Origin of the sequence: Paraliomyxa miuraensis, from assembly GCF_026337845.1 — a bacterium.
GTDB lineage: Bacteria > Myxococcota_A > Polyangia > Nannocystales > Nannocystaceae > Paraliomyxa > Paraliomyxa miuraensis.
Genome location: NZ_JAOVZF010000151.1, coordinates 173,014 through 288,356 on the forward strand (window position 1 = coordinate 173,014; position 115,343 = coordinate 288,356).

General features: G+C 70.1%; 88 protein-coding genes and 5 tRNA genes (2 of these 93 only partly in view). 38 read left to right on the forward strand and 55 right to left on the reverse strand.

All coding sequences use genetic code 11. The features are described 5' to 3' along the window. A protein-coding gene (locus OEB96_RS18745) for a DNA glycosylase AlkZ-like family protein (protein WP_266217525.1) crosses the window boundary here: on the reverse strand, nucleotides 1-864 show its 5' portion. Its footprint begins 420 nt before the window's first position; the window shows 864 of its 1,284 coding nt (coding positions 1-864); it begins with the start codon at nucleotides 862-864; its stop codon lies off the left edge, out of view. 116 nt (nucleotides 865-980) lie between these two features. On the opposite strand from OEB96_RS18745, the gene OEB96_RS18750 reads away from it, so the two are divergent. Then, entirely contained in the window at nucleotides 981-2,540 is a 1,560-nt protein-coding gene (locus OEB96_RS18750; RefSeq protein ID WP_266217526.1) for a serine hydrolase domain-containing protein, read from the forward strand. A gap of 25 nt (nucleotides 2,541-2,565) precedes the next feature. On the opposite strand, the gene OEB96_RS18755 is transcribed toward OEB96_RS18750, so the two are convergent. The 4 genes from OEB96_RS18755 to OEB96_RS18770 form a co-directional block, all read right to left on the reverse strand. Next, nucleotides 2,566-3,075, reverse strand: a complete 510-nt coding sequence (locus tag OEB96_RS18755) for a hypothetical protein (RefSeq protein ID WP_266217528.1) — start codon at nucleotides 3,073-3,075, stop codon at nucleotides 2,566-2,568. A 95-nt stretch (nucleotides 3,076-3,170) separates the two neighbouring features. Beyond that, on the reverse strand, nucleotides 3,171-3,539 hold the full coding sequence (locus tag OEB96_RS18760) for a PH domain-containing protein (RefSeq protein WP_266217529.1): 369 nt from the start codon (nucleotides 3,537-3,539) through the stop codon (nucleotides 3,171-3,173). Nucleotides 3,540-3,690: 151 nt separating this feature from the next. Further along, entirely contained in the window at nucleotides 3,691-4,839 is a 1,149-nt protein-coding gene (locus OEB96_RS18765) for a hypothetical protein (protein WP_266217531.1), read from the reverse strand. 149 nt (nucleotides 4,840-4,988) lie between these two features. Beyond that, on the reverse strand, nucleotides 4,989-6,071 hold the full coding sequence (locus OEB96_RS18770) for a hypothetical protein (RefSeq protein ID WP_266217532.1): 1,083 nt from the start codon (nucleotides 6,069-6,071) through the stop codon (nucleotides 4,989-4,991). Between the two features lie 98 nt (nucleotides 6,072-6,169). On the opposite strand from OEB96_RS18770, the gene OEB96_RS18775 reads away from it, so the two are divergent. Continuing rightward, nucleotides 6,170-7,774, forward strand: a complete 1,605-nt coding sequence (locus OEB96_RS18775; RefSeq protein WP_266217533.1) for a WGR domain-containing protein — start codon at nucleotides 6,170-6,172, stop codon at nucleotides 7,772-7,774. A gap of 51 nt (nucleotides 7,775-7,825) precedes the next feature. Here OEB96_RS18775 and OEB96_RS18780 read toward each other — a convergent pair whose 3' ends face one another. Further along, nucleotides 7,826-8,497 carry a hypothetical protein gene (locus tag OEB96_RS18780; RefSeq protein WP_266217534.1) on the reverse strand — a complete coding sequence of 224 codons (672 nt, stop codon included), beginning with the start codon at nucleotides 8,495-8,497 and terminating at the stop codon, nucleotides 7,826-7,828. Nucleotides 8,498-8,594: 97 nt separating this feature from the next. Here OEB96_RS18780 and OEB96_RS18785 point away from each other — a divergent pair, with 97 nt between their 5' ends. Together OEB96_RS18785 and OEB96_RS18790 are read left to right on the forward strand one after the other, a co-directional pair. Then, nucleotides 8,595-9,086: a hypothetical protein gene (locus tag OEB96_RS18785; RefSeq protein ID WP_266217535.1), complete on the forward strand. Its 492-nt coding sequence runs from the start codon at nucleotides 8,595-8,597 to the stop codon at nucleotides 9,084-9,086. A gap of 33 nt (nucleotides 9,087-9,119) precedes the next feature. Further along, on the forward strand, nucleotides 9,120-10,064 hold the full coding sequence (locus OEB96_RS18790) for a hypothetical protein (RefSeq protein WP_266217536.1): 945 nt from the start codon (nucleotides 9,120-9,122) through the stop codon (nucleotides 10,062-10,064). Nucleotides 10,065-10,073: 9 nt separating this feature from the next. Here the strand turns inward: OEB96_RS18790 and OEB96_RS18795 are convergent. From OEB96_RS18795 to OEB96_RS18815, 5 genes are all read right to left on the reverse strand, one after another. After that, nucleotides 10,074-10,157: transfer RNA gene (locus OEB96_RS18795), tRNA-Tyr, on the reverse strand. A gap of 1 nt (nucleotide 10,158) precedes the next feature. Next, nucleotides 10,159-10,242 (reverse strand) — tRNA-Ser (locus tag OEB96_RS18800). Nucleotides 10,243-10,279: 37 nt separating this feature from the next. Beyond that, nucleotides 10,280-10,362: transfer RNA gene (locus OEB96_RS18805), tRNA-Ser, on the reverse strand. A gap of 2 nt (nucleotides 10,363-10,364) precedes the next feature. Continuing rightward, a tRNA-Ser gene (locus OEB96_RS18810) sits at nucleotides 10,365-10,457 on the reverse strand. A 38-nt stretch (nucleotides 10,458-10,495) separates the two neighbouring features. After that, a tRNA-Ser gene (locus OEB96_RS18815) sits at nucleotides 10,496-10,578 on the reverse strand. Between the two features lie 359 nt (nucleotides 10,579-10,937). On the opposite strand from OEB96_RS18815, the gene OEB96_RS18820 reads away from it, so the two are divergent. After that, on the forward strand, nucleotides 10,938-11,441 hold the full coding sequence (locus tag OEB96_RS18820) for a hypothetical protein (protein WP_266217537.1): 504 nt from the start codon (nucleotides 10,938-10,940) through the stop codon (nucleotides 11,439-11,441). Nucleotides 11,442-11,483: 42 nt separating this feature from the next. Here OEB96_RS18820 and OEB96_RS18825 read toward each other — a convergent pair whose 3' ends face one another. Beyond that, nucleotides 11,484-12,137, reverse strand: coding sequence for a hypothetical protein (locus OEB96_RS18825; RefSeq protein ID WP_266217538.1), 654 nt, complete (start codon nucleotides 12,135-12,137; stop codon nucleotides 11,484-11,486). A gap of 173 nt (nucleotides 12,138-12,310) precedes the next feature. Between OEB96_RS18825 and OEB96_RS18830 the strand changes: the two genes are divergently transcribed. From OEB96_RS18830 to OEB96_RS18840, 3 genes are all read left to right on the forward strand, one after another. Continuing rightward, on the forward strand, nucleotides 12,311-13,366 hold the full coding sequence (locus OEB96_RS18830; RefSeq protein WP_266217539.1) for a hypothetical protein: 1,056 nt from the start codon (nucleotides 12,311-12,313) through the stop codon (nucleotides 13,364-13,366). A 149-nt stretch (nucleotides 13,367-13,515) separates the two neighbouring features. Next, a complete protein-coding gene (locus tag OEB96_RS18835; RefSeq protein ID WP_266217540.1) occupies nucleotides 13,516-14,808 on the forward strand; it encodes an RNA polymerase sigma factor in 1,293 nt (430 codons plus the stop codon). A gap of 34 nt (nucleotides 14,809-14,842) precedes the next feature. Continuing rightward, entirely contained in the window at nucleotides 14,843-15,487 is a 645-nt protein-coding gene (locus OEB96_RS18840; RefSeq protein WP_266217541.1) for a hypothetical protein, read from the forward strand. Here the strand turns inward: OEB96_RS18840 and OEB96_RS18845 are convergent. Beyond that, a complete protein-coding gene (locus tag OEB96_RS18845) occupies nucleotides 15,484-16,014 on the reverse strand; it encodes an FxsA family protein (RefSeq protein WP_266217542.1) in 531 nt (176 codons plus the stop codon). The genes OEB96_RS18840 and OEB96_RS18845 overlap by 4 nt on opposite strands. A gap of 204 nt (nucleotides 16,015-16,218) precedes the next feature. On the opposite strand from OEB96_RS18845, the gene OEB96_RS18850 reads away from it, so the two are divergent. From OEB96_RS18850 to OEB96_RS18865, 4 genes are all read left to right on the forward strand, one after another. Next, nucleotides 16,219-16,950 carry a TetR/AcrR family transcriptional regulator gene (locus OEB96_RS18850; protein WP_266217544.1) on the forward strand — a complete coding sequence of 244 codons (732 nt, stop codon included), beginning with the start codon at nucleotides 16,219-16,221 and terminating at the stop codon, nucleotides 16,948-16,950. Nucleotides 16,951-17,047: 97 nt separating this feature from the next. Then, nucleotides 17,048-17,719 (forward strand): RNA polymerase sigma factor, encoded by a 672-nt coding sequence (locus tag OEB96_RS18855; RefSeq protein WP_266217546.1) that lies wholly within the window; start codon nucleotides 17,048-17,050, stop codon nucleotides 17,717-17,719. A gap of 42 nt (nucleotides 17,720-17,761) precedes the next feature. Continuing rightward, nucleotides 17,762-19,882 (forward strand): bifunctional serine/threonine-protein kinase/formylglycine-generating enzyme family protein, encoded by a 2,121-nt coding sequence (locus OEB96_RS18860; RefSeq protein WP_266217548.1) that lies wholly within the window; start codon nucleotides 17,762-17,764, stop codon nucleotides 19,880-19,882. Between the two features lie 62 nt (nucleotides 19,883-19,944). After that, nucleotides 19,945-20,460 (forward strand): hypothetical protein, encoded by a 516-nt coding sequence (locus OEB96_RS18865; RefSeq protein WP_266217549.1) that lies wholly within the window; start codon nucleotides 19,945-19,947, stop codon nucleotides 20,458-20,460. A gap of 16 nt (nucleotides 20,461-20,476) precedes the next feature. Here the strand turns inward: OEB96_RS18865 and OEB96_RS18870 are convergent, their stop codons facing one another. After that, nucleotides 20,477-26,812, reverse strand: a complete 6,336-nt coding sequence (locus tag OEB96_RS18870) for an Ig-like domain-containing alpha-2-macroglobulin family protein (RefSeq protein WP_266217551.1) — start codon at nucleotides 26,810-26,812, stop codon at nucleotides 20,477-20,479. 152 nt (nucleotides 26,813-26,964) lie between these two features. Between OEB96_RS18870 and OEB96_RS18875 the strand changes: the two genes are divergently transcribed. Next, nucleotides 26,965-27,585, forward strand: a complete 621-nt coding sequence (locus OEB96_RS18875) for an RNA polymerase sigma factor (protein ID WP_266217553.1) — start codon at nucleotides 26,965-26,967, stop codon at nucleotides 27,583-27,585. Nucleotides 27,586-27,616: 31 nt separating this feature from the next. On the opposite strand, the gene OEB96_RS18880 is transcribed toward OEB96_RS18875, so the two are convergent. After that, on the reverse strand, nucleotides 27,617-29,020 hold the full coding sequence (locus OEB96_RS18880; RefSeq protein WP_266217554.1) for a serine/threonine-protein kinase: 1,404 nt from the start codon (nucleotides 29,018-29,020) through the stop codon (nucleotides 27,617-27,619). 68 nt (nucleotides 29,021-29,088) lie between these two features. Then, nucleotides 29,089-31,260, reverse strand: coding sequence for a hypothetical protein (locus OEB96_RS18885; protein ID WP_266217556.1), 2,172 nt, complete (start codon nucleotides 31,258-31,260; stop codon nucleotides 29,089-29,091). Nucleotides 31,261-31,613: 353 nt separating this feature from the next. Here OEB96_RS18885 and OEB96_RS18890 point away from each other — a divergent pair, with 353 nt between their 5' ends. Together OEB96_RS18890 and OEB96_RS18895 are read left to right on the forward strand one after the other, a co-directional pair. After that, nucleotides 31,614-32,285 carry a hypothetical protein gene (locus OEB96_RS18890; protein WP_266217558.1) on the forward strand — a complete coding sequence of 224 codons (672 nt, stop codon included), beginning with the start codon at nucleotides 31,614-31,616 and terminating at the stop codon, nucleotides 32,283-32,285. A 14-nt stretch (nucleotides 32,286-32,299) separates the two neighbouring features. Then, nucleotides 32,300-35,347 (forward strand): CHAT domain-containing protein, encoded by a 3,048-nt coding sequence (locus OEB96_RS18895; protein WP_266217559.1) that lies wholly within the window; start codon nucleotides 32,300-32,302, stop codon nucleotides 35,345-35,347. Here OEB96_RS18895 and OEB96_RS18900 read toward each other — a convergent pair. Continuing rightward, on the reverse strand, nucleotides 35,328-38,300 hold the full coding sequence (locus OEB96_RS18900) for a serine/threonine-protein kinase (RefSeq protein ID WP_266217561.1): 2,973 nt from the start codon (nucleotides 38,298-38,300) through the stop codon (nucleotides 35,328-35,330). The two genes, OEB96_RS18895 and OEB96_RS18900, sit on opposite strands and share 20 nt — an antisense overlap. Before the next feature lie 73 nt (nucleotides 38,301-38,373). Continuing rightward, nucleotides 38,374-42,204 (reverse strand): WD40 repeat domain-containing serine/threonine protein kinase, encoded by a 3,831-nt coding sequence (locus tag OEB96_RS18905; RefSeq protein ID WP_266217563.1) that lies wholly within the window; start codon nucleotides 42,202-42,204, stop codon nucleotides 38,374-38,376. A 354-nt stretch (nucleotides 42,205-42,558) separates the two neighbouring features. On the opposite strand from OEB96_RS18905, the gene sppA reads away from it, so the two are divergent. Beyond that, the gene (gene sppA / locus OEB96_RS18910; protein ID WP_266217565.1) at nucleotides 42,559-44,472 is read left to right on the forward strand and encodes a signal peptide peptidase SppA; all 1,914 of its coding nucleotides are present in this window, start codon (nucleotides 42,559-42,561) and stop codon (nucleotides 44,470-44,472) included. A gap of 79 nt (nucleotides 44,473-44,551) precedes the next feature. Here sppA and OEB96_RS18915 read toward each other — a convergent pair whose 3' ends face one another. After that, complete coding sequence (locus OEB96_RS18915; protein WP_266217567.1) at nucleotides 44,552-46,069, reverse strand: vWA domain-containing protein; 1,518 nt, start codon at nucleotides 46,067-46,069, stop codon at nucleotides 44,552-44,554. A gap of 273 nt (nucleotides 46,070-46,342) precedes the next feature. Between OEB96_RS18915 and OEB96_RS18920 the strand changes: the two genes are divergently transcribed. Continuing rightward, complete coding sequence (locus OEB96_RS18920; protein WP_266217568.1) at nucleotides 46,343-46,519, forward strand: hypothetical protein; 177 nt, start codon at nucleotides 46,343-46,345, stop codon at nucleotides 46,517-46,519. Then, nucleotides 46,516-46,923 (forward strand): type II toxin-antitoxin system VapC family toxin, encoded by a 408-nt coding sequence (locus tag OEB96_RS18925; protein WP_266217570.1) that lies wholly within the window; start codon nucleotides 46,516-46,518, stop codon nucleotides 46,921-46,923. The genes OEB96_RS18920 and OEB96_RS18925 overlap by 4 nt, the downstream gene beginning before the upstream one ends. 82 nt (nucleotides 46,924-47,005) lie before the next feature. Here OEB96_RS18925 and OEB96_RS18930 read toward each other — a convergent pair whose 3' ends face one another. Then, nucleotides 47,006-47,764: a lysophospholipid acyltransferase family protein gene (locus OEB96_RS18930; protein WP_266217572.1), complete on the reverse strand. Its 759-nt coding sequence runs from the start codon at nucleotides 47,762-47,764 to the stop codon at nucleotides 47,006-47,008. Between the two features lie 193 nt (nucleotides 47,765-47,957). Between OEB96_RS18930 and OEB96_RS18935 the strand changes: the two genes are divergently transcribed. The 3 genes from OEB96_RS18935 to OEB96_RS18945 are packed head-to-tail and all read left to right on the forward strand — an operon-like array spanning nucleotide 47,958 to nucleotide 52,251. Beyond that, nucleotides 47,958-49,736, forward strand: coding sequence for a tetratricopeptide repeat protein (locus tag OEB96_RS18935; protein WP_266217574.1), 1,779 nt, complete (start codon nucleotides 47,958-47,960; stop codon nucleotides 49,734-49,736). After that, nucleotides 49,720-50,964, forward strand: a complete 1,245-nt coding sequence (locus OEB96_RS18940; protein WP_266217576.1) for a PDZ domain-containing protein — start codon at nucleotides 49,720-49,722, stop codon at nucleotides 50,962-50,964. The genes OEB96_RS18935 and OEB96_RS18940 overlap by 17 nt, the downstream gene beginning before the upstream one ends. Nucleotides 50,965-50,988: 24 nt before the next feature. After that, complete coding sequence (locus tag OEB96_RS18945) at nucleotides 50,989-52,251, forward strand: cytochrome c (RefSeq protein WP_266217578.1); 1,263 nt, start codon at nucleotides 50,989-50,991, stop codon at nucleotides 52,249-52,251. A 16-nt stretch (nucleotides 52,252-52,267) separates the two neighbouring features. Here the strand turns inward: OEB96_RS18945 and OEB96_RS18950 are convergent, their stop codons facing one another. Together OEB96_RS18950 and OEB96_RS18955 are read right to left on the reverse strand one after the other, a co-directional pair. Continuing rightward, nucleotides 52,268-52,987, reverse strand: a complete 720-nt coding sequence (locus OEB96_RS18950; protein ID WP_266217581.1) for a TetR/AcrR family transcriptional regulator — start codon at nucleotides 52,985-52,987, stop codon at nucleotides 52,268-52,270. 5 nt (nucleotides 52,988-52,992) lie between these two features. Beyond that, nucleotides 52,993-54,438: an aldehyde dehydrogenase gene (locus OEB96_RS18955; RefSeq protein WP_266217583.1), complete on the reverse strand. Its 1,446-nt coding sequence runs from the start codon at nucleotides 54,436-54,438 to the stop codon at nucleotides 52,993-52,995. A 110-nt stretch (nucleotides 54,439-54,548) separates the two neighbouring features. Between OEB96_RS18955 and OEB96_RS18960 the strand changes: the two genes are divergently transcribed. Next, complete coding sequence (locus tag OEB96_RS18960; RefSeq protein WP_266217585.1) at nucleotides 54,549-55,145, forward strand: TetR/AcrR family transcriptional regulator; 597 nt, start codon at nucleotides 54,549-54,551, stop codon at nucleotides 55,143-55,145. A gap of 60 nt (nucleotides 55,146-55,205) precedes the next feature. Here OEB96_RS18960 and OEB96_RS18965 read toward each other — a convergent pair whose 3' ends face one another. Next, entirely contained in the window at nucleotides 55,206-59,180 is a 3,975-nt protein-coding gene (locus tag OEB96_RS18965; RefSeq protein ID WP_266217587.1) for a VIT domain-containing protein, read from the reverse strand. A 61-nt stretch (nucleotides 59,181-59,241) separates the two neighbouring features. Next, complete coding sequence (locus OEB96_RS18970; protein WP_266217589.1) at nucleotides 59,242-61,641, reverse strand: hypothetical protein; 2,400 nt, start codon at nucleotides 61,639-61,641, stop codon at nucleotides 59,242-59,244. A gap of 83 nt (nucleotides 61,642-61,724) precedes the next feature. Here OEB96_RS18970 and OEB96_RS18975 point away from each other — a divergent pair, with 83 nt between their 5' ends. Next, nucleotides 61,725-62,225, forward strand: coding sequence for a hypothetical protein (locus OEB96_RS18975; RefSeq protein WP_266217590.1), 501 nt, complete (start codon nucleotides 61,725-61,727; stop codon nucleotides 62,223-62,225). Between the two features lie 18 nt (nucleotides 62,226-62,243). Here OEB96_RS18975 and OEB96_RS18980 read toward each other — a convergent pair whose 3' ends face one another. Then, nucleotides 62,244-63,566, reverse strand: a complete 1,323-nt coding sequence (locus OEB96_RS18980; RefSeq protein ID WP_266217592.1) for a radical SAM/SPASM domain-containing protein — start codon at nucleotides 63,564-63,566, stop codon at nucleotides 62,244-62,246. Between the two features lie 50 nt (nucleotides 63,567-63,616). Then, nucleotides 63,617-64,054, reverse strand: a complete 438-nt coding sequence (gene arfB / locus OEB96_RS18985; protein ID WP_266217594.1) for an alternative ribosome rescue aminoacyl-tRNA hydrolase ArfB — start codon at nucleotides 64,052-64,054, stop codon at nucleotides 63,617-63,619. A gap of 165 nt (nucleotides 64,055-64,219) precedes the next feature. Between arfB and OEB96_RS18990 the strand changes: the two genes are divergently transcribed. Continuing rightward, complete coding sequence (locus OEB96_RS18990; protein WP_266217595.1) at nucleotides 64,220-65,767, forward strand: RCC1 domain-containing protein; 1,548 nt, start codon at nucleotides 64,220-64,222, stop codon at nucleotides 65,765-65,767. 142 nt (nucleotides 65,768-65,909) lie between these two features. Here the strand turns inward: OEB96_RS18990 and OEB96_RS18995 are convergent, their stop codons facing one another. Continuing rightward, on the reverse strand, nucleotides 65,910-66,173 hold the full coding sequence (locus OEB96_RS18995; protein WP_266217597.1) for a hypothetical protein: 264 nt from the start codon (nucleotides 66,171-66,173) through the stop codon (nucleotides 65,910-65,912). Between OEB96_RS18995 and OEB96_RS19000 the strand changes: the two genes are divergently transcribed. Continuing rightward, nucleotides 66,172-67,509: an RCC1 domain-containing protein gene (locus tag OEB96_RS19000; RefSeq protein ID WP_266217599.1), complete on the forward strand. Its 1,338-nt coding sequence runs from the start codon at nucleotides 66,172-66,174 to the stop codon at nucleotides 67,507-67,509. The two genes, OEB96_RS18995 and OEB96_RS19000, sit on opposite strands and share 2 nt — an antisense overlap. A 198-nt stretch (nucleotides 67,510-67,707) precedes the next feature. On the opposite strand, the gene OEB96_RS19005 is transcribed toward OEB96_RS19000, so the two are convergent. From OEB96_RS19005 to OEB96_RS19015, 3 genes are all read right to left on the reverse strand, one after another. Continuing rightward, nucleotides 67,708-68,844 carry a succinylglutamate desuccinylase/aspartoacylase family protein gene (locus OEB96_RS19005; RefSeq protein WP_266217601.1) on the reverse strand — a complete coding sequence of 379 codons (1,137 nt, stop codon included), beginning with the start codon at nucleotides 68,842-68,844 and terminating at the stop codon, nucleotides 67,708-67,710. Nucleotides 68,845-69,086: 242 nt separating this feature from the next. Continuing rightward, the gene (locus OEB96_RS19010) at nucleotides 69,087-70,409 is read right to left on the reverse strand and encodes an FKBP-type peptidyl-prolyl cis-trans isomerase (protein ID WP_266217603.1); all 1,323 of its coding nucleotides are present in this window, start codon (nucleotides 70,407-70,409) and stop codon (nucleotides 69,087-69,089) included. Nucleotides 70,410-70,564: 155 nt separating this feature from the next. Then, nucleotides 70,565-70,783, reverse strand: a complete 219-nt coding sequence (locus tag OEB96_RS19015) for a hypothetical protein (protein WP_266217605.1) — start codon at nucleotides 70,781-70,783, stop codon at nucleotides 70,565-70,567. Between the two features lie 153 nt (nucleotides 70,784-70,936). On the opposite strand from OEB96_RS19015, the gene OEB96_RS19020 reads away from it, so the two are divergent. Then, nucleotides 70,937-71,554 (forward strand): RNA polymerase sigma factor, encoded by a 618-nt coding sequence (locus OEB96_RS19020; protein WP_266217606.1) that lies wholly within the window; start codon nucleotides 70,937-70,939, stop codon nucleotides 71,552-71,554. A 229-nt stretch (nucleotides 71,555-71,783) separates the two neighbouring features. Then, nucleotides 71,784-72,872 carry a cyclic nucleotide-binding domain-containing protein gene (locus tag OEB96_RS19025; protein ID WP_266217608.1) on the forward strand — a complete coding sequence of 363 codons (1,089 nt, stop codon included), beginning with the start codon at nucleotides 71,784-71,786 and terminating at the stop codon, nucleotides 72,870-72,872. Here OEB96_RS19025 and OEB96_RS19030 read toward each other — a convergent pair. Then, nucleotides 72,865-74,154, reverse strand: a complete 1,290-nt coding sequence (locus OEB96_RS19030; RefSeq protein WP_266217610.1) for an MFS transporter — start codon at nucleotides 74,152-74,154, stop codon at nucleotides 72,865-72,867. The genes OEB96_RS19025 and OEB96_RS19030 overlap by 8 nt on opposite strands. Nucleotides 74,155-74,207: 53 nt before the next feature. Then, entirely contained in the window at nucleotides 74,208-74,837 is a 630-nt protein-coding gene (locus OEB96_RS19035; RefSeq protein WP_266217611.1) for a peroxiredoxin, read from the reverse strand. A gap of 253 nt (nucleotides 74,838-75,090) precedes the next feature. Between OEB96_RS19035 and OEB96_RS19040 the strand changes: the two genes are divergently transcribed. Beyond that, nucleotides 75,091-76,272: an MFS transporter gene (locus tag OEB96_RS19040; RefSeq protein ID WP_266217613.1), complete on the forward strand. Its 1,182-nt coding sequence runs from the start codon at nucleotides 75,091-75,093 to the stop codon at nucleotides 76,270-76,272. Nucleotides 76,273-76,276: 4 nt separating this feature from the next. Here OEB96_RS19040 and OEB96_RS19045 read toward each other — a convergent pair whose 3' ends face one another. The 5 genes from OEB96_RS19045 to OEB96_RS19065 all read right to left on the reverse strand — a co-directional run bounded on the left by OEB96_RS19045 (nucleotide 76,277) and on the right by OEB96_RS19065 (nucleotide 81,428). Further along, entirely contained in the window at nucleotides 76,277-76,792 is a 516-nt protein-coding gene (locus OEB96_RS19045; protein ID WP_266217615.1) for a PDDEXK-like family protein, read from the reverse strand. After that, nucleotides 76,770-77,078 carry a hypothetical protein gene (locus tag OEB96_RS19050; protein ID WP_266217616.1) on the reverse strand — a complete coding sequence of 103 codons (309 nt, stop codon included), beginning with the start codon at nucleotides 77,076-77,078 and terminating at the stop codon, nucleotides 76,770-76,772. Before OEB96_RS19050 ends, OEB96_RS19045 begins: the two co-directional genes overlap by 23 nt. A 458-nt stretch (nucleotides 77,079-77,536) precedes the next feature. Continuing rightward, nucleotides 77,537-79,423: a vWA domain-containing protein gene (locus OEB96_RS19055; protein ID WP_266217618.1), complete on the reverse strand. Its 1,887-nt coding sequence runs from the start codon at nucleotides 79,421-79,423 to the stop codon at nucleotides 77,537-77,539. 188 nt (nucleotides 79,424-79,611) lie between these two features. Next, the gene (locus tag OEB96_RS19060; RefSeq protein ID WP_266217620.1) at nucleotides 79,612-80,511 is read right to left on the reverse strand and encodes a DMT family transporter; all 900 of its coding nucleotides are present in this window, start codon (nucleotides 80,509-80,511) and stop codon (nucleotides 79,612-79,614) included. Between the two features lie 104 nt (nucleotides 80,512-80,615). Continuing rightward, on the reverse strand, nucleotides 80,616-81,428 hold the full coding sequence (locus tag OEB96_RS19065; RefSeq protein ID WP_266217622.1) for a phosphodiesterase: 813 nt from the start codon (nucleotides 81,426-81,428) through the stop codon (nucleotides 80,616-80,618). 260 nt (nucleotides 81,429-81,688) lie between these two features. Between OEB96_RS19065 and OEB96_RS19070 the strand changes: the two genes are divergently transcribed. The 4 genes from OEB96_RS19070 (at nucleotide 81,689) to OEB96_RS19085 (ending at nucleotide 85,924) form a co-directional block, all read left to right on the forward strand. Further along, complete coding sequence (locus tag OEB96_RS19070) at nucleotides 81,689-82,981, forward strand: hypothetical protein (RefSeq protein ID WP_266217624.1); 1,293 nt, start codon at nucleotides 81,689-81,691, stop codon at nucleotides 82,979-82,981. Between the two features lie 249 nt (nucleotides 82,982-83,230). After that, entirely contained in the window at nucleotides 83,231-84,037 is an 807-nt protein-coding gene (locus OEB96_RS19075) for a hypothetical protein (RefSeq protein WP_266217625.1), read from the forward strand. A 100-nt stretch (nucleotides 84,038-84,137) separates the two neighbouring features. Next, nucleotides 84,138-85,079 carry an ornithine carbamoyltransferase gene (gene argF / locus OEB96_RS19080; protein ID WP_266217627.1) on the forward strand — a complete coding sequence of 314 codons (942 nt, stop codon included), beginning with the start codon at nucleotides 84,138-84,140 and terminating at the stop codon, nucleotides 85,077-85,079. Further along, entirely contained in the window at nucleotides 85,070-85,924 is an 855-nt protein-coding gene (locus OEB96_RS19085) for a hypothetical protein (RefSeq protein WP_266217628.1), read from the forward strand. The genes argF and OEB96_RS19085 overlap by 10 nt, the downstream gene beginning before the upstream one ends. A 17-nt stretch (nucleotides 85,925-85,941) precedes the next feature. Here the strand turns inward: OEB96_RS19085 and OEB96_RS19090 are convergent, their stop codons facing one another. The 6 genes from OEB96_RS19090 to OEB96_RS19115 form a co-directional block, all read right to left on the reverse strand. Continuing rightward, entirely contained in the window at nucleotides 85,942-86,853 is a 912-nt protein-coding gene (locus tag OEB96_RS19090; RefSeq protein ID WP_266217630.1) for a DUF481 domain-containing protein, read from the reverse strand. Nucleotides 86,854-86,977: 124 nt separating this feature from the next. Continuing rightward, a complete protein-coding gene (locus OEB96_RS19095) occupies nucleotides 86,978-88,612 on the reverse strand; it encodes an IgGFc-binding protein (RefSeq protein ID WP_266217632.1) in 1,635 nt (544 codons plus the stop codon). A gap of 149 nt (nucleotides 88,613-88,761) precedes the next feature. Then, entirely contained in the window at nucleotides 88,762-89,532 is a 771-nt protein-coding gene (locus tag OEB96_RS19100; RefSeq protein WP_266217634.1) for a c-type cytochrome, read from the reverse strand. A 198-nt stretch (nucleotides 89,533-89,730) separates the two neighbouring features. Next, nucleotides 89,731-91,611, reverse strand: a complete 1,881-nt coding sequence (locus tag OEB96_RS19105; RefSeq protein ID WP_266217636.1) for a zinc metalloprotease — start codon at nucleotides 91,609-91,611, stop codon at nucleotides 89,731-89,733. A gap of 30 nt (nucleotides 91,612-91,641) precedes the next feature. Continuing rightward, the gene (locus OEB96_RS19110; protein ID WP_266217638.1) at nucleotides 91,642-92,349 is read right to left on the reverse strand and encodes a hypothetical protein; all 708 of its coding nucleotides are present in this window, start codon (nucleotides 92,347-92,349) and stop codon (nucleotides 91,642-91,644) included. A gap of 79 nt (nucleotides 92,350-92,428) precedes the next feature. Then, nucleotides 92,429-93,409, reverse strand: a complete 981-nt coding sequence (locus OEB96_RS19115; protein ID WP_266217639.1) for an alpha/beta hydrolase family esterase — start codon at nucleotides 93,407-93,409, stop codon at nucleotides 92,429-92,431. Nucleotides 93,410-93,570: 161 nt separating this feature from the next. On the opposite strand from OEB96_RS19115, the gene OEB96_RS19120 reads away from it, so the two are divergent. Next, nucleotides 93,571-94,041 carry a hypothetical protein gene (locus OEB96_RS19120; protein WP_266217641.1) on the forward strand — a complete coding sequence of 157 codons (471 nt, stop codon included), beginning with the start codon at nucleotides 93,571-93,573 and terminating at the stop codon, nucleotides 94,039-94,041. A 32-nt stretch (nucleotides 94,042-94,073) separates the two neighbouring features. Here OEB96_RS19120 and OEB96_RS19125 read toward each other — a convergent pair whose 3' ends face one another. The 5 genes from OEB96_RS19125 to OEB96_RS19145 all read right to left on the reverse strand — a co-directional run bounded on the left by OEB96_RS19125 (nucleotide 94,074) and on the right by OEB96_RS19145 (nucleotide 102,325). After that, nucleotides 94,074-95,000 (reverse strand): LysR family transcriptional regulator, encoded by a 927-nt coding sequence (locus tag OEB96_RS19125; RefSeq protein WP_266217643.1) that lies wholly within the window; start codon nucleotides 94,998-95,000, stop codon nucleotides 94,074-94,076. Nucleotides 95,001-95,115: 115 nt separating this feature from the next. Then, nucleotides 95,116-97,614, reverse strand: coding sequence for a hypothetical protein (locus OEB96_RS19130; protein WP_266217645.1), 2,499 nt, complete (start codon nucleotides 97,612-97,614; stop codon nucleotides 95,116-95,118). Between the two features lie 479 nt (nucleotides 97,615-98,093). After that, nucleotides 98,094-99,866 (reverse strand): RNA polymerase sigma factor RpoD, encoded by a 1,773-nt coding sequence (gene rpoD / locus OEB96_RS19135; RefSeq protein ID WP_266217647.1) that lies wholly within the window; start codon nucleotides 99,864-99,866, stop codon nucleotides 98,094-98,096. A 392-nt stretch (nucleotides 99,867-100,258) separates the two neighbouring features. Continuing rightward, nucleotides 100,259-100,666 carry a hypothetical protein gene (locus OEB96_RS19140; RefSeq protein WP_266217648.1) on the reverse strand — a complete coding sequence of 136 codons (408 nt, stop codon included), beginning with the start codon at nucleotides 100,664-100,666 and terminating at the stop codon, nucleotides 100,259-100,261. A gap of 42 nt (nucleotides 100,667-100,708) precedes the next feature. Beyond that, a complete protein-coding gene (locus OEB96_RS19145) occupies nucleotides 100,709-102,325 on the reverse strand; it encodes an NAD(P)/FAD-dependent oxidoreductase (protein WP_266217650.1) in 1,617 nt (538 codons plus the stop codon). Between the two features lie 116 nt (nucleotides 102,326-102,441). Between OEB96_RS19145 and OEB96_RS19150 the strand changes: the two genes are divergently transcribed. Continuing rightward, nucleotides 102,442-103,626, forward strand: a complete 1,185-nt coding sequence (locus OEB96_RS19150) for a hypothetical protein (protein WP_266217652.1) — start codon at nucleotides 102,442-102,444, stop codon at nucleotides 103,624-103,626. Here OEB96_RS19150 and OEB96_RS19155 read toward each other — a convergent pair. After that, nucleotides 103,532-105,214, reverse strand: coding sequence for an acyl-CoA dehydrogenase family protein (locus tag OEB96_RS19155; protein ID WP_266217653.1), 1,683 nt, complete (start codon nucleotides 105,212-105,214; stop codon nucleotides 103,532-103,534). The two genes, OEB96_RS19150 and OEB96_RS19155, sit on opposite strands and share 95 nt — an antisense overlap. A 267-nt stretch (nucleotides 105,215-105,481) precedes the next feature. Between OEB96_RS19155 and OEB96_RS19160 the strand changes: the two genes are divergently transcribed. The 4 genes from OEB96_RS19160 to OEB96_RS19175 all read left to right on the forward strand — a co-directional run bounded on the left by OEB96_RS19160 (nucleotide 105,482) and on the right by OEB96_RS19175 (nucleotide 108,834). Further along, nucleotides 105,482-106,582 (forward strand): RNA polymerase sigma factor, encoded by a 1,101-nt coding sequence (locus tag OEB96_RS19160; protein WP_266217655.1) that lies wholly within the window; start codon nucleotides 105,482-105,484, stop codon nucleotides 106,580-106,582. Nucleotides 106,583-106,697: 115 nt separating this feature from the next. Next, nucleotides 106,698-106,964 (forward strand): hypothetical protein, encoded by a 267-nt coding sequence (locus tag OEB96_RS19165; protein ID WP_266217656.1) that lies wholly within the window; start codon nucleotides 106,698-106,700, stop codon nucleotides 106,962-106,964. A 128-nt stretch (nucleotides 106,965-107,092) separates the two neighbouring features. Then, complete coding sequence (locus tag OEB96_RS19170) at nucleotides 107,093-108,331, forward strand: glycosyltransferase family 4 protein (RefSeq protein ID WP_266217658.1); 1,239 nt, start codon at nucleotides 107,093-107,095, stop codon at nucleotides 108,329-108,331. A gap of 68 nt (nucleotides 108,332-108,399) precedes the next feature. Next, nucleotides 108,400-108,834: a CoA-binding protein gene (locus OEB96_RS19175; RefSeq protein ID WP_266217659.1), complete on the forward strand. Its 435-nt coding sequence runs from the start codon at nucleotides 108,400-108,402 to the stop codon at nucleotides 108,832-108,834. Nucleotides 108,835-109,122: 288 nt separating this feature from the next. Here the strand turns inward: OEB96_RS19175 and OEB96_RS19180 are convergent, their stop codons facing one another. The 6 genes from OEB96_RS19180 to OEB96_RS19205 all read right to left on the reverse strand — a co-directional run. Then, the gene (locus tag OEB96_RS19180) at nucleotides 109,123-109,737 is read right to left on the reverse strand and encodes a histidine phosphatase family protein (RefSeq protein WP_266217661.1); all 615 of its coding nucleotides are present in this window, start codon (nucleotides 109,735-109,737) and stop codon (nucleotides 109,123-109,125) included. A 75-nt stretch (nucleotides 109,738-109,812) separates the two neighbouring features. Further along, nucleotides 109,813-110,721 (reverse strand): tetratricopeptide repeat protein, encoded by a 909-nt coding sequence (locus OEB96_RS19185; protein ID WP_266217662.1) that lies wholly within the window; start codon nucleotides 110,719-110,721, stop codon nucleotides 109,813-109,815. Nucleotides 110,722-110,784: 63 nt separating this feature from the next. Then, entirely contained in the window at nucleotides 110,785-111,906 is a 1,122-nt protein-coding gene (locus OEB96_RS19190; RefSeq protein ID WP_266217664.1) for a penicillin-insensitive murein endopeptidase, read from the reverse strand. A gap of 41 nt (nucleotides 111,907-111,947) precedes the next feature. Next, entirely contained in the window at nucleotides 111,948-112,349 is a 402-nt protein-coding gene (locus tag OEB96_RS19195) for a hypothetical protein (protein ID WP_266217666.1), read from the reverse strand. Between the two features lie 143 nt (nucleotides 112,350-112,492). Next, nucleotides 112,493-114,304, reverse strand: coding sequence for a lysyl oxidase family protein (locus OEB96_RS19200; protein ID WP_266217668.1), 1,812 nt, complete (start codon nucleotides 114,302-114,304; stop codon nucleotides 112,493-112,495). 149 nt (nucleotides 114,305-114,453) lie between these two features. Beyond that, on the reverse strand, nucleotides 114,454-115,343 hold the 3' portion of the coding sequence (locus OEB96_RS19205; RefSeq protein ID WP_266217669.1) for a saccharopine dehydrogenase family protein. The gene runs 277 nt beyond the window's last position; only the last 890 of its 1,167 coding nucleotides appear in the window; its start codon lies off the right edge, out of view; the stop codon is at nucleotides 114,454-114,456.

Sequence of the window (115,343 nt, forward strand, 5' to 3'; positions counted from 1 at the left end):
CTTCGCCTCGGGGGAGATCTCGGCCAGCGCCTGCTCGTCCCCGGCCCGCACGAACGAGGGGCCGTAGCCCTCGACCATCACCGGCACCGCGCCGATGCGGGCGAGCCCGGCCTTGGCCTCGGTCTGCGATAGGCCGGACCACGCTGCGAGATCCTTGATGGTGGCAGGTCCCGCCGATTGCAGGAAGCGCTCGACGATCGCCCCCGTGCGCGCCTGCGGGTCGCTCGGCACCTTCGAGCCGCCGAACGCCTTGCCCCTGGCACGGCGCCACACGTAGCGCTCGGTGTCGAGGCGCCCGGTGGAGACCATGCGCTCGACCTTGCCGTCGAACTCGAGCTGGCGCAGCGCCACCGGCAGCGGCGACGACAGCCCGACCTTCTTGCCGGTGGCCCCGTAGCTGCGCACGGTGCCGTCGGGTAGCGCTGCGCGGATCTCATCGGTGGTCAGCGAGCGCTTGCCCAGCGCCTCGAGCACGGCGGTGGCCACCGCGTCGATCTCCTTCCAGGTCCCGCCCGCCTTGGCGACGTCCTTCTCGGCTCGCGGGCGCCAAAGACCCTCCGCGAAGCGCATCACCAGTCCCAGGTCCTCGCGCGGCACGAGGTAGATGCAGCCGCGGGCGGCCGGCGACACGCGAAGCTGGCCGCTCGCGAGCGCCTCGTCGACCGCCGCGCGGGTCAGTCCCGTGCCTCTCGACCACAGCGCCAGGTAGGCATCGATGCCGCCCAGCGTGCGCAACCAACCGACCGCTTGGACGATCGCATGCGGCGAGTCGCCGATGGGGTCGGCCAGGCCCTGCTGCCGGTGCCAGAACGCACGAGCGCGAGGGAGATCGACGGTGACGGCAGGGGGCGGCGCCTTGGGCATCTCGACGAATGCTACCTCGCGTGATGCGGTGAGCGCGAGGCACTGGGCTCGCCGTCACGAGGGAGCCGCACGTGGAAGACGGTGTGAACGGGCCACGTGATACGCTCGGCGCCGTCGTGTCCAGTCGTCTCCCTCGCATCGTCACCCCCATCCTGGCGATGCTCGTCGCCACCGCCTGCACCTCCGCCAAGCAGACCCCGCCCACGGTGGCTCCTGCACCCGCGGCTCCCGACGCCCCCGCGGCTCCCTCCATCGACGTCGACCTCGATCGTCTTCGCACCGGCCTCGATACCTACCTCGAGGGCTTTGGCGCCCACTGGGGCCCCGCGTTCGAGTACAGCGGCTTCGTGCTCGTCGCCCGCGGCGACGAGATCCTCTACCAGCGCGGCCTGGGGCTGGCCGATCGCGCCACGGGCCAGGTGCCCGACATCGACACCAGCTTTCGCGTGGGCTCGGTGACCAAGCAGTTCACGGCGGCGGCGATCCTCAAGCTGCGCCAGCAGGGCAAGCTCGACGTGACCGATCCCATCCGCAAGCACCTGCCCGACTATCCCGGGCCGGGGGCGGACGTCACCATCCATCAATTGCTCACGCATACCGGCGGCGTCTGGAGCTACACCAGCGATCCCGAGCGCATGGAGACGCGCGCCGAGCCGCACTCGGTGAAGCAGATGCTCGAGATGTTCTGGAACGAGCCGCTGGACTTCGAACCCGGCGCCGAGTTCAGCTACTCGAACTCGGGCTACGTCGTGCTGGGGGCGATCATCGAGGCCGCCTCGGGAACGAGCTACGGCGAGTACCTGCGACGCGAGCTGTTCGAGCCCGCCGGCCTCGAGCGCACGGAGTACGGCGATCACGAGGGCCTGGCCAACCGCGCGCAAGGCTACGAGCGCACGGCCATGGAGGCCCTCGAGGATGCGCATCCGATCCACATGTCGGTGCCCTATGCCGCCGGGGGCATTCGCTCGACCGCACGCGATCTATGGAAGTGGCACCAGGCCCTGCTGCGCGACCACATCCTCGACGACGAGTCCAAGGCGCTGCTCTACACCGTCGAGAAGAGCGACTATGCCTACGGCTGGTCGATCTCGTCCTACGATGAGCACCCCCTCATCGGGCATGGCGGAGGCATCGACGGCTTCGTGTGTGACTTCGAGCGGCTGGTCGACGACGACGTGGTGATCGTGGCCTGGACCAACACCGGCCCGGAGGCGGACTCGGTGTCCCGCGCCGTGTTGCCCCTGGTGCTCGGCAAGGACGGTCCCGCGCCCCCGGAGGAGCCCGAGCCCGTGCCGTTCGATCCGGCGATCGGCGCCGTGGTCGACGGCCGCTATGCGCTCACCGAGGCGTCACGGACGAAGCTGCGGGCAATGGGGTGGCCCGACGGGGTGATCGCCTCGTTCGAGACCATCGAGATGCGCCACGACGAGCGCAGCCTCGTGTTCGACCCCCTGAGCCAGCCGGAGGGACGCATGCATCCCAAGGGCGATGGCACGTTCTTCGTCAAGGAGCACGGCATGCCGCCGTCGCTCTCGATCGACCGCCCCGAGGGCAGCGCCGTGGCGCAGGGGATCATCGTGCGCCAGGGACTGCTCGAAGTGCGGTACACGCGGGTGGAGGAGAAGCCCGCGCCCAAGGCCAAGGCCAAGGGGCGGCCCGGGGGCAAGGGCCGGTAGTCGGACTCTCGGCGGAGTCTCACGCTCACGGCGGCAGCGGACGCAGCGCGCAGTGCCCCTGCTCGCAGAACGCCTCCTGCTCGATGCACCTGGGCCCCACGTACCGACATCCATCGCTCAGGTAGCCCGTGCACACGCGCTCGTCGATCGCCTCCTGGGCCCGACGAAAGTCGACGATGCGGGCGCTGGCGATCGCGGCTCTGCACGCCCCGAAGCAGCGGGTGTCGGCGAGCGCGGCGGTACACTCCGCGTCGGCGTTGCACGTGCCGCCGGCGGCCTCCACGAGCTCGTGCATCGCGGCGCGGGCGAAGGCCTCCCGCTGCTCACAGGAGGATGCGTTGGTGGGGGCGTCCTCGGGGATGGCCAGCAGCGGCGGGTCGATGGTCGGGGAGGGCGCAGGCGCAGGCGCCGGTACGGCCTCGTCGGGGGCGGGCGTGCGCTCCGTCTTCGTCGGCGGTGGTGGTGGTTCCTTGCGGGACCCACAGCCAGCGCTGCAGATCAGCACCAGCGCGATCGATCCTGCGCGACGAGCCATGGGGCACCCATCGCTCCACAGCCTAGGATCCACGCGGAGGGCTGCATCGGGCGTGGCAGCCGCTCCGCCGCGGCGTGTGCCGTGCTTGGGACCGCTCACTCGCCGAGCGATCGCGAGGCCATCCACGCCTGCACGTCCTCTTGTCCCAGCGCCCAGAACGTGAACGCGCTCATCGCCACCCCGAACAGCCCGGTCGCGAGCACGATGAGCCCCACCGTGTCGCCGAGCCCCAGCGAGACCGCCTGCAGCACCGTGATCCCGCCGAACAGGATGCCGAGCGCGGCGAACCCCCGCACGATCGATCGCATGCCCTCGCTGCCGCGCAGCAAGAACACCACCACCAGGGCCCCGATCACCAGACGGATCCACACCTTGGTGGCGCTCGAGTCCTGCAGCAGCCAGAGCCCATCGAGGACCATCGACGCGAGATAGATGCCGATGACGGCCTTGAGCTTGGTGGGCATGGCGGAGGCCATACCACGAATGCGACCGACGCGCCGAACTCCACGAGCATGGGACCCGCGCGCTGGAGAGCAGCGTGTGCCCGACTTCAGCATGGGGATGCCGACGTCGGGTGCCGGCGGGGAGTACCGGCGAGCGGCCGTCGCGCGCGGCTCAGCCCTCGGGGCCGATCTGCTCGCACGTCTGGGCGATCACCTCCGCCAGCGTGCCGCTGAGCACCATGTTCATCTCGTCGGCGGCGGCCTGCGGGTCGTCCTCCGCCAGGTTCTCGTCGGGCAGCGGCTGCACGATCGGCGCCTCGCCCACGTTGGCGAGGAAGTCGTCGAGCGGCAGGTTGCCCATGGCACTGCAAGCGTTCTCGTTGAGGAATCCGCCCGCGATGATGCAGTCGGTGCCGCCGCAGCCGGCCTTGGCGGCGACGAGCTTGTCGAGCATGGCCAGGCCGCCCGGCATCCCACCGATCATCAGGGGGGTCTGATCGGGCTCGTCTTGCATGAAGAACACCACCAGCACCGAGCCCTGGTCGCGGATGAAGCCCGCGTTGGTGGCGTCGTTGGCCGCGTCGGCGACCCAGCCCGCGGGGGCGGTCGACATCTCGATGTTGGAGCCGCCCGTGCCGATGTTGGCGGCCGACGAGAACCAGGTCTCGAGGCCCGTCAGCGCCGCTCCGCCCGCGCCGATCGTGTAGTCGTAGAACGTCTGGCCGCCGCCCGGATCGTAGAGCCGTCCCTGGGCGCCGTTGCGCCCCGTGTCGGTCACGTCGGGGGTGATGTAGAACGAGCTGTTGGGCTGGCCGCCGTCGCCGGTGAACGTGCAGTTGCCGTTCATGATCGAGGTGGAGCCCGAGCCCGAGTAGCCCATCTCGGTGCTGGTCACGCCCACGTGCAGGTTGGTACCGGCCGGGAGCGTGCTGTCGAGCGTGGCGGCAAACGCCGGAAACGCCAGGCCCAGCGCGGCCTGGTAGTCGCCCATGGAGCCCGAGTTGTCGATCACGAACACGAGGTCGACCGAGGTGCAGCCCTCGTTGCAGCCCTCGCCCACGCACGGACCCGGGACGTCGCCCGCCGCCACGTCGAGCTTGATGCCGCCGCTCTCCTCGTCGGCGCTGCCGCCCGAGGTGGTCGCCGCCGAGGTCCCGGCCGAGGCGCTCGTGTCCTCGCCCGTGGTCGGTTCCTGCGTGGTCGTGGCCGTCGTGGAGTTCGTGATCGCGGTGTCGACGTCGAACGGGTTGCTCGGCGCTGGATCTCCGCAGCCGGCCAGGGCCGACAGCGCCAGGATGGTGGCTCCACGTCGTGTTCGCATCTTGGATCTCCCGGTGAGGACTCGCCCCGTGCCAACGATGCGTCACGAGGCACGCCATCGGCAAGCCCGGTATTGGTCGCTGTCGTTCGTGTGCTCGCGCCAACGGTCGTGACGAGTGCTCTTGGCCATGGGTGGGTCGCCGTCCCGCGCTACCCTTCGGGGAACGAGGTCATGCAGTCGGTCAGCGGCCCCGTCATGCCGCTCATGCCCGGGAAGGGTGGCCCGACCACCATCGGCCCCGTCGCGAGCACGGGCGAGACCGCCAGGGTGACCGGATCGGCCTCGAACAGCTCGGCGTTCAGGGTCATCACGTAGAGCCGCGAGACCCCGTCGTCGAACAGCGCCCCGCCGAGGGCGTGGATCCCATAGGTCCCCGCCATCCCGATCGACGTCCCCGTGCCGGTGGTGTAGTCGAAGTCGTAGATCTCGCCCGAGTCGATCGCAAATCCCGGGTTGTCGGTGATGGCCCCCGACCCATCGATGCCCGGCGCCATGTCGTCGATGTCGGCCGCGACCGCCACGGCCAGGTCGGTGATGACCTCGTAGGAGAAGTCGCCCGCGAGGTAGTTCCCCGTGAAGCGGATCAGCCGGTTGCCCACCGAGTTGCTGCTGTCCACCCCCGTGTCCATCAGGTACACGCGCCCCTCGCAGTCGGTGTAGAGCGCCTCGATGAACAGCGCGTCGGCCATGTTGCCCAGCACGTCGACCTCGAGGTCGGTGGCCACCGTGGGCGGTGCGGCCACGTGATAGAGCTGGGTCTGGCCCAGCACCCCGCGCGCGCCGAGCAGCGAGCCATCGTCGAGCATCGTGATCGAGTTGAACTCGACCACCCCGGGTGCATCGGTCAGCAGCGGAGGGTCGTTGGTGATGGTGCTGGTCACGAGCTGCACCACGCTGCCGTCGGCGGGATCGAGCGCGATGTAGACGATGAGATCCTCCACCGAGTACCACAGCTGGGGATCGGGCAGCACCCGCGTGGAAACGTCGTCCATGCCCCCCACGTCGAAGATCGGGCCGTCGTCCACCGAGACCGTGGTCGCATCGGCGGCCGTGGTTCCACTGGTGGGGTCGGGCTCGACGGTGGTGCCCGGTGGGTCGCTGCTGGTCTCCATCGCAGTCGTGGGGTCGGGCCGGGTGGTGCTCGTCGTCGAGGTCTCCTCGTCGCCGGAGTCGGGGGACTTGCAGCCGAGCACGAGGGCGAGGCCGAGAAGGTGGAGTCGACGGATGGGCATGGTCTTGGACCGAACCCAGCGTAGATCGGTCCCGCTCGCCCTCGCCACCACGACGAGAATGTGGATCCCTCCCCGGGTTGTGCGGCAATATCCCGTCCATGGCCCAAGCGAAGAAGAAGACCACGACCAAGAAGGTCGCCGCCAAGAAGACCGCCACGGCCAAGAAGGCCGCAGCCCCGGCCAAGAAGGCCGCCTCGGCCAAGAAGGCCGCAGCCCCGGCCGCCCCCGCGCCGTCGACGGGATCCGGAGGGCTGATCGAGGAAGTCACGCTCAACTGGACCGACCTGACCGGGGCCAAGACCGGGGCCAAGAGCCTGGGCTCCAACAAGTACTACAAGGCGACCCTCACCGAGCTCGGCAAGGGGCGCTTCCAGGTCGTGTTCAACTACGGGCGAGTCGGGGCGACCGGGCAGACCCAGACGCTGATGTTCAGCGATCTGGCCCAGGCGCGTCGTCAGCTCGAGTCCAAGGTCAATGGCAAGGTCGCCAAGGGCTACACGCGGCTGGAGATGCGGACCCAGCAGGACGAGATCGCCAAGGCCAAGGAGAAGGGCGTCGAGGTCACCAAGAACAAGCAGGCGACCAAGAAGCTGGACGTCCATCCCCAGGTCGCCAGCCTGCTCGAGCTGATCTACACCGAGGCCGGCAACGCGGTGAAGCGCGGTCTGAGCTCGAGCGCCGGGGCGCGGGACGACGCCCCCCTGGGCAATCTCCGCGACTCCCAGCTCGACAAGGGCGCCGACATCCTCGACGAGCTCGACGAGCTGGTGGGCAAGCCGCGACCGAGCAAGGCGGCGCTGGTCAAGCTCACCAACGCCTATCTCTCCAACATCCCGCGCAACATCGACTACGCGCGACGCGGCAGCAAGCTCGACCTGTCGCTCATCCTGCTCGATTCGAAGGAGCGCGTCGAGGACCAGCGCCGGTTCCTGACCCTGCTGCGCGACGCCCACCTGCAGAAGGAAGTGTTCGCCGAGGCCGCCCACGCCGACGATCCGCTCGACGTCTGGTACAAGGGCCTCAGCTGCGATCTGGACTACCTCGATCCCAAGGGCAAGGAGTACGAGCGGGTCGCCAAGCTCTTCGACGTGGGGCAGTCGCCCAAGAACTCCAACTTCTTCGGCAAGCTTGCGGTGGCCCGGGCATGGAAGCTCGAGCGCCAGGGCAAGGAGCCGCTGTTCAAGCAGTACGCGGCCACGGTCATCGACAAGAAGGGGGCCACGGGGATCGTCCCGGGCTGGCACGGCACCCGCACCGAGAACCTCATGGGCATCTCCAAGAGCGGCCTGCTGATGCCGGAGAACCTGCCCAAGGGGGTCCACATCACCGGCAAGGCATTCGGCAAGGGCATCTACCACGCTCCTCGCTGGCCCGACGCCGGCAAGCCCATCAAGGCCGAGGATGGCAAGTCGTACAAGCGCTACAATGGCGCGCTCAAGAGCATGAACTACACCTCGATCTCGGGGGCCTACTGGGCCAGTGGCAACACGGGGAAGGTGGGCTTCATGTTCCTCGAGGAGATGGCCCTGGGAGTCCCCGAAGTCCACCTCAAGGCGTGCTGGGACCGCGCACGCCCGGCCAAGGGCCACGACTACATCTATGCCAGGTCGCACGGCAACCCGCAGCTCTCCCACGACGAGGTCGTGACGTTCACCGAGAACGCCTCGCGCCTGACCCACTTGCTCGAGATCAAGTACAAGTGACGCAGGGGGGCGGGGACCGGATCGGCTCCGTCATCGCACCCGTCGTCGGGATCACCGGACCTGGCCGGTGATCTCGATGACGCCCGCGCCCAGGTGGGCGACGATCGGGGCGCTGGCATCGAAGGCCGACAGGTAGCGCCGTGGAATCAGCACCGCGTCCCCGTCGCGCTCGAGCTCGGCCAGCGGGTCGGCGGCGGGGTCGGCCACCGTGAGCACCAGACCCGAGCCCATGTCTGCGCTGTCGAGGTGCACGACGCGGCCGGTCAAGCCGGCCTGCTCGAGGAGCGCGCGAGGCACGATGGCCTGGCCCTCGCGATCGAGCTGCAGGGCGATCTTGGCGGGCCCGCTCGCCTGCGGGGCGGCCGGCGACGGCGGGGCGGCCTCGGCTCCGGAGAGCGACGACGGCGTGGGCGGGATGGCCTGCTGCTGTCGGAGGCTGCCGTCGTAGTCCGCCGGGTCGTCGCTCTTCTCGTAGTAGAGCAGCGCCTGGACCTTCTTGTCGCCCGCGAGCACGTCGATGGTGGTGCGGGTGTAGCTGGGACCCATGGCCCCCTTTTCGAACAGCTCGCGGACCACCGGGGAGATCTCCCGGTGGCGGACCCCGTGGACGGTGCGCTTGACCTCGTTGGAGACGTCGAGCGCAGTGAACATGAAGGCTCGCGACGTCAGCTCTTCGACGACGCGGCGCGTTTCCTCGACGATCTCGGCACGCTTGTCGGACACCCTGACAGCAAGCCACAGGCTCCATGGGCTTGGCAAGGGCAGGGGCTCGGTCGAGGCGGTGGCTCCAAGTGAGAGGTCTCGACTATCCTCGTGCTCCGTGCCGGCCGGTCCTCGCGTCGTCCACGACGACGAACAGCTGCAGATCGTGATCTGGGATCGCGTGGTCACCAGTCGCTGGAGGGGGGCGCCCACCGAGGATGCCCTGCGCATCCTGGGGGAGCACCAGCGCACGCTGACCGACTCGTTCGACGAGCGGCGCATCGTGGCGCTGACGATCGTGGGGCCACGGGCCACCATGCTGCTGAGCGGCGAGGCTCGCAAGGAAGCGGAGGTGCAGGCCAAGGTCGGGCGGGAGACCTTGATCGCGCTCGCCCTGGTGGTGGAAGGCGAGGGCTTCATCGCCGCCACCGCTCGTGCGGTGATCTCCGGGGTGCAGCTGGCGGTGCGCAACCCCTATCCCACCAAGGTCTTCGCCATCGTCGACGATGCCCGGCTCTGGATCGAGGAGCGGCTGCGCGCCGAGGGCCACGTCGCGACGGCCGCCGGGCTCCACGGGGCGTTCGACGCCGGCCTCGGCGGGCAGGACTGATGGCGTGGCTCGATCTCGGGTACGCTTGGCACGATGATCCGCGCCTCGGTGTCCCTCGCTGGGCTGCTCTACCTCCCGGGCATTGCCAGCGCGGCGGTGCCGCTGCCCCAGCTGGGATGGGCGCCCGTCGAGGTGACGTCGGCCCCTCCACCGGAGGTGCCGGTGCAACGACCCACGGAGGCTCCACCGCCGGTGACGAGCACACCACCGCCGGTCGAGACGGCGCCGCCCCCGAGCGAGCCTGCGCTTCCACCCGAGCCCTCGGCTCCGGTCGAGGCGGAGCCGCCTCCGGTCGAGGCGGCTCCGGTCGAGGCGGCTCCGGTCGAGGCTGCTCCGGCTCCGGTCGAGGTCGCGCCCGTCGAGGCGGCTCCGGTCGAGCCGGCCGAAGGTCTCGAGCCGGCCGAGGACTTCGAGCCCGTACGGTACCGTCCCTCGAGCCCCCCGCCGCTGGCCGGTGCGGGCATGCGGGTGGGCGGCGGCATCCTGGTCGGCGCCGGCGGGCTCACCGTGCTCTCCGGTCTGGCGCTCCTGGCCATCAGCGAGAGTCTTGGTGGCGACTCCACCTCGCGTGGGATCAGTGCGGCGATCGTCGTCGTGGGTGCCGCCGAGATCGGTGGTGGTGTCGCACTCATCGTCCCCGGCATGCGTCGAGCGCAGGCGCTGCGCGAGTGGGAAGCCGAGCACTCGATCGATGCGCCCAGCGCCGGCTACGGGATGATCGTGGGCGGATCGGTTCTGCTCGGCGCGGGGGGCATCAACATGATCACCGTGGTGGTCGCATCGGCCGTCGATGGCCAAGTGCCCGTGGGCAACCTCCTCCTCGGGCTCGGTGAGCTCGGGGCAGGCGCGGCGCTGCTCACCATCGGCACGAAGCGCCGCAAGGCCTACCGCGACTGGGAGAAGCGCACCTTCGGCCCGCCGTCGCTGTCGCTGCTGCCTGGCGGCGGGATGACGGTGGGCGTGTCCGGTCGCTTCTGAGCTGGTGGGTCCGTGGGGCAGGATTCGAACCTGCAATGCGCGCGAGCGCCCCGGATTTACAGTCCGGTGCCCTACCGATTGGGCGTCCCACGGATGGCGGAAGGGGAGGGAATCGAACCCCCTGGGGCAGTACCCCACGACTTTCGAAGCCGTTTGCCAGACCAAATGGCTCCCTTCCAGGACGTAGGCCTTGGCGGCCTACGAGAGATGAAATGCGGAGGGTGAGGGAGTCGAACCCCCAGAGCCCAATTGGGCTCGCTATGTTCAAGACAGCTTGGCTTGCCATGCCGAACCCTCCGGCGGAAGGTGAGGGGATCGAACCCCCGCTGACCTGGGAGACCAGACCAGACCTTCGCGTTCCAAGCGAGTGCCTTGCCGCTCGGCCAACCTTCCATCGGTATACGAAGGTCGTGACGCAGCGCGGATGCAAGCGGAGGGAGCGGGAGTCGAACCCGCGCTGGCGTACCAGACCACGGCTTAGCGGGCCGGTGCCTTACCACTCGGCCATCCCTCCGAAGGAGCGCCCAACGGCGCTTTGCTGGCGCTGCGTCGCGACGTACTCGACATCAGGGCGCAATGATCCGCCCACTCACGCCGCCACCATGCATGGTGGCCGCGCGGGTGGTCACGATCGCACGCCTTGCGTACGAAGCCGCCGCCTAACGAGAGCGTGACGAGCTTCGACTGCCGAGCAAATACGCATACGACGAGGAGTACTCGTACGCGAGAGCGTACAAGAACCGTCGGGTGTGTGCGTGATGCTGGACAGGAGCCATCGTCGACCTCTTGAAGAGGCACCTTACGCGATGGAAGAGGCTTGTCAACTTCGAAGTGCGATCGAAATGCACCGGCTCGCAGTATGATCGCCACCCGATGCGACGGCCTCGATGGATTCGATGGACGATGGTGCTGGTGCTCGGTGCTTGTGCTCCGGCGTCGCAGACCCCCGAGGGCACCGTGAGTCGGAACGAGACGTCACCATCGCCGCCGGCCGCGTCGAGCAAGGACGCCGTCGCTGGCGATCCGGATCGGCCGTGTGAGGCGCTGACTCGGACCGAGTGCATGCGCTCCACCTCATGCACGCTCGAGCACGAGGCTCCGCGCTCCCAGCAGTATCGGTGCCGACCTTCGCGCGAGCCCTGCGAGGTGGGGTTTGCCCAGGCGGGCTTTTGGGGCAGCGGGACCGAGGGGGTGACGCGTTCGAAGCAGCAGCAAGCGGAGTGCAACGCCCGACCCGGCTGCGGCTTCGTCGACGGCGGGTGCTACTGCCACTGTCGGGGCATGGGTCGGACGACGGTACCCGATGGCGACGAGGCCGAGGACTGCGATTGCGAGTGCGGCGGAGGCCCGCCGCCGAGCTGTCGCGCGCAGCCGTGATGGCTCGCGCCGGCACGACCTCGGGCCGTGCCAGGCAAGGGGCTACGGGCAGCCCACCGCGTCGAACGTGACGTTGGCGTCGAAGTCGAATGCGTCGGCGCCGTGGATGGCTCCGCGGACCAAACCCTCGTCGGTGATCGCGAGGATGTCGACCACGCCCTCGAGCGTACCGCCACCCCACGAGCAATCGCCTTCGGGGTAGGGCTCGCCGGTCACGCTGAAGCCACCGTTGAGATCGGGCCACAGGTCGTAGCTGCCCGGCTGCTGGAGCGCGGGCGGGAGCGTGAAGCTCACCGACCAGCGAGTGCCGCACTCGTTGGCCGCAAAGGGATCCTCGCAGGTGGCCGCGCCGTTGGTGATCACCACGAGCAAGGCGTCGGGATCGATGTCCGAGCCCCCATCGTCACCGCCCGAGTCGAGCCCACCCCCGCCCGGCGAGGGCAGGTCGCCATGGCGAATCGCAAACGCGGTGACCACGTTGGGATCGCCCGGGTCCGGCTCGATGCTGGCCCCGGTGGTGGTGGTGGCGTCGTCCTCGTCGTTCTCGTCGTTCTCGTCGTCCTCGTCGTCCTCGAGCTCGCCTTCCTCGGAGACGTCATCGTCGTCACCGATGTCCGTGGGTCCGAAGGGCACGTCGCATGCGGCCAGGGGAGCACAAAGGATCGAGAGCACGAGCAAGCCAGGGATCGTCTTCATGATGGATGGTCCTTCAAGTCAAGGGCCCGCGGCGGGGCTACACGGGAAGAGGTGCCCGGCTCGGCCGCCACCCTTCACGGCCCCCGCGAATTTCCTTCCCCTCGGTCGAGTTCTCCCGGGTCGAGCGCTACGGGCGCGCTCTCGATCGAGGGTCCTTGCTATGCTCCGCGGCGATGTGGGGGAGCCTGCTGGGCCTCGTGTGGGCCCTTGGCGCCGCGCCGAGCGAGGACGCGGTGTCGTGGCAGGCTCCGCCGTCCTGCCCCGATGCCGCGGTGGTGCGCGGACGCATCGAGGAACTGTTGCGCCGACCGCTCGGGGTCGACGAGGTGCGGATCGAGGCGGTCGTTCGCGCCGAGGGCGAGGGCTTCGTGCTCGCGCTGCGAGTGATTGCGGGCGAGGTGGTGGACGAGCGCGAGCTTGCGGCCGAGCGCTGCGCGGCGCTGGCCGACACGGCAGCCCTGCTCGCGGCCGTGATGGTGGACCCCGATGTCGCCGACACGCTGTTGGTCCCAGAGCCCGATGTGGCGGAGCCGGAGCCCGAGGTCGAGCTGCCGTCGGCGGAGCCGGAGCCGGAGCCGAAGCCCGAGCCGCCGTCGGCGGAGGAGCCGGAGCCCGAGTCACTGCCGGCGAGGCCAGAGCCCGAGCCGGGCTCCGATCGCTCGATTCCCGAGACCGCGCGGCCCACTACGCTGCCGCGCGGCCCTTCCGCTTGGCTGCGCGCGCAGGCGGGAGGCGAGTACGGGGCCATCCCCGGCGGCACCGGGGGCGCTGCCGTGACCATCGCCATCGGCGGGGCTTCGGTGCGAGGCGAGCTGTCGGGTCAGTACTGGATCGGCCGGCAGGCCCAGAGCCCCCATGCCTCGGCCCGGGTCCACCTCGGGCACGTGGCCGGGCGAGCGTGCCGCCTGCTGCCCGCTCGCCCGCTCGCGGCGGCGCTGTGCGGGGGGATCGAGCTGGGGGTGATGCGCGGTGATGCCCTCGCGCCGGCCTCCCTGACGCGGCTGCGCCCGTGGCTGGCGGCGCAGGCCGAGGTCGCCCTACGCTGGCAGCCGCGACCTCGCGTCGCCCTGTGGGTCGGCGCCCAGCCGTTCGTGCCGCTGGTCTTTCCTCGCTTCGAACTGGTCGACTCCACCGCGCCCACCACGACCGAGCTGATCCATGTGCCCACGAGCGTGGGGATCCGCGGACTCGTTGGGGTGGAGCTGCGCGCGTGGCCCGGCCGATCGTAGGACCCAGCGGCCGGCCCGAACACGTGCGCACGGGGCGATGGAGCATGATGGATCTCCAATGATCACGACATGTTATCGTCGCCGAGGTGATTTTCTGGGGAGGCCCGTGAAGGATCGAGGTCGATCCGGGCACCTGAGGAGACGACCGAATGAGCATGCTCTCGAGCAGCGGTACGGACCACGTCCGGCCGGCGCGGGTCCTCGACGACGAGGTCCCCGAATTCGATGTGCTCTATCGTCATTGGTTTCGCTTCACGTGGTCGGTGCTGCGCCGGCTGGGCGTGCCCGAGGCCTCCATCGAGGACGCGGCGCAAGAGGTCTGGGTGATCGTGCACCGTCGGCTCGATGCGCTCGAGTCTCCGCATGCGACCCGTAGCTGGTTGTTCCAGATCGCACGTCGCGTGGCGGCAAGGCATCGCCGCGGCGAGCAGCGAAGCCGGCGCAAGATCAACGCGCTCGGCTGGGTGCCTCCGCGCTCCAACCAGCCCCATCGCGATCGCGACTCGTTGCTGACGGTGGAGACGCTGCTGGGCCAGATCGACGAGCGCAAGCGCGAGGCGTTCGTGCTCAGCGAGCTCGAGGGCTGGAGCGCTCCCGAGATCGCCAAGGCGGCGGGGACCAACCCCAACACCGTTTACTCGCGGATCCGGCTGGCCCGGGCCGAGCTACGGGCGGGCTGGGACGCGCATGGTCCCGACCAAGATCTCGAGGATGCGCTCGACGATCTGCGCGATCACACCCGGCCTCCCAAGGGGGCGGCCAAGCGCTGCTGGGCGGTGCTGATGCCCAAGCTGGCGCTGGCTTCCAAGGGCACCGTGGCCGGGGTAGGGGCCGGGGCGGGTGCGGTGGCGAGCTGGAAGCTCGCGGTGGCCGGCGCCGCGGTGCTGGGCCTGGCCGCGATCGGTGGCTCGTATACCGGCGGGCGTCGGCCCGCGAGCGAGCATCGGCCGGCCACGGTGACCGAGCGGGATGGCTCGTCGACGGCAGCCCGCGGAGCGGCGCCGGCTCGGGGAGCAGCCGCGCCCATGGAGCCGAGCCCAGCGACGGGGGAGCCCGAGGCAGCGGAGCCCTCGGCATCGACGTCGATCCCCTCGTCGGTCGCCACGGCCGCGCGTGCGGCCGGTGATGCTCGCCCATCGCGGGTCGATCCCCCGGTCGCCCACGCGCCGAGCCTGTCGGACGAGACCGCGCTGCTGACCGCGGCCCAGAGCTCGCTGGCCGCCGGCCAGGCCGAGCGCGCGCTCGAGCAGATCGCCGATCACCGCGAGCGCTTTGCCGGCTCGGCGCTCGGCGATCTTCGCACGCTGCTCGAGATCAAGGCCCTGTGTGCCACCGGACGCGCAACCGAAGCCCACGCCGTGCTCGAGCGAGCGGAGCGGAGCCTGCCCGGATCGGCCTTGCTGCCCAAGATGCGAAAGGCGAGGCAGGGCTGTGCGCCGTGACGCGGTCGGGGCCCGGTGGGCGAGCTGCGGGGCGTTGGCCCTCGCGTGGCTGGGCTCGGCCTGCGCCCTGTCCACGCCGCTGGGCGAGCTGCCGCGCGAGACGAGCGGGGACGCCACGGCCGTCGAGACCGAGACGGGGACCGGCTCCGGTGGCATCACCACGGTGGCGCCCCCGCCGGTCGAGACCGACGGCACCACGGGCGTGGTGGGCCCCTTGCCCATGCATGCCTGGGTGATGCGCTACGACGACTGGCTGATGGCCACCGAAGACACGGCCGAGACCGACTCGGGTCCGTCCGACTCCGGCAATGGAACCGGAACCGGACCCGACATCGCTCCCGATGCTCTCGTGGTCCAGATCTCCACCGGGTCGGACGACTGCATCGATCCGGGAGCGGCGCTCGAGTGCGGCGCTCAATGGCAGATCTCGATGTTGATCCCGCCCGAGCTCCAGGTGCCGGGGACCTATCTCCTATTCGAAGAGCTGTCGGGCTTCGTGAGCATGACCGGCGAGCTCGAGCCGGGCGGATTCTGCTCGGGCGGCGCCGGCACCCTCGAAGGCACGGCAACCCTGCTCGTGGTGAGCGAGGTGGAGGTCCAGGGCTTCCTCTCGGGGACCGAAGGTTCGTCGCTGTTCGGGATCGATACCGACGTGGAGTTCATCGCGCTGGGCTGCTAGCCCGGCGGCAGGGGACGCTCCTCGGCTCGCTCGGCGCTGGCTTCGTGGTCGGCCGACGCGTCGCGTGCATCGTCGACCTCGACCGCATCGACGTCGATCACGGGGCCTCGTCCTCCCGTGGCGCCGGGAAAGCCCCCTGGCGCTCCCACCAGGAAGCTCTGCACCTGGAAGCGATGCGCCAGCCGCTTGCGCACCAGGTGGGCCACCGCGCGTCGCGACCATGGCACCAGCAGCAGCAATCCGGTCACGTCGGTGAGCACGCCGGGTGTGATGAGCAGGACGCCCCCCACCAGCACCAGCACGCTGGAGACCACGCCCTCTTTGGGGATCTCCCCGCGCGCCATCGACTCTTGCCACTGGCGCATGACGCGGGCGCCCTCTCGCTTGGCCAGCCAGGCCCCCAAGAGCCCCGTGCCCAGCACGATCGCCACGGTTGCCCCGGCCCCGAGCTGGGCGCCGATGGTGATGAGCAGGTACAGCTCCACCACGGGGACCACGGTGAAGAGCAGCAGGAGCTTGCCGAGCACGCGGCAAAGCCTAGCAGCCCGGCATGGGCCGACCGACGAATCACCTCCACGGCTGCGGAGATCACGCAACTCGAAAGAAAAAAATGCAGGCCCTCCTTGTGCAGCCCCGGACCGGCTCCTATAGTTGACCGGTCGGACAAGAAAAAGTGCGCGAAACCCACAATACCAGCACCGCCGCTCGGGAAGGCGCCAAGGGAGGCTCGCATGGGTCGCTGTAGCGATGCTCGAGACCGTCTCCTGGCCACGGCGGCACGGCTGATCCACGAGCGCGGCTACACGGCCGTGAGCGTGTCCGACATCTGCAACGAGGCTGGCCTCAAGAAGGGCAGCTTCTATCACTTCTTCCCCTCCAAGCACGCGCTGGTCCTGGCCACCCTCGATCGCTTCGCGGAGTACCAAGAGGCCCGCATGCAGCTCGCCATCGAGAGCGGCACCTCGGCCCGACAGCAGCTGGTGGGCATGCTGACCGGCCTCTACCACGGCTACGTGGCGGCGCAGCGCAGCTACGGTGCCGCCAACGGGTGCCCGCTGGGCAACCTGGCGCAGGAGATGGCCCATCGAGACGCCGAGCTGCGCGCCAAGCTGGCCTCGATCTTCTCGCGCTGGCACGCGCGCCTGACCCAGCTCCTCGAGCTCGCCCGCACCCGCGGGGATCTCGACGTGCCCGACCCAAGGCAGTCGGCCGAGGCCATCATCGCGTATCTGCAGGGCTCGACCCTGCTGGCCAAGGTCACCGGCGATCCCGAGGTGTTCCTCCGCCTGGCCCACGGCGTGCTCGCCCTGGCCAAGGCCGAGCTCCCTCGCGTGGAGGCACCCGAGCCCGAGCCCGCGCGGATGTGCACCGCGTTCTGCGACTCCTCGAGCGATCTGTTCGCATCGACCCTCGACGAGGATGATGGGGTGACGCCATGTCAGGTTCGTCCCGCCTCGTCGTAGTCTTTTTTCGTCCCCGAAACTTTACCGACCAGTCAACTATCCAAGGGTCTCCCGCGCGGAAGATCCCCAAGAGCACCGCTCGATGAGGTGGTGAGCCATGACCGACCTTCACGCCGAATCCTCCGTCTCCTCCTCCCCCGCCAAGGGCCCCAAGCCGGGCCAGATCCATCGCTTGATGGAGGCCTACGTGGATGGCGACGAGCGCGCGTTCGACCAGCTGCACGCGGCGCTCGAGCCTCGACTTCGGGCCCGGCTCAGTCGACTGGTCCGCGATGTCGCGGTGGTCGACGATCTGGTCCAGCTCACCTTCTTGCGCGCTCACGCCGCGCGCGACCGCTTCGCATCGCTGCCCGAGCGGGCGGATCGGGCGGTAGAGGGCTGGTATCTGGCGATCGCCCGCAACGTGGCACTCGATCACCTGCGCCACAACTACCGCCGCGACCGCCGACACGAGACCTTGATCGCCAAGGGCGACGTGTCCGGAATGGGCGTGCCGCAGGTCGAGCCCAACGCCGAGGAGCTTCAGCTCTCGCTCGAGAGCGGCGACGAGATCGCTCGACGGGTCCGCGATGCGATCGAGCAGCTGCCCCCCGGACAGCGCGAGGTGGTCAAGCTGCACAAGCTTCGTGGCATGAGCATGGCCGACATCGCCCAACGACTGGGCGTACGACCAGGGGCGCTGCGCGTGCGGGCCCACCGAGCCTACAAGGCGCTGGCGGGCCTGCTGCTCCCGCAAGGCGAAGACCTCGCGACCTCGGCTGCGGGCTGATGGACCCTCGCGGTTCGCGTATCCTTGCGGCCGGGGTCACCTTTGCCGGGCAATCAGAGCACGCACACCGCATTCAGCCAGCAGCAGGCCACCGCCGGCGAGCAACTCGGTCGCTACCAGTTGCTGTACAAGCTGGCGACCGGTGGCATGGCGGAGATCTATCTCGCCAAGACCTCGGGGATCGAAGGGTTCGAGAAGATCGTGGTGCTCAAGCGGATTCTCCCGCATCTGAGCGCCAACGAGACCTTCGTTGGCATGTTCCTCGACGAGGCGCGCGTTGCCGCCAACCTCGAGCACCCCAACATCGTCAACGTCTACGACATCGGCAAGGCGGGTGAGGACTACTTCTTCACCATGGCCTACCTCCATGGCGAGGATCTCAGCTCCGTGCTGCGGGCGTCCGCACGTGCGGGGCAGGGGATCCCGATGGCGCTGGCGCTGCACATCGTGATCGGAGTCTGCGCCGGGCTGCACTACGCGCACGAGCAAGTCGGGCTCGATGGCACGCCGCTGGGGCTGGTCCACCGCGACGTCTCCACCACCAACGTGTTCATCACGCACGACGGTGCGGTCAAGCTGCTCGACTTCGGGATCGCCAAGGCGGCCACCCAGTCGAAGATGACCCAGGTGGGCGTGCGCAAGGGCAAGGCATCCTATATGTCGCCCGAGCAGTGCCGGGCCGAGCCGCTCGATCGGCGCAGCGACGTGTTCGCGATCGGCATCCTGCTGTGGGAGCTGACCACCATGCGGGGGCTCTACCGCGCCGACAACGAGCTGTCGGTCATGGGCATGATCGCCAACCGTGATGCGCCGCTGCCCTCCTCGGTGTTGTCGGGCTACCCCGAGGAGCTCGAGGCGATCGTGGTCCGAGCGCTCGCTCGCGATCGCGACGAGCGCTATCCGTCCGCGCGTGCGCTGCAGGACGACCTCGAGGCCTTCGTTCGCCAGTACCAGCTGAGCACCACCACGGGCGCCGTGGCCGAGCTGATGCGCGAGCTGTTCGGGGCCAAGCCGCTGCCGTGGGCGCCGGGGGGCCTGCTGGCCCAGGCCGGCATTGCCCTGGGTCCCACGCCCGAGCCCACCAACCCCGGTCGGCTCGGCCCCAGCGGTGATGGAGACGGAACGCCCACCGCGGTGGGTCGCACGTCGGTGCCGGCCTCCGAGGGCGAGCCCGCTCCGCGCTCCAAGGCGCCGCTGTTCGCCGCGATCGGAGCGCTGGGGGTGGTGGCGGCGGTCTCGCTCGCATGGATGACGACCCGCGGCGACGACGGCCCGAGCGACTCGACCACCACGCCTGCCGCGTCCGCCGATTCCTCCGCTGCGCCCGCACCGACACCCGCCGAGGTGCCGGTGGAGCCCGCGGGGCCTTGCCCCGAGGGCATGGTGCTGGTGGAGGGCGGCAACTACTTCATGGGCAGCGACTCGTCCGAGCCGGCCCTGGCGGCGGCCAAGCCCAGCCATCGCGTCGACGTGGGCTCGTTCTGCCTCGACGCGCACGAGGTGACGGTGGCCGAGTTCCACCGCTGCTCCGGCCAGGGGGAGTGCAAGCGAGCGTTCCAGGACAGCCACTGGGCCCAAGAGGAGCCCAAGAACGCGGCCCAGGAATTCTCGTCGCTGTGCAACGAGACGCGCGAGGGGGTCGACGATCACCCGATCAACTGCGTCACGTGGGCGCAGGCCACCACGTACTGTGGCTTCCGTGGGGGGCGGTTGCCGACGGAGCTCGAGTGGGAGTGGGCGGCGCGGGGAGGCGACGGTCGTGCGTTTCCCTGGGGCGACGAGCCGCCGGCGCCCGAGCGGCTCAACGCGTGCGGCAGCGAGTGCCTGGCGTGGTTTCGCCGCACGAAGATCGGCCTCGACGAGAGCATGTTCCCCGCCAGCGATGCGCACGTGGAGACCGCAGCAGTGGGGACCTTCCCCGGGGGTCGGGGCAAGGGTGGCATCGATGATCTCGCGGGCAACGTGGCGGAGTGGACCGCCGATCCGTTTGCGCCGTATCCCGGCGCAGAGGGCAAGGCACCCGAGGGCGCGCGGGTGGTTCGCGGCGCCTCGTTCCACAGCGCCAGGCCGGCGGAGGTCGATCCCGCGTTCCGCCGCGCGGTGCCCGAGGGCTTCCATCCCCATGACGTCGGCTTTCGCTGTGCGGCCGACCCCAAGGAGTGACCACGCCGGTGTACCATTTGGGTGGGCACGGAGACGGCAGTAGGTCGGAGATGATGCGCGAGATGGTGAGAGGGGCGGGTCGACGGGTGGTGCTCGGGATCGCATGCGGTCTCGTCGCCGGGTGTCGCCAGCCCAACCCCGACTGGCTGGGGCCGGCATCGGACACGGACGTGCTCACGACCAGCGATGTCACGGATGCGGATGGAACCGCGGGCGAAGCCAGCGTGGGGTCTTCGGCGGGCTCGGACTCGGACACGGGGGCCATGTGTCAGGGCGACGTCGACTGCGTCGAGCCGACGCCGGTGTGCATCGATGGCACCTGCATGAGCTCCGGCGAGGGCACCCCGTGCAACAACGACGGCGGGTGTCATGCGTCGGCGCCGTTCTGCAATCCCGACGGTGTGTGCCAGGACGGGGGCGAGGGCGATCCCTGCTCGCAGAACGGGCAGACCGATTGCTCCGGTGACTCGCCGATCTGTGGTCCCGACGATCGGTGCCACGATGGCAGCCCGGGCGATCCCTGCGACGGCGAGAGCGACTGCATCAGCGGCACGTGCACCGACGGCACGTGCGACTGATCGCATCCGATCGCATCTACTCCACCACGCGCACCGTCGCCGTCGAGCTGTGTCCGAAGCGCTCGGGCTCGTACATCGCCTCGGCCTTGATGGGCGGCAGCACGAACGTGCCCAGCGTGGTCGCGCGGGCCGTGTAGCTGTAGGTGTAGACCCCGGCCGGCATGGAGTCGGAGAACAGCAGCATCCGGTCGTCGCGTAGATCGGTGTGGTCGAAGCTCCACCACGGCCACCACCAGTGATCGGCGCTCACGGTGCGGCTGGCCTCGCTGGTTGCGGCCACGCTGGTGCGAAAGCGCGGGTTCTGCCCCTCGAAGCCGGCCGGGAGCGCGTCGTCGATCACCACGTAGTTGGCCCGGTCGCGCGCCACGATGGTGAGCGTGACCTTGACGTTGGTGCCGGCCTTCACCTGCCAGCCGCCGTCGGGCAGCTGCTGGACGGCGCTGGCGTCCGGCTTGCCCTCGGCGCCGGCCAGCGCCTCGTAGGTGCGGTGCACCTCGAAGCCCTGATCGACCGCGGGCAGCACGAGGTCCTTGGGTGCGTAGCGCAGGCCCATGCGGTAGTAGAGCTTGCCCGTGCCCTCCTTGCCGAGCACCAGCGAGCGCTCGGGCTTGCCCCCGCCGTTCTCCAGCAGCTCGGCCATCGCGAGCCGCAGCTCCGCGCTGGCCATGCTGCGCCCCTCGAAGCGCTGCTCGCCGGAGAGCTGCTCGTCGAGCCATACCCGCGCGGTGAAGTCGGGCTCGTCGGCCTCCACCGAGCGGTAGTAGCGGTCGGCGGCCACCAGCGCCCAGGCGTTGGCGTGCGTGGTTCCCCAGCGACCGCCTTGCTTGGGATCGCGGCCCGACATGATCCCCGCCATCACCTTGGGCAGCATGGGATCGCCGGGCACGGCCTCGAGCAGGGCGATGAGCGCGATCGCGTCGGTCTGCACGCTCGAGTGCATGAGCACCCGCAGGCCGTCCACGTCGGCTTCGCTCTTGCCCTCGGCGAAGTGCATGGCCCGCGGGCTCTCGATCGCCGCGTCGCGCAGCTCGTCGAGCACCTGGTCGCGGGCGGTGGTGCGGCCGTAGCGGTGGGCTGCGGCCATGAGCAGCGCGTGGGCGTAGAGCGGCATCTCCTTGCGGTGCGCCCACACGCGATCGAACAGGGCCGAGCCGCGCTTCTCACCCGAGAGGATCCACAGGCCCATCGCGCGGCTGGTCCAGTCGTAGTAGGTGCCCCAGCGCGTGCGGTGGCCGTAGGTCACGAAGTTCTCCACGTAGTTCAGCGCTCGGCGCAGCGCCTCCTCGTCGACCGTGTAGCCGGCTCGCTTGCCCTCGAGCAGCGCGAACGTGACCCAGTTGGTGAGGTAGGGCCAGCTCTCGTGATGGCGGCTGGTCCAGTAGCCAAAGCCCCCGTCGTAGTTCTGCTTGTCGAGCAGGCTGCGGATCCCGTCGGCCGCGAGGTGGTTGCGGTACACCACGTCGCGCAGGCTCGCCACCGGGAAGTCGTCGAGGATCTTCGAGAGCGCGAAGATCGGCAGCAGCCGGCTGGCGGTCTGCTCGGCGCACTCGTAGGGATAGGTCACCAGGTAGTCCACCGCGTCTTCGAGACCGGAGAGCGCGGTCGACGACATCGACAGCTCGAGGCCGCCGAACTCGGGCAAGGCCTCGGCGGGCGGGACCACCGTGCGCTCGGTGGCGCCCTCGATCATGCCGTAGTCGGCGAACGCCTCGGCGGTGGCCGGGTAGTGGACCGGCAGCGACAGCTCGGTGGCGTCACGCCCTCCGTTGCTGAGCGCCGCGAATTGCAGGCGCATGGTGCCGACCTGCTGCGTGGCCATGTCGAAGCGAACCTCGCGCGACTGCCCCGCGGGGATCTCCACCATCGTCTGGGCCTCGCCGGGGAGGCTCACGTTGAGGCCGCGGGTGCCCACGAGCACGGCCTGGTCGGCGCCGGTCTGGTTGTCGACCATCACCGAGGCTTCGAAGCGATCACCGAAGTTGGCGAAGCGCGGCAGGCTGGGGCGCAGCATCAAGGGCTTGCGAATGCGCACCGTGGTGTCGCCCTTGCCGAAGCGGTCGGCCTGGGCGGGATCCACCGCCACCGCCATCACGCGGAACGTGGTGAGGTTCTCGGGCATGGGGATCGCGAGGGTGGCCTTGCCCGAGGCGTCGGTGAGCACCTCGGCCTGGTAGAAGGCGGTGGTGGCAAACACCTCGCGCAGCGACACCGGCTGCGCCATCGCCAGCGAGGGATCGAGCGTGGCCCGCTCGGACTCGCCGCCCTTGCTGCGCATCGAGCTGCTGCTCTTGGCCAGCGGGGCTGCTCGGGCGTCCCTGCGCTTGGGGGCTTGCTTGTTCTCGCGGGCGCGCGACTCCTCCATGGGGGCTGCCGGCTGGTCGGGCGAGTCGGCCAACGCTCCGCCCGGGGCGCCGCCCGAGCCGCGGCCATAGCCGGAGCCTCCACCGCCTGCGCCGCGGCCGATGAGCCCCATGTTTCCGAGCCCGATGGTGCCCTCGCCGGTGCCATCGTCATTGTCGAATGCGCCTCCACCGGTCGCCCCCGCCGGCGGCGGCACGTCGCGCGCGAGCACGGCCGCCTGCAGCGCGTACATCCACACGCCGTCCGTGCGCGGGTGGTGGAAGAAGGCGAGGGGATCGGGCGTCTGGTGGCCCATCAGGCTGAGCACGCCCTCGTCGACGACCATCACCGCCACCGCGGCCGGCAGCGCCTCGCCCTTGGCGGTGGTGGTCGTCAGCTCGAGGGTCATGGTGTCGCCGGGCGCCAGCTCCTTGGCCGAGGGCGTCAGCTCGATCGCGATCTTCTTGGCGTCGGTCGACACCGGCAGCTGCACGGTGCCGGTGGCCGCGGCGGGCATGCCCAGGTCCTGACCCTTGGGTGCTCCGGGGACCTCCGCCCGGCCGCGCGTGAGCAGGGCCGAGACCGACACCGAGGGCAGCATGGTGTCGTCGATGGGGATCTCCACGATGGTCGCTCCGCCCTCGACCACCACCGGCAGCTCGAGCGCGATGCCCTCGCGCTCGACCACGACCACGCCGCGCGCCTCGTCGAACGGCGAGCGCACCAGCACGGTGGCGGTGTCGCCGGGCGCATACTCGACCCGGTCGGGTACCAGGTCCACGCGTCGCTCGGTGCTCTCCCACACCACCGAGTCCTTGCCGTGCACGTACACCTGGATCTGGCTGCGGGTGGCGTTGCCGTCGGCGTCCTCGGCGGTGCCGCGCACCAGGTAGGTGCCGGGGGTGCCCACGGGCAGCTCGCAGGTGGCGGGGACGAGGGCCGAGGTCAGCGCGCAGCGGCCCGCCTCGACCTCCTTGGTCTCCGTCTCGTAGATCCAGCGACCGCCGCGCTCCACCGCGGTGCGCGTGGTCTCGCGCCGCAGCAACGTGAGCGCCACGTCGCGGTCGGCCACGCGCTCGCCCTCGAGGTCGACGAGCACCGCCTCGAGCTTGGCCTTCTGCCCCTCACGCAGCACGGTCTGCTCGGCGCGCAGGCCCACGTAGACCCGCGCCGCATGGACCACGAAGCTGCCCTGGCCCGCGATCGCCTGACGGTTGTCGTCGACCACCGTGGCCTCGAGGGTGAACGTGGACGGTGGCGGCGGGCCCTCGTCCTCCTCGGGCTTGGTGGTGGGATCGGGGGCAGGGGTGCCCTCGGGGGGCGGCTCGATCGCGAGCAGCTCGTGCTCGACCGTCGACACGCCCAGGGCATCGAGTGCGCCCGTGCCCTGGGCCACGGTCGTGCTGGCGAAGCTCGGGCCCCAGCCGCCGCCCCAGTCGTCGTAGTACCCGCCGCGATGGCCACGGCCGTAGCGCTGGAAGCCGCGCCCGTAGCCTCCACCGTAGCCGAGGGGCCCATGGCGGCTCGAGGCGATCCCGAAGTGAAAGCCTTCGTTCAGCGCCCCCGGGGGCGAAAAGCCGGTCTGCGAGCGCTGAAGGGTCCAGGTGACCTCGCCTCCGGACAGCGGCGCGCCGTGCAGATAGTCGCCGTGGATCTTGGCCACCAGTCGATCGCCGAACACCAGCGGCTTGGAGTCGTCGCGATCCACCGACACCGTGAACTCGGGCGCGCGGTAGGTCTCGACGGGGAACGAGTGGTAGAAGCGCTGGTCCGAGCCGAACAGGCTGCTCACGGTGAGCGTGAAGGAGAAGTCGCCCGTGCCGTGCTCCTCCTTGGTGGGAATGTCCACGCTGAAGGTCCCGAGCGCGCCGAGCTTCACCGTGCCCTTGGCCACCTCGACGCCGCGCGGGTTGGTCACCTGGTACTCGGCCGGGAAGTCGTGCAGCCACAGCTTCACGCCGCCCTTGGGGCCGCGGGTCTCCTGCCGCAGGATGCCGGCGAGGTGCACGGTGTCGCCGGGCTTGTAGGGCGTGCGATCGGTGAAGAAGAACGCCCGCGGGGTGTCCTCGTCGGTCGACATGCCCGGGTAGCGGTAGCGCCCGCGCAGGTCGCCGTACTCGACGCGCAAGAGCGCGCTGTCGTCCCCGTGCTCGACCGTCAGCAGGGCGCCGTCGGACTCGGCCCCGGCCGTCATGCGGGCCAGGCCGTCCTCGTCGGTCGTGCCCGACCACAGCAGCGTCTTGCCCGAGCGGTCGCGCAGCTCGAGCTTGGCGCTCTCCACCGGCTCGCCGTTGGAGAGCCGCGTGACCATGACCAGGCCCGAGTCGCCGTCGAGCGCGGTGGCCACCCCGAGGTCGGTGACCTCGACCAGCGCGTGGAGGCCGTAGCGCTGGGTCCACCCGTGGTCGCGCACCGGGTTGCTGCGCACGTCGAGCCACAGGTGCCCGTCACCGGGGTCGAGCGCGGGCGACAGATCGAGCGACACCCGCTCGGTGCGGCGCATCGCGTCGGGAGTGGCGAACAGCTTGGTGTAGGTCGGAGGGTCGTGGTACTGCGGCCACTGCCGCTCCGAGTCGTAGGGGTACGCGTCGAGGAAGTCGGGCACCGCGGCGAGCTTCATCGAGCGGGCGCGAAGCTCGATGTTCTTGACCCCGGCGACCAGCAGCTCGAGGTCCTTGCTGGCGGCGCGCTCGATCACCACCGGGTTGCCCATCGAGCTGGTCGGCGAGACCGAGGGGTAGGGCGGTCCGAGGGTGGTGGTGGTCTTGAACTCGCGGGCCAGGGTCTGGCCGTGGAGGTCGCGCAGGCCCGCGTCCACCGTGACCGTGTAGCGAGTGCGGCCCTCGAATTCGCCCGAGAGCACGATGCCCGACCACTGGGGGTTCACCGAGAAGTTGGCCGGCTCGGGAGAGACGTGCACCTTGCTGGCGATGTCGGGATCGGAGAGCTGCGTGCTCGACTCGATGGTGATGCCGTTGTTGGCGTAGCAGGTGCCCCAGCACTTGGCCTTCTTCAGGGTCAGCGGGGGGTAGGTGCGAAAGTGGGTGGTGATCGTCTTGCTCGCGATCGGGCCCTCGCCGTAGGTGCCCGCGGGGATCGACAGCGTGTAGCGGGTGTTGGGCCGGAGCGTGCGCTCGGGGATCACCTCCACGCGGCGAGCGGCCTTCCACTCGGGCTCGGTGGTCGGGGTGGCGGTGGCGGGGCCCGTCTTGGGCGGGGGTGCGAGCCGTAGGCCCATGCGATCGCCGCCGCCCGACAGGGTCATCGCGCCGATGATCGCGGTGCGCTCGACGGCCTGGTTGAACTCCAGTGTGATCGTGGGCTCGAGCGTCACGTCGTCCGACTCGTCCCACGGGGTGCTCGACTCGAGCGCGAGGGTGGGGGTGGAGAAGGCGAAGCGGAAGTCCGAGGCCAGCGCGTTGCCCCACGTGGACTTCACGCCCGCGGGTACCGTCACCGTGTACTTGGTGGAGAACGGCATGCGGCCGGACTCGGGAACGAACGCCAGGGTGCGGGTGCCCAGCCACTGCGTGCCGCCGGGTACGGCGGGCTCGACCGTGAAGGGGATCGACGCGGTCGAGAGCGTGGTGACGTCGGCCAGCGGCACCATCGGTTGGTTGAAGGACAGGCGCACCGCGTCGACGATGGACTGCGCGCCGGTGGGGCCGTGGCGCTCGACCTCGAGGGGGCCGGGATCGGGCGGCGGCGCGGTGGGGCCTTCGCCGTCCTCGGGGGCCTTCAGCGGCACCTCGATGGTCTCGTGGGACGACGGCGGTGGCAGCGGGCTCGGGCGTGGCTCGAGCTTGGTGGCGATGTCGTCGGGCTCTGCCGTGAGCGGCGGGACCCCGGCCCACAGATCGAGCGCGGGCACGCCACCCTCGGCGGGCTCGGCGGACTCGGTGACGGTGGGCTCGGCATCCTCCTCGGTCTTGGTGCACGAAAGGCTCGTGACCGCGACGAGGACGGGGGCGAGGGCGCAGGCGAGGAGGAAGGAGCTCGGCCAGGCACGCATCGTTTCGGACTATATCAGCGCCGCATCGAGCTCGTTGGAGACCGACGGGGAAGGGGTCGTTGGAAGGGACCGGCTACTGACGCACGGGGGGCGCGGACCGGTCTCGGTGCGGTGTACGACGCCGCGTCTTCCGGCGTGCTACCGTGCGTGGCGTGAGCGAGCGCAGCCGCGAGCGCGACCTGCTGCTGGCCTGGCGCGATGGTGATCGCAAGGCCGGAAGCGAGCTGATCCGCGGCCACGCGAGGCTCGTGCAGCGCTTCTTCGGCAACAAGGTCGGCAAGCCCGAGCTGGTCGAAGAGCTCGCCCAGCGCACCTTTGCCGCCTGTGTGGCGGGGGTCGAGCGCTTTCGCGGCGACTCGAATTTCCGCACCTGGTTGTTTGCGGTCGCCAACAACGTGCTGCGCGAGCACTACCGCGAGCAGCAGCGTGGGCAGAGCATCGACTTCGGCACGGTCTCGGTCGAGGGCTCGAGCGGAGGGCCGAGCTCGGTGGTCGCGTCGTCGGAAGAGCAGCGGCGCCTGCTGACCGCGCTGCGCCGCATCAGCATCGACTCGCAGGTGCTGCTCGAGCTCTACTACTGGGAGGAACTCACCGCACCCGAGCTGGCCGAGGTGTTCTCCATCCCGGTGGGCACCGTACGCGGCCGCATCGGCAAGGCCAAGCTCGAGCTGCGGGCCGAGCTCGACACGATGGAGCGCACCCGGGAGCGGCCGCCCACCACCGAGGCGGAGCTCGAGGACTGGGCCCGGCAGGTCCGCGAGCAGATGAAGTAGCGGTCCGGCGGGCAGGAGCGGCCAGCCGCGCTCACTCACACGCGGTGGTGTGCTCGACCACGACCGAGCGTACGCGGTCCCGAGCGTCGACCACGTCGATGCAGACCGGGATGTCGGCGAGCTGCCAGTGAGGCGGCAAGGGATGGCGGCCGGGAGCCAGCTCGCCGTGGCCCGAGCTCGCCGCGTCGTTGGCCCCGTACCAACGCAGCTCCACCGCGCTCGGCGTGCGAACGTCCACGACGATGTCGAAGGGCCAGCGCTCCCCCACGAGCAGGGCGGCGGAGGGCTCGACCCGCAGCGCATCGCAGCCGGGCCCGCCGCAGCTCACCCGTAGCTCGATCACCTCGCTGGGTTGGCCTTCGCACGCGGGCTCGGCCCGCGCCATGCACTCGGACCAGGCCTCGGATGGGGGGGCCGGGGCGGGCGTCGGGGCCGGCACGTCGCCACGAGGCCATGCGAACGCGGCCGTGATCCCGCCGAGCACACCCACGCCCACGACGGCCAGGCCGAGGGCTCGTCGGCGTCGACGGTCGCGCGCCGAGGTCGTGCTGCGCTCGAGCGCGTCGAGCAGCTCGGCCATGCTGGGGAAGCGTTGGGTCGGATCCTCGTCGCGACCGCGTGCGATCGCGTCGCGCAGCACCACGGGCAACGGCTCGTGCTCGCGGCCCGCGGGGGGCTTGGCCTCGCACAGGGACTCGAGCAGCGAGACGCAGAACGCATACTGATCGGCTCGGGCGTCGACCGGCTCGCAGCGCCGCTGCTCGGGGGCTGCGTAGCTGTGCGTGCCCACGAAGCCCGGCGTCATCAGCACCTCGCTCGCGAGCGGGTCGGGCTCCGTGGTGGCTCGCTCGCCGTCGCGCGTGGCGGCGGCACGGACCAGCCCCAGATCGATCACCCGCACGCGCCCGTCGTCGCCGAGCAGCACGTTGTCGGGCTTGACGTCGCGATGTACCAGCCCCGCTTCGTGGATGGCCGCGAGCCCACGGCCGGCTGCGATCCACAGCTCGAGCACGCGCTGCCGCGGCAGCTCGGCCGCGCAGTCTCGCAGCGTACGACCGGGCACGTGCTCCATCGCCAGCCACACGCGGCCTTCGTGCTCGCCCACGTCGAACACGGTGATCACGTTGGGGTGCGCGATGCGAGCCAGGCCCCGGGCTTCCCGCAGGCGCATGCGCTCGCCGGCGAGCTCGCTCGTGCCGCGCACGAGCTTGAGCGCGACGTCGCGAGCGAGCTCGTCGTCGTGGGCCAGGTAGACCGTGCCCATGCCGCCCGCGCCGAGCTTGCGCTCGATGGAGAAGCGGGCGATGCGGGGGAGCTGCGGCTCGACCCCGAGCAGGCGGGCCTCGAGGCGGGCCTCGAACACCTTGCCCTCGAGCGTGTCGGGCTCGGGGCGCGGGAGCCCGAGGTCGCCGTGGGTGCGGGGGGGCGAGCTCACGGGGGCTACTGTACGCGGGGCCGGGCCCGGGCCGCACGCATTCGAGATGGTAGGCGCCCCCGGTCGGACTACTCGGCGCGCTTTCCCTTCAACGTGCCGAGCTTGCGCTCGACGGGCTTCCAGTCGCCCACGTAGCGGCTGCCCTCGATGAATGCGGCGGGGCTGTGGGGGGTGCAGTGCTTGAGTCGGCATGGCTCCCGCAGCGGAGGAGGCTCGCAGCCGAGCTGATCGTCGGTGACGCGGGTCTTGCTCAGCGTTCCAGGGTCACCCTTGCCGACGTCGGTGAGGATCCTTGCCTCGACTTCCTCGGCCCGCGCGCGACTGACCACCCCCAGCCGCGCATGCGGCCGAGCCTTGCACGCCTTGGTTTCCTTGCTCAGCACTCGCACGGTGTTGGCCACCGAGGCCACCGTCTTGGGCTCGATCTCCAGCTTGAACAGGTTGTTCGTCCCCGGCACCGGCTCGGCGCCGTGCAAGAGCGACTCCCAGCCCTCGAGGTCGCCCTCGTGCTCCACGTAGTAGCCGAACTCGGAGAATTGCTCGAGCACCGGGGTCTTGGGCTTGCCGGGCAGGTCGATCCGACGGCCGGTGTCGACCATGGCGTACACCACCACGAACGGCAGTTCCTCGGTCTTCACGCCCTTGCGGTCCTTCTGCTCGAGCAGCGCATCGACCTGCTCTTGGTCGAGGTTGGTGCGCCGCGCCGCGAAGTCTGCCTTCAGTGCCCGTTTTTGCGCCTTGGTCAGCGCGCGTCGCTCGCGAAGGATCCTGCCCCCCTTGGCGCAGCCGTAGAGCTTGCCCTTGGCCGCATTGCACGTGGCCGGGTCGGGCATGTGCTCGGTGCGGACGAGCAGGTAGACCTCGTGCTTGGTCTTGCCCTTGGGCAGGGGGCGATCCGTGAGGTCGATGACCCCAGGACGACGTGCCACCGAGGCGCTGACGATGTCCATGTTGCGGTAGACGCTGTCGACGGCGAGGTGAATGCCTCCGGTCCTTGCCTTGAGACGAACGTGCATACACTGGTGTGAATTCTGATACGTTGGTGGAACGAAGAGACCACTCTGGATCAATCCCTGGCGACTCTCCCCCGCATAGCGGCCCGCTCCCACGTCACCCTGGAGGGTGATGGTCTGGTCCGCGAGGATCCTGGTCCAGGTCGCGGTCTTCTCCCAGTCCTGCCACTGAGCGCCCCAATCTGCGATGCGGAACTCGGCCTCGATGCTGCCGGAGGCGATCGTCTGGTCCGTATCGTTGTGGAAGCCAGCGCGCAGGCGCGCTCCTGACGTCGGGATCGTCGCGCTGGGGAAGCTGTAGGACGGATCGTTGCCCAGCGGGGATTGGGACATCTGGTAGTCCGAGCCCACCAGCTCGCGGCTCAGCTTCACCCCCCCGCATCCATCCGGGTTGGACGACACGAGCACTGGCCAGGTGTTGGCCATGTTCTGGTACGGCACGGTCTCGATGATCGTGCTGCCCGACTCGCTCATCATGCACGTCTTGCCAGTGCTCGGATTGCACAATAGCGGAAACTGGACCGCGGGAGCCCCGCTCCCCAGGGACATGTTGACGTTGGCGTAGACACGGAGGTTCGGTCGAATTTGCTCCTGATCCACAGGCACCGACAATGCGAGCGAGAACTTCCATTTGTACGTTGTGACGTCGTTCGAACTGATACGGTCGACCTTCACCCAGGGGTTGAGGACCTGGAAGTCGGTGCCGCTGATGGTGCTCGCAGAGTCGAAGGTAGGGGCCTCCCAGTACTCCACGGAATGCGCGACGTCCGTCTTCACGGGTCCGTCGATCCCAGCTTGGGTACTCCCTGGCTCGCTGTAGCTCTTGAGCGGGTGAAACAGAGCAAACAGGCCTGGACTGGTCCCTTGCTCGTCCGAGAAGGCAAGCATCACGAAGTCCTCGTCGGGGTCGAACGACGGGTCGCCATTGACCTCGAACTCGAAGAACACGGTCTTCGAGCCCTTGTCCCAGATCATACGTGTCGTCGAGAGCTGGGGTGCCGACGACTGAGGACTTCCGGTCCGAACGGTTGCGCCGGTCCACCTCACTTCGCGCTTGGCCTCGCTGAGCGACCTATTCCACCACTCGGGGGTGGGCTTCGAGGCGAAGGGGACCCCTTGGGCTTGGCGCACGCACACGTCATTGGAAGCTGCCCGTGCGGTCGGCATGAAGGCAAACGAGGCAAGGGTGAGAGGAACGAGGAACTGCAACACAAGGGGCTTCTTCATGATGATACCTTCCTGGTATAGGGGCAGTAGTCTATCGGATCGGTCGACCCAGGAGGAGACACGACGGCCGAACGCGCCGGTCGCTGAACCAGCGGGGCTCGATGGTTTCGTCCGTATTGGTGACGGACGCACCCTCGGCGATCGACGAAAGTCGAAGAAGGCCCCAGGAATCGCGCTGTTGCGATCGTCCTCGCGTCGACTCGGATTGAGCGGGCGGCTCGGGATCGCCTCGTGGATCGCGCGCGGCGAGCTGGTTTTGAGCGTGAGCAGCGCATCGCCCCAGCGCGTGGATGAGCGCCAACGCACTCGGAATCGATGGTCGCCGAGGCGTCGATCTTCACTACGATGGAGCCATGCACACCGCGAGCGAAGTGGAGTGGACCTTGTGGGTCTTTGCCGGGCCGGGGGCGTTCGGAGGGGAGACCCCCGGCCAGGTGCTCCCCCTCGCCGATGCCGTGGGCGAACTGCCGGTCGGCGTGGCGCTCCTGGCCGAGACGGTCGGCGAGCCCACACTGCTGCAGCAGCTCACGGGCCAGTGGCCGTGCGAGCGATTGGTTCGTGGCTTGGACGTCCAAGCCGTGCCGCGAGCCGAGCGAAACCTCGGCAGCTTCCTTGCGTGGGCGCAAGCCCTGACGCCGAACGGATCGAAGCGGGCGCTGATCGTGCTCGGCGACGTGCTGCATGCGATTGGTGAGGTCCCCGCGAGCTTGGGGTGGGGAGTGTATCGCCCACCCTACCCAACGCAGCTGACCATCAAGAAGGGAAGCACGACCACGACGTACTCGCGAGACAGCCGCGATCCGATGCAGTACAACATTCCCGGCCAAAATGCTACATTGCTCGAACTCGTCAGCGATCTGAAACTGGATGAGGAGGTCACGTTTGGCTCGGATGGTCCCTATGTGGTGAGTCAAACCGGTCTGAGCCGGAGATACACCAAGGGCGGCACTACCTACACGATCACCATCTCGACCAGCAACCCCACGGGCCCAAACGCCATTGTGTTCACGCCTTCTCAGACCTAGGGGTGGTGGCAGCGATGAAGACCAAGACCTCGACGAATACTCTCTCCGGTGGCCTCGACGATGTCGGTCCGGCCGATGTCGATCCGACCACTCGACGGATCGATGCGTTGGTGTCTGCCCTCGATGGCCACCAGGTCGATCTGCTCGTCAGCGACGACCGCGATCTCCTACAGCTCGCTGCGCTGCGCCGACTCGCGCCGCGTACGGCGGTGCTCATGGGTGCACGAAGGTCCCTTGGGGGCTCGGGTCTGCCGCTCACGGTACTGCTCGAGGCTCTCCGCAGGCAGGCCGACCTCGGGTCGGAGCCGCTGGCCGCGAAGGCCATCGAAGCGGCCGGCCACAGTGCCGACCTCGTGGGGCTGCGCAGCTCGGGCGCCCCGGCCTTGCTCGCCGCGCTCGACGATTTCGCGAGCCTGGTTCCCGCCGATGACTCGCCCGTACGGCGTGGATTCGGGGAGGCATGGAATCAGAGTCGGGGTGGCGATCTCGCGACCCTGACTACGAAGCTGAAGACCATCGACGACGACCGGGCCACCACGGTCGAGGCGTGCGCCGCCGCGACGGTCATCGCACCCTCCCCTGGGGAAGGCCAGCTCGGCATCGGCCTTGATGGCCCAGGAATGCACCTCGGTTCCGATTCGGCCTGGACCCGCTTGGTCGACGCCATCGGTGGCTCCTCCGACGTTGCTGTCGCACGGCGCACGCTCGAAGACATGCGGACCTTGACGGCCAGTACCCGTCGAGCGCAGCGCCTCGAACGGATGGCTCCCGCGCGGGCTGGCCTCGTGCTCGAGTACCCCGACCCGGCCCGAGACGGGGACGTCGAGCCTGCGCGAGACTTCGCGCGCTTTTCGAGGCAGTTTCTCGAGTGCCACGACGCTCGCCACGTCACCCTCGTCATTCGTGGCAAGTGGGACGCCAGGCGCCCGGGCAGCGTCACGCTCTCCGACGGAGCGTCGCTGCCGGTCGTGGCGCTGGCACGGTGTCTTCGGGGGGCGCTTGGCCATCGCCACCGTGGCCCGCTTGCGCAGCTCGTGTTCGACGATCCCGAGCTGCTACGCGTCGAGAATGCCTATGAGCTGCGAGATGTCGCGTACGTGCTGATGGCCACGGTCCCTGAAGCCCAGCCAGTCACGACCCAATGGCTCACCCAGAGGGTGGACGAGGCCGTGGGCCGTTGCGAGCAGCGTGCCGCCGACGCGCTCGAGACCACGACGAACTCCATCCCAGCGCTCGAGCAGGTATGGCGTCGCGATGTGGCCGTGCGTCTGGCCAAGTACGTCGCCTTGCCCGAACCCGACGAGGCTCCCGCCGTTGCGCTGCAAGCCATCGACCTGCGCCACCTCGGAGGCTTGTGCCGTCTGCTCGATCGGCTATGCCATCGGATGTACGACGCACTGGACGACGAGCTGGTCCTCGCGGCGACGCGAGCCGCCGAAGGTGCTCCCAGCCTGCTGGAGTGGATCAACAGGGTGCAGGTGGAGGGGTTCATGCCGTTCTTTCGGCAAGGGAAGGGCACCGCGACCACGCGTGATCTGCACGACGACTGGGGCCAGCTATACAACTGGATCTCGGGGTCCGAGGATGCATGCGCGGAGAGTGGCGCACCACTGTGGATTGCACCCAGTTTCACGACCGATCGCTCACCATCCGGTCCAGGCTCACGTCTACGCATCAGCGTGGCGCCCCGTCTGCCCAGGGACTATCGCAGCCTGAGCTTCAACCAAGACGTGGCGCTACACGCCCTGCTCACGGCGGCGCGCCTGCTCCGCGGTCCCGACTCGCAGCCGTACTGGCGGCTGATCTCGATGGGCCTCGCCTACGGTCCGAGCCAGCCGCGCCACGAGCAGCTGGAGCGATTGGTCCACGAGCCGGGCGCTGCTCACTACTTCGTTCCTCTCGGGGCGCCGCCATCGATGAGCCTCTCGATCGAGCAAGACCAGGACGGCTACGAGCTGCGTCTGACGTCGAGCGAATCTCGAGCGACATTGATCGCCCAGCGCAGCTTCGCCAACCTCGAGCACGTGCGCGATTCCCTCGAAGGGCTCGGGTACGTGATGTCGGGCTCCATGGCTTCGGGTCAGGGCTTCGAGTACGTCGAAGGGCTCGGTGCCGGGCTCGCGGAGGACGTTCTCGGCCGCCTCCGCGGGGAGCTCGAGCGTCAGCGCGAGATCCTGCTCGGGACCGGTCGTTGTCGCGAGGCCCATCTCGCGCTCCAGTTGCCGCGCGAGCTGATGCCACTGCCATGGGAGCTGATGCAGCTGCCCATCCATGCCTCGGGCAGTGGCCTGGAGATGCTCGCCGAGCGCTTCGCCGTGGGACGTCAGATGTGGACGGACGGCGGCGCGCCTGCGGTGAAGCGCGATCCGAAGGTGATTCGCGTGTTGGTCGTCGCCGACCCGATCACGAACCAAGGAAGCGAACTCCCTGGGGCACGCATGGAGGGTCGAGAGGTTCAGCAGTTGTGCGAAAGGTTGACCGAAGAGCTTCGACGCGTCGTCGCAATCGAATGCGACGTGTCGATCCAGGAGACGCTGACTCGCACCGTGCTGCGTCAACGCCTGCGCAGTGGTAGGTACGACGTGCTACACTTTGCCGGCCACGGGAAGTTCGCGAACACCCTCGACCAGAGCGGCTGGTTGCTAAGTGATGGTTGGCTGACCGGCAGGGAGCTGAGCAGCACCTTGTCGTCGTGCGGTGCGCCGCCGTGGCTGGTCTATGCCAATGCATGCAGCGCGGGCCTGATCGACGACGCGGCACCAAGTCAGTATCACGGCAACGTGCATGGCATGGCGGAGGCATGCATCCGCGCTGGAGTGGGGGCCTACGTGGCGCCGCTATGGAGGATCCACGACGACTCGGCGCGCTTGCTCGCCAACGAGTTCTATCGTCTACTGCTGCTCGAGGATCGGACCATCGGCATCGCGCTCCAGCGGGCACGAATGCGTGTGCGCAAGATCTGGGCAGTGCGGCGTGGTGACGCCGGCCTGGGTGACATCTCCTGGGCTGGCATGGTGTTGTTCGGCAACCCGGGCGCGCGGCTCAGGGAGTCTTCGGGCTGAGGTCGTCGTGCGGCGGGGTTGGCGTGGCCCCAACGCGCAGGCGTACCAGCTCCGCTCGCAAGCCGGCGAGGTCACGGGGATCGCGAGGAGCCTCGCCTGCGGCCGCGCTGATTGCCACCGCTCGACCGTGCTGCTCGATCGCCTCGTCGGCGCGATCGAGTCCGAGCAGCACGAGGGCGAGGCCATCGTGCGCTGCGGCAACATCGAGGGCGTTGGCCGGTAGTGCAACCTCGCTGAGGGTCACGGCTCGGCGCGCGCTGGTGAGCGCCGCTTCGTGCTCGCCAGCGGCCAGCTCGGACTTGGCGAGGTTGACGAGCCTCCTGGCAATCTCGGGGTGCACGGGTCCGAGGCGGGCCTCGTCGAGCGCGAGCACGCGGCGCAACGAGGGAAGCGCCTCGGCATGATCACCGCGCAGGTCGAGATAGTAGGCGAGGTTGGCGAGTACGGCCGTAAGCAATGGATCGTCGAGGGTGAGGACGCGCTCGGCGATCGACAGCGTGTCCCGTAGGCTCTCGATCGCCTCGTCGACTTGGCCCAGCTCGGCCTTGGCGGAGGCGAGGTTGCTTCTTGCCCTGAGTGTGTCGGGGTGCTCGTGCCCGAGCTCCCGCTCGAGGAGCTCGGTCGCCTGCTCGAGCAAGATCAACGATTCCAGCAGCTCTCCACGTGCCTGCTGCACCACCGCGAGACTGCTGAGGATGCGGGCTAGGCCTGGCTCGTTGGGTCCAAGTACCCGCTCGCGGATCGTCAGCGCGCGACGAAAGACGACGAGACTTTCGTCCAGACGATCATGGCCATACAGCGCGACCCCGATCTCGTTGTCGACGACCGCCACCGTCGGATGCTCGGGCCCGAGCGCGGCCACGGCGAGGTCTCGCGCCCGCTCGAGCGTAGCGAGCGCTCGCTCGTCGCCCATTGCAGCCTGGAATTTCCCGACGGCCAGCAGCGACTCGGCAACCGCGGGGTGCTCGCTACCAAGCTGCTGCTCGCGCAGCGCCAGTGCATGCTCGTGCTCGGCGAGCGCCTCGGCATAGTGTCCCTCGGCATCCTCGAGCTCCCCGAGCCGCTCGAACACGTCGGGCTCGGTCTCGGGATCGCCACCACTACGCACGAGGTTCATGCGCGCATGCTCGAGCCACACCCGTCCCTCCTTCGGTCGCGCGAGCCGTGCCCCCACGACCCACGACAGATCCCGGGCCGTCGCATAGGCCACGCGATCGTGCTCGACGCGGCCGGCCAGGAAGTGCGCCGCGAGCAGGTCCTGCTCGGCGCTGGCAAAGTCGGACATGCGCCAGCGGATCCCACCGAGCTTGGCCAGGGCCTCGGCCTCGACCACCGGATCACCGAGCCCCCGCGCCGATTCGACCGAGCCCTTCGCGAGCGCGAGCGCCTCGTCGAAGCGCCCGGCTCGCTCGAGCGCCAGTACCCTGGCGAGATCGCGTCGCAGTGCGATCCCCACGCTCGCCTCCCCAAGTCCATCGGCCCGCAGCGAGGCATCGCTCGCGAGCCAGGTGAGATCGTCGCAGCGCTCCACCTCCGGCAGCTCGGCCACGGCCTCCACCGCCTGCATCACCGTCGTCCGGTCCGCCTCCCCGAACACGTCGAGCAGCGCCTCGAGCTCCCAGCGCTCGTGCTCGAGGCAGGCCGCGGTCTGCTGCGCGCGCTCGGGGTCGCTGCGCGCGTCGTCGCAGGCGTCCATGCGAGCCTCCCGCCAGGCCTCCGCCCACGCGCCGATCTTCGGCTGCACCCGTGCCCACGACTCGGCGCCCATCGGCTCGCTCGCCTGGACGAACGCATCGTCGATGCGCTGCCGTTCCTCTTCGTTCCAGCGCTCGTCGAGCGCCGAGCCCAGCGCCTCGCACTCGCTGCGATGCCGCGCCTCGCGAATGCCAAGGGCGCTCGCAGTGACAACGACGGCGAGCGCCGAGACCCCCAGCACGAGCCTCCGCCGTCGCCTCCGCGCCGGATCATCGAGCAGCGCCGCGAGCAACGCATCCATGCTGGGCCAGCGCTCGCCGGGCTCGCGGTCCAGCCCCCGATCGATCACCGCGACCACCCAGCTCGGCACCGCCAGGCCTGCCGGAGGGCTTCGCCGCTGCCCCGTGAGCAGGCTGGCCGAGAGCGTGCGCATGTCCTCCCCCGCAAAGGGTCGCTGCCCGAACAGCGCCTCGTACAACGCCACGCAGAACGAGAACTGGTCGCTCGCCGCAGAGATCCCCCGCCCGATGAGCTGCTCGGGCGCGAGGTAGGCCGGCGTGCCGACCACCGCTCCCGTCTCCGTCATGCGCTCGGCCAGCTTGTGCGAGCTCGGCTTGGGCTCGACCCTCTCGCCCTCGACCTTCGCATCTTCGACCTCCGCGAGCTCGCCATCACCGTCCCCACGCGCGAGCCCGAAGTCACCCACCTTGACCGTCCCCTCGCCCACCAGCACGTTGCCCGGCTTGAAGTCGCGGTGCACCAGCCCGGCCGCGTGCGCAGCCGCGAGCCCACGCCCCGCCGCCACGAACACCTCGAGGATCTCCCGCCACCGCTGCGCTCGCACGCGTGCGGGCCCCAGCTCGGCCAGCCAGGCGTCGAGGGTCTGGCCGCGAACGAGCTCCATCGTCAGGTACAGCTCGCCCCCGTCCTCGCCGACGTCGTGGATCTGCACCACGTTGGGATGCGAGAGCTGGGCCATCGCCTGCGCCTCGCGACGCATGCGTTCGCGGCCGGATGTGCTCGCGCTCGAGCCAGATCCACGCAGCAGCTTGACCGCCACCGCCCGTGCGAGCTCGTCGTCGTAGGCCGCGTAGACGATGCCCATGCCGCCCTCGCCGAGCACCCGCAGCACGCGATAGCGACCGATCCGGAGCGGTAGGCCGACGCCGGGCCGCTCTGGCTCGGTCACGGTGCCAGGCCCCTCCACTCGGATGATCGAGCTCGCGACCTCCTGCGCGTCGGACATTCCCACGCTCATGGTCGCGCCCATTCCCCACCCCCGTAAACTGCGGGGAGGTCGCAGACCGCGGACTGGGCTCGACGTCGATGCGCTATTCCTGCGTCTGGCCGAGCACTCCCTCGCAGGCCCCCGCATCGACCACCGCCGCACCCACTCGACACAGCTCGGCGAGCAAGACCTGCTCGTCGACCCATCGAATGACCCGCGTGCCGTCCTCGTAGGCAATCCCCAGCTGCCGACCATCGGGCGCGAAGCCCAGCGCGGCCACGGGCGCTCGCGCCGGTGCGAGCATGGCGAGGTCGAAGCCGGTGTCGAGCTGCCACAGGTGGACCTCGTGACCGCCCACCGCCAGCCGCGTGCCATCGGGAGAGAACGCGAGCGTACCGATCTCGGTCTCGGTCGTTCGCAGCTCGATCACCGCCGTGGCATCGGCGACCGAGCAGATCTCCACCCGCGGACCCGCGCCTGCGCACGCCAGCCGTGCGCCATCGGCCGAGAACGCGAGCACCCGCAGCTCGCCGTCGACCTCGAGCGTGTGCGTGCGTTGGCCCTGTCGCGTCCACAGCTCGACGCGCGTCGGCCAGGCTCCGCTCGCGGTCGCGATGGTGCTCGCATCGGGGGACAGCGCGACCGCGGTGACCGGCCCTTCGGGCGCGAGGATCGCGATCGACTCACCAGAAGACCCTCGCACGTGGCCTTGGGCGTCGATCGTCGGCCCTCGCCCTTCGGCGAGCGATGCGAAGAAGGCCGCGGACTCGCCGTCGTCGGAGCTCGCCACGCTGCCGGTCGCCCACACCGCTGCGGTCCCGTCCTCGCCGATCACCGACAGCCACGATCCCGTGGAGTCGATGGCCAACATGCGAGCCCCCGGGGCCGGCCCCACGAAGTGGTCGCTCACGTGCCCCGAGCCGAGCACCACGCGCTCGATCACACCATCGTCCCGGAGCGCGAGCAGCCGATCCTCGGCCGGGTCGAAGGCGAGCGCGAGCACCTCGGCGCGGCTCGGCATCGTGACCCGCGGCGCAGCGGTGCTGGTATCGAGCAGCAGCGGCGCCCGCCCACGGAGCATCACGGCCAGCGTGCGCGAGTCGTCGGAGAATTCGACCCCGACGATCGTGGCCGGCTCGGAAATCCGGGTCGCGATGCTCGTACCCGAGAGCGCGTCCCACAGCTCGAGGCCCAACGCGCTCGTTCGTACGACACGCGTGGCATCGGGAGCGAGCACCAGGATCTGCTCCGCACGTTCCTCGAACCCTTGCAGGTCCACGTGCACGAGCGGCTCGCTCTCCGTCGTCCACCGGCTCACCCGCCCTCGAGAGGACAGCAGCATCACTTGCTCGTCGACGCTCGCGAGCCCCACCACGGTGGGATCCTCGCTTGCCACGGCCGTGCGCTCGAGCTCGCGCCCGCGTACGAGTCCCCAGCGCGACACGCCCTCGTCGCTGGCGATCATCAATTGCTGCGTGTCGGCCACGAACACGGCCTGCCGCAGCCCCGCCTGCTCGATCGCGCCGAGCTTGGTCCCAGTCGAGACGTGCCACAGGACCGCACGCTGTTCTCCCTCGCGTGCGACCAGCAGCGCGCCGTCGCGGGAAAAGCTTGGCGAGACCAGCGGCCCGGCGTGCTCGAGAGCCCGCATGGGTGCGCGCGCGTCGACATCCCACAGCGCGATCCCTCCGTCGCGTCGCCCGAGCGCGAGCACCGGAGCCGCGGGCGACCACGCCTGTACGACGGCCGGCCCCAGATCCCGCAGCGACTGGCTCTCGTGCATGGCCCCCGCGACCGCGTGCAGGCTCGCGCGGATCTCGGGGGTCATCGCGTCGCGGTGGCGGGCACCCAGCTCGATCGCATCGCGCCACGACTCGGCATGATCGGGTCGCGCTCGTGCGAGCAGGGCCTGCGTGCGCTCGAGCGCCGGAGTCGGCAGGGGCGGCTGGTCGTGTGTGGGCACGGTCGTGGCCACACCGCGGGTCGGCTCGGGCGCAGTGGTCTCGTCCGCGGAAGCGAGCGCCCACGCGGCCCCCACCAGCAGCAACAGCCCCGCCCCGCCGCCGGCCAGCGATCGTCGGGTCGACCAGCCGCGACCAACCCCGGCGGCCCGCTCGAGCGCGTCGAGCAGCGAACTCATGCCGTCCCACCGCGAGCCCGGCACCACCTGCAGGCCCCGCGCGAGCACCTCGTCGACCCTGCGCGGTACGAGGCTGCCATCGGGTCGCGGCTGCAGGTGCCCGGCCGCCAGCTTGGCCGCCAGGTCCTCGAGCGAGCGCCCGACGAACGGCCGCTGGCCGTACAGCGCCTCGTAGGCGACCACGCAGAACGCGAATTGATCGCTGCGCGCGTCGACGTGCTGGCCAGCGAGCTGCTCGAGCGCCATGTAGGCCGGCGTGCCGATGATCGCCCCGGTGCGCGTGAGCTTGGCCTTCAGCGGATCGACGTGGCGGGGGGTCGACGTGCTGGCCTCGTCCTTGGTGTCGCCGAGCTCCGGCGCGAGCTTGTCGACCATTTCGAACGCCGGTGAGGCCGCGCGCACGAGCCCGAAGTCGACCACGCGGGCGCGCTCGTCGTCTCCGACGAGCACGTTGTCGGGCTTGAAGTCGCGGTGCACCAGCCCCGCCGCGTGTACGGCCGCGAGCCCGCGACCGGCCTCGAGCAGCCGCGCGAGCGTGTCGGTCCACGGCCGCGAGCCCTCGTCCCGCCACGCTCGCAGCGTGCGGCCGCGGACGTGCTCCATGGCGACGAACAGCTGCCCTTGGTGCGAGCCGAACTCGTACACCGCAACGACGTTCTCGTGAGCGACGCGAGCGAGGCCTCGTGCCTCCCGCAGCATTCGCTCGCCAGCGCGGAGGTGAGCCGGGCTCGGGCGCAGCAGCTTGACGGCGACCTGGCGATCGAGCGTCTCGTCCCAACCGAGGTAGACCGTGCCCGTGGCCCCGTGGCCCAGCTCGCGCAGCAACGAGTAGCGGCCCACGCGAGCCCGGGGGCCGACCGAGAGCTCCTCGGCCGCGCGCGGCTCCGAGTTGGCGGTCGTAGCCGGCCCGGCGGTGACCCCGGGAGGCGCATCGGGCAGCGAGGGGCGCAGCGCGAGCAGGTGCTGGCGTACGTCTGCGGTCGTGGTCGGCCGCTGCTCGGGCTTCTTGGCCAGCAGCCGTCCGACCAGTGCGGCGAGCTCGTCGGGCACGCCGTCGGGCAGCAAGGGCGTCGGGGCCACCGCGTGCATGTAGGCCAGGTAGCGAACGTCGCCGGCCTCGAAGGCCGCGTGCCCGGTGAGCATCTCGTAGAGGATCAGCCCCAACGCATAGAGGTCGCTGCGTGCGTCGACCTTGGCCCCGAGCAGCTGCTCGGGCGACATGTAGCGCGGCGTACCGATGATGGCTCCGGTCGCGGTGAGCTGCTCGGTGAACGAGGCGAGCTGCTCGCCGGCCGCAATCGTGACGATCCCGAAGTCGATGATCCTGACGGTCGAGCCCCCGCCCGGGCGCTCTGCGAGCAGCACGTTGGCGGGCTTGAGATCGCGATGCACCAGCCCGAGCTGGTGGGCATGGCCGAGCCCGGCGAGCAGCTCCAGCGCGGTGTCCACGGCGCGGCGCGGCGGCCACGGCTCGCCGAGCATCGTGCCCAGGGGCCGCCCATCGATCAGCTCCATCACGAGGTAGGTAGTGCCGCCCTCGGTGCCGAAGTCCATGACCCGTGCGCAATTGGGGTGGTCGAGGCGTGCGAGCACCTTGGCCTCGCGGGTCAGACGCTTGGCCGTGCTCGCGTCGACGCCCTCGTGCAGGAGCTTGATCGCGACGTCGTGGTCGAGCTCGAGGTGGCGAGCGCGATACACGGCCCCGAAGCCGCCGGTGCCGAGCACGGCATCGAGGCGATAGCGACCTTCGATGATCCGGCCGAGCCTGGACTCGACGGTGGGGGGTGCGGGCACGGTTCCGTGAATCTAACAGCGCGGGAAGGGGCAGTACGCCGGCTGCGTCGGGACCGGCCGAGGAGGAGAGAGAGAAGAAGCGACGGCGTTGGTGCCGAGCCGATCTCATCCGTGGCTTCCATTCGCCGTCCAAATCCGACTGCGCAACGCGCGCGATCTCGCTGGCCCGGAATCTCCAGGCAAGCGCTGGTCGCCTTCGTTCGGTCGATGACGGCGTTCAACGCCGATCTCGAGCGCGTGAGGTCTCCCGCGAGGCGGCTGTCACCTCCCGCGGCCCTGCTGGGTCTGGTAGACGCTCGCTGCCGGGTGTGCTCTCGAGCCCCTCACCTTCCACGTCGTAGGAACGAAACCACCATGATGTCCAAGCTCCTCCGCATCGCCGTGCTGGCAAGCCTCGCCGTTGGCTGCAAGACCCCCGCCGACGACGGCGCCCCCCAGGATTCCAAGCAGACCCCGAGCGAGGACGGTGGCTCGTCCGAAGACGAGGCGTCGCCGATGGGCCTGCCGCCCATGGCCAAGTTCTTCACCGCGGGGCTCGACAAGCCCGGGCCCTACGAGGAGCCCCGGCAGTCGCCCGACTACGAGGACGGCAAGCCGTACCACGTGGTGATGGAGCTCGAGGGCTCGATCGACGAACTGCAGTCGTTCGATCTGCTGAGCGGCGGCGGCATGGGCAAGCCCCTGCACGAGATCACCAATGCGCTGCACGAGTCGGCCGCCGACGCCAACGTCAAGGGCCTGGTGTTGCGGGTCAACGGCTTGTCGCTCGACATGGCCACCGCCGAGGAACTGCGCCGGCACCTGCTGGCGTTCAAGGGCGACGGGGCCCGGCCGGTGCGCTGCCACACCGAGGGTTCGGGCAACGCCAGCTACTACCTGCTGACCGCGTGCGACGAGCTGGCCCTGTCGCCGTTGGGCGATCTGGAGATCCCGGGACCCGCGGCCACGCCGGTGCACGTCAAGGGGCTGCTCGACAAGCTCGGGGTGCAGACCGACTTCCTGCACATCGGCGCGTTCAAGGGCGCGGCCGAGCCGCTGACCCGCGAGGAGCCGTCGCCCGAGATGATGCAGACGCTCGATGCGATCGTGGCGCGCAGCTACGACACCATGGTGGCCGGCATGGTGGAGGGACGCGGCGTCGACGAGGCCGCGGCCAAGGCCGCGATCGACCAGGGCATGGTGATGGGATCCCGTGCGGTGGAGACCAAGCTCGCCGACGAGGTCGCCACCTGGGAGGCCTACCTGGCCAAGGCGACCGGCGACGTGGCGTGGAAGAAGCACAAGAAGAAGGACGATGCGCTGGCCGACTTCGGCGCGCTGCAGCGGTTCTTGGGCCTGCTGCCCCCCGAGCGCCCGAGCGGTCCGCACGTGGCGGTGGTGTACGCGGTGGGCAACGTGATCGATGGCAAGGGCAACGGCACGGTGGGGGCGCGGCAGGAGATCGCCTCGCGCACGCTGGTGGCCACCCTGCGGGCGCTGGCGCGCGACGAGAACGTCAAGGCGGTGGTGATGCGCGTCAATTCGCCCGGCGGCAGCGCGCTGGCCTCCGAGCAGATCTGGCACGCGGTGGAGGAGGTCAAGGCGGCGGGCAAGCCGTTCGTGGTGTCGATGGGCGGCGTGGCGGCATCGGGCGGCTACTACATCTCCTGCGGGGCCGACGAGATCTACGCCAACGCCAACACGCTGACCGGCTCGATCGGGGTGGTGGGCGGCAAGATGGTGCTGGGTCCGGCGCTCGAGTCGATCGGCATCAAGACCTACGAGGTGCACCGCGGCCAGCGGGCGCTGATGGGCTCGCCCATGACCCCGTGGACCGACGACGAGCGCGAGCTGGTGCGCGGCTGGATGGAGACCATCTACGAGGTGTTCCTGGGCCACGTGGCGGCCGGGCGCACGATGGAGCGCGACGCGGTGCACGAGATCGCCCAGGGGCGCGTGTGGACGGGCGTGGACGCCAAGGAGCGCGGGCTCGTGGACGAGATCGGCGGATTGCAGGAGGCGGTCGCACAGGCGCGCAAGCTCGGCGGCGTGGACGAGGACGCGGCGCTCGAGGTGTATCCGGGCGAGCCGACGATCCGCGATCTCATCACCAGCTTTGGACAGGTGCAGGCGGGCGGGGTCTCGCTGGGCATGCGCGCGGCGGTGGAGGAGCTGGCGGCGGTGGCCGGGCCGGAGACGGCGCATGCGGTTGCCTCGTTGCTGCAGCTGACGCTCGACCTGCGCGACGCCAAGGTGTGGGCGGTGAGCTGGGTTCGCCCGCCGCGGTAGTCGGTGACGGCACCACGCACGAGCGCCCGGGAATCGTCTCGATCCCGGGCGCTCGCAATTCATGCCGCTGCTGGCTCGCTCAACCGAACGGGTTGGCGACCGCCGCGTTGAGCTTGAGCGCCTTCTTGCCCTTGGAGCTCTTGGCGGCCGCCTTGGGGGCGGGCGCCTCCTCGGCCGCCTCGTCGAAGCTCGACTGGGCGCGGCCGAGGGCGTCGAGTTGCTGCTGGAAGCCGTCGTCGATTGCGGTGCCGGGGGCGGCGGTGGGGGTGGCGGCGGTGCGGGTGCGTCGCTGCTCGATCTCCGCCTTGGCTGCCTCGAGCTGCCGCTGGGCTCCGGCGAGGTCGCCGCTGGCGAACGCCTCGTTGGCGAGCAGCAGCGCGTCGAGGGTGTTCTTGCGACCGAGCCGCTCTTCCACGCGAACGTCGAGGGCGGCGAGCTCGTCGCGCTCGGGGTCGAGCACCAGCGACAGCTCGCCGTCGGCTCGTCGGTCGCGGCTCTCGATGAGATCGCGATAGGCCAGGCGTACGTCGGCCACGGGCGCGGCGCCGTGGCCCGCAGGCAGCCGCACGCGGAGCACCGCGCTGCGATCCTCGCCTGCGTTCAGCGTGCCGAACGACAGTGCCACCCGGTCGCCCTCGCGACGGTGGCCCCGGGCGACGACGTCGAGCAGCTCGACCCCGGGGGCGAGCATCACGTCCACGTCGACGCGATCGGCGATGGTGCTCACCAGGCTCTCGGCCTCGCGCTCGAACACCGCGGGCAGGCCCGCGGGGTTCTCGACGAAGTAGTGGTTGCCGTTGGAGGCCTGTGAGACCGCGAACAGCGGGCGCTCGTCGTAGTCGAGGTCGACGCCGATCGAGGCCACCGCGGTCTGCTCGCGGCGGGCCTGGTCGCCGATGATGCGGAAGTCCTCCACGGAGGTGAGCCCGCGGTTGGCCACGCCATCGCTGAGCAGGAGCACGCGGTTGACGGCACCCGAGCGGCGACGCACCTGGGTGAGCGCCATGTCGAGGCCGCACGACATGCAGGTGTGGCCGCGCCCGCGCAGGCTCGAGAGCGTGCGCTCGAAGACGAAGGCGTCGAGGCGATCGACGGGCGTGGGGGCGATGAGCAGCTCGGCGCGGTCGTCGTAGGCGACCAGGGAGACGGTGTCATCGGGGCGAAGGCGCGCCAGCATGCCGCGGGCGGCCGCGATCGCGTTGGTGAGCCGCTGGCCCTTCATCGAGCCCGAGCGGTCGATCACGATCGAGAGGTTGACGGGGGCACGCGCCTGCCCCGTGGTGTCGGTGGGGGCCGCGACCTCGACCATCACGAACGTCTCGCCTCCCTCGGCGCCGGGGAGGGAGGCGTGGCCGAGGCGGGCCTCGAGGCGGAGCGGGCCGTCGACGGTGAAGCTCGGGGAGGCGGTGGGGGGTGGGTCCGGTGGGAGGCCGGGGGCGGTGACGGCGGTTTGGGGGGAGGACGACGGGGTGAGCGAGGGGGCCGCGGCGCCCGGGGAGGGGCGGGAGGCCGAGGCCTGCGGGGTGAGCCAGGCGACGGTGGCCGAGCTGACCCCCATGCCCAACAACGACAGCCAAAGTACTGCGCTCAGCTTCATGATCGCTCGCTCCTCGCCGTGGGGGCGGTGTACGCACGAGGGGGCGGATGGGGTTCGAACTGCGCAAGGGCCGGCTAGATCTCCGTACCCGCCCTTCCCCGGCGATGGAACGCCCGTGGAACTCTCGTGTCGATTGCGGAGCATCGCGCGTAGAACGCGAGCAGGTGCTAGGCTTCTGGCATGAGTGCAGCCGGAGCGGCAGACCAAACGCCCAAGCGAGGTCAAGCGACGAGGGTCGCACTCGAGGAGGCTGCGGCTCGGCTTCGTGAGCTCGTGGATCAGGTCCGACGAGGAGAGGAGGTCGTGCTGTCCGATGGCGAGCTCGAGGTCAGGCTCGTTCTGCTCCAGCCTCCCCGTCGAATCCTCGGTCAGGATGCCGGCCTGTTCGACGTGCCCGAAGACTTCGACGATCCTCTACCTGATGCCGTGCTAGAGGCGTTCGGCTCGTGAAGCTGTTGCTCGATACTCACTGCTGGCTGTGGATGCAGGCCTCACCCGGGATGTTCGCGCCTGCGGTGCGAGCGATCCTCGAAGATCCCGGCCATGAGCTGCTGCTCTCGTCGGCCAGTGTTTGGGAAGTCTCGATCAAGTGGAGTCTCGGCAAGCTCCCGCTACCCGAAGCTCCTGCCATCTACGTGCCTCGGTGTCTGGATCGGCAAGGCGTGAGGGCTCTGCCGATCCACAACGCGCATGTGCTGCGCGTGTCGACGCTCCCGGTGTTCCCAGACCATCGTGATCCTTTCGACCGCTTGCTGATCGCTCAAGCCGACGTGGAGGGGCTCTGCTTGCTCACGGCCGACACCAAGAACCTCGATCGGTATCGTGGATTGGTGGAACTCTTGAAAGCCAGGTGACATGTCGAGGACTCCGAAACGGTCTGGGACTGTGCCAAGCTCTCATCCGCGGGACTGTCGATACGCAAAATCACGATCCCATTCACCCCGCCCCCGGTGGTGGCCAGGGCTCCGCCTCCATGAACCCCCCCACCTTCCCCCGCGCGAGCTCCGTCAGCTCCTCCACCGTCAACCCCCGCACCTGCTCCACCCCGATCGCCGGCAGCAACGTCATCCGCATCCGTGCCGCCCCGATCCTCACGCCCTTGGCCGGTAGTGCCGTTGCCGTGCCCTGGATCGCGATCGGCAGCACGGGCATGTCGAGCTCCTTGGCCAGCTCGAACGCCCCGGGCTTCCACGGCTTCATCTTCTCGGGCCACCCACGCGTGCCCTCGGGGAAGATCACCAGGCTCGAGCCGTCCGCGAGCACCCGACGGCAGCGCTCGAACATCTCGACCACGCTGGCCCGCTGCCCCCGACGCACCGGCACGTAGCCGTTGAGGCGCATGTTCCAGCCGATGAAGGGCAGCGAGAAGTTCTCGATCTTCGAGACCCACTTGAAGTGCCGCCACAGCCGGTGCACCACGAAGATGTCGACGACCGAGAGGTGATTGGCCACCATCACGTAGGTGCGGCCGGGCTCGATGCGCTCGCGTCCTCGGACCTGGACCGTCCACACGGGGTTCAACCAGGTGTAGAGGCTGGCCCAGAAGTTGGTGAGGGCGTGCAGCACCACCTTGCGTCGATCGAACGGCGCGGTGATCGCCCACACCAGGACCGCCACCGGGAACATGATCGCGGCGATGGCCACCACGAGCAGCCAGTAGAGAGCTGAGAGCAGCGCCGCCACGATGTCGAGCACGGTAGCAGGCTCGCGGTCGGTCGGGGGGCCCGAGGCCGGGCCGGCTGCCCTGGGCAATTGGGCCACCGGGCTCGCCCAGCACGAGGCGATCGCCGTTCGCTCGGGCGAGCCCAGCGCCACGGGTCGCGGCTTGGGCCGGATCGACCACGGTTCGTTTCCGACGCGGGCCGAATTCTGCCAAACTGGTTGGAGCGTGAGCGAGACGGGGAGCAGCATGGGCATGCGGCGAGCCCTGGTCCCGATCGGGATTCGGGCCCGTCCCGCTGCGCTCTATCGCATCCCCGTCACGCTGATGCTGCTGGGTCTGTTCATGATGGCGCTGCAGGCGGGACAGCCCCTGCTGGGCCTGACCATGCTGATGACGGCGGCCATCACCACGCTGGGCTTTGCCTGGCGCGGGGCGGGACGCAGCGGCTCGGCGGTGCTGAGCCTGCGCGACGAAGGCGATGCGCGGCTGGTCGATGGTCGCTATCGCGAGGCACGGGCGCTGTACGAGCGCTCCCTGGCCCTGGCCGAGCGCGAGCTGCCCCCGGCCGCGCCGGAGCTGCTGGTCAACTACTACAGCCTGGCGGCGGTCAACTCGATGCTGCACGACCACGCTCGCGCGGGACGCTATCTCGAGGAGCTGCTGCGAGGGCTCGACGATCGCGTGCCCGCGCCGTGGGCCGGGCACGTCGCGTGGCTGATGCGACGGGTGGCGCACCACTGCTCGCGACAGGGCGACCACGCCCGCGCCCAGCAGCTGTGCCGCCGGGCGCTCGACCTGGTGGGGGATGCTCCTGGCGCCGACGACAACACCGTGCGCTCGCTGCTCGACGACCTGGCGTGGGTCGAGCATCACGCGGGGCACTACGCCGAGGCCGAGGTGCTGTTTCGCGAGGGACTGTCGGTGCACGAGCAGTTCCGCGACATGGTCCTCGAGCAGGCGCAGCGCCCTCGCAGGCGGCCGGGGCAGGGGCGCTCGCCCTATCGCGAGCCGGGCCCGGCCACCGCGTCGACCTCGGGCGGGCTCGATCGCGCGGTGGCCTATAGCCTGCTGGGACTGGGCTGGACGATCTACGAGCGCGGGCGCTACGACGAGGCGCGTGTCTGCTTCGAGCGCGCCCGCATGATCGCGATGCGCCTGGCCGTGGCTCCGCTCGAGCCGGTGGGCGACGGGCTGTGGATCGAGGTGCTGCGGGGGCAAGCCGCGGTGGCCGTGACGCTGGGTGAGTACGAGCAGGCGCAGGCGCTCTACGGCGAGGCCGATCAGCGCTCGGTCGACGCCGACGAGGCAGTCCAGCGTGCGGCGCTGCTGGTCGACATGGGCTGGCTCGCCCGCTGCCAGCGGCGCTACGACGATGCCGAGGCGCTAGGACGCGCTGCCCTCGAGGCGCTGGGTCGTGCGCGCGAGGGGGCGGCGGCCGTGGCCAGCGCGCTGCACGAGAGCCTGGCCGAGCTACGGCGACGTCAGGGCAAGATCCGCGAGGGTCAACGACACGTCCGTGAGGCGCAGGAGCTGGCGGGCCGCTGCCTGGGCTCCGATCACCCGCGGATGGCGGGCATCCTCTCGGTCGCGGCTCGCCTCCACGCGGCGCGCTCCGAGACCGTGGAGGCCGAGCGAACCGCCCGGCTGAGCCTGACCGTGCTCGAGGCCAGCCTGGGTGCCGATCACCCGCGGATGTCCGATGCCCACCTCGCGCTGGGCGAGGCCTTGCTGGCGCGAGGACGCCTGGGCGCGGCCGAGCGCAGCCTGGGTCTCGCCCTCGAGCTGCGGCAGCGGGCGGTCGGCGCCGAGCACCCGGAACTGGTGGAAATCCTGGAGGCACAGGTGGCCGTGCTGCGGGCGTCCTGCCGGGAAGACGAGGCGCAGGCCGTGCTCGAGCGCGCGGTCCAGCTCAGCGAGCGCCTGCTGAGCGGTCCCGACGGCACGAGCGGCAGCACCAGCGGCTCGGCTGATGGCATGCTCGCTCATCATGAGCACCCAGCGTGATCGAGGCCCGAGGGGCGAGCCGGTGTGGAGGGCGTGGGCATCATGGCTGCTCGCAGGGGCCTGTGCCGCGGCCGTGCCCGGCTGCGATGCGCTGACGTCCAAGGAGCCCGCGCCCACCGAGGCCAAGGCATCCCCGCCCGCCACGGCCTCGCCCGAAGCGTCGACAACCGCCCCGGCCCCCACGCCGACTCCCGTTTCGGTGCTCGTGGGCGTGCTCGACGGCGCGATCCAGGCGCCGTCCGAGGGGGGCAGCACCTATCGCGTCGACGCCTACGTGGCCGCGCTGATGGTCGAGCACCTGCGCCGGACGCCTTCGCCGTTCATGGCGTGGCGCGCCGCGGAGCCCGATCCCGCTCGGCCCGCGACCGGCTATCGCGTGGGTCCGCTGCCGCCTGACAGCCCGTTCGCCCGCCTGGGGCTACGAGAGGGCGACATCGTGCAGGAGGTCAACGGCGTGTCCACGGCCGAGGCCGGGTGGTCCGACGAGGCGCTGCGCCGCGGCGAGAACCAGATCACCGTCACCGTGTTTCGCGACGACGTGTCGATCACCCTGGCGTATCGCCTGATGGGGGGCATGGTCTGGCAGACGCTGCTCGATCCCACGCGAGCCGGCGCCGGGACTCCGCTCGCGACCGGCGATGGCGGGCTGGCGATGGTCGATCCGGTCGACGAGGATCCCCTGCGGGGCAGCGGGGATGGTGGTGGCTCGGGATCCAGCGTCGGCTCGGGGGGCTCGTCCCCGCGTCCCTCATTGCCGTCGTCGCCGTCGTCGCCCTCGCGTCCGTCGACCGCGGGGGGCGGCAGCAACAGCGGCGGTGGTACGAGTGCAGGCGGCTCGGGCTCGGGCTCGGGCTCGGGCTCGGGCTCGGGCTCGGGCGGCAGCAAGGCGGTGGCGCGCTGCTCGAGCGAGGACAATTGCACGATCGACAAGGCCTACTGGAACAGCATGGTCGGCTCGCCCACCAAGCTGCAGGCCCAGGCCGACGTGGTCCCGGCGATCCGCGACGACGTGTTCAGCGGCTACAAGCTGCGGACGGTCAAGCCCGGCAGCGCGGTGGCCCAGCTCGGCTTTCGCAGCGGCGACAAGATCACCCACGTCAACGGCAAGGATCTGACCGACGACGCCCAGGCCATGCAGCTCTACTTCGGGATCTCGTCCACGAAGGTGTTCAAGGTGCGCTACGTTCGGGGCAGCTCCACGCGCACCAAGACGATCACGGTGGTCTAGCCGGTGCCTCGAACCTCGCGCACGATGACCGGAGCCTCGCGCTCGACCGCCTCGCGCCGCGGGCGAGGGCGCCGTTGGCTCATCAAGCTGGGGCTGGGCGGGGTGCTGCTGGTCGGCGTGCTGCTGGCGCTGGGGGCCGGCGCGCTGACCCTGCTGGGGATGCCCACGTACGAGGTGCCGAAGGTCGCGTTCGAGGCCGAGCCCACGCCGCAGCGGGTCGAGCGAGGCAAGCGCCTAGTGAGCATGCTGTGCCGTCGCTGCCACTACGACGGCGCCACCAGGGCGCTGACCGGCCGCGTGCTGCCCGAGACCCGCCTCGGTCGACCGAGCGCGCCCAACCTCACCCGCGAGCCGCAGGTGGGGATCGGCGGGTGGTCGGCGAGCGAGCTGGCCGTGCTGCTGCGCACGGGCATCCATCCCAAGACCGGGGTGCTCGTGCCGCCCTCGTTCATGCCCCGCTGGCCGCGCCTGGCCGACGAGGATCTCGCGGCGATCGTGGCGTTCCTGGGCTCCGAGGACGCGTGGGTGGCTCCGCATGCGGAGGAGCCACCACCCACGCAGTACTCGCTGGTGGCACGCTATCGGGCGCTCTGGAGCTGGAGCCCGCTTCCTTATCCCCGTGCACCGATCGAGGCACCGGCCGAGGTCGAGCTCGAGGCGCACGGAGCCTACCTGGTCGATCACGTGCTGCAGTGCGCGGCGTGCCACAGCGCACGGTGGGGTGACTTCGATGCGCTCGATCCTCCGCGAACGCCCGGCTACCTCGCGGGCGGAGCGGCCACCGGAGACGTCAACGGGGTCGTGCTGCGCGCCGCCAACCTCACCCCGGATGCCACCGGCCTCGCCGGCTGGACCAGCGAGCAGCTACGTCGGGTGCTGGTCGACGGCTTCGGCCGCGACGGCAAGGTGGTGCGCTGGCCCATGACGCGGCACGCGGGGCTCGAGCGCATCGAGGTCGAGGCGATCCACGCCTACCTGCAGACGCTGGACCCCGTGGTCAATGTGGTGGAGGAGAGCCCGCCCTACCGGATCGTCGGTCGCAAGGCCGATGCGGGTCGACACTTCTACGTGCTCTACGGGTGTCAGTACTGCCACGGCGACAAGGGGGTGGGCGTGGCCGATCTGCGCGGTGCGGCCAAGCGCTTCGCGACCGACGAGGAGCTCACGACGTTCCTGCGCGATCCGTCGAAGCACGATCCGCTCCCGATCATGCCGGCCTACGCGGGGGTGATCGGCGAGGACGAGTACGCGGAGCTGTGCGAGTACGTGCGGCGACTGGGGGGCTGAGAGCGCGCGAAGGAGATCAGCTCGCCGCCCGGGCCTGGTCCTCTCGCTCCACCATCCCCCGCACCATCGCCGCCAGCGTGGCCGAAAGCTCGGGGCCGAAGTCGATGCGCAGCGGCTCCATCTCGGGCCGTGCGAGCACCTGCGCGACCACTGGGGCCGGATCGGCCATCTGTCGCAGCCCAACCAAGAGCGCATGCAGTCGCAAGAGCACCCGCGCGCCGCTGCCCTCGGGCAGGCCCGGCACGGCGCGCTCGACCACCACCGCTCCCTCCTCGACCTTGCGCAGCAGCATCTGCTTGAACGCCAGCGCCGACTCGGTATCGATGTTCTGCTCGAGCACGGTGTGCAGCAGCGACAGCAGATCGACGAACGTCTCCCGCTGCACCAGCGTGTGCGTCACCGCGGCCGCAAAGCGCTCGGGCGCGTCCGACCCGGACCCGGACCCCGATCCCAGCCCCGATCCCAGCCCCGATCCCAACTGGATCCGCCGAAGCTCCCCCGCCAGCGCATCGAACCATTGCGCCAGCTCGTCCTCGAGCGTGGCGAGGAACAGCTCCTCCTTGCTGCGAAAGTAGAGGTAGAGCGTGCCCTTGGCCAGGTTGCAGCGGCGTGCCACCTCGGCCATGGTGATGCCGTGGTACTGCTGCCGGCCGAGCAGCTTGGCCGCCACCGTCAGGATTGCCCGACGGCGCGCAGCCTTGTCCTCGTCCTTGCGGGCGCGTTGCTTGACGGCCATGGGGCTCAGCCGACCAGCTTGCGCATGTACTTGAGCTTGCCCTCGTAGGGCGGATACTTGATCGACGGATCGAGGAAGTTGGCGGTCTTGAGCACCGACTTGCGGTGCGAGAACGCCTCGAACGAGTTGCGGCCGTGATAGGCCCCCATCCCGCTCTCGCCCACGCCCCCGAACGGGAGATCGGGGTCGGCGAGGTGCGCCAGCGTGTTGTTGATGCAGCCGCCTCCGAACGAGACGCGCTCGATGACCTTGCGCTCGTCCTCGCCGCTCTGGGTGAACAGGTAGAGCGCCAGCGGGTTGGGGCGCGCGGCGACGGTGGCGATGGCCTCGTCGAGCGAGTCGATGCGCATGATCGGCAGGAGGGGGCCGAAGATCTCGTCGGCCATCACGCGGTCGTCCATGCTCACGTCGGTCATCAGCGTGGGTGCGATGTAGCGCTGCTCGCGATCGTGCTGCCCGCCGTGGGCGACCTTGTCGGGATCGATGAGGCCGACGAGGCGCAAGAAGTGGCGGTCGTTGATGATGCGCCCGTAGTCGGCGCTCTTGCTCGGATCCTCGCCGTAGAAGTCGCGGATGGCCGCCTTCATGCGCGACACCAGCCCGTCGTGCACCGAGGCCTCGACCAGCAGGTAGTCGGGCGCCACGCAGGTCTGCCCGGCGTTGACGAGCTTGCCCCACACGATGCGCCTGGCGGCGACGTCGAGATCGGCCGAGGCGGTGACGATGCACGGGCTCTTGCCGCCGAGCTCGAGCGTCACCCGCGACAGGTGCTCGGCTCCGGCCTTGGCCACGACGCGACCGATGCCGGTGCCGCCGGTGAAGAAGATGTGATCCCAGCGGCGCGCGAGCAGGGCCTGCGAGGTCTCGACCCCGCCCTCGAGCACGGCCACGTGCGCGGGGTCGAAGGCTTCACGAGCGATCTCGGCGCACGCGGCGGACGAGGCCGGCGCCAGCTCCGAGGGCTTGAGGATCGCCACGTTGCCCGCGGCCAGCGCCCCCGTGACCGGCGCGAACGCCAGCTGTACGGGATAGTTCCACGGGGCGACGATCAGGTTCAGGCCCAGAGGCTGGTAGTGGATGTAACTACGCGAGGGCGCGATCGCCAGCGGCGCCAGCGAGACGTCGGGCTTCATCCAGCGGCCGAGATGACGCAGCGTATGCTTGATCTCGGCCGTGGTGTAGCCGACCTCGGTGAAGTAGGCCTCGGTCGTGCTCTTGTGCAGATCGGCGTGGAGAGCGTCGATGATGAGCTTCTCCTTGGTTTCGAATGCATGCAGCAGGGCTCGCAGCGCGTCCTCGCGGGCGGCCTGCGGCAGCGTGCGACCGGCCCCGAAGAATTGTCGCTGCGCCTCGTACAGCTCGTCGATGCGATCGTGTAGGGCTTGCCCGTGCAGCTCGGGCGTGGCTGCGACTTCGAGGGGAGCAGAGCCGGGGGAACCTGAGCCGTCCATGTGGGTCGCAGCTTGGGTGACCCCGGGTCATTTGTCAACTGGATTGGGGGCTGTGGGTTGGACCCTGGCCATGCACATGCCATTCTGCGCCACCCCCAATGCAGACACGGATGAGTGTGGCGAGAAAGCACGATCCCGAGGCATCACGCGCTGCGATCCTCGACGCAGCCGAGCGTCTCTTCCTCGAACGAGGCTTTGCCGGTGCCTCCATGAGCGAGATCGCCAAGGGTTCCGGCGTGACCAAGAGCCTGATCCACCACCACTTCGGTTCGAAGGAGGCGCTGTGGCGCGAGGTCAAGCGGCGGCGCTTCGCCGACTACCACGCGCAGCAGCTCGCGCTGTTCGCCCGCCAGGGCCCCACCGCGGCGCTGCTGCGGGAGTCGATGGGCGTGTACCTGCGGTTCTTGCTCGACAACCCGGCCACGGTGCGCCTGATGTCGTGGGTGCAGCTCGAAGGCGATCGCGAGCTCAACGTGATGGTGCAGGAGCTGCGAGACAAGGCCATCGAGCACCTGCAGGCGGCCCAGGATGCAGGGGTGCTGCGACGCGACGTGCCAGCGCCCTTCATCCTGGTGACCTTCCTCGGTTTGGTGAAGGCGTGGTTCCTCGAGCCCGCCAACCTCGGCCAGGGACCCCAGGCCGTCGAGACGTATCTCGACTTCGCGTGGTCGCTGTTCTCGAGCGGCGCGCTGCCACCCGAAGCGTAGGTCGCAAGCCCACGCATCGGCGGTGCGTCATGCGTGGGCTCTGCGTCGCTCGGTCGCCGGTCAAGGCGATGGTGGCGTCGGCTCGGGCAGCGTCTGCAAGCCCTCGAGGGTGAGGGTGTCCACGTGGAGCCAGGCATCGTCCTCGAGGGCAACGAAGGGATGATCGACCAGGCGCACGAGGCCCTCGCCGTCGTGGTGGAGGATCTGCACCTTGCCCAGGCCGTGGCCCATGGGGCCGCGGTCGTAGTAGTGCACGGTGATGCGGCAGGGGAACGCGTCGGGGGCGAGGGGCACGATCACGTGCTCGGGCCCGAAGCCGGCGTTGACGTCGGCCACCAGGCCTCCGCCTTCGATCGTGGGATCTTGGGAGTATGCGGTGCCGCGCGTGCCGGCCTCGACGTGCAGGTCCACGTCGTTGGCATCGGCCTCCCAGGTGGCGGTGATGCGCAGCGTGGGCTCGGTGGCCATGGGCACGCCGATCGCGGCCAGGCGCTCGCGGATCGAGCCGGTGCGGGTGGGCTGCAGGCGCCGCCACACCGCGGCCACGATCCCGAGATCGTCGGCGAGCACGCGGTGGACCCCGGAGAAGCGCGGGTGGAACGGCTGGCGTAGGGCGTGCTCGAGCACCTCGAAGGCATCCTCGGCCCGGCCCTGGCGCAGCAGCGCATGGGCGAGGTTGCGGTGGCCGCTGGGGTGATCGGGGCGATCGGTCAGCGCATGCTGGTAGGCGTCGACGGCCAGGGCCAGCGCGTCGGGATCGTCGAGCGCCTCGAGGTTGGCGGCGGCGAAGCGACGCATGTCGGCGCGCGAAGGGTAGAGATCGAGGATCGAGCCGTAGGCGCGAGCGGCTCGGCGGAGGTCACCGCGGGCACGCGCGGCCTCGCCCAGGGCGATCAGGGCCAGCACGTCCACGGGGTCGCGCTCGCGCCGGGCCACGGCCAGGGAGAGTGCGCGCGAGGGGTCCTTCACGATCGCGCTCTGGATCTCGACGAACAGCTCGGCGGGAGTCGTGGGCCGATCCGGCTCTTCCTCTTCTTCCAGCGGCTCGAGCGACGAGTCGTCCGGAGGCCCGCCGTTGGGTCGGAACACGAGGGTGAACGTGACCGGCGAGCGGGAGGCCGGTAGGCGCCACTCGAGCAGCGTGGACTCGAGGCAGCGCATCAGGGAGTCGTTCCACAGCCGCTTCTGGCTCAGCTTCTGCGCCGAGATCACGCGGCCGGTGGCGTTGGTCTGCAACACCACCCTCACGTGGCCCTTCATGCCGTAGTCGCTGTGGCGCCCATCGGAGAGCGCACGAAAGTAGCAGTGCTCGATCGGGTCGAGCTGCTTGCGAATGGCCCGATGCACGCGGCGACGCGAGCCGGCATCGTCGAGGCGAAGGCCTCGCACGTGCACGGTGGGGTCCACGTGTCGAGGCGGCCCCAGCGGTCCCATCGGGGCCGGCATCATGATGGGGGCTTGCACCACGATTCGGTGCTCGCCCCCCGAAGCTCCGGCCAAGGGGATCTCCGCGGGCTCGGGGGATGCTGCGGGCGCGACGTCGACGACGCTCGTGAAGTCGCGGGACGACGAGCTGCTCACCGGGATGTTGCGGAATTCCTCCATCGAGATCACGCGCCCGGTGGTGGTCTCGGGTATGGGTTCGGACTCGGGCTCGGACTCGGACTCGAGGACGGCCTCGGTGGGCTCGGGTTCGTCGGCCGGTGGCTCGAGCGCGGACGGGAGCCCGAACGTCGGCTTGGTCGTGCCGGATGGAGGAGGTGGTGGCGATGGCTCGAAGTCGTAGAGGACGTGTCCCGCCGCGAGGTCGTCTCGATCCTCCTCCGCGGCTCGGTCCTGGCGTCGCGCTCGACGACGCGAGCGCGAGCTCGAGACCCTCTGGGCGAGCGGGCGAGACTCCACTCGGATCATCCGCTTGAACTCTTGGTCGGGATCGATCGAGAAGTTGGCGCGGAACTTGGCCCTGGCCGGTAGCGTCGTGACCTTGCTGACGTCGGCCTGCCCATACAGCACCTGGATGGTGTACGTCCCCGGCGGCAGGTTGCGGAATGCATAGAGGCCCTGGGCATTCGTCGAGGTCTCGCGACTGCCACCCGTCAGGCACGTGCACTGGAGGATCAGCAGGGCATTCGAGAGCCGTTCCTTGGTGGCTTGGTGGGTGACGACACCGGAGATCGCTCCGGTCGCCACGGGCTGCTCCGTCTCCAATTCGGGCTCGTCGGTCTCTGGCTCTGGTTCTGACTCTGACTCTGGCTGTGGCTCTGACTCGTCGGGGATGGTGCGATCGACGACCTCGACGCCGTGCTCGCCCACGACGAGGATCTCGGCGAGGGCGCGACGGTCGAGTCCAAAGCGGGCGTAGTCCTCTTCGGTGTCGAGCACGAGGAACGAGGTGAAGTCGTTGAAGATGCGATGCCGTACCGACAGCTCGACCACGTGCCGGCGCAGGCGCTCCGACTCGAGGGCGTCCTGCAAGGCGGCCATGCGGGTGACCAGGCCCTCGATCTGCCCCTGCCGCCACTCGTGTGCGACGAGGGCCGAGGTGGAGTCGCGCAAGGGAACGTCGACCTCGTGGTGGACGGGTCCGGAGACCTGCACGCGCAGCGGCTGAGACTCGTGCAGCTCGGTGTAGAGCATGATGGCGTCGCCGGGCTGCATGCCATCGAGGCGGGTGGGGCTCCACCAGCGCGCACCGGGGACCTCGACGCGCAGGCCATCGAAGGTGGGCGTCGCCAGGCGCTCGGCCACGCGCTCGGGGGTGGTGGCGAGGGGATCGACGATGACACCCGAGCGAGGCAGCGGACCGGAGACCAGCCGTCGCAGGTGGGCCTCGTCGCGGACGCTGCCGAGGACCAACGCATCGAGCCGCTCGACGCCGGAGCCGGAGAGGGCGGCGAGCTGGCGGCGCAGGGCGGCCTCGGAGAGCTCGCCGGCGGAGACCAAGCCGTCGCTGACCAGCAGCACGCGTTGATGCTCGCCGCCCTCGAGGGCTCGCAGGGCGCGACCGAGATCGGAGGCACCGAGCGGCCGGCGAGCGTGCAGGGTCGCGAGGCCCGAGGCGCCGAAGCCGAGGAGCGGACCCTCGTAGATCGGGACGACCTCCTGATCGAAGGCCAGCACCTGGAGATGCGCGGTACCGGCATGATGAGTCAGCGCCTTCATCACGCGGCCGAGAGCCTGCAGGCCCTCGTCGAAGTCGAGGGCTCGCGAGGCGCTGGTGTCGACGAGGACGGTGAGGCGGCGAATGGCGCTGGGCTCACCCGGGTCGACGCCGAGCAGCGGCTGCACGCGTGCGAGGATGCGCTCGCCCTGGCGTACGCCGTCGTGGGGCGGGGCATCGCGGGCGACCACGAGATCGCTGCGGGGAGCCTGGTGATACTCCTGGCGCTCGACCTCGTAGGGTGGGCGGCGCCCCAGGGGGTCGATGATCGTTACGCTGGCATCGAGGCGTTGGAGCCAGGGCAGGTCGCGCAAGGCGAGGCGATAGGGCTGCTGCGGATCGGGGAGGGTCTGGACGTAGGTGATCCGCAGGAGCTTGCGCTGCTGAGGCTCGATGGGGAAGACGCGACCGCGGAAGCGATTGCCGGTGTCGCGCTCGAGGATGGCGGGGTCGCGGTCCTCGAGGAGCATGGTCTCGTAGGCCTGTCGTGCCTCTTGCTTGCCGACGACCTCGGCCTCGTGCCAGCCGTCGCGGCCATGCATGGCGAAGCGGGTGACGCGTGCGCCCGGTGGCAGGAGGATCTCGAACTGGCCCTCGGTCTGGGAGTAGAGCGGATTGTCGAAGGCGAGCTGGAGCTCGGTGAGGGCAAGCGGTTCCTCGAGGACGGCGCGGGCGTGCAGCTCGGAGAGGATGAGGCTGGTGCCGTCGGCAGCGGTGAGCATGACCGGCGGATGACCGGTGGTGGTCTCCTGAGCGGGGGCGGGCGTCTCGTAGGTCAGCGGCCGTGCCACGCCACGGCCGGCGTGGCACGAGAGCACCAGCAGCACCAGCAGGCAGGCGAACGGAGCGAGCAGGCGTGGTGAGAGCGAGCGCATGAGCAGGGGCGAGCGCCCGTGGGCCACGGTGAGCTCGGCGAGGGGACGAGCGACGCTAGCATCAACGGTCGGCGTGGGGTGGCTTACATGCCCACCTGCCGATCACGCCCATGAGCGCCAGCGCCAGCAGCATCCACAGCGGCTCGAGGGGATCGGGCTGCGGTGGTGACGTGGGCCACGCGTAGCGCAGCTCGCCCTCGGTGGGCGGGGGCATGCCATGGCGCGTGCGGACCTCGGGCGCGAGCTGGCCAAAGGGTTCTTCGGCGCAGCGCACCGTCACGAGCGGCGAGACCTCGGCGTGCTCGCGAAACCACGCCTGGGGGTCGAGCGGCTCGAGGGGTGGGAACGGGGCCGCCACGCGAGCCAGTCGAACCTCGATGGGCGGCGTACCGCCGTGCTCGAGCGCCCAGTGACGGCAGAGGTAGCGCGCGTGCCAGGTCGTCAGCCACTTGCGCTGACCGCTGACCGCCTCGTCGACCTTGCGCCAGCGATCGTGTCGCAAGTAGGGGCGTCGCAGGTTCTCGGGGTGCTGCAGCTCCGTGCGCAGGTCGTGAGCGACGCCGGCCTCGTCGACCACGATCGTGCGCAACGTGACGTTGGTGCGCGGTCCGTTGGGCGCGAACATCGACCAGAGCTGGCGCGTGAACGTCAGCTCCATCCACGGGTCGACCGTTGCGCGCGCGCGGTTGCGCCACGGCAGACCCTCGCCCGACGGTAGCTGCCACACGAGCAACGAGACGAGGTGGTAGGCGACCAGCCCCCCTGCGGCGAGGCGACCGGCGGGGCCATGGGCCAGCGGCATCGGGAGCGGGGCGGGAGCTCGAGGAGCACGTCTCGCTGCGCGCCAGCCCACGCCCACCAGCACGGCGGCGGCCAGCAGCCACGCGGCATGCCACCAGGCGATCGATGCGGTCTCGGGAACCAGCGCCAGCGTGCCTCCGAGCAGCACCAGCGCACCGGCCCCCGCGATCGCCCAGCCCGGGAGCGCCGCAGCGTCACGGTGCAGATGGGGCAGCGACGGGTCCTCGGCCTGCACCGGCGTCGCGCGCCGCAGGTGCTCGGGCACGGGAAGCCCGAGCCGACCCAGCGCCTGCATCACCCGCTGCACGGCCGCGATGCAGCCGGATCCGATCCCGCACACCAGGTACGCCGAGATCGTCGCGCTCGCGAACGTGCCGATCTCGAACAGCACCAGGCTCACCCCATGGAACACGAACCCAAAGCCCAGCCACCACCGCGGCGCGAGCAGGCGCAGCACCCATGGTCGCCAGCGGTCGTGTCGCCGTGGCCCGAGCGCGACGCACAGCGCCAACAGGACCGCGCCGGTCCCCACCGCCCACGCCCGGGGCCGCGCGACCACGGGCGCATCGGCCAGCGCACTCGGCCATAGCGCCCACACCATGGCGGCGCCCGCCACCACGAGCCAGCACGCTCGCGCGGCCATGCGCGCGCGCCCGGTCAGCGCGGGCGCTCCCACCGTGGCGCTGGCGCGCAGCCACAGCCCCAGCACGAACAGCGGAAACAGTCGCTCCCACCACATCACGCTCCAGGCCGCCAGGCGAAACGGCCACGGTCCCAGCGCCACCGTCAGCGCGTGCCAGTCGAGCCGGGCGTAGCGATCGAGATGCATCGAGAGCCACAGCGTGTCCCCCGACACCCAGGTCGATCCCGCCTTGGTCCAGCCATTGGCGCAGTAGCAGATCGCCAGCTGCGCCACGAGCAGCAGCTGAGGCCACGCGGGGACGCGGGGGTAGAGCGCCTCGAGGCCGTGCGGGTGCGCGGGGCCGGGCGGCGCCCCGCGGCCGGAGGTGGGGCTCTCCCCGTCCCGATCGATCCGGTCGAGCCGCCCCTGACGGGCGAGCCGCCGATGGCGGCGCCAGGCGTCCACCCCGAACGCGGCGCCGCTGCGGGCGAACAGCATCGGCACCAGCAGGCCCAGCATCACCTGCTCGCCGCCCCAGTGGGCGTCGCCTCGGCGCAGCAGCCCTGCGAGCAAGAGCCATGCGATCACCGTGCTCGCGCGCGTGTACCAGCCGAGCACCATGCCCAGGCCGGCCCCGGTCAGCACCACGAGGTAGCCCTGCACGAACGCGGGGTCGTCTCGAAAGTAGAGCAGCGACCACCGGCCGTGGGCGACGTGCTGCACCACCGACCATGCGTCCGGGAAGCCGGCCGGGTGGCGAACCCCGTCGCCGTAGCCCGACAGCGCGCCGCGGCCATAGACCTGCGGGACCGCCGCGCGGGGCAGCAGCCCCTCGTCGGAGAACAGGTAGTCCGCAAGCGGCGCGATCTCGACCACGTAGCCCAGCAGGCACGAGCCCAGGGCGATGCGGAACAGCGCGAGGGGTCGGGGGTCGACCGTCCCCAGCAGCACGCGCCGGAGCGCCTCGCGGTGCAGGGAACAAAGTACCACCACCGCTGCGATCGCGGCCCCGAGCGCGGCCGCCAAGGCCGTGACCATCGCTCGCATGCTACATCAGGCGCCCACTCGACCGAAGCTCGATGTGGCCCGGGTCCGGGGAGGGCTGCTATGCTGGGGTGCTCATGTCCGCTTATGTCGATTGCCTTGCGTGTGCGTACCTGATTCGGGCCAAGGAGCCGAGCTGCCCGTTCTGCGGTGCCAGCCAGCGCCATGCCTCCGCTCCACCGTCGCGGCTGATGCTCGGGCTCTCCCTCGGTCTCGGGCTGTCGCTGTTCGGCTGTGGTGACAAGGAGGGGGACACTGCCAACGACTCCAACCCCGATCCCACCTACGAGGCCGACGCGGTGACCTACGCCGGGCCCGACTCGTGGACCGACACCAGCCCGGGTGAGGACACGGTCTGGGGGACGACCACCACGAGCACGACCCACGATTCGAACGACACTCAGGAGGCCGATGCGGTGACCTACGCCGGCCCCGACGAGACCGACTCGATCGGCGGCGCCACCACCGAAATCGGCTCGACCTCCAGCTCGACCACCGACATGGACAGCCAGGAGGCGGATGCGGTGACCTACGCCGGCCCCGACGAGACCGACACGGCCACCGGCGGCACCGGCTGAGTGCCAGCGGCGCGGCGTCTACTCCAGCGCCACCGGATACCCCGGCCCGCTCGGCTCGACCAGGCGCGACACCCGGGGCTCCTCGATCTCCACCGGCCCGTGCTCGGCCCGCAGCGCCGGATCCTTGTGCTCGCGGATCACCCGAAAGAGCCCGTTGTCGAACCCGCCCCCCGCCGCGCCGCGCACCTGCTCGATGCGCTCGCGCAGCCCCTGCCGATCCATCATCAGCGCGCGGTGGTGACAAAATGGGTTGTTGCCCGGACGCCCCAGCAGCGGCTCGGCCGCCGCCGTACAGCCGGCCATGCAGGTCTGCGCGTAGTAGCACTCGCGGCAGTACCCCCACAGGTCATCGACCGTGCGCTCGCGGATGTAGCCGAGCTGGTAGGTCTCCTCCCAGATCTTCTTGATCCCGTGCACCCGCCACTTGCCGCCCACGTTGAGCGGGCCCCCCAGGCTCGGGCAGTTCTTGATGCCCCCGTCGCTCTCGATGCCCACCACCGAGACCCCGGCCACGCAGCCCTTCCAGTGCTTGTTCTGGGCGCTGCGTAGCCGTCGCTCGATCGGTCCAAAGTACCCGAGGTTGTTGCCGGGCCACAGCCTCACCCGCCGCTGCGCGGCGCGCTCGATCACCCGATCGAGCGTCTCGAACAGCTCGAGGTACATGTACGGCTGCAAGATGATCTCCGGGTGATCGGCCGCATTGCCGTGGGGCACCGTGATCTGCAGCTGCCACGAGTGCACCCCCTCGTCGGCCAGGACCTCGAGCAGCGGCAGCAGCTCGTCCTTGGTCAGCGCATTGATCTGCGAGTTGCAGGCCACCCGCCCGCCCGCCGCCCGAATGTGGCGCAGGCCCGCGAACGCCCGCTTCCAGCTGCCCTTGACCCCCCGCAGCCGGTCGTGCGTGGCCTCCAGCCCGTCGATGGAGAAGGTCACGCTGCCGATGCCCGCCTCGATCATCGCCTCGGCCCGCGCCTGGCTGAGGTTGAGCCCGCCCGTGGTCATGGTGCAGCTCATCCCCGCCTCGCGGATCGCCCGGATGATCAGGATGAAGTCGTTGCGCAGGTAGGCCTCGCCCCCGATCAGCACCACCTCGCCCGCCCCGAGCTCCTTCAGCTCCTGGACCACCTGCAGGCACTCCTCGGTCGAGAGCTCGTCGGGCCTTCGCTGCCCTGCGCGTGGCCCACAGTGTGCGCACTTCTGATCGCACGCCAGGGTCAGCTCCCACACCGCCCAGCGCGGAGCCCGGGCCTTGGTCCGCCGTTCCTGGGTTGCCCAGCGATTGTCGGGGGTGGGCAGCTCGGTCACCACCGGCAGCCGCCGACGCACGTCTTGCAAGGACATCGCGTCAATCTACCACGGCGAATCGAGCTCGGCCGGCGCCGGCTTTGGTGTCACCCATCGTCCGTTCTGCGCACGCGCCCGCGCCCGCTCTTCTTTTGCGCCTGCTGGCGTTTGCCCTCGAGCCGGCGCTCCATGGATCCCCGCGTGGGGCGAGTGGGCCGGCGGTGCTTGGGAGGCACGAGCGCCCGCCTCACCAGCTCGGCCAGCTTGGCCCGCGCGTCCTCGAGGTTGTCGGCCTGCGAGCGCGTGGCCTGGCTGGTCACGCACAGGCGCCCCTCGGCGTCGAGCCGCGAGCCGGCCAGCGCCCGCAACCGCGCCTTGACGCCGTCGGGCAGCGCGCTCGAGCCCCAGAGATCGAAGCGCAGCTCGACCTTGGTCGCGACCTTGTTCACGTTCTGTCCGCCGGGACCCCCCGCACGGACGGCCGTCCATTGCAGCTCGGAGGCGGGGATGACCACCCGCCCGTCGATGTCGAGATCGTCGGCCATGGCGTGAGAACCTGAAGGAGCACGAGGGCGCAAACGTAGCAGCTGTCGGCGATGTGTCCAGCGCGACCCTTTGTTATTCTGACGTCTGCGATGCGGAGCACGGGCAGTGGGGTCTTGGTCGGGTTCGCGCTGGTGAGCTGCACTCCCGTACCAGGGGGCTTGGCCATGACGAGCGGTACGGACGACTCGAGCTCCGGGTCCTCCACCGGCATGGCCTCCACCACGGGGACCACGATGGTCGGGACCACGCTGGAGGACGACTCCACCACCAGCAGCGGCAGCACGAGCAGCAGCAGCAGCGGGCTCGATGGCAGCAGCACCGGTCCGATCTGCACCCCGGGCGAGCTGGCCTGCGCATGCGATGACGGAGCGTGCAGCGGGGACCTCTCGTGCATCGAAGGGGTCTGCACCGTACCCCTGTGCGGCAATGGAGCCGTCGACGCGGGCGAGGCCTGCGACGATGGCAATCGCACCGACGGCGACGGCTGCCAGGTCGACTGCACCGTGTCGCCGGGCGCGGCCGAGGTGGTCGCGGGCGACGAGCACGTCTGCGCGCGGTGGCATACGGGCGCCATCAAGTGCTGGGGGGTGTTCACCTCCGGCCGGCTCGGCTACGCCGGTCAGGCCCAGAACGTGGGCGACGACGAGACGCCCGCCGACAGGCCGTTCGTCGATGTCGGCGCCCCCGTCACCCAGCTCGCGCTGGGCCCCGACTTCACCTGCGCGCTCCTCGACACCGCCGAGGTCAAGTGCTGGGGCGTCAACCTCTACGGACAGCTCGGCCAGGGACACGTCGGCGAGCTGGGGTTGCTCGAGGAGCCGGCCGCCATTGCGCCCATCGACTTCGGAGCCGACGTCCCGCTGCAGATCGCCGCCGGGGGCGAGCACGCCTGCGCGGTGATGCAGAGCGGTGCGCTGCGCTGCTGGGGCCGCAACGACTACGGCCAGATCGGCCTGCCGGGCTACACCGCCGTCGGCGACGACGAGCTCCCGAGCGTGGTGGGTTCCGTCGACCTCGGTGGCGGCGTGATGGCTCTGCAAGTGGCGACGGGCCTCGACCACACCTGCGCATTGCTCGATGACGGCGGCGTGCTGTGCTTTGGCCGCGACAGCGTTGGCCAGCTCGGCACCCCGGGGACCGGATCGAGCATCGGCGACAACGAGGTGCCGTCGTCCGCCGCTCGGGTGATGCTCGAGGCCGGCCTCGACGTGACCATGATCGCCGCTCGCCACAACCACACCTGCGTGGCCTACGACGACCAGACCCTCCATTGCTGGGGCGAGGGAGGATTCGGCCGCCTCGGCTACGGCGACACGTCCACGATCGGCGACGGCGAGGAGGTGTCCTCGGTGATGCCGATCGATCCGATCGGCAGCGAGCCCACCAGCCTGGGGATGGGCATGATCCACACCTGCGTGCGCCTGGCGAGCGCCGAGATCTACTGCTGGGGCGAAGGCGCCAACGGCCGCCTGGGCTACGGCAACACGACCGATCGCTACGCACCCACGCTGGCTCAGGTGGTCATGGTTCCGCCCCAGCTGTCGCGCATGGTCACCGCCGGACGCGACTTCTCGTGCGGCACCACCATGCTGGGTCAGGTCAAGTGCTGGGGACGCAACGACCTGGGGCAGCTCGGCTACGGCGCGGCGTGGACGACCGACCTCGGCGACAACGAGCCCATCGACTCCGTGGGTCCGGTGAAGATCGAGTAGCACCAAAGTCCCCTGCGAGCGCTCGGGTCCGCGCGTGGGTCGTGAACGCGGGCAGCCCGGGTCGGGGGCGCAATTGCGGAGCGAGGACCGATGTGCCCTGCGCGGCGCTTTGCTATCCTGGCGCCGCGATGCGATGCGTGAACTACGGAATCTTGGCTTGCTTGGCAGTGGCGGCGTGCAATCCCAGCACGGGGGGAATGGGGACCACGGAGGACAGTGAGGGGTCGAGCTCCAGCTCCACGGGGCCCGATCCCACCGCGATGGAGACGACCGCGGTCGACACCACGGCGGGCAGCAGCGAGGCCACCTCGAGCGAGAGCAGCAGCGGCGTGGTCGACAGCAGCAGCAGCACCGGCCCCGGCTGCCCTCCGGGCGACGAGGGCTGCGCGTGCGACGAGCGGGACATGTGCGCCGATGGGTTGGTCTGCATCGACGACGTGTGCACGATGACCCTGTGCGGCAATGGAGACCTCGACGACGACGAGGTTTGCGACGACGGCAACCAGACCGACAGCGATGGCTGCGACAACGACTGCACCGTCTCGGCGGGCGCGGTCGAGGTGGTCGCGGGCGACGAGCACGTGTGCGCGCTGTTCCATACCGGCGACATCAAGTGCTGGGGAGCGTACGACTCGGGGCGCCTGGGCTACCTCGCACAAGACCAGGACATCGGCGACGACGAGACCCCGGCCAGCGCGCCGTTCGTCAACGTGGGCGCCCCGGTCGAGCAGCTGGCCCTGGGCACCAACTTCACCTGTGCGCTCTTGGCCACCGACGAGGTCAAGTGCTGGGGCGACGGTCAGCACGGCCGCCTGGGGCAGGGCGATCAGGCCGACCTGGGCAGCGACCAGGAGCCGGCCGACATCCCGGCCATCGACTTCGGAGGCGGCACTCCGATCCAGATCGCGGCCGGAGGCGAGCATGCCTGCGCGGTGATGCAGAGCGGCGAGCTGCGCTGCTGGGGGCGCAATGATCACGGCCAGATCGGCCTGCCGGGCATTGCCGCCGCGGGCGACGACGAGCTGCCGGGCGCGCTGCCGCCGGTCGACCTCGGCATGGGCGTGGTGGCCCAGCAGGTGGCGGCCGGAGCCGACCACACCTGCGTGCTGCTGGGCGGCGGCGACGTGCTGTGCTTCGGTCGCGACAACGCGGGGCAGCTGGCCACCCCGGCCACCAACGCGAGCATCGGCGACGACGAGGCCCCGAGTGCCTCCACCCCGGTGCTGCTCGGCGGGCTCGCGGTGATGATCGCCGGTCGCTTCAACCACACCTGCGTGGCCTACGACACCGGCGAGCTCCAGTGCTGGGGCGACGGCGGATCGGGACGGCTGGGCTATGGCAACACCGACAACGTGGGGGACGACGAGGACGTGGCCCTGCTGCCGCTGGTGGATACCGTGGGCAGCGACCCCACCAGCTTCGGGATGGGCCTGGCGCACACCTGCGTGCGCGTGGGCACCACGCAGATCTTCTGCTGGGGCGAGGGCAACAACGGTCGGCTGGGCTATGGCAACGCCAACGATCTGCTCGAGCCCTCGATGGATCAGGTCAACCTCGCCCTGCCCGAGGCGCCCCGCATGGTCACCGCCGGCCGCGAGTTCTCGTGCGCCACCACCCAGAGCAGCCAGGTCAAGTGCTGGGGCCGCAACAACCGCGGCCAGCTCGGCTACGGCATGGCGTGGACCACCGACCTCGGCGACAACGAGCCCATCGACTCGATCGGCCCATTGCAGGTCGAATAGCCCACCACCCAGGAGGGCCGCGGAGGGGTCCCCGATGCGGCCACCAACCAGGAGGGCGAAGCCCGACCGCCGGGGAGGGGGCCCCGATGCGGCCACCACCAGGAGGGCGAAGCCCGACCGCCGGGGAGGGGGCCCCGGGACGGCTTTGCCGGCCCGGGGGAGGGCTGCGAAGCCCTCCATCCAGACATAGTAGGGGGACTACGGTCTTCGGCGGAAGAACTCCAGCCCTGGCGGCCGGGCTCTCACCCCGTGGTATCCGAGCAGCCGAAGCGTGCGCATCATCGGTGCCGGCGGCTCGGTGCCGTCGTAGCGCAGGCGATTGGGATTGCTCGCGTCCCAGTGCAGGCCCGGCCACGCCGCCAGCAGTCGCGCGGGCGTTCCCTTGCGGGCGAGCGCCGAGGCCATCAGCCAGCGCCGGGTGATGGCCTTGGCCAGGAAGAACCCGTCGCTGCCCTGTCCCTGGTAGCGCGGCAGCATCACCAGGCCGTCCTCGCTCGCGTGGATCGGTCCGTCGTGGTCGGTCGCCAGCCGCTGCCCCGCGCGCACGGGGCTGAAGTTGTCGAAGCCGGGCTCCATCTGGAAGCCATCGCCGGGACTCGTGCCGTGCCGCTGCAGGATGCGAACTCCCGGGGGCAGGCCCTCCGCCCTGGAGCGAAGGCGCTCGCGCTGCGCTTGCACCCCGCCGGGCACGTGGCGCGCGTCGAGGTTGCCCACCTCCACCAGGGTCAGCCAGATCACCGCCTCCAACAGCGCCGCCGTGCGCGGATCCTCGTGCTGGCCGCCCTCGATCGCCACGCCCATGTGGCCGCGATCGACGAGGTAGCCGAACATCACGCCCTCGAGGATCTCCTCGAGCCCCAGCACGGTCGGGATGGGCAGCCGCAGCGCCAGCTCGCGGTTGCGGGTCACGTCGGGGATGATCGAAAACGGCGCGGCGGGTCCCGAAGTGCTGTGGAGATCGACGAACACCAGCGGTTGCGGTGACTCGGCCTCGAGCGGCCCGAACACCTCGAGCAGCCCACGCTGCTCGGCATCCTCGGGGGTCTCGCCGGGCCGTGGCTTGGCCACGCGCTCGCACGTCTGCGGCGTCCATCCTCGATTGAGATCGCGCTCGAGATAGCGACGATCGGCCGCGATGGCCTGCAGGTTGCCGGCCACTCCCACGAGCTTGCCGGCCAGATCCACGTTGCGGCGCGATAGCTCGCGCAACACCGTTTGAACAGCGTCCAGGCCAGCGGGTTCATTGCCGTGCATGCCCCCGATCGCGATCACGGTGCGGCCGGGACGACGACCCTCGACCACGCCGAGGATCCGCTCGACCGAACGCCCGCGCATCGACACCGCGGCGGTGCCCCCTATGGAATCGGAGAGGTACAGGCCCAGAACGATACCCCTGGCGAACTGGCCGACCCAACGGCTGCCCAGTGCACATGCTCGTGAGGATCCCGACCGATCGCTCCATCATCGGCGGAGCGCGCGACGCAGAACGAGAAGCGGCGGCACCGAACTGGCACCGCCGCTTCCTCGCACGAAGCGATCCCCTTACGTGGTCGTCGACGCGCGCGCGGACGCGGATCCTACGGATGGCCCGGCGGCAGCTCGGGGCCGCCGTTGGCCTTGATCGACAGCAACTGCACGTCGAACACCAACATCCCGGCGGGCTTGCCCGGCTTGTTCTCGTAGGCGAGCTCCACGGGGATCCAGAACCGAGTCTTCTCGCCCTCGACCATCAACTGAAGGCCCTCGGTCCATCCCTTGATCACGCGGTTGAGCGGGAACGAGGTCGGCTTGCCGCGGGTGACCGACGAGTCGAACATCTTGCCGTCGGTGGTCCAGCCCGAGTAGTGCACCTCGACCACCGAGGTCGGCTCGGGGTGAGCCGTGCCCGTGCCCTTCTCGAGCACCTTGTAGGCCAGACCCGAAGCCGTCTTGGTGGCGTCGGCGGGCGGTCCGGCGACGTCGGCCGGCACCTCGGGCGGCGGCGGAGGCTCGGGCTGCTCGTCGATCGAGATCAGCTCCACGTCGAACACCAGCATGCCCGCGGGCTTGCCGGGGGCGCCCGCGTACGCGAGGTTCTCGGGCACCCAGAAGCGGGTCTTCTCGCCCACCACCATCATCTGCAGGCCCTCGGTCCAGCCGGGCACCACGCGGTCGACGGGGAACGTGGACGGGCGTCCACGCGTGACCGACGAGTCGAACATCTTGCCGTCGGTATGCCAGCCCGTGTAGTGCACCTGCACCCGATCCCACTTGCGCGGCTTCTTGTCGCCGGTGCCGGGCTGCAGCACCTTGTACGCCAAGCCCGACTCGGTGGTGGTGGCATCGGCCGGGGGTGCGGCCACGTCGGCCGGCACCTCCGGCGCACGCAGGACCTCCTCGAGCTGGATCTCGTAGGTCAGCACGCCCTCGGGCGCGCCCTTGCGCCCCTTGTAGGTCAGCTCGGGCGGGATCCAAAAGCGCATCGTCTCGCCCATCTTCATCAGCGTGAGCGCCTCGGCGAGGCCGGGGACCGGTGGTCGGTTCATGCGCACGAGCTTGGGGGTCTTGCGTCCGTCGGTCGTCTCCACCGTGGCCCCGTCGGCCGTCCACGCGGTGAGCTGCACCCTCACGCTGTCGTTCTCGGTGGGGCCGGGCTCGGTGCCGGGGCTGATGCTCTTGTAGGCGATGCCCGAGGCGGTCTTGGTGGCGTCGGCCGGCGGCACGCCCACGTCGGCCGGTGCCGGTACCTGCTTGCCCCGCGGTCGGCGGGGGTTCGCCTTGGTGTCGCCCGCCTTCACGTCACCCGCCTTGGCATCGGCCGTGGACTTGGCGTCGGCCTCGACCTTGGCGGGGGTGGTGGTCTGGGACGTACAGGCCGACAAGGCAAGGAGCGCGACCAGGTATGAGCTGAGCGACTTCACGGCGGCGGAATGTAGCGCCGCCCTCGCGCGGTGTCACGAGGGGCACCCAGACGCCCCTACACCGGCGTCCAGACCCCCGTGAAGGGGCCGCGCCGCTCGCCGCCTCGTTTCCCCTCGGAAGCGGGCGGACGCCGGGCTCCGCAGTCGAGGCTCGCTCAGTCGGCCGACGAGGAGCGCTCTCGCTCCTGCTCCACCAGCGAGTCGAGCACGTCGGCGAGCTTGGTCAGACGCTGGGCGAGCAGCCGCGTCTGCTCGGCCGTGAGCTCGACGGGCTTGCCGTCTCGCGTGGTGGCTCGCATCGCGATGGCTTCCCGCTGGGTCTCGATCCAGGCGAAGACCTCGCTGACCTTGACGACTTCGGCGGTGCTCTTCATGGGCGCAATGGGCGGTGGAGCCTCACACCTTGTTACCGCCGATCGGCGACAGGAGACACCCGGTCGTTCAAGTGCTTGATACAACCCGGGTTTTCGTGCATGCACGGCGTCTCCCCGTGGACCGCTCCTTCGGCGTCGGGCACCATCGGATGCATGGACCAGGAGCGGGCGGCGCTCGAAGAGCAGATCCGTGGCCTCTGCGAGGCCGGGCAGTGGGGCCCGGCCGCCACCACGGCGTTGCGGGGCTATGGGCCCGAGGTGCTCGGCTATCTGTCGGCGATGTGTCGCACCGAGACCGACGCCGCCGAGGTGTTCTCGAGCTTCTGCGAGGATCTGTGGAAGGGCCTGCCCGGTTTTCGCTGGCACTCGAGCTTTCGAACGTGGGCCTACACGCTGGCCCGCCACGCGCTCTATCGCCTCGCTCGCGACCCCCAGCGCCGGCGCGATCGCATCGTGGCGTTGTCGGACTCGCCGGAGGTGCTCGAGCTCGCCGAGCAGGTGCGCACGACCACCATGATCCACCTGCGCACCGAGACCAAGAACAAGTTCACGGCCCTACGCGATCAGCTCGAGCCCGATGATCGCACGCTGCTGATCCTGCGCGTCGATCGAAAGCTCGCGTGGAACGAGATCGCATCGATCATGGCCGATGAAGCCGAGCCCACCCTCGAGCAGCTCAAGCGCGGCGCAGCCACGCTGCGCAAGCGATTCGAACGAGCCAAGGAACGCCTGCGCAAGCTGGCCATCGAGCAACGCTTGATTCCCGACTGAGCGCGCTGTCCTCCTCTACCTGGCTGGCGATCGAAATCGCAACACCGGCAACCTCGCGCTGGCTCGTCTGAAGCCGAGCGAGATCGAGAAGGGCCTGACGGTGTGAGGGCGGAGATGCGACCCCGCGGGTCCCGCGGGGTCGCCCGCCGAGGCTGCGTTGCGACGGGACGCGGGCGGTGGTACTCGAAAATCTGCGGTGGGAATCGTCGATCGGTCGACCCTCACGGAGATGCTCCGGCCTCGCGTCGTGGCGCTGGCCGCGGGTGACGTGCTGCTGCGCGAGGGCGAGAACTCCGGCTACATGTACCTCTTGCAGCAAGGCCGGCTCGAGGTGCTGCGAGCGGCTCACGACGGCACGCAGGTCGAGCTGGGCACGATCGGCCCCGGCGAGCTGGTCGGCGAGATCTCGCTGCTGGACGGCACCCCGCACACGGCCACGGTCAGGGCCCACACGCCGTGCGTCTTGCTGGCCCTTGGTCGCAACGTTTTGGACGAGTTCGACCCCGAGCACTCCACGCCGCTCGAGGTCATGCTGGTGGACATGGCTCGCAGTCTGGCCGTGCACCTGCGTCGGAGTCACAACCTCTCCGTGGCCGTGCTCTCGCGCGAGCTCGAGCAGTCGCGCATGCGCAACGCGATGGCGAGCTTCATCGTGGTCTTGATGCTGGGCTTTGCTGCCTACGCGGTGGCCATGAAGTATCTGTCGGCCGCCCGGATCGCACTCTCGCACTCCACCCTGGTCACGGGTCCGATCCTGGCGGTGATGGCCGGCCTGGCCGTGATGTGGATCCGCCGCAGCGGCTTGCCTCGTGCGGTCTTCGGCCTCACCTGGACGAACGCGAGGCGGCACGCGATCGAGGCGATCCTGTGGTCGCTGCCCATGCTCGCCGTGCTCACCCTGGGCAAGTGGGCCCTGGTGGAGCTGTCGCCCGACCACGCCGGTCGACCCGTGATCCCGCTGCTCCATCGCCCGTTCGCGGTCGGTCCCCTCGTGGCCTACCTCGTCTATGCCGCGCTGGTCCCCGTGCAGGAGCTGCTGGCACGTGGGGCGATCCAGGGTGCGCTCTACGAGTTCCTCGGCGGCTCGCCACGGCAACGATGGTTCTGGGCCATCGTGGTCTCCAACACCCTGTTCGCGGTCACGCACTTGCACCTCACCCTCGTCTACGGGGCGGCCGCGTTCGTGGGCGGCGTGCTGTGGGGGATCCTCTACGCGCGCCAGCGTTCGCTGGTGGGTCCCGTCGTCTCCCATGTGATCGTGGGAGTGTTCACGCTCTACGTGCTCGGCTACGCGGAGGTCCTCAAGGGGATCACGTAGACGGTCGCTCGGGGGCGCCGTGTCGTATCGACAGCAGCCCGAACGCGACGCTTCCCACGCCTCCCACCAGCACCAGCCCCGCCAGCACGGTCGCGGTGTGGGGCTCGTCCTGCACCACGGCCTGGGCGAACGCGGCGGCAGTGGCGAATTGCAGGAAGCCGAGCAAGCCCGATGCGGTGCCGGCCAGCTCGGGCACCACCTCCATCACGCCGGCGTTGGTACTCGGCAGGGCCAGGCCCACGCCGAAGCCCGAGACGATCCCGGGCAGGAACAGGCGTACGGGGGTCAGCGGCGCCTCCGATGCGAGCAGCCACGCCGAGATCGCACAGCCGACGAGCACCAGCACGCTGCCCATCCACGCCACGCGCCCCGACGGCAGTCGCCCCGCCAGGCGCTCGGCGCAGGCCAGGCCGCCCATCACCCATAGCGCCAGGAACAGGAACCAAAGCCCGTACTCCGTGGAATCGCGACCCATCGCGTCGACCATGAGGTAGGTGGCGGCCGAGGTGAACGCGAAGAACACCGCGAAGTGCAGCGAAGACTGGATGGCATAGCCGGCGAACACCGGTGAGGTCAGCAGGCGAAGCAGGCGCTGCGACCAGGTCGAGGGAGCGCGAGCGGATGCATCGCGAGCCGACGCGTCGGTCGAGGGCGGCGCCTCGGGATCCCGCCGGGTCCGTGGCAGCGTGCGGTGGACCGGCCACACCAGCAGCAGACCCAGTGCGGCCGTGAGGCCAAAGACCGCGCGCCAGCCGAGCCGGTCGATGATCACGCCGCCGAGCGCGGGAGCCAGCAGCACCGCCACCACGGCGAGGATGGTGATGCGGGCGATGGTGCGTCGTACATGCGTGCGGCCATCGTGAACGAGCGCGCGGGCCACCGTCATGGCCACCGAGCTCGCCGCGGCCTGCACGATCCGGGCTCCGATGACCACCTCGACGGAGGGAGCGACCGTGCCCACCAGGCACGCGATCACGTAGACGTGTACGCAGGCGATCGCCACCGGGCGACGTCCCACCACGTCGGCCAGGGGGCCCGCGGCCGCCGTGGCGATCGCCGCGGCCAGGATCGAGAGGCTCAGCGCGAGCTGTACCGTGGTGATGGGCGCGTCGAACGTCGCCTTGATCCACGGCAGGCATGGCTTGAAGACGTTGAGCGAGAACGGTCCGATCGCGGCCAGCCCCACCAGCAACGCGCGCAGCCCCCACGAGCGTGCCCCGACGCCAGAAGGCAAACGGAGGCCGTCTTCGTCGGGGCTCGGCTTGGTGTCGACTTCGGGCACTGTCCATGTGCCTCGGCTGGGTTGGGCGCCGTGACGGGCCCATGACGGGCGCCCTATCGCGGCTGCTTGGTCACCCGCAAGTACGGCTTGATGGTCTCGAACTCGGGGAAGCGCTTGCGGGCCTCCTCGTCCGACAGGCTCGGCACGATGATCACGTCGTCGCCGTCCTTCCAGTTCACGGGGGTGGCCACGCTGTGCTTGGCGGTGAGCTGCAGCGAGTCGATCACCCGCAGGATCTCGTCGAAGTTGCGGCCCGTGCTCGCCGGGTAGGTGATGGTCAGCTTGACCTTCTTGTCGGGCCCGATGATGAACACCGAACGCACCGTGAGGGTGTCGTTGGCGTTGGGGTGGATCATGTCGTAGGCCTCGGAGATCGAGCGATCGGGATCGCCGATGAGCGGGTAGTTGAGCTTCGTACCCTGCGTCTCCTCGATGTCGCCCTTCCAGCGGTGGTGATCCTCCACCGGGTCGACCGAGAGCCCGATCACCTTGACGTTGCGCTTGTCGAACTCGGGCTTGAGCTTGGCGACCTGTCCCAGCTCGGTGGTGCACACCGGGGTGAAGTCCTTGGGGTGGGAGAACAGCACGCCCCACGAGTCGCCCAGGTACTCGTGGAAGCGGACGGTGCCCTCGGTGGTGTCGGCGGTGAAGTCGGGAGCGATGTCGCCCAGTCGGATGGCCATGATGGAGTCCTCGCGTGGTTTCGTCGGCTTGTGCCTGGTTGATCGAAAGGGTGGGCCGCGATGGTAGGCCCGAGGACGGCCCATGCTCCATGGGGAAATCGCTTGGGCTCCGATGCGCGCACAACCGCCGTTTGGCCGGACGGCCGCATGGATGGGGCGAAAAGGCGACATTGGCGACCAGGGATCCCGCGCGTGATTCGCCTCCCAGTGCTCCGTGGAATCCTCCATCGAGTGTCGTAGAGTCCGAAGGCCCATGGAGGGGGAGCGCCGTCCGCACATGTTGCCCGTGATCGTGGTGGCGCAGCTCATGGGCGGCTCGCTGTGGTTCGTGGGCAACTCCGTGGTCGGCGAGGTCGCTCCGCTGTGGCCGCAGGTGACGGGCGCGGTCGGGTGGCTCACCTCGGCGGTGCAGCTCGGCTTCCTCGCCGGCACGCTCGTCTATGCGGTGCTGGGGCTGTCCGATCGCTTTGCTGCCCACCGGGTGTTCCTGGTCTCGTGTCTGCTCGGGGCCATCGCCAACGCGGCGGTCTTGCTCGCGCCGGAGCGCTTCGCGTGGTTCCTCGGCGCGCGGGTGCTCACCGGGTTCTGCTTGGCGGGGATCTATCCGGTGGGGATGAAGCTCGCCGCGAGCTGGTATCGCGCGGGAGTGGGGTGGGCGATCGGGCTGTTGGTGGGCGCGCTGGTGCTGGGCACCGCGCTGCCGCACCTTCTGCGTACCGCCAGCCTGCCGTGGCGCCCGGTGATCCTGGCGACCTCCGGCTTGGCGGTCGTGGGTGGGCTGTTGGTGGGTACGCTCGTGCCCGAGGGGCCGTACGTCAAGCGAGCGGGGCGCTTCGAGGTTCGCCGCGCGCTGGCGATCTTCGGTCGCCCACACTTTCGCCGCGCAGCGCTCGGCTACTTTGGGCACATGTGGGAGCTCTACGCGCTGTGGGCGTTCGTGCCGCTGGCGGTCGCCCACGTGTTGCGGGTGGAGCAGGGCGGTACGGTGGTCGCGTGGTGGTCGTTCGCGATCATTGGCGTGGGGTCGCTGGGCTGTGCGGTCGGAGGATGGGTCGCGGGGCGACGAGGCAGCGCCGCCGTGGCCACGGTGCAGCTTTGCGCCTCGGGCCTCGCATGCCTGGTGAGCCCGTGGATGCTCGAGGCGTCGCCCGCGGTGGCCTTGCCCTTCATGCTCGCGTGGGGGGTGGTGGTGGTGGGGGACTCGCCACAGTTCTCCGCGCTGGGAGCCCGCACCGCGCCGGCCGACCTGGTGGGCACGGGCCTGACGCTGATGACGGCGGTGGGGTTCGGGCTGACGATCGGCAGCATCTCGCTGCTGGGCGCGCTGGCCGAGGGAGGCGAGGTACGCTGGTTGTTCGTGTGGTTGTTGCCGGGGCCGATCGCGGGGGTGCTGGCGATGCTGCCGCTCTGGCGATGCGATCCCACGCGGGGATGAGCGGTCATGCGGCCTGCGGCCATCGATCGCGAAATCGCGTCCAGTCCCGCTGCGCGTCGCCATGGCTGGTCCCTGCCATGACCGTGCCGTCGCTCCGAAAGTAGAGATTGAGCGTGAGTCGGCCCTGGTGGGCCGAGCCCACACCATGCAGATCGTGCTCGATCCGGAGATCGTCGCGCGAGAGGATCACGAAGTTCGTCCACTGGTCGTCGATGCGCGTGGCAAGGACGTAGCAGAGATCGGGGGTCTGTGCGGTCTGGATCTGGTCGAGACGTAGGCTGAACTGCGCCCGGCGGCAACGACCACCGTCGGCGAGGGTCGAGGTGGCGGACTTGATCTGCACGCGCAGCAGCGTGCCAATGCCGTCGAGGATGAGCGCATCGTCGCCCACGTCGATCTCGGGCCTCGCGGGCAGCCAGCCGCGAAGCAGGAGCTCGGAGAGCGTCGCCAGCTCGCCGGACCGCCCCACGACGAGGGCATGCTGCCGGGTGAGCAGCTCAGGCGGCGTCGTGCATGCCATGGTCGGTCAGCACCCTTCCGGTGCGGCTATCGATCGCGCGGTAGCCTCCGAGGTTCCGTAGCTCCTCGGGGCCGAGCCCGGTGAGGAGCGCGGTGATGTGGTGCCACGTCGACGCGGGAAACGACGCGTGGAGAGGCCGCTCGTCGGTGCCGATGAAGAGGCTCGAGCCCGCCGCGATGGAGCCGAAGCGCTCGCAGAGCGCAACGCGGCTGCGGGGGCTCAGGCGGAACGTCCAGCCATTGCCCTGGGTGGTGACCTCGATGATCAATCGGTAGGGGGATTTCACGGGCCGACGGTAGCACGTGGGTGCTTCGAGGAATGGATGCTGAAGATACATCGGGTGGCGCTCCTGAAGTGGAACCTCGGGGTCCTGGTCCTACGGCGAGGTCGATGGCTCGTCAACGAACAATTCGCGGAGAATCTCGAAGCGCGATGGTTCAATCAGTTCCACACCAATGGGATCAAGGACTTGCAATATGTGGTCTTGGTGGAGTGGCCAATGGGTTGGCCACCATGGCCCAAACGACCGGGATCGTGGGGACCACGGCGTCGATGGATCGAACGCGGCGTCGAGCATGCGCATCCATCGCCAACTCCAACCACGAAGATCGCCAACTCCAACCACGAAGAAGGCCCCCGCGCTCGCGCGCGGGGGCCCGGGGGGACGCGACCTGGCGGTGCCTTCTTTCGCCGGGTCGCTGGAGTCGACCCGCCCTCCCGTTGGCGGGTCGCGTAGCCCTTGGCTCAGCCCTTGGTCTGGCCTTCGCCGCGCCAGCCGACGACGGTGCCACCCTCGGAGAGCCGAGCCGCGGTGTCGACCAGGCGCACCAGCTCGGCGCGGCGGCCGTGTGGATCGCTGCCCTTGGCCTCCTCGGCGAGCTTGCGGACCATCGCCCACGTCGCATCGCCCTTGTGCTCGGAGCTGCGCAGCAGCATCCCGAAGCCGGCCACGGCGGCCGAGAAGCGGAAGTCGCGGCTTGCATCGGCCAGCGTGGCGTCGGAGTCCTCGATCGGGAACGACAGCAGCTTGCTCGTGTTGCCCGCCGGCTCCTTGTAGCGAACCTTCACCGTCATCAGCTCACCGCTGCCCGCGGCCGCCGACAGGCCGGTCTGGTCCTGGTACTTGAGCGCGTCGACCTTGGGTGCGTCCTTGCTGCCCGCGGGCACGATCTCGTAGATGGCGGTCACGCTGTGCCCGGCCCCGATCTCACCGGCGTCCTTGGTGTCGTCGTTGAAGTCGGCGTGCGCGAGCTTGCGGTTCTCGTAGCCGACGAGGCGGTAGCTGGCGACCTCGGCCGGGTTGAACTCGACCTGGATCTTCACGTCCTTGGCGATCGTGACCAGGGTGGCGCCGGCCTCTTCCACCAGCACCTTGCGAGCCTCGTCGATGGTGTCGATGTATGCGTAGTTGCCGTTGCCCTTGTCGGCCAGCTTCTCCATGGTCGCGTCCTTGAGGTTGCCGGTGCCAAAGCCCAGCACCGACAGGAACACCCCGGACTTGCGCTTGTCCTCGATGAGCCGCACGAGATCGCCCTCGGACGTGGTGCCCACGTTGAAGTCGCCGTCGGTGGCCAGGATCACGCGGTTGATCCCGCCCTGGATGAAGCCCTTTTGTGCCATCGCATAGGCGGAGTGGATGCCCGCGCCGCCGTTGGTCGAGCCGCCCGCCTCGAGGCGATCGAGCGCGGCGAGGATCTCGGCCTTCTCCGAGGTCGGCTCGAGCACCACGCCCGAGGCCCCGGCGTAGACCACGATCGAGACCGTGTCCTGCGGGCGCAGGTTGTCGGCCAGGAGGGAGAACGCGCGCTTGAGCAGCGGCAGCTTGTCGGGGCTGTTCATCGAGCCCGACACGTCGAACAGGAACACCAGGTTGCGGGCGGGCACGTCGCTCTGGTCGATGATCTTGCCCTGCAGACCCACGTGCACCAGGCGGTGGGTCTCGTTCCAGGGGCACTCGCCCGCCTCGGCCGTCAGCGAGAACGGCTCGCTGCCCTCGGGGCCGCGGTAGTCATAGGCGAAGTAGTTGATCATCTCCTCCACCCGGACCGCGTCGGGGGGCGGCATCGTGCCGTCCTGCAGGAAGCGCCGCACGTTGCTGTACGATGCGGTGTCGACGTCGATCGAGAAGGTGGAGCGCGGGTCGTCGGCCACGGTGACGAACGCGTTCTCCTCGGTGTGATCGTAGGCCTCGGCGCTGGTGTCGGGGACCGGGGGAGGCGCCCATGCGGTGCTGCCCCGGTCGAAGCCGGGGGCGCCAAGGCCCTTGCGGTTCCCGAGGGCTCCCACTGCGCCGGGCATGGCCCGTCCGCCGCTGGACTTGGACTTCTTGTGCGGCGCGCTGGGCTGGGGACGAGCCGCCTCGTCGGCCGCCGGGGCCTCGGCTTCCTCGGGCTCGGCCTGGGGCTCCGAGGGAGCCAGCGCGATGTCGACGGGGGGCCGGCCGTCCTCGTTGGCCTGGCTCTGGGTCGGGGTGGCGGCCACGGGCTTGGCGTCCTCGGCTCGGGTCTCGCTGCGGTCGGCGGTCGCGACCGGGGACTCGGTCGCGACCGGCTCGCTGCGGTCGCAGCCGGTCACGGCGGAGAGCCAGAGGGTGGTGGCGGGGAGGAGGGCGATGATCTTGCGGTGCTGCATGGCGGTGGTCTCGTCTTCGGTGGCGAGTGGGGCTCGGGATGCACCCCACCCATCCCTCGGAGGACCGCCTCACTCGTCCTCTCACCCCGAAGCTTCGTTCGGGGGCGGCGGGCTCAGGCTCGATCCTCTCGGGACGCGGGGGTTCAACGGGCGTCCTGCGGGGCCGATCTAGGGCCAGGAGGAAATTTCTACCGGACCAGCAACACCACCCCGGCCACCGCGAGGACCGTGCCCACCACTCCGCCCAGGCCGATCCGCTCGCGGTGGAGCACCCGCACCATGGGGATGATGAGGATGGGCGACAGCGCCATGAGGCTGGCCGCGACCCCGGCGCTGGTGCGCTGCACGGCGATGAGCGAGAGCGACACCCCCAAGAACGGTCCGAACACCGCTCCCAGGCCGGTGAAGAGCATGGCCCGGGACTGGCGCAAGGCGCCCACCACCCGCGGCCAGCGGCGGGTGACCGTGAAGATCGCCCCGAAGCCGACGATGCCCGCCATCACCCGGATCTGCGTCGCGGCAAACGGATCGTAGCTGCCCATGCCGTGCTTGGAGATCACCAGTCCGCCCGCTTGCCCGAGCGCGCCACCGAGACCCAGCAACACGCCGATCACCAGGGTGCGTCGATCGATGGGAGCCCGGGTGCCTGCCGGGGCCCGATCGGCCAGGGCCATGGCCACCCCGCTCACGGTGAGCGCCATGCCCAGCCACTGGCCCCCGGTGAGGGTCTCGCCCAGCCCCAGCCAGCCGATGAGGGCGGCGAGCGGAGGCGCAAACGACATCAGGAGCGAGCCCAGTCGAGGGCCGATGATCACCAGCGCGCGAAACAAGCACAGGTCGCCGAAGGCAAAGCCGATGAGACCGGAGAGCGTCAGCCAGGTCCAGGCGTGCGCGCTGGCGTCGGACGGCCACGGCAGTCCGCGGGTCGCCCAGCCCAGCCCCGCGAGCATGACCAGCGCCATCACCAGGCGGACGAAGTTCACGACCAGCGAGCCGATCCGAGCACCAGCCGCCGCGAAGAACAGCGAGGTCAGGGTCCAGCACACGGCGGTGCCGAGGGCCGCGAGCTCGCCGAGGTGATCGGACACCGGCCCGGAGGGTAGCGCCGTCGCCAACGTTCGGCTCGATCGCTCGGGCCAGCCGGCCGTGCTTGGCGCGAAACAGCTCGAATCGAGAGAACGCCCCGGCTGGGTCAGGAGGCGGTCGGGGTGGACTCGCCGGGCTTGGGTTTGGGCCGGGGCAACCACTCGAGCCGGGGCAAGCGGATCACCTCGGTGCGCAGCGTCGACCCGAGGTGCAGCACGCGGGCACCCGGGGGAAGGAATTCGAAGGGGCCATCATCGGGGTGGGCTGGGAACTGGAACGCGGTCGAGGGGGCACCCAGCACCGGGGTCGATCCCAGCCGACCCTCGAAGGCCCGATGGATGTGCCCATGGCAGATCGCGGCCACCCACGGCGTGGCCTCGAGCATCGAGGCCAGCGCATCGGCGTCGAGCAAGCCCATGTCGTCGAGAACCGGGTGGCCGGTTGGGATCGGAGGATGGTGCACGAAGATCACGGTTGGCATGCCCACGTGGGTGGCCAGGGTCTGGCGGAGCCACTCGAGCTGATCGGGGCCGAGGCGACCGGCGTCCTCGCCGGGGATCTGGGAGTCCAGGCCGATCAGGCACCAACCACCGATCACATCGACGAAGCGGATGGTGCCATCGCCGGCTCCGGCCACGCGCGGGAACGCGGTGGCGATTGCACCGCGATCGTCGTGGTTGCCCGGGAGCGGTAGTGCCTCGACCCCTCGGGTACGAAGGAGGCCCTCGAGGGCCACGTAGGTCGCTGGCGTTTCGTCGTGGGCGAGGTCGCCCGTCAGCACCACGCGGTCGATTGCGGCACAGCGCTCGAAGGCGAGCGAGAGCACCTCGTGAAGGGTTTGGCGGGTGGGTACCTCGCGAAGGCGGGCGTTCGGATCCTGGAGCAGGTGCGGATCGGAGAGCTGGAGCACGATCGGCATCGCGGTCTGGTCACGCTATCGCGGCGCAAGCCAACCGGCCAGACGGACCATGACATCGGTGTCACGGCCATTCGTGTGTGGGGACCTGAGTGGGGACTGCGTAGGGACCTGAGTGGGGAATGGTGGGTTGTGATCCACGCCTCGTCCGGACCATCGGGAATCGTCACGGACCTCTGGTTTGCTCCGTGGGACCCATGACACCTTGGGGGTCGACCATGCAACCTCACGCCTCCTCCCGTTCCTTCGTCCCCCGTCTCTCCGTGACCACCGTTGGCCTGGGCTTGCTCCTCGGCGGCGGCATTGGATCGATCCAAGGTTGCAATGGCGACACTCCCGGGGGCCCGTTGGGTGACCTCGCCGAGCAGTGTGGCCTCGACATCAACTGCGAGGCGGGTGGCGTGCTCGAGGGCAACGCGAGCGTCTCGGGCATCGCCTCGATCGACTCCTTCTTCGGGGCGGTCATCGACGTCAACGCCAAGATCGGCGAGGTCGAGGGGACGATCCGCACCGAGCTCGATGCGATCGCCGTCTCGGTGGGTCTCGAGCCCGGCGCGGCGGGAGCCGAGATTCGCGGTGCGATCGAGGCCAGGATCTCCGGGGCGGTGAGCGGTGGCCTGAGCATCCAGGCCGAGCCCGCGCGCTGCGAGGCCTCGGTCGAGGTGGTCGCATCGGCGGCAGCCGAGTGTGATGCGTCGGTCGATCCCGGCTCGGTGAGCTTCGCCTGCGAGGGCTCTTGCGAGGTCGAGGCCGGAGTCGCGGTCGACTGTGGAGCCGAGGCCGAGCTGCGCTGCACGGCGCAGGCGCCCAGCGTGGAGTGCAGCGGCATGTGCACCGGCACGTGCTCGGCATCGGGCGGGGTCGCGTGCGAGGGCACCTGCAAGGGTGGCTGCGAGGGCACCTGCTCGGTGGAGAACGCGGATGGCACCTGCAACGGTCGCTGCGAAGGTGGTGCGTGCACCGGCTCGTGCGAGCTCGACGTCGCCGCCTCGTGCGAGGGCAACTGCGAGGGCACGTGTGACTACGTGGCGCCCGAGGGTGGCTGCGAGGCCACGGCTCAGGCGCGCTGCGAGGCTCAGGCCGGCGGCTCGGTCGAGTGCAGCGCCGGCTGTGAGGGCAGCGCCGAACCTCCGTCGGTCAGCGCCGAGTGCGAGGCGAGCGTCGAGGCGAAGGCGTCGGCCAGCGTGCAGTGCACCCCGCCCAGCCTTGCGATCACCTGGGAGTGGAGCGCCGAGCTCCAGGGCGATCTCGACGCCCAGGCCGAGTTCCGCGGTTGGATCAACGGCTTCCGCGGTCACTTCGCGGCCATCCTCGCCGCTCGGGCGCAGGCCGATCTGCTGGTCGAGGCCGGCCAGGGCCTGGTCGACGCTGCCGGCGTGGCGGTGATGGACGCGGCCACCGATCTGCAGGGCGAAGCCAGCCTCAAGGCTTCGATCGGCGCGGCCTGTGCGATCCAGGAGCTGCCGATCGCCGGCCAGGTGATCGGCGATGCGGTCGGTCGTCTGCAGGGGTCGGTCTCTGCGGCCGTGGAAGTGAGCGCGGCCGTCGGCGGCTGACGCCACCCGAGCCCGCGCCTCGAGTCCAGGCGCACCGAGCACCGCGAGCCGGATGGCCGCCTTCCCCGGGCGGCCATTGCGGCTCGCGTGTTTCTTCGTGGGATCCAAGGCCACGGCTAGAATCGTAGGTCGACGGCCGTGCACCCTTTTGGTCGCTCGTCGGCACTCACCACGCTGACGGTCGTCCAGCCATCGAGGAACAAGGCCCCCGTCTCGGGCGTTCGGCCCGGCTTCAGGAGCGTCCTCTCCGTGTCCCTGCTGCAATCCCCCCGTCGTTCGTCCTCCGACGCGCTCGAGTCCAGCCCCGACCTCCACGTGGGGCTCGATCGCGAGCTCGACCTCTCCTCCGAGCGTCCGTCCACGGTCGCCGTGGGGACCGGTCGTGGGCCGGGGGTCATGGTCGCCACGATCGTGGCGTCGTCGTTGGCGTTGGCCGGCATCATCATGCTGGCGCGGGGTGAGCCGAGCGAGGCATCCGCCGATCCGAGTCCTCCGGCGCCGTTGCCGGAGGTCTTGGCGTCGCCCGTCGAGCCGAGCCCCGCGCCCGAGTCTGGACCCTCGGTTCCGGCGGCCGAGCCGATCTCGGCCCCCAGTCGAGTGGCGGCACGGGAAGTCACGCCAACCGCGGCGATCGAGCCTCCGCATCCGGTCGAGTCTCCGGTGTCGAGCGAGATCACCCCAGCTGCGATCGCCCCGGCAGCTCTCGGCCCGGCTGCGATCGCATCGCCCCCGCGTGGTCCCGCCCCCGGGAGCGAGCCCTCGCTCCCGCCGAGCCCCGCGGGCGACGATGCGCGGCCGCTGCCCGCACCCGTCTTCGATGCCCCCGTGCCCGAGCCGACCCCTACGCCCGAGCCGGAACCGACCAATTCCCTCCCCGGGGTCGAGGAGCCCTCGATCCTCGCGCCCGACGACGAGCCCGCGGACGACGAGCCCGCCGAAGAGTCGCACCTTCCCTCGAGCACGAACGCGCCCGACGCCCGAGAAGCGATCGACGCGTTGCTCGACGACGAGCCGGGACACGACGGAGCGCGGGCGCGCGACACCTCGACCGTGTGATCGACGACCGCGAGCGCGCACCGGCGTTCGCGTTTGGTCCGTGCGTTTCCATACGCCGGTGGCTCCTCCATCCGCGCGGGGATTCGTTATTCGTTGGTCGATGACCAGACACCTCCGGAGCCTGCTCGACCTCACCCCTGCCGAGACCAACCGCGTGGTCGACCTCGCCGTCGAGGTCAAGGCCAACCCCGGTGCCTACACGGAGGCCCTGCGGGGCAAGTCGGTGGCGATGATCTTCGCCAAGCAGTCCACCCGCACCCGGATCTCCTTCGAGGTGGGCCTGCATCAGCTCGGGGCCCAGCCGCTGTCGCTGTCGACCTCGGGGGGGACCGGCATGCAGATGGGTCGCGGCGAGACGGTGAGCGACACGGCCCAGGTGCTCTCTCGCTTCGTGCACGCGATCGTGATTCGTACCTTCGGACAGGACCAGGTCGACGGCCTCGCCGAGCACGGCTCGATCCCGGTGGTCAATGCGCTCACCGACCTCTATCACCCGTGCCAGGCGCTGGCCGATCTGCTCACCATCCGCGAGCACCTCGGCAGCACCCGGGGCAAGAAGCTCGTCTACGTCGGCGCGGGCAACAACGTGGCGCACTCGCTGATGCTGGCGGGCCCGCGCTCGGGCATGGACGTGGTGGTCACCTGCCCCGAGTCGCTGCGCCCCAACGCCGACGTGCTCGCGCGCGCCCAGGCCGACGGCGCCGAGCACGGCACCAGCGTCTCGGTGGTCATCGATCCGACCGAGGCGGTCCGTGATGCCGACGTGATCTACACCGACACCTGGGTGAGCATGGGCGAGGAGGAGGAGGCCAAGCGGCTCATCCAGACCCTCTCCGGCTACACGGTCACCGAGCAGCTCATGGCCGCCACCGGCAAGCAGAGCACCATCTTCATGCACTGCCTGCCGGCCCATCGCGGCGAGGAAGTCGCCGCCGAGGTGATGGACGGACCGCGCTCGGTGGTGTTCGACGAGGCGGAGAACCGCCTCCACGCGCAAAAGGCCCTCATGCTGCTGCTCATGGGGGGTGCGTCGTGGAGCTAGGCCGGGATGCGCTGCTGCCCCGGTACCAGCGGATCGTCGACACCTGCGAGCCCTACCTGGTCACCTATCCGGGCAATCACGGCGCCCTCGACCTGCGTCCGTTCGGGCTGCCGATTGCGAGCGAGCGGCTCTACGATCCCACCTCGCTGCGAAGCCGGGCCGTGATCGACGGCCTGCACCACCTCGATGCATTCTCGTTCGGCGGGCAGGAGATGCTGATGCCCCGCTGGGTGCTGTTCGATTGCGGCGAATTCCCGGGCATCGTGTTCGGCTTCGGCCGCACGGCCAGCGCGCTGAGCCCCGAGCTGCGCCGCGCCTACCACGTGGAGGGTGCGGCTCACGACGACACGTTCGTTCCGCTCTCGATGTGGGTGGCGATCCGCTGCGCGGAGCAGGGCGCCTGGTTCGGTCACAACCTCAGCTCGGCCAACTACGTGCCACAGCCCGATCCGCTCCCGGGCCTGGGGACCATCACCAAGGCCTACGGCGTCGCCGTGGCCCGCGTGGCCAAGCAGTACGGGGCCACGCAGTGGGCCAGCCACAGCGTGGCCCTGCACATGACGCTCGGCGAGATGAACCTGCTGGGCGCCTACACGCCGGCTCATACCCACGTGGAGACGTTCACCTATCGCATCGACGTGGATCACGAGCGGGTGACGGCCCCGCTGCGGCCCGGGTGGAGCCGGCCGACCGAGGGCGGCGATCGGGTGATCGATGCCGGCGACTCGGACGCGATCGTGGCCCTCCAGGACGAGCTCGAGCGCGGCGCACGGCTGCGCCTGCATCGCGTCGAGGTGCGGGGCGAGGACCAACCGCAGCGGCTCTGGCTGGTCGTCGCGGGCTGACGCCTTCGGGCCGCGCCCTACGACTTGCCCTTGCCCGAGCCCGGACCACCGATGCGCACGTAGCTGGTGAGGATCAGATCGAGCGGCAGCACCCCGCTCACCAGCGGGGGGCGGCTGTCGTACTGGGCCTCGAACTCGATCCCCAGCGCGAACACGGGCGTGGCTCGTGCCTCGAGCACGATCGACTCGAGCACGCGGATGTCGCCGAAGTCGTCGAAGCGGGGCTGTGCGTAGGTCGTGCTGCGGGCGACCACCGCCGAGTCCCACAGCTGTGTCTGCAACACCACGTAGTTGGTCCAGCGATGGTTGATGACTCGGGCCGGGTGGGGATCTTCGGGCACCACGTCGTTGCGCTCGAACTCCGTCATGTAGCCGGTTCCGGCCCAGATCTGGAGCCGACGGCGATGGACGGGGTCGACCCGCAGACCGAGCCCGGCCAGCAGGCGGCGGGTGAGGCGGGTCATCGCGTTGTACTGCGCCTGCGTGAACACGTCCGAGCCCAGCCGCGGCAGCCACATCCTCGTGTAGCGCATGTGGCCGAAGCCGCTGTTGGCCACGTCATCCAGCGAGACCCGCACGAACTGGCCGTTGGCGATGAGCACCCAGCGATCCTTGAAGAACGGAGGCACCCCCGGGGGGACCGGTCGCTTGCCAAAGCCCACGCCCTCGGGGTGCAGCGTCCAGTACTGGATGCCAGCACCGGCGCCCAGGCTCAGGCGCCGCACGTTGCCTTCTTGCAGCGCCACGCTGACGTCGGCCGAGCCGCTGAAGCCGTGGTCACGGGGATCATTGAGCAGCTTCTCGGCGTTGACGGGGCTGGCGATGGCCGGTGCGGGCAGCAGCAGGGCGACCAGCAGGAGGATTGGCATGACGAGGGCCATGACGCGGGTCAGCAGCAGAGCGAGGAGGAGCGAGCGAGGCGAGGACATTGGAATGATCGGAGAGTGTGTCGATGCGTCGGCGTGGTCCCGACGAGGGGGCGCCCACGACAACGAATTGTCGAAGAGGATGCAAGATCGAGCGCCAGCGGCTCGGCTCGATCGAGAGGGCACGTCAGCCCGGTGGCTCGGTGGGCGGTACCCACAGCCCGGAGAACGCCAGTCCCCCCGCGTAGCCGTAGCTCGTGGCCCAGTCCATTCCACCCACGATCACTCCGATGGGATCGCTCGAGCTGACGAACTGCTCGCCGTCCACGCAGCTGCCCTCGCCGCCGCCTACCGCGTCGAGGTCGACCGTTCCCACCTCGTAGGAGGTGCCCGGAATCGCCGTGAAGTGCGAGGCGTCCACCGGGCCCAGGCACGCCAGGTCGATGGTCGTGCCCTGCTCGCGCATCAGCACCACGAAGTCACGGGGATAGGAGGTGTCGGTGAGGAACGGCAGGGCATCGAGCCACTGGTCGACCGGCGGCATCTGGATCATGTAGGGATCACCCGTGGCCGGCTCGTTGCAGGGGTTGGCGGGGTTGAGCGGCATGGGCACCACGTTGGTGCAGCCGGTCATGTACTGCACCAGCATGAACGGCTGGGTGCCCTCGGCCACGAACGACTGGGTGGCCGAGAACTCCTGATGGCTCCCGGCGGTGGCCAGCCCAATTGGCCCGGTCACGGCGGGAGTGAAGGTGATGGTGGTGTTGTCGACGCCCGCGATCACCCGCCACACGACCGGCTCGGGCGAGTTGTTGCTGGCCGTGATGCGCACGGGATGGCGCCCGCCCACGTAGGTGGTGCCCCATGACGCCGCGGGCACCACCTGCTCCTCGAGGTGATCGCAGGCACCCTGACCCGCCGGGATGTACGAGCACGTGGTACCGCTGAACACGGCCACCGGCGCGTCGGAGCCGACGAAGAAGCCGGTCGCATCGTTCACCGAGTAGACCTGCACGTCGTAGGCGTCGAGCATGGTCGTGCCACCCGTCGTGTCGATGGTGGTGCCGTCCTCGGTGGCCACCACGGCCACGAAGCCGCCATTGCCCACGATCGCCGGCTGGCCCACCGCGAAGTACGAGGTGTCGAGCGCATTGACGGGCAGCAGCAGGCTCGCCTCGGCCACGTGCGAGGGGCCACCGCCCACCGGGTTGATCTGCATCGCCGTGATCGGCACGTCGGACCGAACGTGGAACGCCGCCAGCGGGTTCGACCCGCTCGATACCTGGTGATCTTGCCCGGCCAGGATCCCACCCGTGCCGTTGACCGTGACCAGCACGCTGTCGTTGGGATCCACCATGAGCGTGGTGATCTCCCGCAGCGTGTTGCCCGGGCCGCGCATGTCCTCGATGATCACCGTGGCCACCACGTCACCGGGGTTGCCCACGCTGATGCCATGGGCCAGCTCGTTCGACGAGAGCATGGCCAGGTCGACCGCGTAGAACTCACAGCCGATGCTGGTGGCGGTGACCTCGTCGATGTTGTCGCAGGTCAGCTCCACCCCCGGGGGTTCTCCGACGTCGGCCCTGGTGCCCACGTCGAAGATGCCGCCGAAGCCACCGTCGCTCGAGCTGGTGCTGCTGCTCGAGCCCCCGCCGCTCACCGACGTGGCCGAGCCCGTCGACGAGGTCCCGTCGGCGACCTCGGTCGTCGAGGCCGAGACGCTCGTGATCACCCCGGTGGTCGTCGTCTCGTCGTCCGACCCCGGCGTCGTGCATCCCACGACGGTCATCACCCCCACGACCCCCCACGCGCGTGCATCCATGGGGACCACGATAGGCGCTCCGTGGTCCACGGGGAACCGCTCGTTGCTCTCGAGCGCGAGTCAGCCCCGGGCGGCAGCAGGCGCGCTCGAGCCGGGAGCGCGCGCGAGCGCGGGGGAGGACCGCGCACGCTTGCCGTGCGCGACGCGGCCTACAGACTGGAGATGTAGTCGGCGATCAGCTCGACCTCGTTGTTGGTCAGCTCGGTCTTGTCCCATGCCGGCATGTAGCGGTGGCGCGAGCCGATCTCGTCCGTGTGCATGCCCTCGCGTACCGCGTCGAGGAGGTTGCCGTAGTTCTTGTCGCGGATGTCCTCGTCGGCCACGCCACCCGAGGCGTCCTCACCGTGGCAGTTGCGGCAGTAGTCGAGGAACAGGCCCTCGCCGGTGTTGGGCTGCGGGAACGAGTCGAGATGGTCCCAGATCTCGTCGAGGGTGTCGTCGCCGAGCAACATGGGGCCGTAGGCCAGCATTGGATCCTCGAACTCGTCACCGGGGCGACCGTTTCGAACGACCCACGTCGCGTACTCTCGGACCGGGTGCCGCAGCTCGTAGCCCAGCTCGGTGCCCTCGCCACTCTCGCCGTGGCAGGGAGCGCAGATCATGAGGTACCGTTCCTCGCCCGCAACGCCCGCGCCCGTCTCGGCATCGGTGGTGGTTGCGGAGCCCGGGTCGTCGCCGGAGCCGCCTGGAGCCCCGCCGGAGCCGCCTGGAGGAATGCCACCCCCACCTGAGGGATCACCTGATGCTCCGGACGTCCCGGCGGGTCCACCGGCCCCACCGTCGGACTCGGAGGCTTCGGTGGCGGGGTCGCTGAATTCATCGACCCCGAACCCACTCGAGGCGCCGGGAGCCGAGCACGCAGCGAGAGCAAGAGCGAGGCTTGGCGCAACCACATGGATGGAGATGGAGGCTCGTCTCATCACCCGGTCAGGGTGCCCCCGAACGTCGCATTGACCGAGCGGATAGTTGCGCGGCGGGCTCTTCGCTCGCCTCCGATCCACGTAGATCCAGCACGAATGGATCGGAGCGGCCGGTCCATCATGGACGCAAGTGCCCGATCGATCAGGCGATCGATCGGGCGATCGATCTGGCACTCGTCATTCCTCCGAGGGATGCGCTCACTGCCGGGTCATGATCAGCCGCCACTGCTGGTGCTGGCTCGGCGTGGTCTTGTTCATGCTGCCGATGAACATGGGCCAGTAGTCGGTCTGGAAGATCGAGTCGTGGTTGCTCGCCACTCCCGACACCCACCCCGATCCGTCGCGGGTCATGGTGTAGACCTGCGCGTAGCCGGTGGGCCCCGGGGTGGTGCCGGCAAAGCCCGGCACGTGGGTGCCCACGAACGCGCCGTCGCTGAGGAAGGCGTCGATGGCCGCTCCCTGTCGCCCCAGCGCGAGCATGCCGTCCATCGTCGTGGGTGGGTCGACCTGACGGACGAAGCAGATCCCGCCGTCGTGCGGCTCGATGTCACCCTCGATGTAGCGCACGAAGGGGCCGTCGTCATCGGTCGTCGCCACCGGGATCGTGCAGCGCGTGGCCCCCCGTGGATCGACGTTGCAGGCGACGTCGCCCACGTCGTGGACCGGCCCCGCGGTGGTCAGCGCCTGGATGCATCCGCCGCCGCCGAGCCACGCCTTGATCGTGCGCACGAACAGGTACTGGTCCTGCGGCCGATCGGGGGTGCGCTTGCAGGAGTTGGTCGCCCAGTCCACGTCGCAGGTATCGATGTATGCCATCACGAACAGATCCTCGCGCGGGTCGTAGCCGACCCCGAACGCCTTCGTGCGCGTGGCCGCGGTGCTGTGCGGAGGGAACCACGTGCCGTCCTCCTGTACGCGGTAGTGGAGCCGGACCTGGGTGCCGGTGCCATCGGCGGGCTCGGGATCGCAGCAGTCCGAGCTCGGACCGCCGACCCATGCGATCAGCCGGCGCTCGTCGGTCGAGCCGAGCGCGGTGCCCCGAGCCACGCCCACGCGATCGTACGACCGCACCGTCTCTCCGCCCCCGCCCAGCACCTGCACCCCCAGGTTGGCGTTTGCGTCCCATCCGCCCCAGGAGCCGGTGAGGTAGCGAACCTGGTCGTCGGCGTTGGTCAGCCCCACCAGCACGTGCTCGTCCTCGGCGCGCGCGGAATTGGAGATCACCGCCGGCGTGTTCGCCTGCAGGTTGGCCGAGATCGCGGCGGGGGCGGTCCACATCGTGGGCACGGCCTGCGTGGACTTGGACCAGTGCACCTCGCGCGAGGGCTCACCGTAGAGCGCGCGAAGTCCCTCGATGTCGTCGCGCCGCAGACCCCGGCGAAAGTCCTTGTCCGAGGGGTTCATCAGGGAGTTCGCGGTGACGGCGGGGAACTGCGGGTCGGCGAACGCGGGGTCGCAGGTTCCCGAGCCGTCGGTGTGGTCCAGGCCCACCGAGTGCAGCAGCTCATGGGCGAGCACGCCCACGAAGTCGTACGACGCCGCGTACCCGGGCTGATCGTCGTCGTGCGGATCGACCCACCACAAGAACGGGTCCTGCGGCGGGTTCTGGGTGGGCCCGCAGCTCTTGGCACCACCGCGGATCATGCGGATGGCGCCCTTGCTCCCCGAGTGGCTGAAGCCCGCCCCTTGCCCACCTGGCTGAGCCCAGCAGGGGCCGTAGGTCGAGACCGTGAGGCCTGCGTTGCGCGACGACCAAAAGCTTCCCGCGCCCGCCGCCACGGTGGCGTCGGTCCCCGCATAGTAGAGCCGTGGCCCGTCGGCAGAGGCCGCATTGACGAGATCGATGGCCGCCTTCACCCAGCGGATCTCCTGGCTCGAGTCGAAGTCGTTGCCGAGCTGAGTGTCGTAGAGTGCCGTCTGGTTGGTGGAGTCGGTGGACACGTAGACCGGGATCGGACCGGGACCGGGATCCCAGCGACTGGCGGCCGACATCACGCAGTGAGCCTCGGTGGTGCTCGGAGTGGAAGCCACGGTCGCGAGCGCGAGCACCGGGACCGCGAGAGCGACCCAACGGATCATGGCGGGAGTGGAACGAGTGGAGCGTTGCATCTAGGTGGTCTCCGGGTTCTGTTGGATGACGGTGGCGATGTCGGTGACGCTCAGGTGCAGGCCGTGCAGCGCGACCTGACCACTGACGACGGGAACGAGCGGGGCGTCGATGCGTAGCCACGCCCCGCCGGTTGGATCGATGTCGAGGAAGACCAGCCGCTCATCGCCCACGGCGGGCGCCGAGGGGCCGCAGCGCGTGTCCTGGGGCAGCGCGGTGATGAAGCTCCCCACCGTCGGACCGCTCAGGGTCGTACCCACGGCGAACGTGACCTCGAGCAGGTCGGTGGCGGAGCCGTCCGGGGCAAGGCGCGGGGTCACGGCGGTCACGCTGGCAACCCCGACTCCGTCGGCGTGGGCGAGATCGGCCGCGAGCTGCTGGGCGGCGAGGGTCGCCGCCATGGCGGGCTGGGGCAGCGCCGTCGGATCGGCCGCGGCCAGCAGGTCCACGGCGCGTGCGAACGCAACCACCTCTCCTCCGGCCGGAACGGCAACGTGCAGCTCGGTCGGATCGAGGGGATCGAGCTGGTCCTCGTCGAGCACGGTCACCTGAGTCGGCCCGGTCACGCTACGAGGGGCGCTCGGGCTGGTCTCCAGTGCGTCCTGGGCCGAGAAGGGCGCATCGCCGGTCGATGACGAAGGCTCGTCACACGCGGCAACCGCGAGCACGAGCACGAAGGGCAGGGCCCTGGACTTGGGTGTCGCGACCATCACCATCCTTGTTCCCGCCGAGGGCACGGCGGATCACGGCGAAGGTCGGTCAGTGTCGGTGGAAGCCGTCGCTCGGGGCTCACCCCTTGGGCGGCAGCGAGGCGAAGAACTCCCAGATCGCGGTCCCGGCGAAGCGCGGCCACATGTGGCCCGACAGCTCGGTCTCCTGGTGGGCGCACCACACCACCGGGACGTCGCTCTCGCAGCCGTCGTACGCCACGCACGGCGCGGGCTCGACCGTGGCGGTCTGCGTTCCGCAGCCGTTGCGCTCGAGCAGCGAGTCGCGGGCCAGCTCGCCGAGGAAGAACGGCACGATGCCATCCATCTCGCCGTGTGCGAGCCAGGCGGCGACGGTCTCGTCCTCGCACCCCTCGAGCGGGGGACCGCCCGCCACGGGACCGATCGCCCGCAACACACCGGCGCGAAAGCACCCCAGCGCGTTGGACATGTAGCCGCCAAAGCTGTGGCCGGTGGCGAACACCCGGTCGGGATCGATGCACAGCGACGAGGTCAGCGCCTCGTGCATCGCGTCGAAGAACGCCATGTCGATCCCGGTCGATGCCAGGTCCCAGCCGGTGAGCCCGCCTTCGCTGCCCAGCGGCAGGCCCTGCGGGTACACGAAGATCGCCTGGCCATCCGCCGCCTGCTCCACGCCGAAGTAGAGCCGAGCGACGTCCGCGGTGCTGCCCAGGCCGTGGAACGCGTAGACCAGCGGCGTCGGCAGCTCTGGATCGTAGCCGTCGGGGACGACCAGGATGGCGCTGCGCGTGACGCCGTCGAGCTCGAGCTCCAGCGCCGTCTCACCGGGCGAGGTCGAGAGTCCGCAGCCGGGGGTGCCATCCGATGCTCCTCCGCTCGACTCGTCGAGGCTCTCGGTGGTGGAGGGATCGCTCGTGGCCATGGCGGACGTCGAGCCCGATCCGCCCGAGGAGGTCATGGCGTCGCCGGTCGCGGTGCTCTCGGAGCCGTCGGTCGCGGTCGCGGGTCCCTCGCCGCCGCACGACACCACGAGGGCGGCCAGCAGCAGGCCGTCGAGTGGTCGGCAAGCACGCTCGAGCATCGACGAAGGGAACCGCATGCATGGAGTGTCGGGCGATCCAATCGCGAGGGTCAAACACGATCGACGGGCGAGCCGCGGTGCCATCGAGGCACCACGAGCCGTGCCTGCGCTCGGCCGCCGCGACGACACTCGGGGGATGGCCTCTGGACGGTGGCCCGCGGGTGCTGCATCGTGGCGGCATGTGTCGCTACGGCTTTGCGCACTACAAGCCGCACCACGCCTGCTTCGCGTGCCGCAAGGCGTTCAAGCGCAGGCTCCGGGACGACGTGGATCCGAGCGGCGACGAGCACCCCGCCCGCTGCCCCGAGTGCGGTGCGCTCATGGCCGAGATGGGGCTCGACTTCCAGGCGCCGCCGCGGGGCAAGGTCAAGGCGTGGCGCGTGCTCGAGACCCTGTGGGAGGTGGGCGAGACCTTTCACTCGTGCGGTTGTGGAGGGCCGGGGTATCGGCCGCGCGATCCTGCGGCGCTGCGGGCGTTCTTGCGGGAGATCATCGCCGGCTATCGAAGGAACCTCACCGCATGGCAGGCCGAGACCGAGCCGCGGCGAGCCGAGAACCGGCTCGAGGCGATCGCTGCATGGAGCCGTCGCATCGCGCGCGCCGAGGCGGCATTGCAGCGGCTCGAAGGGTGAGCGAATCGCGAGTGACGCTCGCCGGGATCGGGTCACTCATCGCTCGAGCCCGCGCTCCCCGCGGGAATCGGCGCGATGCGCTCGGCATGGGACAGCAGGGCCGCCTTGGTGCGCTGCCACGCCGCCGTGCGGTGCGCGTCGACGCGAAAGCACATCATGATGCGATCGGGGATCTGCGGCAGCGACGGGTGCAGCACCCGGAGCACTCCCGCGTGCCCGTAGTCGGCCACCCGCCGCGGCAGGATGCCCACCCCCACGCCGGCGAGCACCAGGCTCTTGGTCAGCTCGAGATCGCCCGTGGTCACCAGTCGCTCGGGCAGGAGGTCCAGGCCCGCGAGCGAGTCGACGATCTGGCGACACTGATCCACGCGCGACGCATAGACCAGCGGCCCCTCGCGCAGCCGCGCCTCGAGCTCCTTGCGGTTCCCCGGGCGCGCCGCCCCGTCCGCACGGCCGACCACCGCGACCGCGTCGACGAACGCCTGCACCATCACCAGCTCGTCGTGGGGCAGCGGGTTGACCACCAGCCCGAAGTGCACCTCGCGGTCGATCACCGCCTGGCGCACGTCGGCCGAGGTCCCGTTCCACACCACGATCTCGATGCTCGAGGCCTCGTCGAGGAAGCTGCGCATGAACGCGGGCAGGAAGTAGGCACCCAGTGACTCGTGGCAGCCGATCACGAACCGACCCACGTCTTCGCACTCGAGCCCCCGGATGCGCTGCTCGGTCTCGTCGACCATCGCGAGGATCTGGCTGGCGGCGTTGGCCAACGCCGCGCCCGTGGGCGTGACCGTGACCCCCCGCGGGTTGCGGAGCAGGAGCTTGCTGTCGAGGTGGTCTTCGAGCTTCTTGACGGCCGCCGTCAGCGTGGGCTGGGCCACGCCCAGCTTGCGGGCGGCGGCGGTCAGGTTGCCGACGTCCGCGATGGCCCGGAAGTAGCGGAGGTGGACGAGATCCATCGCCGCCGATGATGCCCCCGAACATGGCGAAGCCGCGACGGTCGGCGCGGCCTTCGAGGCCGCATCGACCGTCGCATCCACCTCGCCGGTGGGCGAGCTCGCCCTCCACGGACGCTTACTGCTGCTGGGGCACGTTCGACGGGCAGAAGTCCTGCTGCGGATCGATCGGGAACGTGGGCGTGTCGTCATCGATCGACTTGACAAAGGCAACGAGGTCTGCAAGCTCCTGCGGCGTGGGCGAGAACACCTGGTTGCCCGAGCGCAGGTGGTTGGTGAAGTCGCCGCTCGGATCGAGCAGCTCCTCGAGCGTCTCGGCCGCGCCGTTGTGGAGGAACGGCGCTCCGCGACTCACCCCCAGCAGCGAGGGCACGTTGAAGCCGTCCACGCCCTGTGCCGGCGCGCCGTTCTGACGGACCTCGCTTGCCCCGCGACCCTGCGGGCCGTCGGCGGCGAACGTGCCCACGATGCGTGCCGCACAGGTGTGGCGCGCCGGCGCTCCGTTGCTGTCGTTGGACAGGACCGTGAGCACGGTGGGATCGGTGCTGGGCACCTGGTCGGGCCGCACCTGCCCCAGCGAGGTGATGCCGGCCTCGAACAGGGTGAGCGTGCGCTCGTCGAGATCACTGCCGTCGTTGGCGTTGAACGCGGGCGTGTAGTAGCGCTCCGAGAGCGTCCACAGCGGGCCGGCATGACACGCGTCGCAGCGCGCGTCCTCGAACACCACGCGCCCGGCCTCGGCGTCGCCCTCCAGCCGCGTCGAGCCCCGCGGCGAGCGGAGCGACGCCATGTAAGCCTCGATCGCGTCCCAGTCGTCGGGCGTGGCCCCGGTCAGCGCCGCCCCGCGCGCCGAGCCGCGGTTGAAGGCATTGATCGGGTTGGGCACGCCACCCGGTCCGACGATGTCGATCTGCACCGCCGTGTTGGCGGTACCGTTGGCGTTGAGCGCCGTGTCGTTGACGATCGCCCCCGTGCCGCCCGCGACCCCGCGGGTGTTGAGCTCGAAGTCGTGGATCTCGTCGAAGATCGCCGTCCAGTTGAGGATGCGCTGGTGGGCGCCGCCCACGTCGAACGTGGCCGAGGTGTCCACCGTCTGGCGCGGCCCGGCCGGGAACGACCACGTCACGTTGTCGGTGGTGCCGAACGGGTGGCAGCCCACGCAGCTGCACCAGCCGTTGGTGGACCAGCGCCCGAGGCCGGTGTTGAAGAACCGCTGGCCCAGCCGCAGCTCGATGTCTCCGGCCGTCTGGGGGGGAGTGGCCGACTCGATGTCGGCGGCCACGGTGAGCTGCTGCGCCAGGTCGATGTGCGAGATGCTGCCCGCGACCTCGTTGGCCACGAACAGGTCCGTGCCCGCGATCGCCACCCCCGTGGGTGACTGGCCCGCCTGCAGGAAGCTCGCGCCCGACGGCGAGCCGGCTGCGGGCGGCTGCACCGAGAAGTCGACCCGCAGCACGCTGTCGGACACCATCGAGCCGATGTATGCGAACTCGCTGTTGGGTGCGAACGCGAGGTCGACCGGAACCGGCACGAAGCGCTTGGGCGCCGCGAGTCCGTCGACGAGGCCGTTGAGGTCGATGGGATCCTCGGGCGCGAGCGTGTCGAGCGGCACGCGATGCACGAGGCCCTGGAGGTTCTGGTGGAAGTCGGTCCCGCCGTTGAACGACGCCGGCGACGCGCCCACGGAGGTCACATAGAGCGAGTCCTGGTTGACCGCGCACGCATAGAGCTGGTTGGAATACGCGCCGGTGGCTTCGAATCCGGCCGTGCTCGAGCTCGTGAGCGGCGGCAGGCGGATCTCGTCCACGCTGCCGTCGGAGGGGGCGATGGTGAACACTCGGCCCTCGCGGGCGTCGTCGGTGGCCTCGAGCGTCCCGGCTGCGGGTGCGCCGTAGAAGTCGGTCACGAACACGGTCTCGTCGTCCTCTTCGAGGTCGAGATCGTTGGTGGTGCACGCGGCATAGGGCGAGCCGCCGGTCTCGATCTCGCTCGTCACCGTCATCGTGCTCGTATCGACCGCGACCACGTAGCCCTCGCCCCACAGCGGCACCCACAGGCGCGAGCCTGTGGACGAGAGCGCGGCGCGACCGGGTTCTGCGCCAACGTCGACGGTGGCGTCGACCCCGGGGTTGCCCCCCAGGTTGCTCACGCGCACCACCGTGCCGTCCCTGCGCAGCACCACGTAGAGATCCTCACCAGTGGGCGAGAACGCCACCGACTCGGGCTCGCCGTCGAGCGTGATCCGTGCCTCCTCCTCCACGCCCGGCAGCGTGAACAGGGTCAGCTCTCCGGTGCGCGAGTTGACCACGGCCAGCCGCGCGTCGTCGGGCGAGACCGCGATGGGGCCGCCCTTGGTGGGCCCGGGGAATGCGGTGGGATCCTCACCGCCGGTGGTATCGGTGGTGTCGGTGCTGCTGGTGCTATCGGGGTCCACGGTGGTCGACTCCAGCCCGGTGGTGGGGTCGGGTTCCGTGGTGGAATCGTCCGGGGTGCCGGTCGAACTCGTGCTCGCGTCCGTCCCGCTACCGTCTTGGGTCGGTGGCTCGTCGTCCGACGGACAACCGAGCGACAGGGTGGACAGGATGAAGAGCAGAGTCGGTTCGAGCCTGGTACGCATCGTCGCTACCTCGGCACGGGGTCTCCGTGCTGTCGGTGCAGTGTTCTCGATGTTCGCCGACCAACCACTAGGCCACGTGCATCGCTGTCATCGACGACACTGATGGCAGCCCCCACTCGCGCGACAACGCGCCCCCCAACGCCCCCTGGGGGGCGCGTAAGCGCTGCGAAGCTCGAGCCCGAGCGCAACCTCGTGGTCTACGGGGGGCGAGCTGATCCGCCTGCGAAGCTCCAGCCCGAGCGCGAACCTCGTGGCCTGCGGGCGAGCAGAGCAAAGCGCTCCGAAAGGCCTCCCCAACGCCCCCTGGGGGGCGAGCTGATCCGCCTGCAAAGCTCCAGCCCGAGCGCAAACCTCGTGGCCTGCGGGCGAGCAGAGCAAAGCGCTCCGAAAGGCCTCCCCCACGCCCCCTGGGGGGCGAGCTGATCCGCCTGCGAAGCTCCAGCCCGAGCGCGAAACCTCGTGGCCTGCGGGGGGCTAAACTAATTCTCGACGAACGCCTTGAGATGCGCCGTGCGGCTCGGATGCCGCAGCTTGGCCAGCGCCTTGGCCTCGATCTGCCGGATCCGCTCTCGCGTCACGCAGAAGTCCTGGCCGACCTCCTCGAGGGTGTGGTCGGAGGCCTCGCCGATGCCAAAGCGCATGCGGACGATCTTCTCCTCGCGCGGCGTCAGCGTGGCCAGCACGCGACGGGTCTGCTCGGCGAGGTTGCCGTTGATCACGGCCGAGGCGGGGTTGATCGCGTTCTTGTCCTCGATGAAGTCGCCGAGGTGCGAGTCGCCATCGTCGCCCACCGGGGTCTCGAGCGACAGCGGCTCCTTGGCGATCTTGAGGATCTTGCGCACCTTCTCGAGCGGGACCTGCATCTTCTCGGCGATCTCCTCGGGGGTGGGCTCGCGACCCAGCTCTTGCACGAGCGCACGATTGGCCCGGATGAGCTTGTTGATGCTCTCGATCATGTGCACCGGCACGCGAATGGTGCGGGCCTGGTCGGCGATGGCACGGGTGATGGCCTGCCGGATCCACCACGTGGCGTAGGTCGAGAACTTGTAGCCGCGCTGGTACTCGAACTTCTCGACCGCCTTCATCAGGCCGATGTTGCCCTCCTGGATCAGGTCGAGGAACTGCAAGCCGCGGTTGGTGTACTTCTTGGCGATCGACACCACCAGGCGCAGGTTGGCCTCGACCAGCTCGGAGCGCGCAGCCTCGGCCTCACGGCGGGCTCGCTGGAGCTTGTCGTGGAGCTCGAGCAGCTCGGGCCCGGTCAGCTCCATCTCTTGCTCGACCTGGCGAATGCGCTTGCTGGCCAGCTTCATGCGGGCAGCCAGCTCGTGCAGCTCGCTGGGATACAGGCCGAGCTGACGGCACAGCCGGAACTCCTCCTCCTCGGTCAAGCGCACGCCCATGAAGCGCACCCGCAGCTGCTCGAGGTCGATGCCGGCCCGACGCTCGCACGCCTCGAGCTCGCCGGTCGCCTTGCGCACGCGATCGATGACCTCGGACAGCTCCTTGACCATGCCGTCGATGGCCTTGCGCGCGAGGTTCATGCCGCGGATGGCCTCGACGATGTTCTCGCGGTGCCCCTCGATCTGCTTGTCGTTGCGCAGATCGAGCTCCTCACCCTCGGGTCGCAGCTTGAGGATCGCCGACTGGTGGCGGCGGATCTTCTCGAGCTGCTTTTGCATGTTCTCGAGCGCGGCCTGGGTGTTGGCCGGCGTGTCGTCGGCGTGGCCATCGACCTCCTCGTTGCCCGAGGCGATCTTGAGCGCATCGCGAACGCGGACCTGACCCCGCTTGATGCGGTCGTGCAGCTCCTGCACGTACCAGGGCGCGATCGGGCTGTTGAGCACGAGGTCGAGCACGGAGCGCTCGCCGGCCTCGATGCGCTTGGCGATCTCGATCTCGCCCTCGCGAGTGAGCAGCGCGATCGAGCCCATCTTGCGCAGGTACATGCGAATGGGATCGTTGGAGGTGACCGTCTCCTCGGCCTTGCCGTCGTGACGCTCGGGCAACGGCTTGCGCATGGCGGCCTTGGTCCGGCTGACCACCCCGCGCTTGGCGGCCTCGGTTGCCGTCAGCAGCTCGACGCCTTCGTCGCGCAGCATTTGCTCCCAGGTGGCCATGTCCTTCGGATCCACTAGATCCGGCGGCAGCAGCTCCTGGAGCTCGTCCTGCGTGATGTGTCCCTTGCGCTTGCCGAACGAAATCAGCTGCTTGCGGAGCTTGTCGACGTCGATCCCGGTCTTGGTCGCCATGGGGCTTCCTTGGATGCCGCAGGGCCGCGGGTGGGTGAGAGCCCCGCGGACGGTGCCTACGAGCAGCGCCTGCTATAGCATCTGGCCGGGGTTTGGCAGTGAGAAGTTCTCGATTTTGTGTCAGACCCGAATTTCGCCGAATAATGGCGTCCCGTGCCCAAATTCGGCAATGGAGCCGGCCCGGCGGCCTTCGCGGAACACGGTCCGCGAAGGTGCGGCGTCGCCGCGTTACCAGGTATTCACTGGCACGATCAGATCCGTTCTCACATACCGTGAGCCGTACCACATGGATTCGACCACTCGAACGGAACGGCTGTGCGGTGCCCGAACTCGGTTCGGCGGAGCCGCCATCGGCGGTGGGGACTCCGACTCGAGAGGACCAGGACCAAGGACTAGGCCACCACGTACTTGCTGGCACGGCCGGCCAGCGTGCGTCGAGCTCGGCGCTCGCGAGCCAGGCGCTGCAGCGCCACGCGAGCCTCGTGGGCGCTGCTTCCGACGCGCACGGCCACTTCGTCGTGCGAGAGGGGACGGCCCGCATCGCGCAGCGCGGCGATCACCTCGTCGTCGTAGCGCTGTCGTCGAGCGAGCTTGTCGGGCACACCGGTGATCGGATCGATGGTGTCGTCGGGCCTGCCGTGCCAGTACTCGCGCAGTGTCAGCGTGCCGAGGATGCGACCGAAGCGACCGCGGCGGCACAGCAGGCGGAGGTCGGCGAGCGAGACGTCGGGCTTGGCGCGAAGGATGCTGATCACCGCAGCGCGCTCGGCCCGAGCGAAGGTGGTGGCGAGGTTCGACAACGAGGTCGACCATACCGAAGCGAGGTCCGATCGTGAAGCCGCCTACTCGCCGAAGATCCGCACGAGCGCGAAGCCGGTGCCGGGCGCCCGTAGCTGCTCGACCAGCTCGGCGCGAACGCGTCGCCAGAACGCGGCCAGGGGCTCGTCGGGTACGGAGTCGAGGTGCTCCATCAGCCGACCAAGAGCGCGCAGGGTGGGAGCGAGCACGGGGACCGAGATCGGATCGTTGCCGTGACGCGGTGCGATCGCGTTGACGTGCCAGTTGCGCGTGCGAAACAGGGCCCGCGAGGCCGGGTCGCGCGGCTCGACCAACAGATAGACCGAGGCGGTCTCGGTGCTCGACGTCGTGATGCGCAAGTGGATGCACAGAAACCCGAGTGCATCCGGATCGGCGCCCTCGAGCGATGGCGACTCGTCGCTCGTGCTCAGGTTGGTGCGGCGGGCGAGGTCGGCGTCGTCGCGAGCGCGGAGCGCGAGGTTCTGGACCAGCCCGCTGGTGAGCACCACGAACGCCTTGTCGGGTCGCAGCGACAGCTCGCGCCGCATGAGGATGCGCTTGGATTCCCAGAAGTAGTCCTCGGCGTGCACGTTCTGCTGGTAGTAGAAGCGGACCATTCGCAGCAGGTCGTCGAACAGCTCGCGGTGGTGGGCGGCGTAGCGGGCCGGGGCGTCGTCATCGCCCTCGCGCAGCAGTGCGGTGGCAGTGCGGCCGGCGTGCCACGCCGAGTGCATGGCCAGGTGCACGCCGGTCGAGAGCACCGGATCGATGAAGCCCGCCGCATCGCCCACCGCGAGCCAGCCCGGGCCCGCCACCGGATCCACGCGGTAGCTCCAGTCCCGCTCGCGGCGCACCGGGGTCACGCGACGGGCGTCGGGCCCGAGCACCGCTCGCAGCGTGTCGCTGCCGGCGATGGCCTCGTCATGGTCGCGGGTGGTGCCGGTCAGCTCGGCTCGATCGAGGCGCACCACGCCCACCGAGGTCAGCCGCTCCGACAGCGGGAACAGCCACAGCCAGCAGCGATCCTCGGCCACGAAGAACGCCTGGTGCTCGCGGGGGGAGGGCAGGCGACCCGCTCCCTCGTAGTGGGCCCACAGCGCTTCGTGGCGAAGGCCCTCGATCGACGTGCGCAGCCCCCTGGCGTTGGCGACCAGCGAGCGCTGGCCGCTGGCATCGATCACCAGCGCGGGCTCGACCGTACGGGCCGGCTCGCCGCGCGGGGCCCAGGTCACCGCCCGCAGGCGCTCGCCGTCCCAGTGGAGCCGCTCGACCACCGCGCGCTCGTGCACGGTGGCTCCCGCTCGTCGGGCGGCGTCGAACAGGATCGCGTCGAAGCGATCGCGCTCCACCAGCCACGCCTGGTCGTAGGCATCGCTGTCGGAGAACCATAGATCCCACTGTGGCGTGCGACCCCAGTTGCGATGGGTGGCGCCCGTCTTGGGGCCGAAGCCGGCGGCCTCCACCGCGGCGAGGGCATCGATGTCCTCGAGGATCGGGATGATCCCCGGCAGCAGGCTCTCGCCCACGTGCGGGCGCGGGTGGGTGCCCGCCTCGAGCAGCAGCACGCGCAGCCCGGCGCGCGCGGCCACGGCCGCCGCGGTGCTGCCCGCCGGGCCGCCGCCGATCACCACCACCTCCGGCTCGGTGCTCGGCTCAGTCATGGGGGCCTTCTCGCTCGGGAGGCAGACGCAGCAGGTGGGCTCCGAGATCGGCCATGAGCGCGACCACGATCATAGCCTTCCCTCCGGCGCATGGTCTTCTGATAGCCTCCCGCTCCATGGTCACCGCTGGATTGCTCACCCTGCTGCCCGTGCTCGCGTTCGGAGGGATCCCGGGCACGGAGGCCACCGATCGGTTCGAGCCCCGTCTACAGCGCGACCTGGTGGGCTTCGAGGACTTCGACTTCGACTCGGGATGGTTCCCGATGGACTCGCCGGTGCAGCTGCGGTTCTACGCGCACGCGGCCGACTCGATCGAGATCGAGATGCTCGGCAGCGGGATCTACGACTGGGGCGCCGAGACGATCGCGTTCGAGGGTGAACTCATGGCCGGCACGTTCGCGATCGACGTGGGCCTGCAGCTCCAGGCCAGCGTGCGCTTCGACCTCGGAGCCGGCCTCCAGTGGGAGTCGGACATCCTCGGCCCCTACGACTACGCCATCATCTCCGACGCGCTCTACACCCCGTACCTGCTGCCCGGCAATCCCGAGCGCCCGGTGGTGATCGACGACCAGACCGACGGGATCACCGTGGCCTCGGTGCCGATCGTGCCCGACATCATCATCGCCTCGGGCAACCTCGACATCGACGTGGCCGCCGACATCACCGCGAGCCTCGAGGGCGTGCGGATCGAGGCGACCACCGAGGGCGACGGAGCCATCGTCGACGCCGAGTGGGTGCCGTCCCCGCTGACTGCGCCGCCCGGAGCCGATCCGCTGATGGTCGAGGGCGTGATGGTGGCCGACATGCAGACCGCTCCGGTGCTCATCGTACGGCCACACCTGGTGATGTCGATCCTCGGGGTCGACTACGAGATCGTGGGGATCGACATCCCGATCGCGCTGCCCGAGATCGACGAGCGGCTGGTGTTCGACCCCGAGCCGATGGTGTTCGATGCACCCGAGCCTCCCGCCGACGACGACGGTGGCCTCGACGAGTCGGGCACGGGATGGGCCACGGGCGTATGGGACTCCGAGAGCGACGGCGCGACCGAGGGCACCGGCAGCGGTACCGAGACCGAGGGTGGCGGGTCCGGGGGGGTCGACGGGCTGGGGGATGGCTGCGGCTGCCGCAGCGGCTCGCCGCGCGGTGGCATGGCGGTGATGCCGATGCTGCTGGCGCTCGGAGGGATCCGTCGCCGCGCGCGGCTCACCCCGGCACGACCGGCGCCGCGCGCTCGATCAACAGATCCACGTCGACCCCGGGCGGCAGCGCCCCGTAGGCCCGCGCCCCCGCTCCGCTGATCCGCGCCGCGATGAACGCCTCCGCCACGACCGGTGGCGCGTGGGCCATCAGCAGCGAGGCCTGGAACGCCAGCGCGAGGTTCTGGCACAGCTGCCGCGCGCGCAGCTCGAGGTTGTCGCGGTCCGACAACAGCGAGCCCGCGTCCGCGACCAGGTCGGCCACCCGCGGCTCGGCCTCGCATGCCGGCCGCAGCTGCTCGAACAACACCTGCAGACACTCGGGATCGCGCTGGATCGCCCGCAGCACGTCCAGGCAGATCACGTTGCCCGAGCCCTCCCAGATGCTGTTGAGCGGCGCCTCGCGGTAGAGCCGCGGCATCATCGACTCCTCCACGTAGCCGGCTCCACCCAGGCACTCGAGCGCCTCGTAGACGTGCCCGGCGGCGCGCTTGTTGGTCCAGTACTTGGTGAACGCAGTGGCCAGTCGGGACAGGCGCGCGGCGTCGGGATCGTGCTCGGCCTCGTCGAAGCTCCGCGCCACTCGCATCACCATCGCCACCCCGGCCTCGACCTCGAGCGCGAGATCGGCGAGCACCGCCTTCATCAGCGGCTGCTCCGACAGCACGCGCCCGAACGCACGGCGGTGGCGAGTGTGGTGGATGGCCTGGGTCAGCGCCTGACGCATCAGCGCCACCGGGGCCACCGCGGCATCGAGGCGGGTGTGGTGCACCATCTCGATGATCGTCCGCACCCCGCGGCCCTCGGGGCCCACCATCACCGCCCAGGTGTCGTCGTACTCGATCTCGCTCGAGGCATTGGCCTTGTTGCCCAGCTTGTCCTTGAGCCGCTGGATGAAGAAGCGATTGCGGGTGCCATCGGGGCACCAGCGCGGCACCAGGAAGCACGACAGCTCGCGCCTGGCCGCGTCCCCGGTGTGGGCCAGGGTCAAGAAGGCATCGCACATGGGAGCGGAGCAGAACCACTTGTGCCCGCGCAGGCGGTACGCCTGCCCCGGTCCGCCTGCGTCGATCGCCGTCGCCCGGGTCTCGTTGGCGCGCACGTCCGAGCCGCCTTGCTTCTCGGTCATGGCCATGCCGATCGTCACACCACCCTTCTCCGTGGCCGGGATGCAGCGCGCGTCGTAGACCCCATCGAGCAGCCTGGGCAGCCACTGCTCCGCCACGTCGGGCTGGTGACGCAGCGCGGGCACGGCCGCATAGGTCATCACCAGCGGGCACAGCACCCCCGACTCGGCCTGGCCCAGCAGGTACACCATGGCCGCGTGCGTCACGTGGGCTCCCGCGCGCGGCTCGGCCCAGGGCAGGCTGGGGAGCCGATACTCCATGCCCAGCCCCATGAGCTCGTGATAGGCGGGGTGGAACTGCACCTCGTCGATCCGCTGGCCGTAGCGATCGAAGGTTCGCAGGCGCGGCAAGTGCTCGTTGGCCAGGAACCCGGCCTCGACGTAGCGGGCGCTGCCGGCCGCCTGCCCCAGGCGCTGCAGCTTCGGCATGGCCCACTCGGCTCCCTCTCGCGACACCGCCTCGCGCAGCGCGGCATCGCCCTCGAAGACGTCGTAGTCGAGCAGCGGTGGCGGCTGGTTGGAGACGCGGTGCGTGGGCAGTTCGACGAGCGGTGCGCGGGCCATGGGTGGGGCGGCAACCATACATCGCCCCCTCCGCCGTCCGGACGGGCCCGGCGGACCCCGCTTCGGATCCCACGCTCGTGCGCCCTTTGCGCTGGGAGCGGGGAACACCCAGGGGCGCCCACGCGTGAGAAGATCACCGCCCCGGCCCGAGCGTTGGGGATGCGGCTCCGGCCGTCGCGCTCGATGAAACCCGGCCGCTGCGCTCCGCCACCAAGTTCCTTCGGAGCCTTGCACGGAAACCGGCCCTCCCGGCCAAGGACACCCTCGATGGCGGACGGATCGCCGCATAGCCTGCCCAACCTCGATCAGGGACTCGACCTCCGGCCCGCATTTGGCGCGCTCTACCGCGAGCATGCCGGCATGGTGCGCCGGGCGCTGCGGCAGCTCGGGGTGGCCCCCGCCAACCTCGACGACGCGGTGCAGGACGTGTTCGTGGTGCTGCATCGTCGCATCGACGACTTCCAGCGCGAGCGCAGCCTCAAGAACTGGCTGTGGGGCATCGCGCGAGGGGTCGCCTCCGGATATCGCCGCAGCGCCCAGCGTCGCGACCGTCTGCACGCGGCCCTGCCCGCGCCCGAGGGCCCGAGCCTGCCCGAGCGCGGCGTGGCTCGACGCGAGGCCGCGACGATCCTCGACGAGTTCCTCGGCTCGCTCGACGCCGACAAGTGTGCGGTGTTCGTGCTCTCGGAGCTCGAAGGCCGTCGCGGTCCCGAGATCGCGGCTGCGCTCGACGTCAACCTCAACACCGTCTACGCCCGGCTGCGAGCCGCCCGACAGCGCTTCGACGACGCGATGCTTCGCCATCGCGAGCAGCAGCAGCGTCCGCTGTTCGCGGGGTGGCTGGCCTGGGCCTGGCCCGCGTGGCTCGGCAAGCCGGCGGCCGCGGCCGGCGTGGCCATGGTTGCCGCGATGGCGGTGAGCCCCACCGTACTGCCGGGTCCTGCGGCCGCGGCCGATCGCACGAGCACGGGTGAGGCGCTCGCGGTGAGCACCGGGCCCGAGCTCGCCGACGATCCCGTGGTCGCGGCTCGCTGGCCTCGCTCGGTCGTGCCCGCGGCCGTGCCGGCGAGCGAGGGCGAGCTCGAGCTCGTCCTCGAGCTCGACGACGACGAGCTCGAGCTGCTGCCCGACGCACCCGAAGCGGCCCCTCGCGTACGGCCGCGCGGGCTCTCGACGCCCGCTTCGCCCATCGAGACCGTGGCGACCGTGGCGGTCGACGAGCTGCTGCCCGAGACCGTCGAGGGTCCTCCCGCGCGCGCGCCGTGGACGAGCACCGTGTACGGCCAGCCCGAGGTTCGCCACCCCACGATGCTCGATCTGCGCGAGGACTTCATCGCCGAGCTCCTGCGCGTGGCCGCCCGGATCTGAGGAATCGACCGTCGCGTTCACGGACCCGACCGGAGCCGGCCAAGGACCAAGATGCAAGCCGAGGCCATGACGGCGAGTGTGTCGCCGCCAGCTCCGCTCGGCTGGGAGACATCCGATGAGCACCCTGACCCTGTTGCTGACCCTCGCCCTCGCCCCCCAGCCCGCGGCCGCGGACGACCCCGCCGATGCCGACGCCGCTGCCTACAAGGGCAATGATGGCGACGTGAGCGTGTACGAGTTCGCCGACGACAAGCTCACCGGCGATCACCTGTCCCCCGACGGCAAGCTGATCCAGTGGCGTCGCCCGGCTCGCCACCCGAGCCTCATCCACCTGCGTGGTCACTTCAACGCCGAGCTGGTGAAGCTGGCGCTCGACCTCTAGCGCTGCGGCGCCCCCGGGCCACCCCACCAACGTCGGCGCGCGACGAGCCCCATGGCGAGCTCGTCGCGCGCTCGATCGTTTGGGCCGTGGCTTTGCGGTAGGCTCGGGCCGCCGACGGGCCTCGCATCGTGAAGATCCTCTACGTCTCGCAGTACTTCCCGCCCGAGATGGGAGCCCCCGCCGCGCGGGTGTCGGAGCTGTCCCGCGCGTGGACCGAAGCAGGGCACGAGGTCTGCGTGCTCACCGGCTTCCCCAACCACCCCACCGGAGTGGTGCCGCCGCAGTATCGCGGCAAGATCCGTGAGCGCGAGCGCTGGGGCGACGTGGAGGTGCTGCGCACGTGGATCCACGCCGCCGCCAACCGTGGCATCGCCCGCCGCTCGCTGGCGTTCCTCTCGTTTGCGTCCTCGTCGGTCGTGCTGGGGGCCCTCGATCGCAGCGTGCGTGGGGCCGACGTGGTCGTTGCCACCTCGCCGCAGTTCCTGTGTGCGGTCAGCGGCTGGGTGCTCAGCCGGATCCTCCGCGTGCCCTACGTGCTCGAGGTGCGCGACCTGTGGCCCGCCAGCATCGTGGAGGTCGGGGTCCTTCCGCCTCGTCATCCGGTCATCCTCACGCTCGAGCAGGTCGAGCAGTTCCTCTACCGCCAGGCTGCGCTGCTGGTCAGCGTGACCGACTCGTTTTGCGACGTGTGGAAGCAGCAGGGCATCGATCCCGACAAGATGCGCGTGATCAAGAACGGCGTCGACCTCGAGCTGTTCTCCCCGCGCCCCATCGACGAGGCGCAGAAGTCCGCGCTGGGCCTGCATGGCAAGTTCGTGGTCTCGTACATCGGTACCCACGGCATGGCCCAGCGGCTCGACACCTTGCTCGATGCGGCCCAGCGGCTGCAGGACGATCCCGAGATCCACGTGCTGCTCGTGGGCGAGGGGGCCGAGCGCGAGCGGCTGGTCGCCAGGGTCGAGGCGCAGGGCCTGCGCAACGTGACCATGCTGGGGCAGCAGCCCCGCGAGGCGATCCCGGCCTTGGTCGCAGCGTCGGATCTCGTGGCCGTGATCCTGCGGCGCACGGAGCTGTTCGAGAAGGTGCTCCCCTCCAAGATGTTCGAGATCATGGGCAGCGGTCGGCCCATGGTGCTGGGCGTGCGGGGCGAGGCCGAGCGGCTGCTTCGCGATGCCGGGGCCGGGTGGGCGGTGACGCCCGAGGATCCCGATGCGCTCGCCGAGGCCATCCGGCGCGCCAAGGCCGATCCCGAGGAGTGCCGCCGTCGAGGGGCCGCCGGGCGGGCCTTCGTGTGCGAGCACTACGATCGCGATCGGCTCGCCCGACGCTACCTCGAGGAGCTGCAGACCGTGGTCGAGTCCCGCTGAGCGGGCCAGCGGAGCCGAGCCGAGGGCACCACTGGTGGAAAGCAGCCGGTCGCCGTAGCCTGCCGGAAATGGACGACGCCGCGCTCGCCCGGATCTTCGACGCCACGCGCACCATCGCCGTGCTCGGCATCCACGACGATCCGAGCAAGGCCGCGTCGTACGTTCCGCAGTACCTGCACCGCGTGGGCTATCGGATCCTCGGGGTCAATCCCAAGCTCGCGGGGCAGCGGATCCTCGGCGAGCCGGTGGTGGCCACGCTGGCGGAGCTGTCCGAGGCGGTCGACATGGTCGACGTGTTTCGGCGCTCCGAGCTGCTGCCCGAGCACCTCCCCGAGCTGCTGGCAATGCAGCCGCGGCCCGCGGTGGTGTGGATGCAGCTCGGCGTTCGCCACGATGCCGTGGCCGAGCGGCTGCGGGCGGTGGGAATCGAGGTCGTGTCCGACCGCTGCACCCTCGCCGATCACCGGCGCTTGGGTCTGCCGGGGCCAGGGGCGGGTGCCTGATGTGCATCGCGCCGACGCGACCACGTCGATGGAGCGGCGGTCGGGTCGGCGCGAGGCAGTGAAGTGACGATGAAGGCGATCGAGGCTCAGCGGGTGGCGATGCGATCGTCGCTGCCATCCCAGCGCCAGGCCGTGCCCAGCAGCGAGTCGTCGATGACCTCGTGTCGCAGGCGGCTCGGCACGGGGCGTCCGAGCAACCGAAGCGACACACGGGGGGGACGCGTGCAGTCGTTGGCTCTCATGATTGGGGGGGTGCCGGGAGCGTAGGGCACGAAGGGGCTCGGTGCACTAACGACTGGGCACTCGCGAGGTGAGGGACGCCTCACGTCGTAGATCGTCGAGCAGCACGTGCCATGTTTCCCCTGACACGTCGCGTCGCGTGGCTTCGCAATTGCCGGGATGCCACTGATCGACGCGATCGCGGGGAAGATGATCGATGGCCGCCAGCACGGCGCGGATGAGTGCACCGTGGGCGACCACCAGGGTGTCCCGTTGCGCATCTGCGATCGTGCTCAGCCACCCCACGGCCCGTAGCGCCACGTCGAGCAGGCTCTCGCCGCGGGGCGGGCGTTCGATCCACGAGGCCAGGCAGCGGCGTCGCTCGGGATCGGCGACGATCGATGCCGTCGATCGTCGCTGCCATGCACCGCAATCCCGCTCACGCAATCGCGGGCTGACGATGAGGGGAATCGAGTGCTCGGCCAGCAAGAGCCGTGCCGTGTGGTGGGCACGACGGAGATCGGAGCAGACGGCTCGCGTGGGCAGCGGTTCGACCAGCTCGCGGCGCGCAGCCACCGCCTGCTCCGCACCGAGGGTCGTCAACGGAGTATCGAGGTGGCCAGCGAGCCAGCCCTCGACGTTGGCCACGCTCTGCCCGTGCCGAATGAAGGTCCACGTCGGCATGGCCGAACTCTTGCCTCCATGCGGTGTCCGGCGCAACCCGGCAATCCAACGCGTGCCGGCCTTCCACCACCCGCTTCAGTAGGCGATGGCGTGACGCAGATCCTCGGGGCGGCGGAACAGCACCGTGACCTCGTCATCGCGCTCCGGGGCCCGGCTCGGCCGATCCTGGGCGCGGCGAGCCTTCAGCCGCACCGTGGGTGCATCGCCCTCGTGGCTCAGGCCCGCGCGGCTGCGGAGGCGATCGACGAGCGAGGGCTTGGTCGTGACGACGGGCCTCACGGGCCTCGCCGGACGCTCGGGCACGCGTGCCACTCGGGTCACCATGTCGACGTCGATCTCCTCGATCGCGCGTCGCGGCACGGCCCGCGCCACCGTCTGGTCGTTGTCGTCGACTCGCGGCGTGGCGCGGCGCGGCGCGGGCTGGCGCCGCTCGGGAAGGCGGCGCGGCGCCTTCGTGCGCATCGGTGCCGTGGGAGCGGCCCGAACCGCTGCGGGCGCGGCCTCGACGATGGGCACGGCCTCGACGATGGGCGCGGCCACGACGATGGGCTCGTCCCAGCTCGCCGCAAAGCGCAGCAGACCCGCCGCATCCTCGGTCCGACCGGTGCTCATGTAGTGCTCGGCCAGGCTCTCGATCCGCATCAGCGCTTGCTCGGTCCGACCCAGCGAGCGCTCCACCATCGCCACGTCGACGTGGAGCTCGAGCCGGTGGGGATCGAGCTGCAGCGCGCGTCCGAGGAGGTCGAGCGCGAGGTCGAGCTCGCGGCGGGCGACACAGTCCCGGGCCGTCGCGACCAGCCCTTCGGCAGCGTCCGAGCGCCGACCTCGCGCGACCAACGCCTTGACCAGCCCCATCCGTGCCCGCATGTCGCTCGGGTCGATGCCCAATGCCGCGCGAAAGGCGCCAATGGCCTCGGCGTGGCGTCCGGCCGAGAGATGCGCTTGGGCCCGGGCCAGGGGTCGATCGGTGGGTCGGGGCATCATGATCGTTCGACACCGGTCTCCACGGGTCTTTCCGCACATAGGAGAGAAAAATCTCACCTGTACCTACCGGCACCAGCGGCGGCCGGGATGCGGCTGCTTGGCCCACGCGGCGCGGCGGTCGAGGAACTCCACCACGTCCTCGTGCATGGGCCCCGCCTCGGCGCGGGCCTGCGCGAGGGTCTTGAGCTTGGGCTTGGACTTGGGCTTGGCGTCTTCGTCACCCGAGCGCCTGGAGATCACCGGCTTCACCCCCGCGGCCGCCAGCGCTTGCTTGCGCCATGGATAGAGCGGCTGCGTGTCCTCGCATCCGGCGGCCACGTCCTCGGGGCTGCAGAACACCCGAATGTGCATGTGGTCGTCGTGCGGGAAGCGAGGCTGGCAGGTGACCTCGGCGAACCGCTCCACGATGTCCTGCGGTGCTCCGACCCGGCGGGCTTCGTCGAGCAGTGCGCTGCGGACGTGCTCCACCACGAAGATCCGCTGCACGGCCGCCGCCTCGTCGGCCAGCAGCGCGGCCACGAAGCTCCACGTGCGCTCCGCGTCGAGCCGTACGGGGACGTCGTCGGTGGGATCGGCGAGATCGACGTAGTCCGTACCTCGGCCGTCGGGATCGAGCGGGATCGCCTTGGACGGCACGAACGGAGCCCCTTCGGCGTCGTCGTGACGCAGATGGAACAGCACGTCGACGTCGCGTCCCGTGCGGTGCGATGCATGCCCGGAGATCTCCCCGCCTCCTTCGCGTGCCAGATCTCCCACCGTCAACGGAGCTCCCGGTGACGCACGCTCCACCGTGCCGGCAGCGCGTACGAGCCCCGCGACCAGCTCGACCGTGCCGTAGCGCGAGCCGGGATCCTTGCTGGGGTTGAACAGCAACCCCGGGGCCTGCAACGGCAACGCCACGCCACCCTCGAGGCGCCCGCTGGTGGGGTGACCGATCGAGGTCGAGGTCGAGGCCGGCAGCGAGAGCACCTCCGGCTCGCTCGGAGGCTCGGGCTCGGGCTCGGGGATGACTTCGGCCGCGGCTCCGTTCGCCTCCCCCGGATCCTCGTGCGCGGCGGGATCGGAGGGCACCGGGCGCCGATCCACTTCGACCGAGGAGGACGCCGGAGCACGTGGCGAGTCGGTGCTCGATGGGTTGCAGCTTGCTCCCACGCACACGAGCCACGAGCCGAGCCACGGACGCATGACCCCGAGGCTGTCGCGTCCGGCCGGGCCACGCAAGCCGCTCAGTCCGGGGGAATCGGATCCGTCGAGCCCGCATCCGAGCCCGAGCCCGCATCCGTCGTCGCCGTGCCCGAGTCGCCCGTGCTTGGCGCCGGGTGAGCGCAAATTCCCAGCTCCGCCAGACACACCATGGCGGAGGGGCACGTGCCTCCCGTCGAGCAGTCCAGCACACAGACCGGGAACGACTCGAGCAACGTGGTCGAGCAGCGCGCGGGGGCGGTACCACCCGCGGGTACGGGCCAGCAGTCGCAGTCGACGGCGCATCCCCACGTGCACACGCCATACGCCCCCTCTTCGTGGATGCACTGGCCATCGCCGCAAGCACCGGGGCACGGGTCGTAGCCCGCGTCTCGCAGCGGCGTCGACGCACACGCATCGCCGATCGCCGTCGTGTCCGTCGCCATCGCGGTCGTATCGCCAGCTTCGGTCGTGGCCGCGGTCGCGGTTCCCGACGACGCGCCTCCTTCTGCTGGAGCCGTCGCCGGATTCCCGCATGCACCTCCGCATGCGCCAAGGCCGAGCACGAGCCAGAGCCTTCGCACCGCGGTCACATCCCCGTGATCGTCACCGGGACCTCGAGCACGTTGTTGTCGTAGTCGCGCTCGATCAGCGGGGCCACGGCCGCCTCGGGGAGCGGCTGGTTCACCGATACCCGCAGCACGTAGTCGCCCGGTGGCACGTCCGTGATGTCGACGTACTGGCAGTCGAGATAGCTGCCGTAGACGTCCTCCCAGCCCAGGCTGATGCCCTGGTTGCTGCACGTGTAGTCCCCGCCGAAGTCGTTCCAGGCCCAGGGCGACCAGTCGAGCAGGCAGAACGCCTGCTTGTGACCGGTGGCCACCACGTTGCCCATGCCGTCGAGCAGGTCGTAGTACGCGTAGCCGTCGAAGTGGTAGTGCCCGTGGCACTCGCTCCAGTGGAACAGATCGGGGTGGTTGCTGGGCACGCCCAGCGCCAGGTCGCGCGAGCCCGCATTGGGCGTTCGCGTGTCGAAGCGAAGCAACCGCCGCCACCCCGGCTCGGGCACGCAGCCCTCGAGGATCTCGCAGCTGTTGTCGAGGAAGAACTGATCGTCCTCGTACACATCGATCCCTTCCGACTCCACGAACAGATCGGGGGCATCACAGCCCAGCGGACCGTTCATGGTGCCCACCGGCCCGCCCGGCTCGGGGTACGTGATCGATGGCACGGCCTGCGCGCAGCGGTACACCCCCTTGTTGACCGTGCCCCGGGCGCAGCACAGCAGCTCGCCCTCGCACGGTGCATCCGCGTTGGGGTCGCAGATCGCCCCTTCGCCGCCGTCGCACACCCCGACCTGCAGCTGGCCGGTCACGACCACCGAGTCCACCGCGGCCTCGAGCACCCCGGCACCCAGATCGGTGGCCACCAGGCGCAAGCGCGACCCATCCACCATGGGCAGGTTGCACGCCGCGTATTCCACCGGGGTCCACGTGTTGGTACGCCCCCCGCCGTCCTCGGCCAGCTCGAGCTGCTCGAGCACGAACACCTGCTCGCCGCCGGGCACGGCATCGTCGGGGACCAGCAGCTCCACCCGAAACAAGGTGCCGGTCTCGGGAAAGCTCGACTTGTAGAAGAAGCGGCTGAGGGTGACGGTCGCCGCCGCGAAGCCGCCCAGGTCGAACGCGGGCGACGTCAGCGTGGTGCTGCCTCCCGCCACGTCCGCCTCCCAGGGCAGCCCCTGCGGGTTCTGGCCGGTGAACACGCACGACTGGCCGCCCGCGCAGCCGGCCGGCTGCGAGGTCCAGCCGAGGTGAGTCGCAGGCACCGGATTGCCCCGGACCCACGAGCCATCCAGCGCATCCCCCGAGAGCTCCCACCCCAGATCCTCGTCGAATGGATCCTCGAACACCGTCGTGGTGAGCCCATCGGGCGCGGTGTGGAACGTCCAGGCGGGAGTACGGGCGGACTCGAGGCCGGGCTCGTCGGGATCGAACGCCTGGACCTGCCACGCGTAGACCTGGTCGTAGTTGAGAGCGAGCGGCCCGATGCATGGACCGGCATGTCCCTCGTCCCCGAGCTTGCCCTCGGCCAGCTCGATGTCGTCCACGAACACGCGGTAGCGCACCGGGTCGCCGTCGGGATCGTCGACCAGCTCCCAGCACAGCTCGGACTGGATCGGCACGTCGCTGGCTCCGTCGGCCGGGGACACCAGGGTGGGCATGGGAGGCGCCTGGTTCTGCCCCGCCGTGGTGTCGGCCAGGCTCGTGCTTGCCTCCGTGCCCGAGCTCGAGCCCGCCGTCGTCCCGCCTCCACCTCCGCCGTCGGGACAGCCGGTCGAGAGCAGCGCGGCCAGCAGGAGGATCGAAGGCCCGGTGGCTCTCGTGGGTTGTTCGAGCATGATGAAGTCCAATCGCAATGGCCCACGCGATCACGGGCAGCCCCCATCATCCTGGCGATGCGGCCGGGGATCCATCCCCATTCCTTCGTGCGCACCCCCGGAGGCGTCCACCGTGCGAACAAGCCGAGAAAACTCACGTGCCATCCCGGTCAGGCACGGACCGTGAATTCCATCCCCGTCTGGCGAAGACGCTCGATGAGCACCTCGCCCATCGCGGCCGCCGGGGTGAGCACCCCGTGCCGCGCGGGCAGTCGATCGCGATCCTCCGCCAGACAGCGAGCGGCCTCGGCGATCATCTTCGCCGTGTGCCCGTAGCCGGGGTCACCTCCGCGGACCTCGGTGGTCACGCTCGCCTGCCCCTGGCGACCCACGAACGTGACCACGAACCACCCCTTGGCGCGCTGCTCCTCGCTCGGCCCCGAGCCCGACGGTCGCAGCCGCTCCAGTAGATGGCGAGCCGGGGTCTTGGCCAGGGCGAAGACCGTGCCCACCCCGGCCATGAGGGCAGCCAGACGCGGCAACGACTTGGCGGCCATGTAGTGGCCATAGCGCAGCTCGTACTCTCCGATCAGCGCGGTGCTGCGCTCGACCACCAGGGGGTCGATGGTTGGCATCGGTACCACCCAGCGCCCGATGGCCGACTCGAAGTGGATCCGCGGCCGGGACCTGGTACCGCCCGGCCCGTGCGACGGAGCCGAGCGCCCCGAGGACGCGCCGGGGCGTAGCTCGGCCATTGCCTGCAGGGCCGAGGCCAGCGTGCCGCCCGAGAATCCCCCGTGCGCGCGCACGAATCCGTCGATCTCGATGGGCCCCTCGCCGCCGTGCTCGCGCAGCCGATCGACGGTGTAGAGCACCCCGAGGTCGTGCGGGATGCTGTCGAACCCACAGCACGACACCAGGCGCAGGCCCTTGGCCGCGGCCTCGCCGTGGTGGCGATCGATCACGCCCTTCCAGAACGTGGGCTCGCCGGTCAGGTCCACGTAGTCGCAGCCCTCGGCCACGCACGCCGCCACCAGCGGCTCGCCGTGCGAGGCGTAGG

Coding starts and splice junctions, on each gene's coding strand:
- OEB96_RS19025 (WP_266217608.1), top strand. CDS start 71,784: ATGCTCCGGCCTCGCGTCGTGGCGCTGGCCGCGGGTGACGTGCTGCTG.
- OEB96_RS18895 (WP_266217559.1), top strand. CDS start 32,300: ATGAAGACCAAGACCTCGACGAATACTCTCTCCGGTGGCCTCGACGAT.
- OEB96_RS18830 (WP_266217539.1), top strand. CDS start 12,311: ATGTGGGGGAGCCTGCTGGGCCTCGTGTGGGCCCTTGGCGCCGCGCCG.
- OEB96_RS18850 (WP_266217544.1), top strand. CDS start 16,219: ATGGGTCGCTGTAGCGATGCTCGAGACCGTCTCCTGGCCACGGCGGCA.
- OEB96_RS18855 (WP_266217546.1), top strand. CDS start 17,048: ATGACCGACCTTCACGCCGAATCCTCCGTCTCCTCCTCCCCCGCCAAG.
- OEB96_RS19100 (WP_266217634.1), bottom strand. CDS start 89,532: ATGAGACGAGCCTCCATCTCCATCCATGTGGTTGCGCCAAGCCTCGCT.
- OEB96_RS18890 (WP_266217558.1), top strand. CDS start 31,614: ATGCACACCGCGAGCGAAGTGGAGTGGACCTTGTGGGTCTTTGCCGGG.
- OEB96_RS18755 (WP_266217528.1), bottom strand. CDS start 3,075: ATGGCTCGTCGCGCAGGATCGATCGCGCTGGTGCTGATCTGCAGCGCT.
- OEB96_RS18760 (WP_266217529.1), bottom strand. CDS start 3,539: ATGCCCACCAAGCTCAAGGCCGTCATCGGCATCTATCTCGCGTCGATG.
- OEB96_RS18900 (WP_266217561.1), bottom strand. CDS start 38,300: ATGAGCGTGGGAATGTCCGACGCGCAGGAGGTCGCGAGCTCGATCATC.
- OEB96_RS19110 (WP_266217638.1), bottom strand. CDS start 92,349: ATGGTCGCGACACCCAAGTCCAGGGCCCTGCCCTTCGTGCTCGTGCTC.
- OEB96_RS18915 (WP_266217567.1), bottom strand. CDS start 46,069: ATGAAGCTGAGCGCAGTACTTTGGCTGTCGTTGTTGGGCATGGGGGTC.
- OEB96_RS19065 (WP_266217622.1), bottom strand. CDS start 81,428: ATGCCGATCGTGCTCCAGCTCTCCGATCCGCACCTGCTCCAGGATCCG.
- OEB96_RS18870 (WP_266217551.1), bottom strand. CDS start 26,812: ATGCGTGCCTGGCCGAGCTCCTTCCTCCTCGCCTGCGCCCTCGCCCCC.
- OEB96_RS19195 (WP_266217666.1), bottom strand. CDS start 112,349: ATGGCGACGGACACGACGGCGATCGGCGATGCGTGTGCGTCGACGCCG.
- OEB96_RS18965 (WP_266217587.1), bottom strand. CDS start 59,180: ATGCGCTCGCTCTCACCACGCCTGCTCGCTCCGTTCGCCTGCCTGCTG.
- OEB96_RS19200 (WP_266217668.1), bottom strand. CDS start 114,304: ATGCTCGAACAACCCACGAGAGCCACCGGGCCTTCGATCCTCCTGCTG.
- OEB96_RS18825 (WP_266217538.1), bottom strand. CDS start 12,137: ATGAAGACGATCCCTGGCTTGCTCGTGCTCTCGATCCTTTGTGCTCCC.
- OEB96_RS18995 (WP_266217597.1), bottom strand. CDS start 66,173: ATGTCCCGCTCGTCGCACGCGCAGCCCTCGTCGCCCGGAGGGCAGCCG.
- OEB96_RS19130 (WP_266217645.1), bottom strand. CDS start 97,614: ATGCGTACCAGGCTCGAACCGACTCTGCTCTTCATCCTGTCCACCCTG.
- OEB96_RS19095 (WP_266217632.1), bottom strand. CDS start 88,612: ATGGATGCACGCGCGTGGGGGGTCGTGGGGGTGATGACCGTCGTGGGA.
- OEB96_RS19125 (WP_266217643.1), bottom strand. CDS start 95,000: ATGGATCTCGTCCACCTCCGCTACTTCCGGGCCATCGCGGACGTCGGC.
- OEB96_RS19035 (WP_266217611.1), bottom strand. CDS start 74,837: ATGGCCATCCGACTGGGCGACATCGCTCCCGACTTCACCGCCGACACC.
- OEB96_RS19165 (WP_266217656.1), top strand. CDS start 106,698: ATGAGCACCCTGACCCTGTTGCTGACCCTCGCCCTCGCCCCCCAGCCC.
- OEB96_RS18865 (WP_266217549.1), top strand. CDS start 19,945: ATGGTGAGAGGGGCGGGTCGACGGGTGGTGCTCGGGATCGCATGCGGT.
- OEB96_RS19160 (WP_266217655.1), top strand. CDS start 105,482: ATGGCGGACGGATCGCCGCATAGCCTGCCCAACCTCGATCAGGGACTC.
- OEB96_RS18945 (WP_266217578.1), top strand. CDS start 50,989: ATGACCGGAGCCTCGCGCTCGACCGCCTCGCGCCGCGGGCGAGGGCGC.
- OEB96_RS18770 (WP_266217532.1), bottom strand. CDS start 6,071: ATGCCCATCCGTCGACTCCACCTTCTCGGCCTCGCCCTCGTGCTCGGC.
- OEB96_RS19105 (WP_266217636.1), bottom strand. CDS start 91,611: ATGATCCGTTGGGTCGCTCTCGCGGTCCCGGTGCTCGCGCTCGCGACC.
- OEB96_RS19180 (WP_266217661.1), bottom strand. CDS start 109,737: ATGCCGACGTGGACCTTCATTCGGCACGGGCAGAGCGTGGCCAACGTC.
- OEB96_RS19000 (WP_266217599.1), top strand. CDS start 66,172: ATGTGCGCCGATGGGTTGGTCTGCATCGACGACGTGTGCACGATGACC.
- OEB96_RS18950 (WP_266217581.1), bottom strand. CDS start 52,987: ATGGCCGTCAAGCAACGCGCCCGCAAGGACGAGGACAAGGCTGCGCGC.
- OEB96_RS19185 (WP_266217662.1), bottom strand. CDS start 110,721: ATGATGCCCCGACCCACCGATCGACCCCTGGCCCGGGCCCAAGCGCAT.
- OEB96_RS18940 (WP_266217576.1), top strand. CDS start 49,720: ATGAGCACCCAGCGTGATCGAGGCCCGAGGGGCGAGCCGGTGTGGAGG.
- OEB96_RS18960 (WP_266217585.1), top strand. CDS start 54,549: ATGAGTGTGGCGAGAAAGCACGATCCCGAGGCATCACGCGCTGCGATC.
- OEB96_RS18790 (WP_266217536.1), top strand. CDS start 9,120: ATGATCCGCGCCTCGGTGTCCCTCGCTGGGCTGCTCTACCTCCCGGGC.
- OEB96_RS19115 (WP_266217639.1), bottom strand. CDS start 93,409: ATGCTCGAGCGTGCTTGCCGACCACTCGACGGCCTGCTGCTGGCCGCC.
- OEB96_RS18990 (WP_266217595.1), top strand. CDS start 64,220: ATGACGAGCGGTACGGACGACTCGAGCTCCGGGTCCTCCACCGGCATG.
- OEB96_RS19145 (WP_266217650.1), bottom strand. CDS start 102,325: ATGACTGAGCCGAGCACCGAGCCGGAGGTGGTGGTGATCGGCGGCGGC.
- OEB96_RS19045 (WP_266217615.1), bottom strand. CDS start 76,792: ATGGCATGCACGACGCCGCCTGAGCTGCTCACCCGGCAGCATGCCCTC.
- OEB96_RS18765 (WP_266217531.1), bottom strand. CDS start 4,839: ATGCGAACACGACGTGGAGCCACCATCCTGGCGCTGTCGGCCCTGGCC.
- argF (WP_266217627.1), top strand. CDS start 84,138: ATGACCAGACACCTCCGGAGCCTGCTCGACCTCACCCCTGCCGAGACC.
- OEB96_RS18955 (WP_266217583.1), bottom strand. CDS start 54,438: ATGGACGGCTCAGGTTCCCCCGGCTCTGCTCCCCTCGAAGTCGCAGCC.
- OEB96_RS18820 (WP_266217537.1), top strand. CDS start 10,938: ATGCGACGGCCTCGATGGATTCGATGGACGATGGTGCTGGTGCTCGGT.
- OEB96_RS19090 (WP_266217630.1), bottom strand. CDS start 86,853: ATGTCCTCGCCTCGCTCGCTCCTCCTCGCTCTGCTGCTGACCCGCGTC.
- OEB96_RS19175 (WP_266217659.1), top strand. CDS start 108,400: ATGGACGACGCCGCGCTCGCCCGGATCTTCGACGCCACGCGCACCATC.
- sppA (WP_266217565.1), top strand. CDS start 42,559: ATGATGTCCAAGCTCCTCCGCATCGCCGTGCTGGCAAGCCTCGCCGTT.
- OEB96_RS19055 (WP_266217618.1), bottom strand. CDS start 79,423: ATGCAGCACCGCAAGATCATCGCCCTCCTCCCCGCCACCACCCTCTGG.
- OEB96_RS19020 (WP_266217606.1), top strand. CDS start 70,937: ATGGACCAGGAGCGGGCGGCGCTCGAAGAGCAGATCCGTGGCCTCTGC.
- OEB96_RS19190 (WP_266217664.1), bottom strand. CDS start 111,906: ATGCGTCCGTGGCTCGGCTCGTGGCTCGTGTGCGTGGGAGCAAGCTGC.
- OEB96_RS18975 (WP_266217590.1), top strand. CDS start 61,725: ATGTCCGCTTATGTCGATTGCCTTGCGTGTGCGTACCTGATTCGGGCC.
- OEB96_RS19005 (WP_266217601.1), bottom strand. CDS start 68,844: ATGCGCGGGCGTTCGGTCGAGCGGATCCTCGGCGTGGTCGAGGGTCGT.
- OEB96_RS18980 (WP_266217592.1), bottom strand. CDS start 63,566: ATGTCCTTGCAAGACGTGCGTCGGCGGCTGCCGGTGGTGACCGAGCTG.
- OEB96_RS19155 (WP_266217653.1), bottom strand. CDS start 105,214: ATGGCCCGCGCACCGCTCGTCGAACTGCCCACGCACCGCGTCTCCAAC.
- arfB (WP_266217594.1), bottom strand. CDS start 64,054: ATGGCCGACGATCTCGACATCGACGGGCGGGTGGTCATCCCCGCCTCC.
- rpoD (WP_266217647.1), bottom strand. CDS start 99,866: ATGGCGACCAAGACCGGGATCGACGTCGACAAGCTCCGCAAGCAGCTG.
- OEB96_RS19150 (WP_266217652.1), top strand. CDS start 102,442: ATGGTCACCGCTGGATTGCTCACCCTGCTGCCCGTGCTCGCGTTCGGA.
- OEB96_RS19015 (WP_266217605.1), bottom strand. CDS start 70,783: ATGAAGAGCACCGCCGAAGTCGTCAAGGTCAGCGAGGTCTTCGCCTGG.
- OEB96_RS18970 (WP_266217589.1), bottom strand. CDS start 61,641: ATGGTCACGGCCTTGGCGGCCGCGCTCGGGGCCGCGATCGCAGCGGTG.
- OEB96_RS18885 (WP_266217556.1), bottom strand. CDS start 31,260: ATGAAGAAGCCCCTTGTGTTGCAGTTCCTCGTTCCTCTCACCCTTGCC.
- OEB96_RS19040 (WP_266217613.1), top strand. CDS start 75,091: ATGGAGGGGGAGCGCCGTCCGCACATGTTGCCCGTGATCGTGGTGGCG.
- OEB96_RS18775 (WP_266217533.1), top strand. CDS start 6,170: ATGGCCCAAGCGAAGAAGAAGACCACGACCAAGAAGGTCGCCGCCAAG.
- OEB96_RS18835 (WP_266217540.1), top strand. CDS start 13,516: ATGAGCATGCTCTCGAGCAGCGGTACGGACCACGTCCGGCCGGCGCGG.